The 115,343-nt window shown below is 47.8% G+C and carries 102 protein-coding genes, 3 rRNA genes and 1 riboswitch (2 of these 106 cut by a window edge); of the genes, 86 read left to right on the top strand and 19 right to left on the bottom strand.

Annotated features, from left to right (window positions below; translation table 11 throughout):
• The 4 genes from MKY73_RS26890 to MKY73_RS26875 form a co-directional block, all read left to right on the top strand.
• On the top strand, positions 1–250 hold the 3' portion of the coding sequence (locus MKY73_RS26890; protein WP_017690878.1) for a hypothetical protein. Its footprint begins 62 nt before the window's first position; only the last 250 of its 312 coding nucleotides appear in the window; its start codon lies beyond the left edge, outside the window; it ends in the stop codon at positions 248–250.
• A 972-nt stretch (positions 251–1,222) separates the two neighbouring features.
• A complete protein-coding gene (locus MKY73_RS26885; protein WP_339239322.1) occupies positions 1,223–1,819 on the top strand; it encodes a sigma-70 family RNA polymerase sigma factor in 597 nt (198 codons plus the stop codon).
• Entirely contained in the window at positions 1,816–2,799 is a 984-nt protein-coding gene (locus MKY73_RS26880; protein WP_339304396.1) for an anti-sigma factor, read from the top strand. Before MKY73_RS26885 ends, MKY73_RS26880 begins: the two co-directional genes overlap by 4 nt.
• Positions 2,800–3,048: 249 nt before the next feature.
• Positions 3,049–4,560, top strand: coding sequence for an HD domain-containing phosphohydrolase (locus MKY73_RS26875; protein ID WP_339239323.1), 1,512 nt, complete (start codon positions 3,049–3,051; stop codon positions 4,558–4,560).
• A 4-nt stretch (positions 4,561–4,564) separates the two neighbouring features.
• Here the strand turns inward: MKY73_RS26875 and MKY73_RS26870 are convergent, their stop codons facing one another.
• A complete protein-coding gene (locus MKY73_RS26870) occupies positions 4,565–5,218 on the bottom strand; it encodes a phosphatase PAP2 family protein (protein WP_339258625.1) in 654 nt (217 codons plus the stop codon).
• 264 nt (positions 5,219–5,482) lie between these two features.
• Between MKY73_RS26870 and MKY73_RS26865 the strand changes: the two genes are divergently transcribed.
• The 4 genes from MKY73_RS26865 (at position 5,483) to MKY73_RS26850 (ending at position 9,525) form a co-directional block, all read left to right on the top strand.
• Entirely contained in the window at positions 5,483–6,898 is a 1,416-nt protein-coding gene (locus MKY73_RS26865) for an ATP-binding protein (protein ID WP_339239325.1), read from the top strand.
• Between the two features lie 208 nt (positions 6,899–7,106).
• On the top strand, positions 7,107–8,264 hold the full coding sequence (locus MKY73_RS26860; protein WP_339304394.1) for an MFS transporter: 1,158 nt from the start codon (positions 7,107–7,109) through the stop codon (positions 8,262–8,264).
• A gap of 82 nt (positions 8,265–8,346) precedes the next feature.
• Entirely contained in the window at positions 8,347–9,012 is a 666-nt protein-coding gene (locus tag MKY73_RS26855) for an oxidoreductase (RefSeq protein WP_339308769.1), read from the top strand.
• A gap of 138 nt (positions 9,013–9,150) precedes the next feature.
• Entirely contained in the window at positions 9,151–9,525 is a 375-nt protein-coding gene (locus MKY73_RS26850; protein WP_017690870.1) for a RidA family protein, read from the top strand.
• Positions 9,526–9,632: 107 nt separating this feature from the next.
• Here the strand turns inward: MKY73_RS26850 and MKY73_RS26845 are convergent, their stop codons facing one another.
• The gene (locus tag MKY73_RS26845; RefSeq protein ID WP_339304392.1) at positions 9,633–10,391 is read right to left on the bottom strand and encodes a tryptophan-rich sensory protein; all 759 of its coding nucleotides are present in this window, start codon (positions 10,389–10,391) and stop codon (positions 9,633–9,635) included.
• Between the two features lie 226 nt (positions 10,392–10,617).
• Between MKY73_RS26845 and MKY73_RS26840 the strand changes: the two genes are divergently transcribed.
• Positions 10,618–11,583 carry a bile acid:sodium symporter gene (locus tag MKY73_RS26840; protein ID WP_339304390.1) on the top strand — a complete coding sequence of 322 codons (966 nt, stop codon included), beginning with the start codon at positions 10,618–10,620 and terminating at the stop codon, positions 11,581–11,583.
• Between the two features lie 131 nt (positions 11,584–11,714).
• On the opposite strand, the gene MKY73_RS26835 is transcribed toward MKY73_RS26840, so the two are convergent.
• Positions 11,715–13,343, bottom strand: a complete 1,629-nt coding sequence (locus MKY73_RS26835; RefSeq protein ID WP_339304388.1) for a response regulator — start codon at positions 13,341–13,343, stop codon at positions 11,715–11,717.
• Positions 13,344–13,348: 5 nt separating this feature from the next.
• A complete protein-coding gene (locus tag MKY73_RS26830) occupies positions 13,349–15,178 on the bottom strand; it encodes a sensor histidine kinase (RefSeq protein WP_339304386.1) in 1,830 nt (609 codons plus the stop codon).
• 144 nt (positions 15,179–15,322) lie between these two features.
• On the opposite strand from MKY73_RS26830, the gene MKY73_RS26825 reads away from it, so the two are divergent.
• The 15 genes from MKY73_RS26825 to MKY73_RS26755 all read left to right on the top strand — a co-directional run bounded on the left by MKY73_RS26825 (position 15,323) and on the right by MKY73_RS26755 (position 35,298).
• Entirely contained in the window at positions 15,323–16,204 is an 882-nt protein-coding gene (locus MKY73_RS26825; protein ID WP_036607341.1) for a sugar ABC transporter permease, read from the top strand.
• Positions 16,204–17,040 carry a carbohydrate ABC transporter permease gene (locus MKY73_RS26820; RefSeq protein ID WP_253429649.1) on the top strand — a complete coding sequence of 279 codons (837 nt, stop codon included), beginning with the start codon at positions 16,204–16,206 and terminating at the stop codon, positions 17,038–17,040. Before MKY73_RS26825 ends, MKY73_RS26820 begins: the two co-directional genes overlap by 1 nt.
• Positions 17,041–17,659: 619 nt before the next feature.
• Positions 17,660–18,958 (top strand): ABC transporter substrate-binding protein, encoded by a 1,299-nt coding sequence (locus MKY73_RS26815; RefSeq protein WP_339304384.1) that lies wholly within the window; start codon positions 17,660–17,662, stop codon positions 18,956–18,958.
• 316 nt (positions 18,959–19,274) lie between these two features.
• A complete protein-coding gene (locus MKY73_RS26810) occupies positions 19,275–20,498 on the top strand; it encodes an ATP-grasp domain-containing protein (protein ID WP_339304382.1) in 1,224 nt (407 codons plus the stop codon).
• Positions 20,499–20,521: 23 nt separating this feature from the next.
• Complete coding sequence (locus MKY73_RS26805) at positions 20,522–21,574, top strand: YqcI/YcgG family protein (RefSeq protein ID WP_339239337.1); 1,053 nt, start codon at positions 20,522–20,524, stop codon at positions 21,572–21,574.
• Positions 21,571–22,839, top strand: a complete 1,269-nt coding sequence (locus MKY73_RS26800; protein ID WP_339304380.1) for an ATP-grasp domain-containing protein — start codon at positions 21,571–21,573, stop codon at positions 22,837–22,839. Before MKY73_RS26805 ends, MKY73_RS26800 begins: the two co-directional genes overlap by 4 nt.
• Complete coding sequence (locus tag MKY73_RS26795; protein ID WP_339304378.1) at positions 22,836–24,068, top strand: MFS transporter; 1,233 nt, start codon at positions 22,836–22,838, stop codon at positions 24,066–24,068. Before MKY73_RS26800 ends, MKY73_RS26795 begins: the two co-directional genes overlap by 4 nt.
• Positions 24,069–24,404: 336 nt before the next feature.
• Positions 24,405–24,971: a TetR/AcrR family transcriptional regulator gene (locus tag MKY73_RS26790; protein WP_062837307.1), complete on the top strand. Its 567-nt coding sequence runs from the start codon at positions 24,405–24,407 to the stop codon at positions 24,969–24,971.
• A 59-nt stretch (positions 24,972–25,030) separates the two neighbouring features.
• Complete coding sequence (locus tag MKY73_RS26785) at positions 25,031–27,022, top strand: alpha/beta fold hydrolase (RefSeq protein WP_339304376.1); 1,992 nt, start codon at positions 25,031–25,033, stop codon at positions 27,020–27,022.
• A 94-nt stretch (positions 27,023–27,116) separates the two neighbouring features.
• A complete protein-coding gene (locus tag MKY73_RS26780) occupies positions 27,117–28,064 on the top strand; it encodes an aminopeptidase (RefSeq protein ID WP_339304374.1) in 948 nt (315 codons plus the stop codon).
• 629 nt (positions 28,065–28,693) lie between these two features.
• On the top strand, positions 28,694–29,116 hold the full coding sequence (locus MKY73_RS26775) for a chemotaxis protein CheW (RefSeq protein WP_339239346.1): 423 nt from the start codon (positions 28,694–28,696) through the stop codon (positions 29,114–29,116).
• Between the two features lie 202 nt (positions 29,117–29,318).
• On the top strand, positions 29,319–32,522 hold the full coding sequence (locus MKY73_RS26770; RefSeq protein ID WP_339304372.1) for a DEAD/DEAH box helicase: 3,204 nt from the start codon (positions 29,319–29,321) through the stop codon (positions 32,520–32,522).
• A 46-nt stretch (positions 32,523–32,568) separates the two neighbouring features.
• Entirely contained in the window at positions 32,569–33,369 is an 801-nt protein-coding gene (locus MKY73_RS26765) for a hypothetical protein (RefSeq protein ID WP_339304370.1), read from the top strand.
• Positions 33,370–33,645: 276 nt separating this feature from the next.
• Positions 33,646–34,620, top strand: a complete 975-nt coding sequence (locus MKY73_RS26760; protein ID WP_339304368.1) for a M15 family metallopeptidase — start codon at positions 33,646–33,648, stop codon at positions 34,618–34,620.
• A gap of 276 nt (positions 34,621–34,896) precedes the next feature.
• Positions 34,897–35,298 (top strand): RidA family protein, encoded by a 402-nt coding sequence (locus MKY73_RS26755; RefSeq protein WP_339304366.1) that lies wholly within the window; start codon positions 34,897–34,899, stop codon positions 35,296–35,298.
• Positions 35,299–35,853: 555 nt separating this feature from the next.
• Here MKY73_RS26755 and MKY73_RS26750 read toward each other — a convergent pair.
• On the bottom strand, positions 35,854–36,924 hold the full coding sequence (locus MKY73_RS26750; RefSeq protein ID WP_339304364.1) for a copper amine oxidase N-terminal domain-containing protein: 1,071 nt from the start codon (positions 36,922–36,924) through the stop codon (positions 35,854–35,856).
• A 249-nt stretch (positions 36,925–37,173) separates the two neighbouring features.
• Between MKY73_RS26750 and MKY73_RS26745 the strand changes: the two genes are divergently transcribed.
• Both MKY73_RS26745 and MKY73_RS26740 read left to right on the top strand, forming a co-directional pair.
• The gene (locus MKY73_RS26745) at positions 37,174–37,650 is read left to right on the top strand and encodes a GNAT family N-acetyltransferase (protein ID WP_339258650.1); all 477 of its coding nucleotides are present in this window, start codon (positions 37,174–37,176) and stop codon (positions 37,648–37,650) included.
• 47 nt (positions 37,651–37,697) lie between these two features.
• Positions 37,698–38,768: a Gfo/Idh/MocA family oxidoreductase gene (locus MKY73_RS26740; protein WP_339308768.1), complete on the top strand. Its 1,071-nt coding sequence runs from the start codon at positions 37,698–37,700 to the stop codon at positions 38,766–38,768.
• A 90-nt stretch (positions 38,769–38,858) separates the two neighbouring features.
• Here the strand turns inward: MKY73_RS26740 and MKY73_RS26735 are convergent, their stop codons facing one another.
• Together MKY73_RS26735 and MKY73_RS26730 are read right to left on the bottom strand one after the other, a co-directional pair.
• Positions 38,859–39,227: a hypothetical protein gene (locus tag MKY73_RS26735; RefSeq protein WP_339304362.1), complete on the bottom strand. Its 369-nt coding sequence runs from the start codon at positions 39,225–39,227 to the stop codon at positions 38,859–38,861.
• Between the two features lie 97 nt (positions 39,228–39,324).
• The gene (locus MKY73_RS26730; RefSeq protein ID WP_339304360.1) at positions 39,325–41,913 is read right to left on the bottom strand and encodes a UvrD-helicase domain-containing protein; all 2,589 of its coding nucleotides are present in this window, start codon (positions 41,911–41,913) and stop codon (positions 39,325–39,327) included.
• A 398-nt stretch (positions 41,914–42,311) separates the two neighbouring features.
• Between MKY73_RS26730 and MKY73_RS26725 the strand changes: the two genes are divergently transcribed.
• Positions 42,312–43,127 carry a zinc ribbon domain-containing protein gene (locus tag MKY73_RS26725; protein WP_339304358.1) on the top strand — a complete coding sequence of 272 codons (816 nt, stop codon included), beginning with the start codon at positions 42,312–42,314 and terminating at the stop codon, positions 43,125–43,127.
• Between the two features lie 68 nt (positions 43,128–43,195).
• Entirely contained in the window at positions 43,196–44,002 is an 807-nt protein-coding gene (locus MKY73_RS26720; RefSeq protein ID WP_339304356.1) for a helix-turn-helix domain-containing protein, read from the top strand.
• A 274-nt stretch (positions 44,003–44,276) separates the two neighbouring features.
• Here MKY73_RS26720 and MKY73_RS26715 read toward each other — a convergent pair whose 3' ends face one another.
• The gene (locus MKY73_RS26715; RefSeq protein ID WP_339304354.1) at positions 44,277–44,969 is read right to left on the bottom strand and encodes an NUDIX domain-containing protein; all 693 of its coding nucleotides are present in this window, start codon (positions 44,967–44,969) and stop codon (positions 44,277–44,279) included.
• A gap of 79 nt (positions 44,970–45,048) precedes the next feature.
• Between MKY73_RS26715 and MKY73_RS26710 the strand changes: the two genes are divergently transcribed.
• Positions 45,049–45,351, top strand: coding sequence for a hypothetical protein (locus MKY73_RS26710; protein WP_339304352.1), 303 nt, complete (start codon positions 45,049–45,051; stop codon positions 45,349–45,351).
• A gap of 234 nt (positions 45,352–45,585) precedes the next feature.
• On the opposite strand, the gene mscL is transcribed toward MKY73_RS26710, so the two are convergent.
• Positions 45,586–46,080, bottom strand: coding sequence for a large conductance mechanosensitive channel protein MscL (gene mscL, locus MKY73_RS26705; protein WP_339304350.1), 495 nt, complete (start codon positions 46,078–46,080; stop codon positions 45,586–45,588).
• A gap of 272 nt (positions 46,081–46,352) precedes the next feature.
• A riboswitch (purine riboswitch) is annotated at positions 46,353–46,452 on the top strand.
• A gap of 301 nt (positions 46,453–46,753) precedes the next feature.
• Here mscL and MKY73_RS26700 point away from each other — a divergent pair.
• A complete protein-coding gene (locus MKY73_RS26700) occupies positions 46,754–47,341 on the top strand; it encodes a xanthine phosphoribosyltransferase (RefSeq protein ID WP_339304348.1) in 588 nt (195 codons plus the stop codon).
• A 1-nt stretch (position 47,342) separates the two neighbouring features.
• Complete coding sequence (locus MKY73_RS26695; protein ID WP_339304346.1) at positions 47,343–48,704, top strand: nucleobase:cation symporter-2 family protein; 1,362 nt, start codon at positions 47,343–47,345, stop codon at positions 48,702–48,704.
• Between the two features lie 280 nt (positions 48,705–48,984).
• Here the strand turns inward: MKY73_RS26695 and MKY73_RS26690 are convergent, their stop codons facing one another.
• Positions 48,985–49,323 (bottom strand): hypothetical protein, encoded by a 339-nt coding sequence (locus tag MKY73_RS26690; protein ID WP_076332729.1) that lies wholly within the window; start codon positions 49,321–49,323, stop codon positions 48,985–48,987.
• A gap of 94 nt (positions 49,324–49,417) precedes the next feature.
• Positions 49,418–49,696 carry a transposase gene (locus tag MKY73_RS26685; RefSeq protein WP_091018633.1) on the bottom strand — a complete coding sequence of 93 codons (279 nt, stop codon included), beginning with the start codon at positions 49,694–49,696 and terminating at the stop codon, positions 49,418–49,420.
• Between the two features lie 400 nt (positions 49,697–50,096).
• On the opposite strand from MKY73_RS26685, the gene MKY73_RS26680 reads away from it, so the two are divergent.
• The 9 genes from MKY73_RS26680 to MKY73_RS26640 all read left to right on the top strand — a co-directional run bounded on the left by MKY73_RS26680 (position 50,097) and on the right by MKY73_RS26640 (position 57,727).
• Positions 50,097–50,285: a hypothetical protein gene (locus MKY73_RS26680; RefSeq protein WP_017690840.1), complete on the top strand. Its 189-nt coding sequence runs from the start codon at positions 50,097–50,099 to the stop codon at positions 50,283–50,285.
• A gap of 133 nt (positions 50,286–50,418) precedes the next feature.
• Positions 50,419–51,180 carry a type I methionyl aminopeptidase gene (gene map, locus MKY73_RS26675; protein WP_339304344.1) on the top strand — a complete coding sequence of 254 codons (762 nt, stop codon included), beginning with the start codon at positions 50,419–50,421 and terminating at the stop codon, positions 51,178–51,180.
• A gap of 579 nt (positions 51,181–51,759) precedes the next feature.
• A complete protein-coding gene (gene coxB, locus MKY73_RS26670) occupies positions 51,760–52,812 on the top strand; it encodes a cytochrome c oxidase subunit II (RefSeq protein ID WP_339304342.1) in 1,053 nt (350 codons plus the stop codon).
• Between the two features lie 32 nt (positions 52,813–52,844).
• A complete protein-coding gene (gene ctaD, locus MKY73_RS26665) occupies positions 52,845–54,734 on the top strand; it encodes a cytochrome c oxidase subunit I (RefSeq protein WP_339239361.1) in 1,890 nt (629 codons plus the stop codon).
• On the top strand, positions 54,731–55,357 hold the full coding sequence (locus tag MKY73_RS26660) for a cytochrome c oxidase subunit 3 (RefSeq protein ID WP_047840264.1): 627 nt from the start codon (positions 54,731–54,733) through the stop codon (positions 55,355–55,357). Before ctaD ends, MKY73_RS26660 begins: the two co-directional genes overlap by 4 nt.
• A 3-nt stretch (positions 55,358–55,360) precedes the next feature.
• Positions 55,361–55,681: a cytochrome C oxidase subunit IV family protein gene (locus MKY73_RS26655; RefSeq protein ID WP_278297054.1), complete on the top strand. Its 321-nt coding sequence runs from the start codon at positions 55,361–55,363 to the stop codon at positions 55,679–55,681.
• A 108-nt stretch (positions 55,682–55,789) separates the two neighbouring features.
• Positions 55,790–56,713, top strand: coding sequence for a cytochrome c oxidase assembly factor CtaG (gene ctaG, locus MKY73_RS26650; RefSeq protein WP_339304340.1), 924 nt, complete (start codon positions 55,790–55,792; stop codon positions 56,711–56,713).
• Positions 56,714–56,748: 35 nt separating this feature from the next.
• A complete protein-coding gene (locus tag MKY73_RS26645) occupies positions 56,749–57,213 on the top strand; it encodes a DUF420 domain-containing protein (RefSeq protein ID WP_339304338.1) in 465 nt (154 codons plus the stop codon).
• Positions 57,214–57,355: 142 nt separating this feature from the next.
• Positions 57,356–57,727, top strand: coding sequence for a hypothetical protein (locus MKY73_RS26640; protein WP_339304336.1), 372 nt, complete (start codon positions 57,356–57,358; stop codon positions 57,725–57,727).
• A gap of 118 nt (positions 57,728–57,845) precedes the next feature.
• Here MKY73_RS26640 and MKY73_RS26635 read toward each other — a convergent pair whose 3' ends face one another.
• Positions 57,846–58,175, bottom strand: coding sequence for a hypothetical protein (locus tag MKY73_RS26635; RefSeq protein WP_339304334.1), 330 nt, complete (start codon positions 58,173–58,175; stop codon positions 57,846–57,848).
• 209 nt (positions 58,176–58,384) lie between these two features.
• Between MKY73_RS26635 and MKY73_RS26630 the strand changes: the two genes are divergently transcribed.
• The 11 genes from MKY73_RS26630 to MKY73_RS26580 all read left to right on the top strand — a co-directional run bounded on the left by MKY73_RS26630 (position 58,385) and on the right by MKY73_RS26580 (position 70,539).
• Positions 58,385–59,098: a hypothetical protein gene (locus tag MKY73_RS26630; protein ID WP_339258665.1), complete on the top strand. Its 714-nt coding sequence runs from the start codon at positions 58,385–58,387 to the stop codon at positions 59,096–59,098.
• 89 nt (positions 59,099–59,187) lie between these two features.
• A complete protein-coding gene (locus tag MKY73_RS26625) occupies positions 59,188–59,577 on the top strand; it encodes a GntR family transcriptional regulator (protein ID WP_339304332.1) in 390 nt (129 codons plus the stop codon).
• A gap of 15 nt (positions 59,578–59,592) precedes the next feature.
• On the top strand, positions 59,593–60,489 hold the full coding sequence (locus tag MKY73_RS26620) for an ABC transporter ATP-binding protein (protein WP_339304329.1): 897 nt from the start codon (positions 59,593–59,595) through the stop codon (positions 60,487–60,489).
• A gap of 20 nt (positions 60,490–60,509) precedes the next feature.
• The gene (locus MKY73_RS26615; protein WP_339308766.1) at positions 60,510–61,412 is read left to right on the top strand and encodes an ATP-binding cassette domain-containing protein; all 903 of its coding nucleotides are present in this window, start codon (positions 60,510–60,512) and stop codon (positions 61,410–61,412) included.
• On the top strand, positions 61,405–62,700 hold the full coding sequence (locus tag MKY73_RS26610) for an ABC transporter permease (protein ID WP_339304327.1): 1,296 nt from the start codon (positions 61,405–61,407) through the stop codon (positions 62,698–62,700). The genes MKY73_RS26615 and MKY73_RS26610 overlap by 8 nt, the downstream gene beginning before the upstream one ends.
• A 31-nt stretch (positions 62,701–62,731) precedes the next feature.
• On the top strand, positions 62,732–63,010 hold the full coding sequence (locus MKY73_RS26605) for a hypothetical protein (RefSeq protein WP_339304325.1): 279 nt from the start codon (positions 62,732–62,734) through the stop codon (positions 63,008–63,010).
• A 178-nt stretch (positions 63,011–63,188) separates the two neighbouring features.
• On the top strand, positions 63,189–64,409 hold the full coding sequence (locus MKY73_RS26600) for a TraB/GumN family protein (protein WP_339304323.1): 1,221 nt from the start codon (positions 63,189–63,191) through the stop codon (positions 64,407–64,409).
• Positions 64,410–64,947: 538 nt separating this feature from the next.
• Positions 64,948–66,499, top strand: a 16S ribosomal RNA gene (locus tag MKY73_RS26595).
• Positions 66,500–66,804: 305 nt separating this feature from the next.
• A 23S ribosomal RNA gene (locus tag MKY73_RS26590) occupies positions 66,805–69,732 on the top strand.
• A 75-nt stretch (positions 69,733–69,807) separates the two neighbouring features.
• A 5S ribosomal RNA gene (gene rrf / locus MKY73_RS26585) occupies positions 69,808–69,924 on the top strand.
• The 16S, 23S and 5S rRNA genes sit together here, the layout of an rRNA operon.
• Positions 69,925–70,185: 261 nt before the next feature.
• The gene (locus tag MKY73_RS26580) at positions 70,186–70,539 is read left to right on the top strand and encodes a FlxA-like family protein (RefSeq protein WP_339304321.1); all 354 of its coding nucleotides are present in this window, start codon (positions 70,186–70,188) and stop codon (positions 70,537–70,539) included.
• Positions 70,540–70,703: 164 nt separating this feature from the next.
• Here the strand turns inward: MKY73_RS26580 and MKY73_RS26575 are convergent, their stop codons facing one another.
• A complete protein-coding gene (locus MKY73_RS26575; RefSeq protein WP_339304320.1) occupies positions 70,704–72,059 on the bottom strand; it encodes an MATE family efflux transporter in 1,356 nt (451 codons plus the stop codon).
• Between the two features lie 163 nt (positions 72,060–72,222).
• Here MKY73_RS26575 and MKY73_RS26570 point away from each other — a divergent pair, with 163 nt between their 5' ends.
• From MKY73_RS26570 to MKY73_RS26520, 11 genes are all read left to right on the top strand, one after another.
• Complete coding sequence (locus MKY73_RS26570) at positions 72,223–72,957, top strand: class I SAM-dependent methyltransferase (protein WP_339304318.1); 735 nt, start codon at positions 72,223–72,225, stop codon at positions 72,955–72,957.
• Positions 72,958–73,158: 201 nt separating this feature from the next.
• Positions 73,159–73,737: an RNA polymerase sigma factor gene (locus MKY73_RS26565; RefSeq protein WP_339304316.1), complete on the top strand. Its 579-nt coding sequence runs from the start codon at positions 73,159–73,161 to the stop codon at positions 73,735–73,737.
• Positions 73,734–75,011, top strand: coding sequence for a hypothetical protein (locus MKY73_RS26560; RefSeq protein WP_339304314.1), 1,278 nt, complete (start codon positions 73,734–73,736; stop codon positions 75,009–75,011). The genes MKY73_RS26565 and MKY73_RS26560 overlap by 4 nt, the downstream gene beginning before the upstream one ends.
• A 69-nt stretch (positions 75,012–75,080) precedes the next feature.
• Positions 75,081–75,539: a DUF523 domain-containing protein gene (locus tag MKY73_RS26555; RefSeq protein ID WP_339308764.1), complete on the top strand. Its 459-nt coding sequence runs from the start codon at positions 75,081–75,083 to the stop codon at positions 75,537–75,539.
• A 267-nt stretch (positions 75,540–75,806) separates the two neighbouring features.
• The gene (locus MKY73_RS26550) at positions 75,807–77,552 is read left to right on the top strand and encodes a methyl-accepting chemotaxis protein (RefSeq protein WP_339304312.1); all 1,746 of its coding nucleotides are present in this window, start codon (positions 75,807–75,809) and stop codon (positions 77,550–77,552) included.
• Between the two features lie 273 nt (positions 77,553–77,825).
• Positions 77,826–78,503, top strand: a complete 678-nt coding sequence (locus MKY73_RS26545) for an NAD(P)H-dependent oxidoreductase (RefSeq protein WP_339304310.1) — start codon at positions 77,826–77,828, stop codon at positions 78,501–78,503.
• 192 nt (positions 78,504–78,695) lie between these two features.
• On the top strand, positions 78,696–79,139 hold the full coding sequence (locus MKY73_RS26540; RefSeq protein ID WP_339304308.1) for a MarR family transcriptional regulator: 444 nt from the start codon (positions 78,696–78,698) through the stop codon (positions 79,137–79,139).
• A gap of 166 nt (positions 79,140–79,305) precedes the next feature.
• Positions 79,306–79,887 (top strand): NAD(P)H-dependent oxidoreductase, encoded by a 582-nt coding sequence (locus MKY73_RS26535; RefSeq protein WP_339304306.1) that lies wholly within the window; start codon positions 79,306–79,308, stop codon positions 79,885–79,887.
• A gap of 114 nt (positions 79,888–80,001) precedes the next feature.
• A complete protein-coding gene (locus tag MKY73_RS26530; RefSeq protein ID WP_339304304.1) occupies positions 80,002–80,313 on the top strand; it encodes an ArsR family transcriptional regulator in 312 nt (103 codons plus the stop codon).
• Between the two features lie 160 nt (positions 80,314–80,473).
• On the top strand, positions 80,474–81,508 hold the full coding sequence (locus MKY73_RS26525) for an LLM class flavin-dependent oxidoreductase (RefSeq protein ID WP_339304302.1): 1,035 nt from the start codon (positions 80,474–80,476) through the stop codon (positions 81,506–81,508).
• A gap of 314 nt (positions 81,509–81,822) precedes the next feature.
• A complete protein-coding gene (locus tag MKY73_RS26520; RefSeq protein ID WP_036614215.1) occupies positions 81,823–82,983 on the top strand; it encodes an AI-2E family transporter in 1,161 nt (386 codons plus the stop codon).
• A 152-nt stretch (positions 82,984–83,135) separates the two neighbouring features.
• On the opposite strand, the gene MKY73_RS26515 is transcribed toward MKY73_RS26520, so the two are convergent.
• A complete protein-coding gene (locus tag MKY73_RS26515) occupies positions 83,136–83,507 on the bottom strand; it encodes a metalloregulator ArsR/SmtB family transcription factor (protein ID WP_339239382.1) in 372 nt (123 codons plus the stop codon).
• Positions 83,508–83,734: 227 nt separating this feature from the next.
• Here MKY73_RS26515 and MKY73_RS26510 point away from each other — a divergent pair, with 227 nt between their 5' ends.
• From MKY73_RS26510 to MKY73_RS26480, 7 genes are all read left to right on the top strand, one after another.
• Positions 83,735–86,095 (top strand): heavy metal translocating P-type ATPase, encoded by a 2,361-nt coding sequence (locus MKY73_RS26510; RefSeq protein ID WP_339304300.1) that lies wholly within the window; start codon positions 83,735–83,737, stop codon positions 86,093–86,095.
• Between the two features lie 130 nt (positions 86,096–86,225).
• A complete protein-coding gene (locus tag MKY73_RS26505; RefSeq protein WP_339304298.1) occupies positions 86,226–86,582 on the top strand; it encodes an SdpI family protein in 357 nt (118 codons plus the stop codon).
• Between the two features lie 192 nt (positions 86,583–86,774).
• Positions 86,775–87,227 (top strand): MerR family transcriptional regulator, encoded by a 453-nt coding sequence (locus MKY73_RS26500; RefSeq protein WP_339304296.1) that lies wholly within the window; start codon positions 86,775–86,777, stop codon positions 87,225–87,227.
• A gap of 228 nt (positions 87,228–87,455) precedes the next feature.
• The gene (locus MKY73_RS26495) at positions 87,456–88,676 is read left to right on the top strand and encodes an MFS transporter (RefSeq protein WP_339239386.1); all 1,221 of its coding nucleotides are present in this window, start codon (positions 87,456–87,458) and stop codon (positions 88,674–88,676) included.
• 18 nt (positions 88,677–88,694) lie between these two features.
• Positions 88,695–89,117: a universal stress protein gene (locus MKY73_RS26490; protein ID WP_339304294.1), complete on the top strand. Its 423-nt coding sequence runs from the start codon at positions 88,695–88,697 to the stop codon at positions 89,115–89,117.
• Positions 89,118–89,210: 93 nt separating this feature from the next.
• Positions 89,211–90,635, top strand: coding sequence for an aldehyde dehydrogenase family protein (locus MKY73_RS26485; protein WP_339304292.1), 1,425 nt, complete (start codon positions 89,211–89,213; stop codon positions 90,633–90,635).
• A 370-nt stretch (positions 90,636–91,005) separates the two neighbouring features.
• Positions 91,006–91,779 (top strand): TipAS antibiotic-recognition domain-containing protein, encoded by a 774-nt coding sequence (locus tag MKY73_RS26480; RefSeq protein WP_339304290.1) that lies wholly within the window; start codon positions 91,006–91,008, stop codon positions 91,777–91,779.
• A gap of 152 nt (positions 91,780–91,931) precedes the next feature.
• Here the strand turns inward: MKY73_RS26480 and MKY73_RS26475 are convergent, their stop codons facing one another.
• Entirely contained in the window at positions 91,932–92,429 is a 498-nt protein-coding gene (locus MKY73_RS26475; RefSeq protein WP_339239392.1) for a GAF domain-containing protein, read from the bottom strand.
• A 184-nt stretch (positions 92,430–92,613) separates the two neighbouring features.
• On the opposite strand from MKY73_RS26475, the gene MKY73_RS26470 reads away from it, so the two are divergent.
• The 3 genes from MKY73_RS26470 to MKY73_RS26460 all read left to right on the top strand — a co-directional run bounded on the left by MKY73_RS26470 (position 92,614) and on the right by MKY73_RS26460 (position 95,308).
• Positions 92,614–92,910, top strand: coding sequence for a hypothetical protein (locus MKY73_RS26470; protein ID WP_339304288.1), 297 nt, complete (start codon positions 92,614–92,616; stop codon positions 92,908–92,910).
• A 198-nt stretch (positions 92,911–93,108) separates the two neighbouring features.
• On the top strand, positions 93,109–93,681 hold the full coding sequence (locus MKY73_RS26465) for a GNAT family protein (RefSeq protein WP_339304287.1): 573 nt from the start codon (positions 93,109–93,111) through the stop codon (positions 93,679–93,681).
• A 121-nt stretch (positions 93,682–93,802) separates the two neighbouring features.
• The gene (locus MKY73_RS26460) at positions 93,803–95,308 is read left to right on the top strand and encodes an MDR family MFS transporter (protein ID WP_339261298.1); all 1,506 of its coding nucleotides are present in this window, start codon (positions 93,803–93,805) and stop codon (positions 95,306–95,308) included.
• A gap of 398 nt (positions 95,309–95,706) precedes the next feature.
• Here MKY73_RS26460 and MKY73_RS26455 read toward each other — a convergent pair whose 3' ends face one another.
• Positions 95,707–96,168, bottom strand: a complete 462-nt coding sequence (locus MKY73_RS26455) for a MarR family transcriptional regulator (RefSeq protein WP_339258681.1) — start codon at positions 96,166–96,168, stop codon at positions 95,707–95,709.
• A gap of 399 nt (positions 96,169–96,567) precedes the next feature.
• Between MKY73_RS26455 and MKY73_RS26450 the strand changes: the two genes are divergently transcribed.
• The 6 genes from MKY73_RS26450 (at position 96,568) to MKY73_RS26425 (ending at position 103,760) form a co-directional block, all read left to right on the top strand.
• On the top strand, positions 96,568–97,899 hold the full coding sequence (locus tag MKY73_RS26450; RefSeq protein ID WP_339304284.1) for an MFS transporter: 1,332 nt from the start codon (positions 96,568–96,570) through the stop codon (positions 97,897–97,899).
• A 207-nt stretch (positions 97,900–98,106) separates the two neighbouring features.
• Positions 98,107–99,456, top strand: coding sequence for a hypothetical protein (locus MKY73_RS26445; protein WP_339304282.1), 1,350 nt, complete (start codon positions 98,107–98,109; stop codon positions 99,454–99,456).
• 49 nt (positions 99,457–99,505) lie between these two features.
• The gene (locus MKY73_RS26440; protein WP_339304280.1) at positions 99,506–100,936 is read left to right on the top strand and encodes a hypothetical protein; all 1,431 of its coding nucleotides are present in this window, start codon (positions 99,506–99,508) and stop codon (positions 100,934–100,936) included.
• Between the two features lie 164 nt (positions 100,937–101,100).
• Positions 101,101–101,832, top strand: a complete 732-nt coding sequence (locus tag MKY73_RS26435) for an ABC transporter ATP-binding protein (protein ID WP_339239401.1) — start codon at positions 101,101–101,103, stop codon at positions 101,830–101,832.
• Between the two features lie 19 nt (positions 101,833–101,851).
• The gene (locus tag MKY73_RS26430; protein ID WP_339304278.1) at positions 101,852–103,099 is read left to right on the top strand and encodes an ABC transporter permease; all 1,248 of its coding nucleotides are present in this window, start codon (positions 101,852–101,854) and stop codon (positions 103,097–103,099) included.
• Positions 103,100–103,373: 274 nt separating this feature from the next.
• Complete coding sequence (locus tag MKY73_RS26425; protein WP_339304276.1) at positions 103,374–103,760, top strand: hypothetical protein; 387 nt, start codon at positions 103,374–103,376, stop codon at positions 103,758–103,760.
• Positions 103,761–103,943: 183 nt separating this feature from the next.
• On the opposite strand, the gene MKY73_RS26420 is transcribed toward MKY73_RS26425, so the two are convergent.
• Positions 103,944–105,212, bottom strand: coding sequence for an NAD(P)/FAD-dependent oxidoreductase (locus MKY73_RS26420; RefSeq protein ID WP_339304274.1), 1,269 nt, complete (start codon positions 105,210–105,212; stop codon positions 103,944–103,946).
• A 194-nt stretch (positions 105,213–105,406) separates the two neighbouring features.
• On the opposite strand from MKY73_RS26420, the gene MKY73_RS26415 reads away from it, so the two are divergent.
• The 3 genes from MKY73_RS26415 to nadE all read left to right on the top strand — a co-directional run bounded on the left by MKY73_RS26415 (position 105,407) and on the right by nadE (position 108,705).
• Entirely contained in the window at positions 105,407–107,101 is a 1,695-nt protein-coding gene (locus tag MKY73_RS26415) for an ATP-binding protein (RefSeq protein ID WP_339304272.1), read from the top strand.
• A 221-nt stretch (positions 107,102–107,322) separates the two neighbouring features.
• Positions 107,323–107,757 (top strand): BrxA/BrxB family bacilliredoxin, encoded by a 435-nt coding sequence (locus MKY73_RS26410; protein ID WP_278297014.1) that lies wholly within the window; start codon positions 107,323–107,325, stop codon positions 107,755–107,757.
• Between the two features lie 138 nt (positions 107,758–107,895).
• Positions 107,896–108,705, top strand: coding sequence for an ammonia-dependent NAD(+) synthetase (nadE, locus tag MKY73_RS26405; protein ID WP_339239406.1), 810 nt, complete (start codon positions 107,896–107,898; stop codon positions 108,703–108,705).
• 159 nt (positions 108,706–108,864) lie between these two features.
• Here the strand turns inward: nadE and MKY73_RS26400 are convergent, their stop codons facing one another.
• Positions 108,865–109,680, bottom strand: a complete 816-nt coding sequence (locus tag MKY73_RS26400; protein ID WP_339304270.1) for an alpha/beta fold hydrolase — start codon at positions 109,678–109,680, stop codon at positions 108,865–108,867.
• A gap of 248 nt (positions 109,681–109,928) precedes the next feature.
• Between MKY73_RS26400 and acpS the strand changes: the two genes are divergently transcribed.
• Together acpS and mutY are read left to right on the top strand one after the other, a co-directional pair.
• Positions 109,929–110,327, top strand: coding sequence for a holo-ACP synthase (gene acpS, locus MKY73_RS26395; protein ID WP_339258692.1), 399 nt, complete (start codon positions 109,929–109,931; stop codon positions 110,325–110,327).
• Between the two features lie 29 nt (positions 110,328–110,356).
• On the top strand, positions 110,357–111,721 hold the full coding sequence (mutY, locus tag MKY73_RS26390) for an A/G-specific adenine glycosylase (protein ID WP_339304268.1): 1,365 nt from the start codon (positions 110,357–110,359) through the stop codon (positions 111,719–111,721).
• A gap of 324 nt (positions 111,722–112,045) precedes the next feature.
• Here the strand turns inward: mutY and MKY73_RS26385 are convergent, their stop codons facing one another.
• The gene (locus tag MKY73_RS26385) at positions 112,046–112,657 is read right to left on the bottom strand and encodes a superoxide dismutase (protein WP_150364015.1); all 612 of its coding nucleotides are present in this window, start codon (positions 112,655–112,657) and stop codon (positions 112,046–112,048) included.
• 419 nt (positions 112,658–113,076) lie between these two features.
• On the opposite strand from MKY73_RS26385, the gene MKY73_RS26380 reads away from it, so the two are divergent.
• From MKY73_RS26380 to queG, 3 genes are all read left to right on the top strand, one after another.
• Positions 113,077–113,502 (top strand): GNAT family N-acetyltransferase, encoded by a 426-nt coding sequence (locus tag MKY73_RS26380; RefSeq protein WP_278297013.1) that lies wholly within the window; start codon positions 113,077–113,079, stop codon positions 113,500–113,502.
• Between the two features lie 323 nt (positions 113,503–113,825).
• Positions 113,826–114,431: a signal peptidase I gene (gene lepB, locus MKY73_RS26375; protein WP_339304266.1), complete on the top strand. Its 606-nt coding sequence runs from the start codon at positions 113,826–113,828 to the stop codon at positions 114,429–114,431.
• Positions 114,432–114,603: 172 nt separating this feature from the next.
• Positions 114,604–115,343, top strand: partial view of a tRNA epoxyqueuosine(34) reductase QueG gene (gene queG / locus MKY73_RS26370; RefSeq protein ID WP_339304263.1) — the 5' end (the start) only. It continues 1,150 nt past the right edge of the window; the window shows 740 of its 1,890 coding nt (coding positions 1–740); it begins with the start codon at positions 114,604–114,606; its stop codon lies beyond the right edge, outside the window.

Raw genomic sequence — 115,343 nt, 5'->3', positions numbered from 1 at the left:
TTATGAGCATATGCAAGGATACCAATACACAGGTCATGAAATGCATGGGTATGGATATGGTTGTGGAACAATGCCAATGGGATATGGCTATGGATACGGACACCATGCCAATCAGGCTCCAATGATGCACGGTTATCAACAGGGTTGTGGCGTATCCTATGGGCATGGCGGCGGAAGCTGGGGTTCCATGGGCACGATCCTTGTACTGTTCATCCTGCTGGTTATTATCTCCAAAACGATGTTCATCTAATTGTTGTGAATGCAAAGAGGCTTTCGCTAATCGTGGGCCGTTAAGATAGGCGCTGACTCAAGTAGCAGATAAAAAAACCTGAGTTCAATGATGGGGCAAAAGGGCATAACGTATCTATGAGTCAGAACGGGACAGCGTAGGGAATGATCCTGCGGTGTCCCTTTTTTACTTTGTGAATCATTCTTTAACGAACTCCACAGGCTCTATTCCATGAATTTCTGACGTTTCAAAAGTTTAACGAATCGTAGACGTCTTATGAGCTGAATTTGGGTACATTTGGAGCCTATACTCATGAAGTGACATGGATTAACTTTGTTAGATTTTACATACCGTAGAAATTCTCAATATAAGGTGTACAGGATTCGTTAGCGTCTGGTGAGCCCGATAGGCGGAAGGAGAGACTGTTCTCCTGAGGGAACGGGGTCTGACAGTGTATAGACGGTGCTTGAAATGTGTATGTAGACATGGATAAACACCCGGAACCCAATTCCGGGTGCTTTGTGTATGTTTTCAATCTTCTCAAGAATAAGTGATATCCAAAACAACAAAAGCCCTACCTCTCTTTTGTCCTTGCGGCTCCGATGACCGCGCCAGTGTGAATGGGAACATCTTGTGAAACTCTGTACTACCGGGTTATTGTGATGCAGGTTCTTCAATCTTCATAGGTTGATTGTGCTTAATTCGCTGCGGTCGCAGCATGAAGAAAATATTCCGGGGTTTAAAGAAGACAGAAATCATATGAGGTTGTTTAATACAACTCTTATACTATACCACAGGTTGTAATTTATTGCAATAAAAAGGAAAGTGCGAACAGAAAAACATGTTTACCGGGTAGTCCTTCAAGACAATAGCTGAAATATTCGTTTGAAAATAAACAGAATTTTTTCAAACTATTTCTCAATTGAGGTAATCCTCTTCAAAAGATTCTGCGTAGGTTATAATAAGAGGGAAGAAACAGAAAGGGGCCCTCGCATGACTGAATCGATGGAGGACAGCAGGTTAATGCGACAGATTGCGGAACGTGATTCCTCCGCACTGGAGCTTTTATATGACCGTTATGAGCGAGCGGTGTATTCTTTTGCCTATCGGATCGTTGGCGATCCCATGACGGCCGAAGAGACCGTTCAGGAACTTTTTATGCGGGTCTGGAATAATGCTGAACGATACGATGCCTCACAGGGGAAGCTGACCACATGGATGTTTGCGATTACGCGCAACATAGCAGTGGACATGCTGAGGCGGAGATCGAAAGGGGCAGCGGCTACTTCAGTTGAACACGAGACACTGGCGGCCTATGCCGATGAGCATACGAATACGGAAGAAGAAGTGCAGCGTAAATGGGAAGGCACTCGGATTAAAGAGGCGTTGTCCCAACTGAATGGTGATCAGCAGCAAGTTATAGAATCGATTTATTATGCGGGATTAACCCAGCAGGAAGTATCCAGCCGATTCGGGATTCCGCTGGGTACAGTAAAGAGCCGTGTCAGGCTTGCCATGCGACAGCTCCAAAAGTTGCTGGCCGATGCTGAATTGCATCCGGACGCGGGAAGGGAGGGCATACATCCATGATAGAGCGACATGAGGAGTGGTCTGATCTGGCACCGATGTATGTGCTGGGCGGACTGGAAGCAGAGGAAGTGGCAGCGTTTGAAGCCCATATGGCAACTTGCGAAACTTGTCGCCAGGAGGTGAGGGAATTGCAGGAAGTGACTGGCTTCCTGCCACTTGCGGCGGAACCTGTAGCACCGCCGCCAGGCATGCGAGCACGCGTGCTGGGCAACGTGCTCGGACATGTGCAGGAGAGCGCCGAGGCGAAGCCGGCGGCTGCTCCTGCACAACCTGAAGCACCCGTGGTGCTTCAGGAGGATCTTGCGCCGCAGTACGAACATGCGGCGCAGCCCGGGCCAGGCCTGCCGCCGGTAACGGCGGTGCCTGCGGCCCGGGGAGAAGAGGCTGCCCAGGCACAGCCATGGCAGCCTCAAGGGCGCGCGCGTGCGCGCAGCAGCCGCGCCTGGCGCGTGGCCAGCGCCGGCCTTGCGGCAGCGGCGCTGGTGCTTGGCGTGTACGCGGCGCAGCTGCAGAGCCAGATCGACTCGCTGACGCAGCAAGCGGCGGGCTCGTCGGCTACGCAAGAGCAATTGGTGCAGGTACAGGCGCAGAATGCGCAGCTGCAAGAGCAGCTGGCATCAGCACTGGAACCTGCACAGGGCATGCAGACTGGCGAGGCAGTGAAGCTGAATCCTGCAACGCAGGATATTGTAGCTCAGGGTCTCGCAACCATCGTAATTGACAGCAAAGGCACTCACTTGGTTGTGCAGGCTGAGAACCTGCCGAATCTGGAAGGCAATGAGGCATTTCAGGTGTGGTTGATCAAGGGAGATACGCCTCAGAATGCGGGGACGTTCCTTAGTCGTGATGGGACGGGTGCGGTATACTACACATTGGATTCGGCCAACGACTATGACACGGTTGCGATCACGCTAGAACCGGATGCCATGGGGGATGAACCAAGGGGTACGATGATTCTGGCTGCCAAGATCAAAGGATAAATATAGGATATATCACCAAAGGCTGCTCCGGTTGTGGAGCAGCCTTTTCGTGTTTTACAGATTACCACCAGAAGACGGGACAGAGCCAAATTTTTTGAAACGATTCGACAGTTGAGATCTTGGTACCCATCTATTGAATTTTATTAATTTTTTTTGGCGGTGCAACCGATAAACAAATAGAAGGAAATACCCTAATTTTCCCGTATATCAAGGGAGAACGGGTTTGCACATAGAGAGTGAGGGGTTCAGTTGGAAGCATACCGTTCATTTATCTTTCGCCTGATACGCAATTATCTGATCGGTTCACTGGCAGCTGTTTTTGTTGTTGGTACAGTGGTTATGGTATCTACATTACAAATACCCGATATTCAATTTGTTCGACTCATCGGCATTGTACTGATTTCAATTTTGTTCATGCTGGTTGCAGAGTTAATTACGCTGTGGGTGCAGCTTGGACCCATAAGACAATTTTTCACTTCCGAGCATCACGAGCGAGACGAATTGAACCATATGTACGAGAAAATTCATCGTTTCCCGGGACAGACCATATATCGAATTATGGGTCCGCACATGCTTGGTTTTTCGATTCCGGCAGCGGGATTAACCATATGGATGATATCCACGGGGTGGCTTGAGTTCCCGTACGTGTACATAGTAGTGGCTGCCGCATGTGCATTTTTGATTGCCATCATGCATGCGCTCATTGAGTATTACCTGACGGTGAGGGCGATAAGACCCTTGTTACTTGAGGTCCGTCATCGAGGCAAAATCCAATACGGGATGGAGCCTTCACTGGGAGGACGTATCCTAGTATCGATCCAGCGTAAATTTCAGCTAAGTACATCACTCATCGGATTGTTCCCGTTATTTTTATTTTTCCTCGCTACCTCAATCCGCCTTCAGTATATGGACAGAGAATTTGCGAGAGAGTACATTCTGTGGGGGATTGTCATCGTTGTTCTTGGTGCTGGGTTTGCACTGGTGGGAAGTTGGCTGTTGATTCGGGATGTTCGTGATCCGGTTGCTGAATTGACACAGGAGATGAACCGAATTCAGGAGGGAGACCTCGGCAGAAGAGCTCCTGATCTGTATGCGGATGAATTTTCTGCACTGATCTCCGGCTTTAATATGATGATTAATCGGCTGGAGATGAGGCAGGAACGCAATCGACAGTTGTTGCAAAGTTATTTTTCGATGCTGGCGGCGGCTTTGGACGCTCGAGATAAGTACACCGCAGGGCATTCTATGCGGGTGGCCGAGTATTCACTGATGATTGGCAAGCTGAGCGGAATGAATGAGGAACAGGCGGATTTATTGTACAAATCAGCTCTACTCCATGATATCGGGAAAATCGGCATACCGGACGAGGTACTGCTGAAGGATGGAAAACTGAGCGATGAAGAATTCGCGATTATTCGCACACATCCCGTGCAGGGAGAGAGCATTCTGTTACAGATAGAGCCTATTGATGCCATGGCGGACTTTCTGCCGGGTGTACGGTCTCACCATGAGAGATATGATGGCAAAGGATATCCGGATGGGATGGCTGGTGAAGATATTCCCCTTTTTGGCCGCATTATAGCAGTAGCGGATGCTTTTGATGCCATGACGTCGGATCGACCTTATCGGAATGGGATGAGTCACGAGAAAGCGCTAACGATTTTGGAAGAAGGAAAAGGGACCCAATGGGACCCCTATTTTGCAGGTTTGTTTATTGATGAATGGAGACGACAACAGCATCTTCAGAAACCATCGAAGTGAGGGATCAGTTGATCCCCTCTGTCCACTTCGATTCTTTTCTGCGTCTCCGGTGTAGAGCGAGGCCGGTTATGATGGTGAGAACACATTCGCCGAGTATGATGGCACCCAAGGCGTCATAGATCACATGTTGTTTGATCATAAGCGTGGATACGATAATGGTCGCTGCTCCTGCAGCCACCAACAGCTTAATGGGTTTGCGAATGCTTGGAACCGAGAGAACGGCACGCATAACCAGATAAGAGTGCAGAGAATGAATACTTGGAAAACAATTAAACGGGCGGTCCTGGCTGTAGAGCCATCCGAGAACAGATACGCCCAGGCCTGTACCCGTCAGTTCTGGGCGTGGTACCATGGTCTGAAAGTTGAAGTAGATGAGATAACAGATCCAGACACAGATATTCATGGATAACAAGACGCGATAATACGTCAGTCGATCCTTGGCACACAGGTAGGCGAGCACACCGAATACAAATGGGTACCAACCCAAATATGGAATGGACATGGCGGGTACATAGGGAATGATCTGGTCAAGCGAGGAATTAAGTATTACGAACCCGCGTTCCGGACTATTAAGAATATCATAGAATAGCCCCATGACAGCCAATGACAACATCAAACTTAATGACAGCCAATAGGATTTACTTTTTAATAATTGCACAACAGCGTTCTCCTTTCATTCATGTTCCGACGAACATGCCCCTAGCAAATATCTATTTCTTTAGTTCAATCTATATAGTAGTTCAAATTTGAACAACAATATATTTTACTACGTTCCGCACACAAATTGAATCCTGATTTGTGTATTTTTGTGTACTTTTTTGACGAAGAAGGAATGCAGTAATTTCAAAGGACATGATATGATAGAAACACATACGGACGATGGTAACAAGGCCAGTAAAGTCGGGACAACAGGAGTGAGTAAATGCAATTTTTGAAAATGTTCGTATTGAATATGGGGATGCTTATAACGATTGCCTATCTTGCCAGTGTGTTCTATAAATATATCGTCATACGTGCTTCTTCCCGAATGAAGCAGATCGGTTCAGTGCTTGTCCTCGTCTTTGCAGGCTGGATCAGTACGGTTTTTGGATTTCAACTCACGGATGAAGTGGTATTTGACCTTCGTTATGTTCCTATAATTGTTGCCGTTCTAACGTACAGACAACCCTATAGTGTAATTATTGTGGGTGTAGGGATAGGTTTATCCAGGTTAACGTTTGGTATCACGGATGCTACGGTGGCAGCGGTAATTAATATGACTTTACTCGGTGTAATATGTGCGGGTTTAAATATATGGATGAGACGCAGCGACTTCAGACTGATCACAAAAGGCATCCTTGTTGTAATTATCGTCAATGTGGTCAATAGTGTGGGCATCGCTATCTTTGGCGTCATCCCGGCTACATATTTTTTCTCTCATATTATGCCTTACACGCTTCCGGCAGGTATCTTGTTAAGCCTTATGTTTGCGTTTATATTACGTGATTTTCAGAATGAACAGAACCGGATTTTGCTTATCCAAAGTACGAACCGGCTATTATCTGTGCAAAAGGAAGAGCTACAGAAAGCCCAGATTGTACTGGAGGATCGAGCGAAACAATTGATGATCGCCTCACAGTACAAATCCGAATTTCTCGCCAATATGTCACATGAGTTGCGTACACCATTGAACAGTGTTATTAACTTTGCCCAGATGATCAGCGAGAACGCGGACACGATGGACCCCGAGGATATTGTACGTTTCGCCACCATGATCGACCAATCCGGACAGGAGCTGCTCACACTCATTAACGATATTTTGGATCTGTCCAAAGTGGAAGCGGGGCGGCTGGATATAGTACTGGAGGATATCAGTGTGGCACAACTTACCGAAGATGCCATGAGCCACTTCCAACTGGTTGCCGAGAAAAAGGGTATTCAGTTGCAGATGGATAAGAAACCGGGACTGCCCGACACACTCTGGTCTGATCCCCAGCGGGTTCAACAGATTTTGCGGAATCTGATGTCGAATGCCATCAAGTTCACTCACCGAGGGAAGGTCACGCTGACTGTAAGTACCAAGCAGAGGAAGAATGCAGGTATTCAGAATGGGTGGCTCGTTTTCTCCGTTCAGGACACCGGCATTGGTATTTCTGAGGACAAGCATCATTCCATATTTGAAGCATTTCAGCAGGCTGACGGGTCGATTAGTCGGAAATTTGGCGGTACCGGACTTGGTCTCTCGATCAGTCGGGATTTGGCGAGATTACTGGGAGGTTCGATTGAACTTGAGAGCGTTGAAGGCAAGGGAAGCACCTTCCATCTCTATCTTCCGTTGAACCGTGAAAAAATGAGTTGACAACCTCCGCGCCGTGAGTAGAATTTGGGATGACAACTAGCATCGACCGGCTTTTGAGACCCGGTCTAAGGAGTGTATCCCCATACAGAAGACGGTCAACGTTAACCCTCCCCCGTCAGCAAGCAAACCACGGCGCAAGGGTTCGACACAACGCACAAATTTATCAATTGCAACATGGGAGGGTGTACCGGCAATAATTTTACAGACATTGCTGGGAGGCCCGTTCTTAACCGGGTTTCTGCTGTACCTTGGGGCCGGGTCGAGACATATCGGCTTTGTGCTCGCCATTACGACCTTCGTAAACATTGCCCAGATCGGAGCAGCTTACTGGATGCAGCGTATTCGCAGTCGCAAACGTATGCTGCTTTTATTTGTGGGCACACATCGTATCTTATGGAGTGCGACGGGACTGATCCCGTTTATATTCCCCAAAGAGTGGTGGGTAAGCGTATATATTGGTGTGTATACGGTTGCTTTTATATCGAATACGATCGGCGGCATGATCTGGACTTCACTGATTGGCGACATCGTACCTGCCAAGGTGAGAGGGCGTTACTTCGGAATTCGAAATACGATTCTGAATGCTCTTGGAAGCGTATGCTTATTCGCAGGTGGTATTGTATTGGACCGTTACCCCGGAGAAATAGGCTTTCTGATCCTGTTTATTCCGGTTTGGATCTGCGCTATTGCCAATACAGTCATTTATTTCTTTTATCCGGATGTACCATTTGAGCGTTCGACCGAAAGGGTTTTCTGGCGGATGTTTATCAAGCCGTTCCAGGATCGTTCATTCCTGAAAGCAACGCTGTTTCTGGCTGTCTGGTTATTAATCCAGACCTTGATTGTTCCGCTTTATTCCTATGTTATGCTCGATCTATTAAACATTAATTATCAGACTGTATCCCTGATCACAGTGGTCCAGACGCTGGTTATGATGGCAGGTTTCTATGTCTGGGGCAATCTTAATGCCAGGTTTAGCAACAAAACCCTCCTATTTTGGACATTACCGGTCATCGCACTCTCCTGTCTGTCGTGGGGATTAATGTCGTTTATGCCCGTATTGATTGCACTATTTCTATCTCATATCTTTCTTGGGATCGGGGTGGGTGGATTCAATCAGTTGGCATTTAACTTTACGATCGGAGACACCCCCAAAAGTGAAAGACCGATGTTTGTCGCCGTGTATTCGGCTCTGACGGGAGTGACTTCATTTCTTGGGCCGCTGCTCGGTGGCTGGTTGTATGAAAAGATGGAGAACTGGTCCGACGCGCTGGCCTGGATCTCAGCATATGGATTTCAGGTGGGGGTTGGTGTAGTCATGCTCATTCTTACGTTTACCCTTGGACGTCGCGTACTGTTAAAATAGTAATGAACTATATACACTGGTATGAATTCAAAAAAGATGGCGAAGTGGAGGGATGTATTTGAATCGTCTCGAACGGAAAGCCATGGTGATTGGAGCCACGGGACTTGTAGGCGAATTGCTGGTTCATCATCTGCTGGAGCACTCGGCATACAGTCAGGTTCGCGTTCTGGTTAGACGTCCGCTTGAGCTGCAACATCCCAAACTGGAACAGCATGTGGTGGATTGGGAACAGCTGGAGAGCCAAGGCGAATTATTCGATGGAATCGATGATCTGTACTGCTGTTTGGGTACAACGATCAAAAAAGCAGGCAGTCAGGAAAATTTCCGTCAGGTGGATTATCATTACCCTGTTTGTGCGGCTATGCTTGCGAAGCAACATGGGGTACCCCAGATGCTGGTGATCTCCTCCATGGGCGCGAGTGCAGGTTCCCGGGTCTTTTACAGTCGGACCAAAGGGGAGATGGAGGATGCATTGTCCGATATCGGTTTTCAATCTTTGCATATCTTCCGTCCTTCCTTAATTCTGGGAGATCGAAATGAGAAGCGGTTAGGTGAACAGATGGCCGCTCATGCCATGAAGTTGCTGGATCGCTGGATGAAAGGCAGAGCAGACAAATACCGGGCAGTCCACGCCGCAACCATTGCACAGGCCATGACGAATATTGCACTGGTGCAAGCGATTGGAAATCATGTATACCCAAATGATGTCATTCATGTTCTTGGCGTGGACGGGGATAAGAACCTTTGAATGAATTGTTTACTTCATAGTGGCCAGTGAGGAGCGTTTCTCGCTGGAGGTAGATCGTGGTATAATAGGCAACAAAAATGAGTTCGAACCCTGACTCCTTGCGGTAGCAGGATAACGAACATGAAGGAGAAATCGTCCATGAAAAAACCAATCTCTACCGATCAGGCGCCTGGCGCCATTGGTCCATACAGTCAAGCCGTTGATGCAGGCGATTTCATCTACACGTCCGGACAGCTTGGCCTGAATCCCCAAACGGGAGAATTCGGTGCAGATGTACAGGAGCAGACACGTCTGTCCCTGAGCAATGTGAAGGCTATTCTTGAAGCAGCAGGCACAAGCATGGATAAAATCGTGAAAACGACGGTGTTCCTGAAGGACATGAATGACTTTGTTCCTGTGAATGAAGTGTACAGCACGTTCTTTGAACAGCCATATCCTGCACGCAGTGCAGTGGAAGTGGCACGTTTGCCAAAAGACGCACTGGTGGAGATTGAAGTTATTGCCCTGAAATAGGACAGTCCTCATTCACGCCGGTATATATAAAAAGCCGATTTCAGGTCGAATGAAAATGACCAGAATCGGCTTTTTGCTTTATGTTTTTGCGTTAGAATGGCAGTCGCTCAATCGCGATCCTGATTACGGGCGAAGAACAGCCATATCGCGTAGATTGCCAGTACGATCGCAATGATGATTGCCGTATAATATACGGAAGTGACATCCTTTTGTTTAAGGGCGATGGCGATGTACGCCCACGTGAATACCAGTGGATATACACTATCCCGATAACGGAAGCTAACGAGTACAGCCAGCAACATTCCCACAATGAGCATAATGATCGTCCAGGTCGGTTCGCTGAGACCAAAACCATCCCAGCCGATTTTATATAACAGCACAGCAGTATTGATGATCGTAGCCACGCTAACCCATCCCAGATAGATGCTGAATGGCAGCTTCACAAGCCAGATCTCGGCAGTGGTCGGAACAGTAATGGTACGTGTTTTTACATACAACACGATCAGAGACAACAGAAGCAGTACAATAATTAGTAAAGCGAGACCGATCTGCAAGTTTTGAAAAGCGAAAATCCAGGCTACGTTAAAGGCACAGCTTGCCAGGAACCAATACCCGAGACGGGTGATGGAGTCCCTTTTCCACGAAGCAGGCACGAACTGATAGATCACAAAGCCTGCAAGCAGCAAGTAGATCAAACCCCATATAGCAAAGGCATAGCCAGAAGGTGTGAGTAGCACAGGGTACATATCCGATACTTCCTTGTTGGTTCTGCCCCCAATCGGCAGAGCGTTGGAAAGATAGTTCACGATAATTACAGCGATAAAACCAATAGCGTTTAACCACTTGTACGGATTGTTACGTGACATGGTGTTTCCTCCTTGGTTTGACGAATGAATGAACCACGGGTCAGTCTACAATGAATATACCCAGTTCTTGCACATTCTAATAACAGCCGCAAAAAATTCACAAGTTGATCTTACGGATCCATGTGCTCTGACGTTATGCTGGAACGGCACTCTGTCCCAATGTACGCGAAACGGAGCAGAAATATGTCCATGCTCAGGATGTCCCATTTAGAAGTGGAGGAAGAGAATGCTTACACGAGAAACGATGGAGAGACAGCAAACCTGGTTCTATGTCATTGCACTATTATTAGGAGCAGTGATAGGGCTGAGTTTACCGGCATGGGGGAATGTTTTACACTACACTGTGTCCCCGGTACTTGCTGTTCTGTTATATAGCATGTTTGTACAGATTCCTTTTTTACAGTTAAAAGAGTCCTGGTCGAATCTTCGATTCATGGGGGCGTTACTGGCGGCTAATTTTATCGTTGTACCTGCAGTCGTATGGTTGCTTACACTGGTCTTTCCGCAATCACCAGGCGTTCTGATCGGAGTGTATCTGGTACTGTTAACCCCCTGTATTGATTACGTCATTGTGTTCACACAGCTCGGCAGGGGCAATGAGAAACTGATGCTGGCCGCAACCCCCCTTTTATTTGTTATACAAATGATCCTGTTGCCGTTATACTTATGGGTTTTGATGGGTGCAGAGGTGGCGCAGGTCATGCGAGTAGGACCTTTCGTGGAGGCTTTTCTGTTCCTGATTGTTATTCCACTGTTGCTCGCTGTCGTTACACAGGTTCTCTCCAGAGGTAAAGCGAGCGGTGAGCGAATCATGAATGCGACGGCGTGGCTGCCGGTTCCGATGATGGCATTCGCGCTGATCGTGGTTGTCGCTTCCCAGATCGGTAAAGTCTACAATGATATGGCGATCATCGTGAATGTGATCCCGATCTATGTTGCTTTTCTAATCATTATGCCTTGGATATCCCGGTTCATTGCTACTGGGTTTGGATTGAATCCAGGCGCAGGACGAGCGTTGATATTCAGTTCAGCCACACGGAATTCGCTGGTCGTTCTGCCACTGGCCCTGGCACTCCCCCCGGAATGGGCAACCATGGCTGCTGCTGTTATTGTTACACAGACGATGGTGGAGCTTGCAGGGGAGTTAATCTACATTCGTCTTGTCCCCGAGGTGATTTTGCAGGATCGGTGAGCAGAAAGAGCGAAACCGTCGTCATGAAATGAGTGATTCTCTGTTAAAAGTAAAATACAAAGAGTACTCCCGACTGGTCATAGGGGAGTACTCTTTTTAACTCAAATAAATTTTGAACCGGTACCCGTCCGTTAAGTACCGGCCTCCAATAATGTTTTACGATATTCCGCTGGCGTGATGCCCTCCATTTTTTTGAACACCTTGCTGAAATACTTTTCATCCTGGAATCCAACCATCTCCGCAATTTTGGCGACTCGCAGGGAGGGGTTTTGCAGTAGCAACTTCGCGTTATTGATTCGCAATTTGCCGAGATATTCCGACCAGTTCAGGCCAAATTGCTGTTTGAACTTTCGGGAAATATACTCCCGGCTCAGATAGAAACGCGCGGCAATCTGCTGCAAGGACAGGTCCTCCTGATAATGGGCGTCCATATATCGTGCAATCTCACTCATGGGATCAGGATTGGCGTGGTGATGTGCGGTGAGCGCTTTTCCTGCGGCAAGCAGCCGTTGCTCCAACAAGGAACGAAGCAGGGGATAGGATAACAACCCTTCAGCGTCAAATGGTAACTCGGCAAAGGGAATAGACTGTTCCTCCGTCACTTCTTCCTCTTTGAATGACGAACCTGCCGTATCATCAAGCCAGCGGCTCAGCATCCATTCCAGCTCATCGATCCATTGCTGGATCTGCTCGGCACTGACAACCTCAAGATCAGTAATTGGGTCAAGCCATTCGGCAACCGCAGCAGATACACTTGAAGCCCGCAAGCTCATGGCTGCCATCCGCATAGGTTCTTCATGGGCGGTCAAGCGCCTGGGTTTATTCCCATTGTATGATTCCAGGGAAGCATGAATTCGCTGTTTGGTATGCACAGCATTGCGCCGCCACAGCCTTGAACTTGCCTCCATATAGGCTGCTGAGATGCCGCCAGGATATGAGTCACAGGTGGAGATGCCGAAATGAAGCTGGCGCTGAATCGTCTGCTCCAATCCATGATTGACCTTGTCCAGAATAGGCTGCAATGAAGTGGGGGGACCCCAATGCAGCAGAACGATCTCATCGGGCTGATCCAACTGGCGAAACATGACGCCTTCGTCTGGTGTGGATAACATCTCAGCGCAGATATTGAGCACCGAGAACACAAGCAAGTCGGGTTGACTGCGGTACTTTGCCAGACAACCTGCATCCAGATGGGAAAGGCTGGTGACAGCGACGCTACAGACAGGGATTATACCCGGAAGATACAACTCATCCTGCAATCGCTGCAGATGAGAGGGGCTACTGCCTCTTCCGACGGCAAGTTCGGTTAACAGACGATCCTGATAGTGGGGGCGCATTCGATTAACGACAATGGATTGTTTGGTGGATTGCAACCGAACAGCATCCTCCTCTTCCCAAGCTGTAACGGCCTTCAATAGAGATGCATTCAGCTCATCTGCTTCCACAGGTTTTAGCAGGTAGTCCATACCACCGTGCCTGATGGCATGCCTCACGAGTTCAAAATCATCATATCCGCTAATAACCAGCACCTTGCTGTGTGGGGTATGAACGGAGATCCATTCGAGCAACGCCATACCGTCCTTGCCTGGCATACGCATGTCACTGAGAATGATTTGAGGTTGATGTGCCGTGATGGAGGCAATGGCTTCATCCCCGTCTGCCGCTTCAATTATTGTATCAATACCAAGATCTTTCCAATGACCAAGCAACCTTATGGCATCGCGGACATGTTTTTCATCATCTACAAGCAGTGCCTTCATGTTGTTCACTCTCCCGCGTATAGTATAACCCTGATCTTCACACCATTGGGTTCCCGATTGCTGACCTCAAGTCTGGCTGAGTGACCGGGATGTGAGTTCAATTGAAGTCTGCGCATCACATTTCGTAGACCAATGGACTCGGACTCATCGGATTCTTGCGTGGCTAACCCGGTTGATATGTGATTTGGATGGAGCCATCCCTGAATCTCCAGTAATTTATCTTCTGGTATGGAGGGTCCGTTATTATTCAGTTCGATTTCAATCCAATGATCATTGATCCGACGGCTGGATAGAGAGATGTGACCTTTACCTGGCTGAATATCTGCCCCATGTTTGAAATAGTTCTCAATTAAAGGTTGTAACGTCATTCTTGGCATTTCGACAGACAGGGTATCTTCGGCAAAATCCAAATCCACCTCAAGGCGGTCACCGAACCGCTCCTGCTGAAGTTCCAGATATAACCGGGCATGCTCTGCTTCCTCGCGTAAGGTCACGCCGGTCTGATCCCGCATGCTGTAGCGCAGCATTTTGGATAGGGAAGAAAGTAGTGTATACGCCCGTTGTCCTTGCTGTTGAAGGGCAAGTGTACCGATGGATTGCAATGTATTATACAGAAAATGCGGATGAATTTGCGCTTGCAACGCTTTGAGTTGATTCGTCTTATTGGCAATTTCAAGTCGATATTCCCGCAAAATAAGATTATTTACTGTATCCATCATATCCCGGAAATGACGAGCAAGCACCCCGAATTCATCTCGGCTGGATAGGTGGATATCCACATGCAGACGCCCGGCTTGGATCTGGTTCATATAGCGCATGAGCTGCTTGAGCGGACCGGTGATTCGGATGGAGATGAACAAGGTTGCGACAATGACCAATACAAGTGCAGCGATGGCAATCATTGCGTTATTCCACGTGAGTGTGGTCGCTCTGGCGTATAACGTCTCATTCGGAATCTGTTTGACGATGGTCCAGTCCGCGTACGTGCTGCCAAGCTGCTGGTACACATACATGGAACGATCCTGTTCAAAATGTCCTGCGACATTCTGGGCTGTACCCGCGTTATTTCGTGCGATATTCAGCTCACTAGCTGTTTCCTCTCGCAGTGCATCGGTATAATTGACCTCGGAACGTCCTTGGTAGATGATCTGATTCTGACCGTCCACAACATAGATCTGTTCCTTAGCCGGATCATACAGTCTGCCGCAGATGGCTGCAATGGTATTCATATTCAGATCAATGGCGAGAACACCCAGACGCTCGGTGGACGGAATATCCTTGATCACCCGATGCAGGGTAATGACTGTTCTTGCAGGATCATCGGGGGAGGCAGCCTTGAATCCGTACGTGTGACTCATATGTGCCGATTCCACCCAAATGTCCGGGCTGTCACCGCCTGTTTTTCCATGAAGCGATCCGGAATAGGCCTGTTTGCGTTCCTCCCGCTTCGGAAAGGGATTCGTAATTAAGGTGGATTGATTGGCAGCAAAAGAGTGCAAATACAGCTGAAAAACATCCGGCACAGCCGCACGGATGGTCTGCAAAGTAGTGTACACTTCAGCCACTGCACGATAATCACCAGGAATCTTCGCCAAGTTACGCAGGAAGTTCGGGTCGTTATACACAGCAAGCGACGCTCTGGCCACGTTATCCACATAGTTATTGAGATTCGTGGACGCTTGGTAGATCAGGCGTTTGTTCTCTTCAACAGCCTGTTCCCGCAGGGCTGTCTTGGTCTGGATAAATGTCATGCTGATCGACGCAAGCAGCGGAAGCGTGGTAGCGATGAGCATAAAGGCAATCAATTTGGTGCGTATACTGTAGTATTTGGACATCGGTCCACCCCTTCTGGTTGCAGGTTAAAGATAGGACAATATTTTACCCCCAACTGTTCACGAGGGTCGGTGTTTCCCTCAGCGATATTGGAGTTTAATAGAGAAAGAGACCAATTTCATCCATCTATAGAAGGGGAGAACGATATGAAGCATCGCAAATCTTCACAGCTGTTACAGCAGCTCGTGTTCGTGGGTCCCTCCATCGTGTTTTTTATTCTCATCATCGTGGTCCCTTTCCTGCTTGGCATGGTGTACTCCTTCACGGATTGGAACGGGGTATCCGAGAACATTAATTGGGTAGGGTTCGATAACTTCGTACATGTTTTTGCGAATGATCCCAAGTTCCAAACGGCGTTTTGGTTTACGGTGCGATTCACCGTGGTTGGTGTGGTACTAACCAATGTAATTGGCTTTTTCCTGGCCTATTTCCTGACCAAACCGCTCAAGACGAGAAACATTCTGCGTACGATCTTTTTCATGCCTAACGTGATCGGTGGGTTGTTGCTCGGCTTTATCTGGCAGTTCATATTTGTGAAAGGGTTTTCAGCAGTAGGCGATGTAACAGGCTGGTCCTTCTTCAACCTTCCTTGGCTGGGAGACGAACCAACCGCCTTCTGGGGAATCGTGATTGTGTTTGTATGGCAGACCGCAGGATATCTGATGGTTATCTACATCTCATCTCTGACGAATGTATCCCCTGATCTGCTGGAAGCTGCCGAGATTGATGGCGCAAGTCGCTGGCAGGTACTGCGGAGCATCATTCTTCCGCTCATTATGCCAGGTGTAACAATCTGTCTGTTCCTGGCGATCTCCTGGTCGTTCAAAATGTTCGATCTCAATCTGTCGCTGACCAAAGGTGGACCATTCGGATCAACAGAGTCGGTTGCACTCAATATTTACAATGAAGCCTTTGTGAACAACAGATATGGCATCGGAACGGCCAAAGCACTCGTGTTCTTCGTAATCGTTGCCATCATCACCATGATTCAGGTACGTCTGACGAAGAGCAAGGAGGTAGAAGCCTAATGGAGACGACGAAAAATTACCGCTTCAGTACCATTCTAACCGAGATTATCATGGTACTCATTGGACTTTTATTCCTGGTTCCGTTTTACTTCCTGTTTGTGAACTCGGTTAAAACCTTCGGTGACCTGCTCACTAATTCGGCTGCATGGCCGGAAGTATTCCAATGGGGCAACTATGCGAACGCCTGGGAGAAAATTAACTTCCCGTCTGCGCTGATGAACTCGCTTATCGTTACCGTAGTCAGCAATCTGTTGCTAGTGCTGATCAGTTCCATGGCCGCGTACCGAATGGTTCGCAGCGATACCCGGTTCAACCGGATTTTGTTCGGCATGTTCATTGCCGCCATGGTGATTCCGTTCCAGTCTATCATGATTCCACTTGTTACGGTAACCAGTAATCTCGGGCTAATCGATAGCCTTGGGGGACTTATCATCTGTTATCTCGGTTTCGGGGCACCGATGTCTGTCTTCCTGTTCCACGGATTCGTGAAATCCGTCCCACTGGAGATTGAGGAAGCGGCTCGGGTGGATGGAAGTTCTGCCTACGGGGTGTTCTTCCGAATCGTATTTCCACTAATGAAACCGATGTATGTAACCGTCATCATTCTGAACACGCTCTGGATCTGGAATGATTATCTACTCCCGTCCCTGATCCTGCAAAGCTCCAACCTGCGTACGATCCCGATCGCGACTTTTGCACTCTTCGGGCAATATACGAAGCAATGGGATCTGGCCTTGCCGGCCCTTGTGCTGGGCATCATGCCGATTATCATCTTCTTCCTGCTGATGCAGAAGTATATCATTCAGGGGATTACGGCTGGATCAGTTAAAGGATGAGTGCGAGGGAAGGGTCGCCGCAGGGCTCAAGTTGCGCTTTCGGTCGCTGTTGCTCCTCGGTGGCCAGAAAGTATTAGGGCAAGGAAGCCACCGAGGTTCAAAGGCGAACGCTCCGCTCCTGCAACGCATTCTTGATCCCTTTGCTCCCACCTCGCATGGAGGTGTGCAAAGGGAGTCATGCCCGCATAGCTTGGGCATGACTCCTGAAGAGAAAGCATCGATAAAGAGAACAGAACCTTAAAGAAAAGATTTAAAGCCAAATCCGGTAAGGCAGAGAAGTGGCGCTGGCGGGATCGAGCGGAAGTGCGTGGCAAAAGGTCTGCTGTCAGACTCAAGTAGGGGTACGAGATCATGGTCGATACGGGCTCAAGTTGCTCTTCCAGTCGCTGTTGCTCCTCGCTTAACGAATCTCAGCAACGTTATTCAGGTAAAGAACGGCATCAAAGCTTTCAAAATCGTCTAAATAACGTCGCTATGATTCGTTACATTGCAAATCCGTGCAAATAGGGGCGAATAGCATGTGCTCGGTTCGTTAACATGAAATCACGCTTCAAAGGCAAGTTTCTCGCCACACACAAACGGTTTGTTATACTGAAACTACTATAGGGAGAGTGTATGTATGAAAAGAATGACGAAGTTGACGTTGCTTATGCTGATTGCTTTTTCGGTAATGCTCGCGGGATGCGGTAATGGGGACAAGAGTGGCAGTCCGGTCAACACGGATGCTCAAGGTGGTAGCGAAGCTGCTGCCGGGGACAAAACCATTAAAATCTTCCAATTCAAAGTTGAGATTGCGGAAGCGCTCAATCGTCTCAAAGCAGAATATGAATCCTCCCATCCAGGTGTCAAACTGGACATTCAAACCGTAGGTGGTGGTAGTGACTACGGTGCTGCATTGAAAGCCAAGTTTGCCGCAGGCGAACAACCGGACATTTTCAACGTAGGTGGATATCGTGAACTGGATACATGGCTTGAATATCTGGAGGATCTGTCTGGAGAATCATGGGCCAAGGATGCGCTCGAAGTAGCCAAAGAGCCAATGACCAAAGACGGCAAGTTATACGGACAGCCGCTTGCGCTGGAGGGTTATGGTTTCATTTATAACAAAGACCTCTTCCAAAAAGCGGGTATTACCGAAATTCCAACGACACTGGAACAATTGGATCAAGCTGCACAGAAACTTCAAGCCGCGGGCATTACCCCGTTCTCGAACGGATATCAGGAGTGGTGGGTGCTGGGCAATCATAACGTAAACGTGGCATTTGCCAATCAGGCAGATCCGGTGAAATTCATCCAGGGATTGAACGAAAGCACGGAGAAAATTCCTGGCAATCAGGTGTTCAACGACTGGATTAACTTGCTCGACTTAACGCTGAAATACAGCAACAAAAACCCGCTGACAACCGACTACAATACGCAAGTTACGTTGTTTGCAAGTGGAGAAGCCGCGATGATGCAGCAAGGGAACTGGACTCAAGTACAGATCGATGGAATTGATCCCGAACTGAATCTGGGTATCCTGCCAATGCCAATTAACAATGAACCCAATGACAAATTGTTTGTCGGCGTACCAAACTACTGGGTGGTAAATAAGAATTCCCAAGTGAAACCGGAAGCAAAAGAATTCCTGGAGTGGCTCGTAACTTCGGACATCGGGAAACAATACATGACGAAAGAATTCAAGTTCATTCCGGCGTTCAGTTCCATCACGGCATCCGAGGAAGATCTGGGTGACCTCGCCACAGAGATCATGAAGTATAGCCAGGAAAATAAAACCCTCAGCTGGAACTTCAACCGTTTCCCTGAAGGTGTTCCACAAGAGTATGGCAGCACGATTCAGGCTTACGTTGCAGGCAAATCGGATAAAGCCGGATTGCTTGATGCATTACAACAGAACTGGGATAGTCTGAAAAAATAACAGGTCCCATCCACTCGTTTAATAAATGTGTGAATAAGGAAAAACATAAAAAAGGTGACTCCGGATGAATTGGAGTCACCTTTTTTGATATGAAAATTCCCAGTTAAAAAGTGCAAATATGAAGTAACAGAACGACTAATACAGATGGTGGAGGTGTTTGTATGATGTCTACAACCTGTTGTTAGTACACAACGTGGCAACAAATAGCCGAATTTTAAATATTTGTAATTTTTAGATTGACAGTTCCATGTTATATCCATATTATAGAAAAATATAACAGATAGTTAAGAATTTTGAATTGGAGGTGAAGTTCTTTATGAGAGATATTGTATTTCTGTGTGACAAGCGAATGAACACCAAAACGGGGTTTCTCGAAGCGTTGTCCAACATATCGGATACAACCAACATTTTGTTGGTAGAGCAGGGATATGAACAATTTTATTCTTTACCAGAAGGGTTGTTTAGTGCTGTGTTCGAAGTGGAGGATATTACTCGGATTGATCAGGTGGAAGAGGTTTTTGAGCGCATTTTGGATGAATATGATGTGGAGCGCGTCATTGCCCCGACCGAAAATGTGGTGGAGACCGGTGGGTATCTCAGATCACGTTTTGGCATACCTGGTATTCAAAAGAATCAGGCCGAGACGGTTCGGAACAAATGGATCATGAAGGAAACATTGCGGCAGGCGGGAATCCACACGTCACAGACGCGTATTGCGTCCAATGCAGTACAGATCAGAAAGATTGTCGCAGGCATTGGTTTTCCCATCATTATCAAACCGATTAGCGGCTGGGCGACGATCATGACGTACAAGCTCAATAATCAAGAGGAGCTTGAGAAGTATATCAGCCAATCCTGGAATCGGGAATCAGTGCTCATTGAGGAATTCATTACGGGTAGGGAGTTTCATATTGATTCGATCGTTTCAGAAGGTGAGCTTGTATTTTCCTCCGTCTCTGAATATTTGTTTAATTGTCTTGAGATTGTCCAGAATGATCGCCCTTCCGGCACGATCTGTTATCCCGCTAACACACATTATGAATATGTGGAACGGATGCAGTCGTTCAATGAAGAGATCATACGGACACTCGGAATACGTAACAGTGTGTTCCATGCAGAGGTATTCCTTCTGCCGAATGGGGAGATCTGCTTTGGAGAGATTGGAGCACGCATTGGAGGCATTGTCATCATTCCGCCTATGGTGTTGAACTCCCATCAGGTGAACTTGTTTGATGCAGCCATTCAAACAGAACTTGGAATATATGAAGCTCCAGCCTTGGTTAATACAGGCAAGTACACAGGTGCGGTTAACTTCCCATCTGCTGTAGGCAAGATCGAAAGTATCTCTTCCGCAGAAGATTTCAAATCGATGGAAGGACTCATTGATATTCGAATTAATTATACATCAGGTCAGTCCATTTCAGGTGGTCGAGATACGATGTCCCGATCTGGATATGCCATTGTGGAGGGTCCAGATATCGAATTCGTTAGAAAACAACTTCTAGAACTACATGACAAGTTTGTCCTGGTTCACCAATAAAACCATTCTAGGAGGGCTTTGGGTTGTTGCTAGATAACGCTGATGTGAAGAGACTGGGTAGTCATGATTGGAGAAAGCAGGAATTTGAGCATTTTGAGAAGGACATGACTGGTGATAATCCACGGTTTCCCTGCATATTTGGTTCCATGGGACTTAACCGTAATGAGCTACGTTTCTCCTTTTTTGATGATGTGAATGACCATTCCATAGAAGAACTGGGAAAGGCATTGAGAGAATACGTGGAACAGGCAAGGAGCTTTGGAAACTACACCTCCATGGTCACGTTCTTTAATATTGATAAGGATCTATCCATCGATGAATATCAGCATACATTTTGGTCCATCCTGACCCGGCTGCACACCATTGACTTGAAAGAATGGCCAGAGTTCATACCGAATGAAGAGAAGGATCCCTTGTGGGAATTTTGCTTTCATGGGGAACCCATTTTTGTCGTTTGTAACACACCAGCACATGAGGTCAGAAGGAGCAGACGTGCCAATACATACATGATTACCTTTCAACCCCGATGGGTCTTTGATTCGATTGGCTTGGGAACACCAAAAGGAGATAAATCCAAGGATTTGGTGCGAAGCTTGCTTCGGCAATACGATGCAATTGATCCATTCCCGCATCTAGGGATCTATGGGGATCCGAATAATCGAGAGTGGCTGCAATATTTTATTCCAGATACCAACGAAGTTTCCGCTACAGCGCAATGCCCATTTCATCATATGAGGAGGAATACTATGAGTTCAGTTCAATATATTAAAGGGTCTGACGTAACACTTGAAGAAGCTGTAATGCAATTGCTGCCTGTAACCGGTTCGGTAGAGGTACAAAGAGATACACCATTCAGGGAGCACAAATCCCATACCCATCCTACAGACGAAACACTTTTGATTATAAATGGAGATATTACCTTCTTCACTGAAGAAGGAGAACTGCATTGCACGCCTGGTGACCGCATTCTGCTTCCGGCTAATACGGTGCATTCCTCCAAAGCCGGGGAGAATGGAACGTTGTACATTATCGCTTTGGAGTTTGTGGAGCAGCCGAAAGAAGAGGTTCTGGCATGACTCGTTCCTCCGTTGGTTTGCTTATGAGAAAAGGTTTTTCTCTGCACGGGGATCATATTGAAGCTCTGGGGAGAATTTTCGAAGAGGTCCATTTATGGACCTCTGTTTCTGGATATGAACAAGATCCGCGCTTTCGGTCTGTTCAGCATATTCCCAAGTACGAGAATGTGGAAGAAATGATCTTGCAGGCTAGACAATTAGGCGTTCCGTTTTTCATTACCTGGCAGGAAACGGATATTGTACTGAATGCGAGATTGAATGAAGGATTGGGAAGACAGGATATTCCTGTCCAAGCGGCCGAAATTGCCAGAGACAAGTCCAGACAGCGTCAGTTCCTGAAGCAGGAGGACGTGGCCTGTCCTGAATTTTATGCTGTAAATACGTTGGATGAGGCTGTTTCAGCGGCGGCAAGTGTAGGCTATCCGGTTATTATTAAACCCACACTGGCCGCATCCAGCAGCCATGTTGCGCTCGTTCATTCGTATGCCGAATTGAAGGAGGCCTTCGATAGTATCTCGCAACTTGCCATTTCGCAATCGGGGCTATATTTTGACGAGGAATGTCCTGCAATAGCGCTGATTGAAGAGTTCCTGCCCGGGGAAGAGATTACGCTGGATGGCGTAGTTGTGAATGGACGGTTTTATCTGGGCGGAGTCCATAACAAGCTCAGAATGCCAGGTCCTTACTTTGAAGAGGACGAATATACGCTACCTTTTCAGGGAGAATCCAATGTGGAACAAGAACTTTGCGAGATGGCTCAGCAAATATGCACAGGTCTGAAACTTGTAAATGGGCTGTTTAACGTTGAAGCCAGGCAGAACGCCAACGATGAGTATAAAGTGGTGGAGTTCAGCTGCCGTATCAGTGGTGGGCATGTCTATCGTAATATTCGCGATGTGTACGGCACTGATCTGGTGACCGCCCATGCTTATGGTCTTCGGGGGGAGGAGACGCTGGCTGCCCATTTTGCGAAAAGAACGGCTCCCAAGTGCGCAACCTGTATCAAGTTTGTGTACCGTGATGGCAAGGTGTTGAATAATGCCAGCGGTGAGGCAGCAGACGATGTGAGGTACCGGGCGTATTTTCCGGTTGCTGCCAAAGGTAGAGTGGTCCATTCTGCTCCGAAGGGATTCGATATTACAGGTCTGCTGTCTGTACGTACCAAATATCAGGGTCCCGAGGACATCGAATCGGTAAAACAAGCCGCAAGATTGCTGGAACAAAAGCTGGATTTGCAAGTTGCTGAGGTGAGACAGCTTCAATGATACAGACTATTTTATTCATCCTCTTCCTGTCCATTACCTTATGTGGAGATACCATTCTAAATATTACCCTGATCTGGTCGGTACTTGAGCAGGGTGGGTCGATTACTCATCTGAGTATTATTATTACGATCATGAGTTTGGTACCTATTTTATTGCAGAAGTATAGCTTTTTCCTCAAAACTGCACTTAAAGAACGACCCTTGCTGATTTTCAGCTTAGCGCGCATCCTGGGCATTGTATTTCTGCTTGTGTTTTTAATTCAATTTGCCGGCAATACCAATGTGTATGGCTTATATCTGATTGGTGGCGTATTCTCCGTAATTCTGTTTTTGACCAATCAGAGTCTGGAAATCTACATGTCCCAGATGGTGTTGGATGGGAAAATTAAATCACACAAGGCCTCGCATGACTTGCAGACGGCAATTCAGATTGGTGCATTTGGAGGAAGTGCGGTAACTGGAGTTTTGCTCAGTATAGGCGGACTGCCAATGATCTCAACGGTACTGATGGTGACGCTGGCTGTGGGGATGATGGCTCCATGGCTCATTCCAATTCTGTCCCGATCCGGTCAGGCTGAGCAGAACGTACAGAAAGAAAAAACGGAGGCTCCGCAGATTACCTACTCCGATGCTGTGCGAAAAAAAGTACTGAACATGACCATATTGGCGGTGGTTGTATTAACTGTGCAATTGGGAGCAATCAATTTTATCGTACCGATTTTGTTCCATGATATCTACAATTGGGATTCATCCCGTTACGGGGCTATCGGAGCTGCGATGGGGCTGGGTGCCTTTCTTGCAACGCTGATTCGTAAGTGGGAACACCGAATTCCAATGTATCTATTTATACTGATCGGTGTTATTGATATCATCATTGGCACGGTACAGGTGTTTGCGGTGTCGTTAATCTGTGGATTTATGCTTGGGTTTGTGTTTAATCGGACTCGTATTATGCAAAGATCAGTCATGTTTGATAACTTGCGCAGCCGCGAAGAGACCATGAAGTGGTCGGGAAGATCAACGTTTGCCACTCAATTCACAAGATCGGTTGTCCCGCTGGTACTGGCACTACCGCTGTCCCTTATGGGGCAGGAGAACACAGGCGTACTGTTAGGAACAATCGGTGTTACGGTGACGATCATCCTGTTTGTCGCCATAAGGCTGGAGAACAGATTGCCAATTCAAGGCACCGATCCGATGATTGCCGGAGACAGTAAACCTTCGATATGAAGCAGGTAACAGTTGTTAAAGGTTGGGAAATGAATTGTACGAAAGGTCAGCCAGATACGTTCTGGTTGGCCTTTTTTGGTGGTTCAACCGGGGGAGGTGTGGATAACCCAAAAGCAGTTAACGATCTCATGATGGATTTAACACAGAGTTGATACCATATGTGGATATCCTCTGTGTATAACACGCTACATTTGGACAAGTGTGGATGAGTCTGTGCGGAAGCAGTTCTATTGTTAACAGAAATACTTGTTTTCAATCAACTAGTACTGTATAGTTCTAAATATGACAAATCAAAAAATGAACACGGGACCTGCCAAATCCAAGAGTTCCAATCCGGTGAACCGGACCAAGGCAGTTGAAGTGGCTGCACAATTGTTTCTGCGTCAGGGGTACAGCTATGTCAGCATGGATGAGGTCGTAAGAGTAAGTGGGGTATCCAAGTCCAATATCTATTATCACTTTAAAAACAAGGAGGAATTGCTTCAGGCCGTGGTACAATACTGGATTGCCCAGTATGAGTCGGAGCTGTATCTGCTGCTCAGTCAGCGTGAGCGAGGAGTGGAGGAGCGCATATACTCATTTATGGCAATGCTGTCGGCAGGTATTGAGGGCCGGAATTACGAAGGGAGCTGTCCTTTTGTCACGTTATATATGCAGACACCTGACAGTGCACCCCAAGTGAAGGAGAGCATATCCAGATTCTTTCGTGAGCTTAGACCTATGGTGGAGAAGCTGTTTCAGCAAGGTTTGGATCGTGGTGAATTTCGCAAAGAAATCGAGCCGGGACCGGCTGCGTTGTTGTTTATTGCAGCATTGGAAGGTTCACTGATCCTTGCGGGAACTGCGCGTGATGTAGGCATTATTGAACAATCAGCACGTACGTTTTGTCAGATGCTTCGGTAAACGAAGCTTTTTTTTGAATATAACTAGTACTAAATAGTACTAAAAGGAGCGATAACAGAATGGACGTACATAAGATCCAAGTATCCACTAAAGATAACTTAGCTTCAAATTCAACAAAAATTCATCAGGTATTGAGCACGTCTGATATGGAACCAACAATTATTTTCATGACAGGCAGCACCGGTTTTATCGGCAAAGAAACGGTCAAACAACTCGCGCAGGGAGACGCACAATTGCTCTTGCTGGTTCGATCAGAACAGCGTGCCAGAACGGTGTTGAAGGCTTATGGAGTGAAGGATTTCACCAGAATCACCTTTATTACTGGTGATTTATCCATCTCGGGTCTTGGACTTGCCGCAGTGGATCGGGAACGTGTTGTTAAAGCGAATGTAATCATTCATGCCGGGGGAACGATGGACGTTACCCTGGAACGAAAGGTAGCTGAGCAGATATTCATGGACGGGGCGAGAGAAGTGGCCCAGCTTGCACAAGAAATTCACGGTACCCGAGGACTGAGACACTTTATCCACGTGGTTGGTTTCATGAGTCCCTATGGACAGCGGAACGAACAGGGAGGTTATCTTCAGGTCGACCATGTGGGTGATCAGGAAAGTGCATATGAAGAGATGAAATTTCATGCCGATCTTCTTATTCGTGAACATGCGGAAGAGCATAATTATCCCTTATCCGTTGTGAATCCGAGTACTGTGGTTGGACCGCGCCCGACTGGGGAAACGGAGCAAACGGGTGGGATTGGGCTGCTCATTCAGGCGATTCAAAAGCGACTTATGCCCGTAGTGCCGGGAGGTTCATCCTATTGGTTACCCATGGTGGAGAATGATATTGTTGCACGAACGCTTGTTTTTCTATCCAGGGAAGCAGACCCGGCAGGTGGAACCTATCCACTATTGGCACGCAAGGAAGACAGTCCCAATATGAAGGAACTGCTGCATCTTCTGGCACATGAATTGGATGTACCCAAACCCAAAGGAGCTGTACCACTGCCTTGGATTCAATGGGCAATGAAATCAGGGGGCACTCGCCTCACTGGTGTTCCAGCGGAGTCGGTTGCTTTTATTACCAACAGGTCATTCCCGGTCGAGGAGACGGAGGCGCTATTCACACGTATGGGGCAATCCTGGCCGGACATCAGGGAACAGCTTCCGCTGGTTACAGCAGATCTGGACTACCGTCTTCGGTATACACCGTTACCTGAGGAGGTCCCGGCAGATTATATCCGGTCACGGAGTGGGAATATGGCTATGATCGGTTGGGAGGGTGAAGGAGAGCCGTGGATTATTGTGCATGGTCTGCTTCAATCTGCCGATGAGATGTTGCTTTTGGGAGAACAGCTTTGGAAAGAGACAGGTAACCCGGTTTGGTTAATGGATCTGGCAGGATTCGGACGATCCCCTGTACATCAGGGAGATGAAGCGTTTGAAGGTCAGGTGGGTACACTACTCAAGGCGCTTGATGAGTTCAAGGGTCCTGTGAAGCTGGTGGGTCATTCGATAGGCGCAGCTATCGTGGCTGCCGCACAGTTGCGTAGTGGGCGGACAGACATTCGACTGGGATTGCTTCAGCCAGTTGCCAACAATTCGAATCCGAATGTGCTAAGATGGGTTTCCCGTTTGCCAAGAGGTGTGATGCGGTCTTTGCTTCGTCTTCGATCGGAGAAGAGTTGGAAGCGAATGTTCAGTGCATATATCAGTGGGGAAGACAAAAGAGGTATGGACCATATGATGGCCAAAAGGATACGCTCTAGTCTCCAATCCCCTCGAATAGCGGGGGCAAATGCAGATTTGTTGCGGTGGATGCACTCCGGCAAGCGGGGAAGAGTCAGTTCATTTTCCTGGATGCAAGAGTGGGCTGATGATCACACCAACCATACTTTAGTCGTATGGGGCAAGGAAGATCGGGAATATCACTATCCACAGGATATGAACTCACAGGTCCAACGGATAGATGTACCCTATGGACATTACTTTCCAACGTTTCAATACAAGGAAACGGCTTCAATTCTCGCCAAATGGTCCGATACCTTGAAGTGAGTTCAGATTTGGACATGCAGGAATCCCGGGTCAATTGTCGAAAGGGTCAAGTCGAGTTGTGAAGAGCTGAAACCTAGACAGGAGAGATGAATATATGAGCAAGCAACGTGTAGAAATCAGTAAAAAGGTGCTAACAGAGTGTCTGGGATTACGCAGTGGAGAAAATCTGGTGGTTGTCGCAGACGATATGAAGCGGGATTTGGCCGAATCCATCTATGAGGCAGGAAAAGCACTTGGCGCGGAGTCGGTCCTGCTAATTATGGAGGAACGCAGCAGATCCGGAGAAGAGCCGCCTGCACCGATTGCAGAGGCCATGATTCGGGCAGATGTAGCGGTGTGTGTAACTCGATATTCATTAACGCATACCCAGGCACGCAAACAAGCCGCTGCTTCAGGGACCCGAGTGGCAACGATGCCCGGCATGACAGAGGATATGTTCATGAATGGCGCCATTACAGCTGAGTATTCGCAAGTGAAGGCGTTGACCGAGAAGGTGACGGCTCTGTTAACCGCAGGTCGCCATGTGCGAATAGAGAAGCAGGGGCATAGTCTTTCCTTTTCTATAGAGAATCGTAACGGTGTACCAAGTACAGGCATGTATTTGAACCCCGGTGAATCGGGTAACTTGCCTTCAGGAGAAGCTTATATTGCTCCCGTTGAGGGCAAGGGCGAGGGTAGTATTGTTGTAGATGGTTCCGTTGCTGGAATTGGGGAACTCCGCGAACCGATGTTATTAACCGTCAAGGAAGGGCGATTGGTGTCAGCTGAAGGACCAGAGGGGGCTCAATTACTGGACACCCTTGGAGATGGCGATGGTCGCTTTCTCGGCGAATTCGGTATTGGTACTAATAACAAGGCACGAATCACGGGTGTAGTGCTGGAAGATGAGAAGGTGTATGGCACGATCCATGTCGCCTTTGGCAGCAATAACACATTCGGGGGAACGATTGCGGCGGGTGTACATATTGATGCTGTTGTGCAAAAGCCGGACGTGTACATCGATGACAAGCTGATCATGCGGCAGGGTGCATTGGTTGAATAACTGAATAACTGCGTATCTGCGTATCTGCGTATATGTACTGAAGGGAATTGAGCATGTCCACAACGTGTCCACAGTAATGGATAAACTGGAGTGGAAATTCAGATTTTACGTCAGATTTACAAACAAATACACAACATGTCCACATTAAAATAATGAATATCCACATGAAACGCTAAACATATCCACAGCATGTGTGCAATATGTGCACAACTTATCCACAAAACAGGTATAACTCCTGTTTTTATTCGATAAAACAGTCGTTTTGAAGTGAAAAAACAAGTTATCCACAGGAATATCGTGTTTTTGTTCCAAGTATTTGAAAACATAGAAACAGATCCATAATATATGGGGATAAAAAAGGCCAAAGATCAGCTTAATGCCGACTCTTTGGTTTTTTTTGAATATAAAGTAATAAATCGAATGTCAGGTTACTTACGCTCAATTTTGAAACGGCGGATTTCCACCCTCTCATCAAAACTGTAATACAACGTCTGTTGAAGTTGGCAAAATTGATCTGAAGCCTAAACATTTGATCAAAAATAACCGATACACCAAAGTAACATCTAATGAGACGAAAGTAGTCTGATTATACGGAATGAGAGGGTATGGGGATAACTATGGATGAGGGAATGCAATATATTAATTTTTCGGTAGGAGACCAGATCTTTGCCCTACGCATTGATGAAGTTCATGAGATCATTAGAATGGTGCAGGTGACTACGGTCCCGTTTGGAAGTCCGGAGATCAGAGGTTTTGCTTCGCTGTACGGTAAGGTAGTTTCAGTAGTGAGTCTTCGTGTATTGTTAGGCATGCCGGACCAGGAGGATACCTCTTCTACACGTATTATTGTGGTGCCTTACAAAGGAGGATTTGTACCTCTGATCGTCGATATGGTTGATTCTGTTGTAAGTTACGATCGTTTCGAAGAACCTGCTGAGGAGCACCGCCGTTTCATGCTTGGCGTTTTTGACAAAATCGGGTTCTGTGCAGATCATCGTGCAGGCATTTTGAACCTGGATGTATTGCTGGGCAGCTTGATCAGATCATCGTAAGATAATGATCCGTAATTCTTTCAATACTCAGTATTATCCTTCGATTGACCCAAATGTTCCTCATCCGCTTTTCGGGAGAAGGGACATTTTTTTATGCCGATAACGATTGAAATAACCACTTTTTGTGGGCAAAGGTTTTTAAATCCGTTCATTTTCGTATATGATGGAGAGTAACAATGCGAAGGGATGACGGGAGACTTTAATGATGCAATCGCTGTATGGAGTATGGCTTGGTGACGTATTTTTTTGTTTTTCCGGTGAAACATCGGAACCGCGTGTGGATGCATGGAGCCACGTGGTAAGACGGTTGAATTTTGGCGACGGGGGTCGTCTGTTTCAGCCTGCCGCTCTGCGTCTCGCGGAGCTGCGCTGGCCGAATCCGCTGAGGAACACGGCTGAAGCCAAGAACACGAAGCGGCGTCAACTGTTGGGGCGCACATTGGAAGGGTTGGCCGTCTCGCCTAAGGATGCTTTTAGATTGCTGCTGCAATGGGATGACCGGTTGTTTAATGCAGCCGGAATTCAGGTTGGAGAAGAGATGCGTTACTGGATCAAAGCGGCGCAGTTCACACAGGAGCTGCTGTTGCGGGGAGCCATTGCTCCATCAGCTGAATTCGCAGCAAAGACCGGAGCACGGCGACGGACCGGGCAAGAGACATTGACAGGTGTATGGCGGCCGCGCTTGCAGTCAGAGGATGATATTGAACGCTTCCGTGATCTGGCTGAAGCGATGCCTCCAATTGGGCTTTCTGCTCCTGGAGCTTATGCTTCATTGGAACCGGAAACGCGTGAAGAAGCAGGAGCTGCGGTATTATTTTCATTCATGAGTGGCATGATTCATGCTGTAGTAACAAGTGAACTGGAGGGCATGGACAGTGAACTGTCCCGTTACCGCACGCCATATCGACGCGGCTCTTCGCCAGTAGCCGAACTTTGGTGGAACAGTCTCATCTCGATGTTCCGTCCAGTGACGGTGCAAGGGCCAACGGACGATATGACAGCATTTATTCATACGCTGCAAGAAGTTGGTGGAACGTCGATGCCGATCGTCGGCGCAGAAGAGATGGCGCCTGCTGAAGGCCAATTGAAGCTGGCGCTCCGTCTGGAGCCTCCACTTGGCGAACATGAAACCATATGGGGAGTCAGCTTTTGGGTGGACAGTGAGCAGGAACCAAGCCTGAGGCTGCCTGCGCGGACCATCTGGGCCCATCCGGAGCGAGATCTGGACCGGGGGAAAGTGTTATATACCTCGGCGGCAGAGCAGTTATTGATGGCGCTCGGTCAAGCAGCAGAATTGGCACCTGAACTGGAGACGTCGCTGCTTACTGCTCGTCCGGAGGGAATTAAGCTGGAACAGCAGGGTTTCTTTGAATTTCTAACGCATGCGGTTCCGCGTTTGCAGAAGGCTGGCATAACCGTTCTCATGCCTTCAAAGTGGAGTCGTGCCGGAAAACGCCGTGCAGGACTTCGTTTGCAGATGTTGAATCGGGGAACAGAGCGGTTGCCTGGAGCCACATCGGCACTGGGCATGGAACAATTGGTTGCATTCAAAGCAGAGCCCATGCTGGATGGCAAGCCCGTAACGGCAGAGGAACTGGCAGCTTTGGCTGAATCCACAGTTCCCTACGTCATGTTCCGCGGTGAGTGGATTGAAGTGGATACAAAAGAGATTCGCCAAGTCCTGCGTTATATGAAAAAAGAAGAAGAACAATATATGCCTCTCTCCGAATGGCTGCATCTGGCTGCGGATGAAGGGGAGGATTCCGCGTGGAAGGGTCTTTCCGTCTTTGGTGCCGAATCTGATGGGATGCTTGCTTTTCTGCTCGATGGACAGGTGCTTCGCAGCATTGAACCTCGTCAGGTTCCGGCAGAGTTGCATGGTGAACTAAGACCTTATCAGGAACGAGGTTTCCAATGGTTATCCGCGATGCGTGATCTGGGCTTTGGCGTATGTCTTGCGGATGATATGGGACTTGGGAAGACCATTCAGGTCATTACCTGTCTGCTGGATCGCAAACACGAAGAACGCCAGGCGGCTGCAGAAGAAGCACGTGAGAAGGAAATGCTGGATGGATCCGATGATTCTTTCCCGGCGGATCAGCATGCGAATGAGCAGCCTGATCATTTGCCTGCACTTATTGTGTGTCCTACCTCGTTGCTTGGAAACTGGCAGCGTGAACTGAAGCGGTTTGCCCCGGATCTGTCGCTATATATTCATCATGGCGGACAACGGTTGCACGGGAATGAGTTTCAGGCTGAAGCACAGACGCATGACATTGTACTGACGACCTATCATCTGGCAGGCAGAGATGGCCCGGATCTGGCTTCATTGCACTGGTCCACCATTGTGCTGGATGAGGCACAATATATTAAGAACTACCGTACCAAACAAGCGCAAAGCGTGATGCGCCTGTCTACACTTCATCGTATTGCGATGACGGGAACGCCTGTAGAGAACCGATTGAGCGAACTTTGGTCGATTTTCCAGTTTCTCAATCCGGGATATCTGGGCACAGCTTCATCGTTCCGCCAGAGGTATACGGGACTTGGTCCATCCGAAGAAAATGCAGCCTCCTTGCGTGAGCTTCATCGATTGGTATCTCCATTCATGCTGCGCAGGCTGAAAAGTGATCCGGATATTCGCAAGGATCTGCCAGAGAAGCTTGAACTGAAATCCTACTGTTCTCTGACGCCGGAGCAGACGGTGCTGTACCAGCGTGTGGTGGATGATCTGATGGGTGGTCTGGACGGCAGAAATGGGATTGCCCGGAAGGGGATCGTACTGTCCTCCCTGACCAAGCTCAAGCAGATCTGTGATCATCCGGTGCTGGCGGACAGCAATCGGAAAGATCATGGCAAGGCAGAGGCATCCGGTAAGATGGAACGATTGCTTGAACTGCTGGACGCCATCCGTGATAACGGGGAATCGGCCCTGATCTTCACGCAGTATGTTGCTATGGGAGATCTGTTGGTGTCGAGGTTGAAACAGCGATATGAGGAAGAACCGTATTTCCTGCATGGCGGGGTGTCGAAGGCGCAAAGGGATGAGATGGTGGAGACTTTCCAAAAAGGAGAGGGTCCGTCCATGTTTGTCCTGTCTCTTCGTGCCGGAGGTGTAGGTCTGAATCTGACACGGGCGAGTCATGTCGTTCACTATGACCGGTGGTGGAATCCTGCGGTGGAAAATCAGGCGACGGACCGCGTATTCCGAATCGGACAGAATCGCAACGTGCAAGTGCATAAGCTAATCTGTCAGGGAACATTGGAGGAACGGATTGATGAGCTGATTGAGAGCAAGAAGGCACTTTCCGAACAGGTCGTTGGTTCAGGTGAGAATTGGCTGACCGAGATGTCGGATGATGAGCTGCGTGGCCTGATATCTCTTCAGGGTGAGACGTGGCTGTGACCTTGATCATTCAGGGGAATATAGATGTTGAGAAAGGGGGATTGTTGTGAGCGAAAAATGGAAGATCGAGCTGCATATGTCCCCCGGTGGATGGACAGCAGAAGTAAATACAGCAGCGGATGCGGCGGGGCAGGAGGCGCACGGTTCCGCTGAGGCAGGGGAGACTGGAACAGCCGTTGCTGGCGTGTTCACGGTGACGGGAACGCCGACGCGACTGAGCGAAGCCGAGCGCGAGGCTGTGCTGGCTCAGCTGCGCAAGCGCCCGCTGACGCTGTACGCCCTGCTGCGCGGCGGCCCGGCGCCCGAGGAGCTTGCCGGGCTGCTGCCGGCTGCGCAAGCGCCAGGCGCAGCCACGGCCAGCGCGTCCGTGGCGTGCACCTGCGGCCGCCCGAGCTGTGCGCATACCGCGGCCGCTGAGCGCGCCGTAGCCGCGCGCCTCGCGGCTGAGCCGCTGCTGCAGCTGGCGCACGCCGGCTTGCCGCGCGAAGCGCTGCTCGCCGGCGTGCTGGGGGCATGGGCGGAGGAACTCGCCCATGATCCCGGCGCCACCGGCCGCGCAGCGGAAACGGCTGGCCGCCCGCAAGTGCGGGGCGGCGAAGGCGGCGCGGCCGTCGGCGAGTGGATCGCCGAGGCTGCCGCGGACGGCGCCATGCACCAGCCGGGGCCAGGTTTTGGAGCCGTTGAGGTGCGCCTTACGCAGCCGGGCAAGCCGCCGGCCTTGCCGGAGCTAACGGCGCTGCTGCAAGGCTTGCCGGCCACCGCAGGGCTGGATTTGATCCGCGAGCGTGTAGCTGCGCGGATGTGGCAGGCTGTCCAGAAGAAGACGGACAGCCCGGCAACCAAATGATACACCCATCAGAGCGGGGGAGATCTCAGATCACCTCTGCTTGTTTGTATTGCAGCATGTTGCATGATCCAATTCATTTCATTTTCGCGGGAATGTTTCTCTAAAAGTCCAAAAAACGATCATACAGGCTGTACAACCCGTATATGTTCATGAAGATCTCTTCTAAAGGAGGTCTTTACCGGTGGAGCTTCGCAGTTAATTAAGGTATACTTTCGCAGGGAACACAGCACGCAGACAACTAGACAACATTTATATTATTGCGATAGGAGTTTTTACATGAAATCACATACAGGAAGACAGCGCCGCATGGTGGTTATGCTGTCCTCATTGATGATATGCGGAGCATTGCTTGCCGCGTGCCAGAACGGTTCAGGCACAGAGGAGAGCCAGAATCCGAATGGAACAGGTAACACACAACAGGAGTCCGACGGCACAACCGTACATTTTACGGAGGATAAGGGAGCGGATGGTGACAACGCTGGCGGGGATGATACATCATCTGCTGGCAACAGCGGTGAAGGCACGGATAGCGAGTCCGGGAATGCATCGGCAGGCGAAGAGCAGGGTTCTTCAGACGATGGTAACGGCGCGACAGCGGAAGATCCATTGATGGAGAAACGCAGCGTCAGCGCACTGCAAACAACAATTGACGCAGAAGCTGTGGTGACCAATGCCACCTCTATGACGGTCATTGTGAACAAACAACGCAGTCTGCCTGAAGGGTACGAGCCGGACGATCTGGTGGAACCCAATGTACCGTTCTCCTTCGACGAACCTCACGAGAAGCGGCATATGCGCAAGGAAGCGGCGGAGGCACTGGAGAAGTTGTTTGCAGGTGCAAAAGCGGATGGCATTGAGCTTCGTGCGGTGTCTGGTTATCGTTCATATCAGCGTCAGGTATCCATCTACAACAACAATGTCAAAACCAAAGGTCAGGAATACACGGATCGTGTAAGCTCTGTTCCAGGCCGAAGCGAGCATCAGACGGGTCTTGCCATTGATGTATCCAGTCCGAGTGTGGGCAATGTGCTGGAAGAGGTATTCGGCACATCGAAGGAAGGCCAATGGCTCGCTGAACACGCTGCAGAATATGGATACGTCATCCGTTATTTGCAAGGTGAAGAAGATATAACCGGTTACGTCTATGAGCCTTGGCATATCCGGTACATCGGTACCGATTTGGCACCAGATGTGGCGAAAAGTGGGTTAACCCTGGAAGAATATTTTGATGAGGCGAATATCAAGTTGTAATCTGGATGGCTTTGTCCTTAATAAACGCTAATTTTCCTGAAATCCCCTGAATGACTGCTCTTTATCTAAACAATGAGCAGTCATTCAGGGGATTTTTTTCCGTGTAAAAAATGATGTTGGCTGACCACCTTGTCACGAAGCAGGGCACCACGTACTGAAGTTGCACTATAATAGAATTAAAATCTATTCTATTGTCTGAGATGATGGTGGACTGATATAATTCATGTTTAATCAGATGAGATACATACAACCAAAGCAAAGCGAGGGACGAGAAAAATGAGCAGACAGCAGGTATTTACCGGTTCCCCATGGGAACCGTTGGTGGGATATTGCCGTGCCATCCGTGTAGGGAACCGAATCGAAGTGGCGGGTACAACCGCGATGCAAGATGGTGTAGTCGTTGGGGCGGGTGATCCGTATGCACAGACGAGGTTCATTTTGCAGACGATCGAGAATGCACTGAAAGAGTTGGGGGCTGACATGTCGCATGTCGTTAGAACGCGAATGTTTGTGACCGATATCTCCAGGTGGGAGGAAGTTGGCAAGGCCCACGGTGAATATTTTGGACAGATTCAGCCTGTTGCCACCATGGTTGAAGTTAGCGCACTCATTGATCCCTTGTTGATGGTTGAGATTGAAGTGGAAGCGATTGTTGAAGATGAAGTCCAAGGTGGTTGATCTGGCGATCTCGCTTATCGTGAAGATTTTCTAAGGAACTCAGGACGCCTTATTTGGCCCTCAGGTCTTCTTCTGAAAATGTAAGGAACATCAGGCACGTTATTTTCCGAATCACTCTGACAAAAACGCTGTAAACAGCTGTTTATTCACACATAGGGTGGCTGAGATTCCTTAGGTGTTTACAGGTACTTCAAATCCTTGAATAAGACGTCTCAGATTCGTTAGCGCTAATTCCGTTTGCTCTTATATTCCTATGCAGAGCATATCTTATTCAGGCGCATGTCGTATACAGCGTACGTTGCAAGTGCCTGCTCCGGACAAGTTCAGGTGTGCTTCGCTTTGAAGCGAGTTTGAAAACACGCTCCAAGAACCCAAAAACCTAAAAAATAACCTTACCCATGCCTGTCGGAAGACAAGCGGATAAGGTTATTTTTATTGACTTCGCTGCTGCTGGACATTATGATGCGATGCCCTCCTGACACCAAGCCAAGACAGGCACGCGGTAGCAACATAGAACATATGCCTCAGCTCAACCAGTCTCGTTTATTAGTCGATTTATTTCGCTTCCAGTTGTGCTGCTGGTGTTTCAACAACCACTTTCCATGCCGTTCCGATTGGAGGCAGACTGCGTGTTAGCATAGGGCTGTAGTACCCAATCACTTTAGTTCCTTTAGTCAGTTCTTCAGCTTTCACCGTCTCACCTTCGTGATTCACGAGCAGCGTATCTTTAGCGATATTCAGCACGACATGGTCAGGAGCCATCTCGGTTAAACGTGTACCTGTGATCTCAATCTGTGAGATGCCGCCTTCAGCTGTTGTTACATTTTCAATCGTACCAGCTGTACCCAGTACCTCTTTAGGCTGTGCCTCAGATGCTGTAGCCGAATCCAGTACAGTGACTTTATAGGTCGGGGTTTGTGGTGGCAGACTGCGGGTAGTGATCATGGAATGCTCAGCTTCCACGTTCATGCCGATGGCCAGATCAGTCAGTGCAATCTCTTTTCCCTCAACGGAGATGAATTTCGTCTCATCGCTCAGATTGAGCACGATGCCATCCAACCCTGCACCGCCAATCTGGATGGACTTATATTTATCCTGGTTCGAGATGCTGGTTATCACACCACGCTCAGTGATCGTCTTCACGTCCTCTTCACTAGTGATCGTCACCTGATTTCCTGTTGTGTTCACTTGTCCATGCAGTACCTTTTCGGCAAAAGAAGCCGGTACATACAATGTGCCGCCTGTGATTTCGGGTGCTGTACCCAGTGTGAGCAGCATTTTATTTACGGAATATTGATCTTTGCCTGTGATTACTTGTGTCCAGAGAACACCTCGCGTCAGCTCCGCGGTTTTATTTTCTTTATGCCATTTCAGTTCAATACCCAGTGCTTCGGTAAGATCACGCAGTGGAATCATGGCTACTTTGCCATCCTTGTTCCAGTAACCATCGGAGATGGACGCACCATTCACGGATATGTTTACTGCACCAGCTGTGTTACTATCTGCTGAAATGGATGTTTGATGGACTGGTTGTGTGTTGTCCAGTGTTGCTGCATAAGCGGCTCCACCACCCAATGCCATGGATAGGGCCATCAGTGCACTTACTTTTTTCATGTTGTTATTCATCAATATTCATCCCTTCTAATCTTTGTAATGTCGCGGTAAAATCTTCCTTAGAGCCACGCTTCAAGTTAATAGACGGGACAGATCGTCTCAGTGTTGCAGTTGCCATGCAATGAATCTAAGCGGTATGTTAGTTTGAATTTGAAATATCGCTTGTATTGCAGGTTATCGGCAGCAGGATCAGGTTAATTTCAGGTAGGTGGCCAAACCGTTGTCCTATTTCACATTCAAGTACGAGGAGGAACCGATTAGATGAGTGATATGTTAGTAGCGCTCTATCGTTTACCGGAGCAAGAGAGTGGACTGAGAAAGCTGCAGGAATCCTCCATTGTGATTCGAAGAGCCATTGCCCCAGAGAAACAGCTTGTACTGGATTGGGTGAGGTCACATTTTAGCCAAGCTTGGGTGGATGAATGTGAGGTCGCTTTTGCACGTCAGCCCGTGTCCTGTTACATCGCAGTTGAGCATGGGAAAATGATCGGATTTGCCTGTTACGAAGCGACATGTCGCAACTTCTTTGGACCTACAGGCGTGAGCCAGGATGCACGGGGCAAAGGTGTAGGCACAGCCCTGTTACTGGCCTGTATGCATGCGATGAAGGCGGACGGTTATGGTTATGCCATTATCGGATCAGCGGGACCTGTAGATTTCTATGCCCGGACGCTGGGTGCTGTGAAGATCGAAAATTCAACCCCGGGTATTTACGAAGGCATGCTGCGGGCAGACTAGACGATAGTGATGTTGTGGAAGTTGTGGAAAAGGAAGGGAGGACGATGATGAGCACGAAACAAATGCTGCACATTGGAATGATCGGTACAGGATCCATCTCGGATCTTCATATGAGGTGTTACGCCAAAAATGAGGATGCTGTCATCTATGCCATCTGTGATCTGAACGAAGAGCGGGCTAAAGCTGCGGCACAGAAGTATGATGCTCAATCCGTGTACACCGATTATCGGGAGATGCTGGAGGACCCGCATGTCGATGCCGTCAGTATCTGTACCTGGAATAATACACATGCGGAATTCGCCATTGCTGCACTGGAGGCAGGCAAGCACGTACTGTTGGAGAAACCGGTTGCAACCAATGTGGAAGATGCACTGCGGATTGAAGAAGCGGTGAAGAAGAGCGGACGTACGTTTATCGTTGGGTTTGTGCGGCGGTATGACAACAATATGCAGATGATGCGCAGATTCATTGATGCCGGGGAATTTGGTGAATTGTATTATGCCAAAGCTTCCATTCTGCGTCGTCACGGTAATCCAGGCGGTTGGTTTGCTGACAAAAGCCGTTCCGGTGGAGGCCCCCTGATTGATCTGGGTGTACATATCATTGACCAGTGTTGGTATTTGATGGGCAAGCCCAAGCCTGTTTCCGTCAGTGGGAATACGTATCGGAAGCTGGGCAATCGTGCCCATATCGAACATCTTTCTTTTTACAAAGCAGCCGACTACAGCGCAGCTGTGAATGACGTGGAAGATATGGCGAATGCACTCATTCGGTTTGAAAATGGGGCTTCGCTCGCGGTGGATGTGAGCTTTACCCTGCATGCACGCGGAGATGAATCTTCAGTGAAATTATACGGTGAGCGTGGTGGGTTCGAATTGGAGCCGGAGACAATCATCGTCACGGAGAAAAATAATACCATCCTGAATATTGAACCCCAGACGGACAATACGGGTCTCCATATTCATAGCGCATTTCAGAACCAGATCGACCACTTTGTGGATTGTTGCCTGAACGGTACAGATCCGATCAGTCCAATTGCGGATGGGGTGGCATCCACACGCATGCTGTGCGGAATCTACGAATCCGCTGAGAAAGGCCAGGAGATTCGTCTGGATTGAGTCCAGTGTACGGGACGGTTATTCTTCGTAATATTAAAAAGCATGCGTCTTCCGCGTGATTTGCGGTTGCGCATGCTTTTTCGCATCAGGTCATTTATTCAGTGGTGAATTCTCGTATCCAGGGTCATCATAATCCGTATCCTGCAGCCTTGGAAGCACGTTCATGCTCTCAATCGCCTGCCGGGTATCCGGCGTGCCATGGTCATACAGAAAAGTGTACAGCAGAGTCATGCCATCCGAAAATTGCTCTGTTGCCTCATCGTGGTCTGCCGATTTGTAGGGTACGGGAGCTCGTTGAAATGTGTAGGCATCGTCATCCTCCAGCACCTTCATCAGGTCTTTTAATCGGCCCAACTGTTCGTCATCCACCAACACCTCAAAGGGTGTAGATTCGTTCTTGGTTTGTTCAATCAAGTTATGAGTTACCGATACATACAGATGTTGTTTGCCATCCTGCATAATCCAACCCCCATTCTGAAATGGAAAAAAGACGCTTCTACTGTTAATAAACAGCAAAAAGCGCCCTGAAACGAGCTATAACTGTATCCCGTATCGTTTATTTCCCAAATCTCCCCGTTACAGGAACTTGGCGGGTACCGGCCTCCATCGATCCTGAACACAGGGGACAGGCGGGAGGGCCGGATGATGCCTTCTTGTTTGTTTTGGCAGAAGGCACAGCCGGTTTCTGTCTTAGCCACGCTTTACAGGTGGACGAACTACATTTCCAGACCGCAACGGTCTCCGTGCGCTCAGCATTACCCGAGGCTGAACCTGAACTGTGGGACTGTATACGGGAGGAACTCGCAGCTGTTGGACTTATACCTGTGGTACTGAACGCCTTATGATTGCGAATTTCCCCACTACCACGCCGTTCTCCAAGGCGATCCTCATCCCGTTCATTGTGGACCTCGAAGTCACGACGGTCACTGTGGTTGATGGCACGGCGTTGTGCTACATCCCGACCTTCGGAACGGCGACCCGACCCCGAACGGGCATATGATCCATTGCCTTTGCCATATGAAGTCGGGCTGCTGGTCCGACTCTCCTCACGAGGTTTGCGTTTATCCGGAACTTCCATGCCGAAGGCTTCAAGCAGGAAGCGGGACACATCCGCTGGCTTTCCGTGATGAGATGCGGGTGAGGTGACATACAAGTACTGCTTGGCCCTTGTGATGGCAACATAGGCAAGCCTACGTTCTTCCTCCAAGGCCATGTCCAGCTCGGCGTCTGTCTGCTGCACAGCAAGCGCAGCCTTTTGATCTTCGGGGATATCCTGTCTCAGTGCTGTACTGTGAGGCACAATGCCCTCACTGGCTCCGATCCAGTACACACAAGGGAACTCCAGTCCTTTGGCCCGGTGAATGGTCATCAACTGTACTGCGTCACTGTCCTGTGCGCGGCGTAGAGATTCCATCTCCCGGTGTCTGCGGGATAACTCATCCGCGAACTGGATGAACTCTTCCACCGTTTCGAATTTTTTGACGGCAGCTTCGAATTCATCCAGGGTTTCCAGCATCGTTTCCTTATAATGGGTGAAGATGCTGGGATCACCACTTTCCATATACTTGTCGTAGAACTGCCTGCGCATCTCCTGAATGGCGATGATGGGTTTCAGTTTGTGCAGTGATTTGATCAGCTTGATGCGTTCCTTGACCTGTTCCTGCTGGAACGGTTTCAGCTTGTCCCATTTCACCAGATGGATGAGTGGATATTTCTTCGCCTGTTGTTGTTCACAGCGCTGAATCCACTCCAGCCCGGCATCCCGTGACACATAGAGCGGTCCCAGTGCACTGGGAAGAGCATCCATGGCGCGTGGATCAAGAGACAGACGCAGATGATCCATCAGGGGCCTGATGAGAGACTGGTCGTAGAACACCGGGGAGGCACCATGCTGTACAAAAGGCACATCTTTCAACACAAGCTGCTCGAACACAGCCCGGCTGCTGCTTGCAGTCCGGTGAAGAATCGCAATATCACGATAGGTGTGCTGCCCTTCTTCAACCTGTTGGCAGAGCTGATTCACGACCCACGCCGCTTCTTCCTCCGCATTGGATGGTGTGGCGAAACGGGGCGCATCTCCGCGGTTTCCGGCGGCACGCAGCCGTTTGTCACGTCTGCGTTTATTACGGGCGACCAGTTCGCTTCCGAGTCCGAGAATGCGTGCATCACTGCGATAATTGATATCCAGCGTCACAATGCGTGCACCGGGGTATACTTTATCGAATTCCAAAATCGATTCCTGGCGTGCGCCATTAAAGGTATAGATCGTCTGGTCATCATCTCCTACAACCATCAGGTTGCGGTGGGCGGAAGCCAGTTTTTGCACAATCTCATATTGCAGATGGTTGGTATCCTGGAACTCATCCACCATAATATACTGAAAACGTTTCTGAAGCGGCCCCAGGACAGCCGGGTCACGAAGCAGAGCGGCAGCGCGCAGTAAAATATCGTCAAAGTCCATTTTGCCCCGCTCCTGCTTCCAGGCTTCGTAACCAAGCAGAACACGCTTGGCATCGCGTTCTTCCTGCGATTTTTCAGGCAGGTCGGTTGTTTCCGATCCTTGCATCTTCCATGCAGACAGCATAGCCAGTAGACTTTCCGGCTGGAAAGCTTCACTCATGCCATTTTGGCGCAAAAGCATCTTGAGCACCGTGTGCTGGGCGCGGGACTCGCCAAAGATCTCTTCCTGCACACCATAATGACGCAGCAATGTCAGCGCAAAAGAGTGGAAGGTGCGAGCCTGTACGGCTCTCGCGGCAGCCGGGCGTATACCTGGCAATGCGGCGATGCGGTCCTTCATCTCGGTGGCGGCCTTGTTGGTGAACGTCACCAGAAGAATACTGCCTGCATGTACGCCACTAACCTCTATGAGGTAGCCGGCTCTTGCAGCGAGTACAGTCGTTTTGCCACAACCGGCTCCGGCAAGCGTCAGGATAGGTCCTCTGCCATGACGGACTGCCGAGATTTGTGGTGCATTCAGCTTAATGCCAGCCTCTTCCAGAGAACGAAAGTAAAAGGCATCTTGTTGATCATTGCCCACGAGTTGCCGACTGGTCTCCAGCGGAGCAGACGGGGACTGGGGCAGGGATGCCGCCGGGGTAACCCCGAGCGGACGGGGGTAGAACGTTGAGTTCGGACTTAACATGTTTCATCCACCTCTGTATGCATTCAGGGATAGGACTATCCCGGCTAAAAGTAAACCATTTGCCCTTTTCACAATCGCATTGTAAATTGGTATGATAGAGTTAGTTGCCTAATCAGGCGGTTAAGTAGGGCCAAAGCTTCATTATACCCGAACGTATGGTCTTGACGAAAGCCCCCGATTTCATCCAGTATCGGTATTAAACGGGTACCTGCACGAGATTACGCAACTTTTTGGCATGATATCGTATAAGTTATATGCCTGAGCATTTTGCATGAAGGATGTAATATGCTAATTTACTACAAGTATGTGTTCAAAAAGTCTGGTTTTCAGTCTTTTTGAATAACCTCTAAAAATTTAAATGATAATATTGGTTTTGACGGGACAGAGGAGGAATGGTCATGAAACTGCTTCAACGCATCAAAGACGGAGCGAACAAAGCAACAGAGCGTGCCCAGCACGCCGTTGAGATTGGGAAACTGAACAACCAGATTGTGGGCTTGCAACAGGAACAGGAAGTCCATTTTACAGATATGGGTCGCATCTTCTATGAGGGTTATCGGGCACAGGATATGACGCGTGCAGAAAAAGAGATGGTGGAACTGTCGCGACTCTGCGACGAATTGCAGGACGAGATTGATGGCCTGCGCAACAAGATTGCACAGCTGAAGAATGAACGGTTGTGCGAATGTGGACATGTCGCTTCCCTGGACGCCAACTTCTGCCCTAAATGTGGACGCAAGTTGGGTGAACTCAAGACAGCAGCACCAACAACAGGAACTGCAGGCGTTGCAGGAGCAACCACAGCTGCGAGACAAGAGGCAGCTGTGGCACAGAACCAAACTCCGGAGCCCGACTTCTACGATGCGCCAGCCGAATTGGAACTGGAGGAAGACGAGCCGTATCACACGGTCATTCCGTCCATAGCCGATCTGGAGACGGAATCGGAATATAACAGTACGGAATTTACACTGGAAGAAAAGGAAGCGTTCGATGCAGAGTGGGAACGTCGCAGAGATGAAGAGATGCAACGGGAACGCGAGCGTCAGCAAGAATTGGACGAACGCATCCGCTACTGGAAGGAAAATAACCCAATCGTGAACACGGTGGACGTACAGACCGAAGTTTCACGCGAAATGGTGAACTGTCAGATTTGTGCAGCCGAGCTGCCCAAAGGTTCGAAATGGTGCCCGCGTTGCGGAGCCGAACAGATCTGATGCAGTAGAAGCTCTGCCGCATCAATGTGAGGCAGTGCGGGTTGCTGACAGCATGGGGGGACGGGAATATGGACCAACTGCTGCATCATTTGCGTCATCTCGGATTTACCGAGATGGAATCTAAAATTATGGTGGAACTCGCCCGCCAGGGATCAGCTTCAGGATATGAGGTTGCGAAGCGGCTGGGCGTGTCCCGTTCCAATGTATATGCGACCCTGCAACGGCTGGAGCAACGTGGTTTCCTGCGGTGCAGTCCGGGGGAGCCTGCGAAGTATAGTGTGCTGAAGCCTGAGGAGATGACACGTATGATCTCCGATCAGATGCGTACCTCTCTGGATTATGTCCAGAGCAGCATGCCCAAGAGTGAACCGGAGAAGCCTGTCTTCTATAACATTGAGGGTGACAAAAATGTGTTTGAGAATCTGAGCCGTGAATTGGCTGAGGCTCAGCATGAGATTGTTGTCGACGTCTGGCGTGAAGAGGCAGAGCTGTTACGTAATGATTTACAGCAAGCTGAAGCTCGCGGTGTACGGCTGTTATGGTCGTGTGATGGTGGTGAAGGCATGCTGAATCAGCCTGTCCCTTGGCCGGGATTGCCTTTGTATGGAGCAGGTAATGGTCGGAAATTCTCTCTGGTCATAGACCGCCGCTGGTGCATGCTGGGCATGCGCGGGGAATCATGCGCTACGCAGGCAGTGGTGACGGAGCATCCGGTAATGACCGGGTTGCTGCTGAATCATTTTGCTCAAGAACTGGTATTGTACGAGCTGGAACAGGATATGGGTGAGGAACTGGAGTCACGCTATGGACACCGGTACGAAGAACTCTCAGCACGGTACTGGTCTTCGCCTTCAGGAGAGGGCGGGAAGAGCTAGGCAGATCATTGATGAATTCACTCCCGATGGATTGAACATCTAGCACAAAAGTACCTTTCCTGATCTTGATGAAACAATACTTGCGTACATAAAGCAGGCGCTGCCCGAGAGGCAGACGCCTGTTTATGCTGGTTTGAGGTATGACAGTGATGTTCGTCACAGCATCTGTTTCCAGTCAGGTCAATAGTAAAGGTATGAAGTTATGCTATTTTTGAGAAAATGAAGCTATGAACATTCGATTGAACTGGATCGGGTTGAACAGGATTGTAGATGATCAATCTTTGGGTACGTGATACAGAGCTTCCAGCACGTCCGTATAATAGGCTGTGCCATGGGGCACAAATTCCGTTCCCCGAATCTCGCGAACGACACGCTCAGATTTATAAGCTGCCTGATCGCTTAACGGGTCCTTATGACCGATGGAATGTGGTGGTGATATCAATGGCTGAGTCTGAACTCCAGTAGCTTGGATGACGTCGATCTCGCCACGGAACATAGCGAGTAGATCATCCAGCGCCACTTCATAGAGGCTATCCACCTCGCTGGCTTGCAGAACATAGGCTTCAAGCGGCTGGTTCAGACATAATCCATAGACCGCACTGAATTCCCGATCTATGAATGGAACACCACGGACCTCTCCTTGGAGCTGCTGTGTGGCCGTGAGTAGATAGGTTAGTGCATCAAAAGATACATGTACACCCAATTCTTCCTCCAGCTCACGATTGGCGTCTTGTAGTTGTTCACCTGCGGTGAGATGGCCTGCTGCTGTAATGTCGTAACATCCAGGGAAGGTATCCTTAACATCACGCCGCCGCTGAAAAAGAACCTGACGTTGTTCGCCTTCGTCACGCACAATCCAGCAGTGGAATGAACGGTGCCAATATCCTTTGGCATGGACCTCGCTACGTGGCGCTGTACCGATCCAATGTTGCTGATCATCATAAATGTCGAAACGTTCTGGGCTCATGAAACGTATCTCCTTATATAGCAGTTTTTAAAGTTCAAAATTTCACAAAGTATGTTTTAAGCGAAAGGGGAACGATCGTATGGAATGCATTGTACACTTTCAGGTGATTTATCCGCAACCTCAGGAGCGTAAAAGCCTTCGAGGACTTATATTTGTAGGGCAAGGTCAGGAACCGGCTAACAGTCAGTTAAGCAGCATGTTTAAGGATATGGGATTCCATGTACGTTTGGAAGATGAGGCTCAATTGTTGTTCAAGCCAGTGGATGCTTCGGCAAACTTTGAATATATTCGCGTGACAGAACTGGATACCGGAGAAGAAGTTTACAAGGAAGATAAGGATCTGAAGTCGATTCTGGAGCATTTGCTGCCACGCCGCTTCTAGTTCATAAAGATGGGGCGAATGAAATTCAACGGGGCAGTAAATGTAATACATGTATGTAAGGCATAAAAGAAGGCCCCACCTTTACGGTGGAACCTTCAAGCTACGCCATATCGTATTAAGTCTTTGTGCTTAGCTTTTCATACATATACCCTAACAAGTCGGGAAGTTGTTCTCGGCATTCGCATCAGGATTTATCAGGAAGCAACATCGGTGTACGATTTAACCCAATTGTAATTACGCTGTTGCGCCGCTTCCTTCTGCTTCCAGCTCTGAAGTACAGTGCGAGCAGCGGGTAGCCGCGGCTGGAATTTCAGATAGGCAATACTTGCAAGCCTTGGTCGTTTTTTGCGGCTCGGGCTTTTTGTGTTCCTTGCTTTTGAGGTAGTTGATACCCTTCACAAGCATGAAGATACAGAACGCAACGATAAGAAAATCAATCATGACGTTGATGAACTGACCATAAGCAATTACGGTAGCCCCAGCTTCGTTGGCTTGAGCAAGGGTGGTGATGTCCTGTCCGTTTGCTGTTTTCATATCTCGATCCAGGTTGATGATTTTCTGACTGAAGTCGATTCCACCCAGCAGTTTTCCAACCGGAGGCATGATGATATCATTCACAAGCGATGTGACGATTTTACCAAAAGCAGCCCCAATAATTACACCGACCGCCAGATCGATGACGTTGCCGCGGACGGCAAACTCCTTGAATTCTTTAAGTACGCCTTTCATGTCTGCATATCTCCTTTGATCATTTCAATTCATAATGTAGGCCGCGGTTCCATCCATTCTCCGTTCGGATCCGCGCTTCCGTTCTCATATTGTACATAAAAAATGGATTCCTATCACCCCCTGTTTGCAAATTAAGACAAGTTTCCGCAACTTCCATGAAAATACTTCTTTATTTCATGCCGCCGATTCGGTATACTTCTAACATTGTCAGTTATGTTTAACCATGTACATTCAGGTTCGCGATCATACATTGTAACGAATCATGGAGCCAAAAAATTAAATATGCCGTTACTCGTATATGTGCAGGAATAGGCCTGCATGTCTCTACCCGATCACCGGAATGATCGGACTACGGGAAAGATGTTACAATGTTTTGTATGGTTGGCATGAGATCATTCTCAGACAGTTTCACTGAAGAGCAGGTTCAAGTGGCTTTTATCTGTTTCTGGATAGACTGTATGGAGTTTGACGTCTCAGGAGTGAACTTTGGCTCTAATGTCCTTCCAGAACATTTACAGCATCCATACGGCTTGTCCATATACGTACAAGTCCGTCTTTTCCCGTCTCCGGTTATTCCGCAGCGTGTGAAAAGGCGGGCTTTTTGCTTTTTTACCATGAGATTTAAGGGGCATGTGGGTCTCTGTGAAGAGGGCATTCAGGGGGAAGAATTGCAATGCAATTGTTAAAAGACAAGGTAAGACAGGAAGGCATCGTCCTGTCCGAGCAAGTACTCAAAGTGGATTCATTCCTGAACCACCAGATGGACCCGGTTCTGATGAAGGAAGTAGGCAAGGAATTCATTCGCCGCTTTGAAGGCGAGAATATCACACGTGTGCTAACGATTGAGTCATCAGGGATTGCTCCAGGCATCATGACAGCACTGGAGCTGAATGTGCCACTGATCTTTGCGCGGAAGCAGAAGTCCCTCACACTGACGGAAGACATTCTGGTAGAGAAGGTCTACTCCTTCACGAAGCAGGAGACCAATGAAATCACCGTTGCCAAGAAGTTCATGCAGCCTGGGGATCGGGTGTTGATCATTGATGATTTTCTGGCGAACGGTGAAGCGGCATTTGGTCTTGCTCGCATTGTGGAGCAGGTTGGAGCGGAAGTGGTTGGCATCGGTATCGTCATTGAAAAAGCATTCCAGCCGGGAGGTCGCTTGCTGAAAGAAGCAGGATACCGTGTGGAATCGCTGGTTCGCATCGGGGCTTTGTCAGATGGACAGGTTACATTTGCGGACGAGGAGGGCACGAACTAATATGGCACGCGAACGTATTTTTCAGCGGCATCGGCATCCAATCAAGACCTTCTCACTCGGACTTCAACACGTTCTTGCGATGTATGCAGGGGCTGTCGTCGTTCCGCTGATCGTCAGTAAAGCATTGGGTTTTACACAGGAACAACTAACTTATCTCATTGCCATTGACTTGCTCGCATGTGGTGTGGCTACACTGCTTCAGGTATGGGGAAATAAATATTTCGGCGTAGGGCTGCCTGTTATGCTCGGTTGTGCATTCCAGGCCGTGTCTCCGATGATTCTCATCGGGATGAACAGTGGGGTATCTGCCATTTACGGCGCGATCATCGCTTCAGGACTGTTCGTATTGATCTTCTCGGGTCTTTTTGGGAAGCTGATTAGGCTTTTCCCTCCTGTCGTGACAGGTTCGGTTGTGACCATTATTGGTCTGACGCTGATCCCGGTAGCTTTCCACGATCTGGGTGGCGGTCAGGGCCAACCGGGCTTTGGTAGTGGAGCGAACCTATTGCTTGGATTCGGTGTACTGCTCTTTATCATTCTGATGACTCGCTTCACAACTGGATTCATCCGCTCCATCTCGGTACTTATTGGTTTGCTCGTAGGTACTGTGGCGGCTGGATTTATGGGCCAGGTTAATTTTGCGCCTATTCGCGATGCAAGCTGGTTCCATGTTGTTCAGCCGTTTTATTTTGGCAGACCGACATTTGAGATTGTACCCATCCTGACGATGATTCTGGTGGCGATTGTCAGCGTGGCCGAGTCCACAGGTGTATTTATGGCTCTGGGTAAAATCCTGGACAAGGACCTGTCGTCTAAGGATCTGGCGCGCGGTTATCGCGCAGAGGGTCTGGCCATTGTGTTAGGTGGTATTTTCAACTCGTTCCCGTATACAACCTATTCGCAAAATGTAGGGCTTGTACAGATGACTCGTGTGAAGACACGTGATGTGATTGTTGTGGCTGGTGGAATCCTGGTGGTCATCGGATTTGTGCCGAAGATTGCGGCACTGGCACAGCTCGTTCCAACTGCAGTTCTTGGCGGAGCCATGGTGGCTTTGTTCGGCATGGTGGTATCATCCGGTATCCGAATTATCGGTAGTCAGGTCGATCTGAACCGTCATGAGAATCTGTTTGTCATTGCTTGTTCTGTAGGCATGGGGCTGGGAGTTACCGTTGTGCCTGAATTGTTCGCTGGTGCACCAGACTGGGCTCAGATCATGCTAGGTAACGGCATCATTGCAGGCAGCTTCACGGCGATCTTCATGAACCTGCTGTTTAACGGTCTGGGTACCAAGGAAACAGCCGCCAAGATGGCTGAGCAACAAGCAGATGCCATCCTTGGAGAAGCAGACAAGTCGGCTTAATAGCCGAACTAGACCTATCATCCAGCATGATTGTTATGTTAACGTCTTGGAAATTAACCTTAACAAGATTAACATTTAAGCAGGTTGATACATCGTGATTTACAGCATGAATGGTTTATGACATACATCATTTATATTGTGAATGTTCAACCACATGAATAAGTCACCTTTACATGCTAAACAACGAATGTATATAGAATCCGATATATAATTAAAAGACGATCCACACCCTGTTTGAAAGGGGGGATCGTCTTTTCTTTTGCATCATGTCTTCCTAAAGTTACAGATGGCGCATCTGTTTCTCTGCAAAATCGCCAACCCACGGCAGCTTTAGCCATTTCCCCTGCAAGCTGGTGACCACCATGATGAGCCAGACCACAACACCGAGCAGGGATAACAAGGATGCCACCAGTGGTCCAAATAACGGAAGAAAAGTCGATAATACATGCCCAACCATAATGATGCCAAAGACGGTTACGGATTGCAGCGCATGAAATAGCACAAACCGACTCCGCTTTTCTACCGCGAGAAAAACAATCCCGCCTACAAAGGTAAACAGATAACAGAGCATACCGGCAATATTTTCATCCAGACCGCTAGACGATTTCATGGGGGACATCCGGTCCAGCCTCCTTTAACCTTTTTTACTAGGCTATGAAGGAGATGGACAGAACTGAACCTGTGAATTTATCCGACTAACAAATCAAACAATATTATCTTCCGCCCTCGATTTGTCTGCGAGGGTTTGTGATCTTGCCCATTTTATCTGTATCGTTTTCCTTGGGAACCAATCTTTCATCGGTACGTCCTTCATGGTGATTATCAAAAGCATACTCCGTCAGCTTCCATTCTGACTTGCCGAGAACGGGATCTGCCGGGAAGTGTTGCCCACGATGCAGATGTTCCTCACGTCCGGCTTCGTTGATATATACTCCGTCGACTTCCACCTTTTCATGTGAAAGGGGCAGCATATCCTGTTCTTTGCGTTCCATGAAACGGCGCCTCCTTTTAGATACCATTAATTTAACTGTATGGGTTGTCCGTGATAATATCCCCCGAATAGTTCAGTGTTATGCTGGATATATTAATTCCGTATAGAATGGTGGCATTCATAACATATGATTCGGAATTAAACTTTTTGGGCATGAAAACCGTTATATTTATTAGAGGAAATCGTCAAGTCGTAAGATACTTCCGAATATGATACAATAAGATTATGATTCATTCCGAATCATATCGGGTATTTATAGTGTCAGGTACTTGCTTTCTAGCGAGGTTCCCGACCTAAAGCTTGCTTTAAGCCGCGCACACAACTTCATGGATGGCATTTAAGACTTATTCGGCATTCTCTAAACGGAGCATTCACTTTCAACGTTTTGGGAGGGAATTACAATGGCAACGAAAGGTCACAATGAGGTCAAAGAAAGTTTGAGGGAAATGACTCGGATTTTCCGTCCTAAAGATCCAAAAAAATTCGTGAAGGAGTACGTGAGAAAATACCGGATTACGGGTGGATACGAGGAAGAATTGACTTCTGTGGTTGAGCATGAGCTTGTCAAGATGGATTCTTCCGTGTCCTGAAACAACACACAACTCTGATTATACTGTTCCGATAATGAATAGAACCGTCTTCCGGGCGATAAGCTCCGGCAGACGGTTTTTTTTGCGTTCCTGCTGCATATATATGGGAGTACACCTACAGCGGGAAGGATGAATGCATGTGGACCCTATTTTAAAAACCAAAGAAGAGATTGGCTACATGCGGGAAGCTGGACGAATTTTGCGACGTTGTCACCAGCATATTGAGCAGTGGATGATACCTGGGATCACGACAGCGGAGATCAACGAGCGGGTGGAAGGGTTTCTGGCAGCACATGGGGCCACACCGGAGCAGAAAGGATATAAAGGATATCCGTACGCCACATGTGCCTCTGTCAATGAAGTGGTCTGCCACGGATTTCCGGGAGAAGAAGAACTGGTGAGTGGGGATGTAGTGACCATCGATATGGTGGTGAACAAAGACGGCTGGCTTGCTGACTCGGCCTGGACATATGGCATTGGTGAACCAAGCAGATCCATTCGCAAGCTGATGAGACGCACGGAGAAGGCCCTTGAGCGGGCGATTGCCCAGGCAGTTCCAGGGAATACGCTCGGAGATATTGGAAGTGCCATTGAACGAACAGCCAGATTGTATCGTTACGGAATTGTAAAGCCCCTCATCGGTCATGGAATCGGTCAATATATTCATGAGCCGCCAAATGTGTTGCCGTATGGCAAACGCAGAACGGGCACGATGCTCACCGAGGGGATGGTCATTACCATTGAACCCATATTTACGAAAGGCAGTTCCGGGGCCGTTGTGTGGGACGAAGATGGATGGACAGTAAGAACGGTAGATGGCAGTTGGGGAGTACAGTATGAGCATACAGTTGCGATTACTGGGGATGGCCCCTTGATTCTGACCAATAGTACATGAGAAGAATTCAGGTGAAGGTGAAGATGAAGATGAGGACTTGAAATGAACCTTTCGGAGAAATGCTCCATGCTGTTTTGAGCTTGAATGTAGCGGTATGGAGCGATAGGTATGTTTTCTGAATGGACATGGAAGAGGTCTTCCATAAAATCGGACCTTTCTTTTGCATAATATCGCATGTTTTGAATGTGAGAAAAATCACCAATAAATCGAGTTTTATCACCGAAATTTGGCAAAAATTTTCAAATGTAGAGTGTAATACTTTTGACTGAAATCGTTTGCAAATCAAGTTGTAGAGCGGTTTTTTACATAAAGTGAACAATTTGTGAACATGTGTCCAAAGATTGACAAAATCATACCCTCAACTTATATTTAATAAGTGATTGAAGCATATAGAATGAATTGGAAGAATGCGCAGACATGCCCTGAGCAGGAAATCACGGGAGTACTGGAAGCGTTATTTTTGTAAGCGTTCTGTATGATGAAGAGGATTATGCGTATCGTGCTGAAACGTACCTTTTGTTGCCTTTCTACTGAACGACAACGGTAATCTACGAAAACGTAAAAAAGTGGGGTAGATCAATGATGAAACAGTGGCAGGTTGCAAAGCGAATTCTCCCCTTGCTGGCGGTGTTCTCTTTGCTGCTATCCGCATGCGGGCGGGAAGACTTGTCGGTAATGAAACCTCAGGGTCCTGTGGCGCAAGGCCAATATGATCTGATGAAGTTATCCATCACGATTATGATCGTGGTGCTCATCATTGTATTTGCTATAGCGGCCTATGTTCTGATCCGGTTTCGTAGAAGATCCGGGCAGACCGACATGCCTGAACAGGTTGAAGGTAATTTCAAGCTGGAAGTAATATGGACAGCCATTCCGTTATTGCTGGTTATTGTGCTGGCAGTACCGACAGTCCAAACGATTTTTGCCCAAGGTGAAGATCTGTCCAATGACAAAAATGCACTTAAGGTCCAAGTCACCTCGCATCAGTACTGGTGGGAATTCACTTATCCTCAATATGACGTAACCACCGCTCAAGATCTCATCATCCCGACCGGAACAAAAATCGCATTTGAACTTAAGACCGCTGACGTGCTTCACTCCTTCTGGGTGCCGTCACTTGCGGGCAAAATGGACACAAACCCGGATGGAACACTTAACAAGTTCAGTTTCTCTGCACCGAATGAAGGCGTTTACCGCGGTAAATGTGCCGAGTTATGTGGCAGATCGCATGCCTTCATGGAATTCAAGGTAAAAGCAGTGAGTCAGGAATCCTTTGACAGATGGGTGAATCAGATGAAAGCACCTGCAGTCCTTCCTGAAGATACTCAATTAGCCGAGAAATTCAAAACAAACTGCCTTTCTTGCCACGCGGTTGGCGATCAAGGTGGACCAGTAGCACCTAACTTGACGGGAATCGGCGGCAAGGAATCTGTCGCAGGCATTTTGCTGAATTCTCGTGAGGGACAGGAAGAAGGCAGTCCGGTACTGGATAACATGAAAGAATGGCTCCATGATCCACAATCCGTGAAGCCGGGCAATACCATGCCGAATCCCAAGGATCTTGGGTTGACGGATGAAGAAATCGACGGAATTGCCGAATATCTGGCCAACTACAAATTGGACTATGAATAGAACAGCAAGGACGAAGAAGGGGGTACACAACCTTGGCTCATGCGCATAGCGTCAAGAGGTACAGGGGCTTGATGGATTGGATCACCACCGTCGATCACAAAAAAATCGCCATTCTCTATTTGGTTGCGGGTGGATTTTTCTTTGGAATCGGCGGCATTGAAGCCATTTTGATTCGGATTCAACTGATGAAGCCTATGAATGATTTTGTATCGGCACAGGTCTTCAACGAATTGATTACCATGCATGGAACAACGATGATTTTCCTTGGTGTCATGCCACTTATTTTTGCCATTATGAATGCAGTTGTGCCTTTGCAGATCGGGGCGCGGGACGTTGCCTTTCCTTTTCTTAACGCACTTGGTTTCTGGACGTTCCTTTTTGGGGGACTGCTGCTGAACCTGAGTTGGGTTATGGGGGGAGCACCGGATGCGGGCTGGACCTCATATACGCCGCTTTCGGGCAGTGAGTACAGTGGAACGCATGGTGTGGATTTCTATACCATCGGTCTTCAGATCGCGGGTCTGGGAACACTCATCGGGGGCATTAACTTTCTCGCAACGATTATTACAATGCGTGCTCCAGGCATGTCCTACATGCGGATGCCGATGTTTACATGGACGACATTTATTACATCTGCCATTATTCTTTTTGCTTTTCCTGCCATCACGGTAGGGCTTGTACTTTTGACGTTTGATCGTATACTTGGAGCGAATTTCTTCGATGTAGCAGGGGGCGGTAACCCCGTACTCTGGCAGCACATCTTCTGGATTTTCGGGCACCCGGAAGTATACATTTTGATTTTGCCGGCATTTGGTATCATCTCGGAGGTTATTCCGACCTTCTCGCGTAAACGGCTGTTCGGTTACAGCTCCATGGTATTTGCCACCATCCTGATTGCCTTCCTGGGCTTCATGGTATGGGCGCATCACATGTTTACAACAGGTCTCGGAAATGTAGCCAACGCGCTATTCTCCATCTCGACAATGTTGATTGCCGTACCTACCGGGATCAAAATCTTTAACTGGCTCTTTACGATGTGGGGTGGACAGATCCGCTTTACAGCGGCGAACCTGTTTGCTGTTGGATTCGTTCCAACCTTCGTTATGGGTGGTGTTACCGGTGTCATGCTGGCATCTGCTCCGGCGGATTTCCAGTTCCATGATACGTACTTTGTTGTAGCCCACTTTCACTACGTTATTGTAGGGGGACTTGTACTCGGCTTGTTCTCGGGACTGCATTACTGGTGGCCGAAGATGTTCGGACGTATTCTGAGTGAAACACTTGGAAAATGGACATTCTGGACATTTATGATCGGTTTCCAATTAACGTTCTTTGTACAGCATTTCCTCGGTCTGATGGGAATGCAGCGCCGGATCGTTACATATTTGCCGAATCAGGATTTTGATCTGCTCAATCTGGTCAGCTCCGTCGGGGCATTTCTGATGGGTGTGGGAGTTATCTTATTCCTCGCGAACATCGTAATCACCATGAGAAAACCGGCTGGTGCGCCAAACGATCCGTGGGAAGACGGTCGTACTTTGGAATGGTCCATTCCTTCACCGCCGCCGGAATACAATTTCAAGCAGACTCCGCTGGTACGTGGAATTGATGCGTACTGGAAGGAAAAGATGGCAGGACATACGGAGATGACACCAGCAGAACCCGTGGGTTCGATTCATATGCCATCAGCAACGCCGTTGCCGTTTGTAATGTCTGTGGGGATCTTTATTGCCGGACTTGGTCTGATGTTCAGCAAGGATGAATTCGGTAATGCGTTTATGAATGTATTGTTTAACAATTATATTGTAGTTGTTATTGGTCTTCTGATTACATTTGGATCAATGGCACTGCGTTCACTTTATGATGATCATGGCTGGCATATTGAACCGGAGGATCAGGATGAGAAGGGGGCTAGAACATGACAACCTCACATGCCGAACCGGTGAACGACAAATTGCCGCATGAACCGGAGAAAGCAACGCTGGAGGGACGTAACAAGTTGATTGCCTTCTGGTTGTTCCTTGGCGGAGAGACTGTACTGTTCGGTACGCTCTTTGCTACCTTCCTGGCTCTTCGTGGCCAAACCAATGATGGACCTACGGCGAATGAACTGTTTCACCTGCCACTCGTGGCCGCTGCAACGTTCATTCTCTTGGTCAGTAGTTTGACGAGTGTATTTGCAATTCAGGCCATGCATAAGGGCAAGCGAGATGCACTGGCATTGTGGCTTGGCATCACGGTGGTACTGGGTATGGGATTCCTCGCGCTGGAGATATACGAGTTCTATGAGTATGTGAAACATAAAGAGTTTGGCATGACTACCAGTGCCTTTAGTTCAGCATTCTATACACTGGTCGGGTTCCACGGAGCGCACGTTGCTTTCGGTATTGTGTGGATCGGAATCATTATTGGGCAGCTGTTCAAAAAAGGATTGACGGTCGTAACTGCACCTAAAGTATACGTCTCCGCAATGTACTGGCACTTTATTGACGTGGTCTGGGTGTTCATCTTTACGGTCGTGTACCTGCTCGGAAAGGTGGGGTAACACATGTCAGCACAGGATAAGACAGATCAACAGCCTGTGAAGCACCGTCACCGGACGGAAGGGCCACAGAAACACGTCGTGGTGTTTGTTTTCTCCATTATTCTCACGCTGATTGCGTTTGCGGCTGCTTCTGCCGGAGGGGTCAACACAACCTTTACGATAATTATTTTGCTCGTGATGGCTATTCTTCAGGTATTCGTTCAGTTGGGTTACTGGATGCACATGAAGGATAAAGGGCACTTGATGCCAATCCTGTTCATGGCCTTTGGCTTCTTCGTAGCCTTTACGTGCATCATTATGGCACTTTATTGGGTCTGGTGGTAAAAGAGATGGCGGCGGCGCAATGCCGCCGTCTTTTCCCCTTTTTGGCGAATGAATCTTCATAAAGAAATAAAGGCAACAACCAAATCAGGTCACGGGGAGGTTTCCCGTATGCTCGGGTTGCAATATTTTAGCTTCAACGACTTATGGAGTCCACTTATATTGGCTTTATTTCTGATCATTGCTGCGGCGTATTTAGTGCTCGTGGGACCGTTAAGCGAGCAAATAAAAGATGCAGAGCCTGCGACTGCCGGTCAGAAAATCATGTTTATTACAGGGCTGTTTGTCCTCTATCTGGCTCAAGCTGGACCATTTAATCTGCTTGGTCACGTGATGTTTAGTTTTCACATGGTAAGCATGGCGTTCTCTTATCTGGTAGCGCCGCCGCTGATGATGAAAGGCTTGCCGATCTGGGTATGGCGCAGAGTCGTACGTTGGCTGCCGACACGCCAGCTATCGTTCCTGGCTCATCCGATTGTTGCGGCAGTGATCTTTAACGGGCTGTTTTCGCTGTATCACTTACCGATTGTACATGATTACGTTATGCTGAATTTTACCGTTCACCGATTGTATTATATTGCATTGTTTATCACCTCGATGCTCATGTGGTGGACATTGCTGAATCCGTTACCAGAGGGCAGACAAGCTTCGGGTCTATCCAAGATCGGTTTTATTTTTCTGAATATGGTGCTGCTCACGCCTGCGTGTGGATTGATTATTTTTGCGTCCGAGCCGTTGTATCAGACGTACAGCAACCCGGCAGTATGGGCTGAAGCCATGCGGTATTGTGTGTCTGGGGATTCTACGGCTTTACTTCGCTCATTCGGTGGACCGGCCTTCTTCAACTTCCTGTCCTCCGCGAAGGAAGATCAGCAGGTCGGTGGCATTATAATGAAGTTTATTCAGGAAGGGATCTTCGCCTCCATGCTGGCCTATGTCTTTTTCCAATGGTATCGGAAAGAGAAGCAGGAAGATGATGATGATTCGTATCCTGCTGGAGGCGCTGGGGGGCCACTCAATCCGGCTGCCAAATAATTAAGTCAATGTTCTGACAAGAGGGGGAACACACGATGGATATGTATTTTTGGCTACCTACGATCAGTACTTCTTTCATTGTGATAAGTGCAGTACTGGTGGGGATTGGATGGGTACTGATTATTCGGGGCAAACGCGAGGCTCATCAGTCCGCCATGGTAGCAGGTGCGATTGCAGCTCTAATCTTCTTTGTGATCTATATGTCTCGCACAGTATTCGTAGGTAATACGGCTTGGGGTGGAGACCCGGATCTGGAGATCTTTTATCGGATATTTCTAATCTTTCATATTATCCTGGCTACCGTGGCAGCGATATTCGGCATTTCAACACTAGTGTTGGGGTTCAAAAAGAAGTTCGGAACACATCGCCGCTGGGGCAGGTTCACGTCCATGATCTGGTTCGGGTCAGCATTAACAGGTGTTGTTGTGTATGTTCTTCTATATCTCTTATATCCTGGTGGTCATACACGTCCGGTGTGGGAAGCTATTCTCGGCGTGTAAAAAATGGGGCACAACCTCGGGCTAATCGTGCGTGCGTCACTATGATCTTCTGAAAATATGAAAATGGACGAATCTAGCAGAAGATTCGTCCACGCTACCTCTCTCATTCATTCATAGAATGAGTTCGAGAGGGGGAAACAAAATGAAAAAAACAGTCAATGTCAGTCAAACGTATCCACGCCTTACCGTGTATTCAGAAGAGAACTACAGAGGAAGAAGCCGCATCTATCGTGGCAACACGGGTCTTCGTAACCTGGACAATATTTTGGATGGGGTAGAGAGCCTGCGTTTTTTCTCAACAAGTTCTAATGCAACACTCGTTGTATTTACACGGCCAAACTTTCAGGGGGGATTCCGCGTCTTCCGCGGCAACACCAACTTGAGAGATTTGGATGATCTGATCCGTGGCGAGGATGTGGAATCCCTGATCTCCACGAATGAACGGCTGACTCTGGCCGAGATTCGTGCGATTCGCAGCAGCCGCAGTCTGCCTAGTGGTTATATCCTCGTTTGATTGCAAGGCCTCTTCTTCTAACAGGTGCTAGAGAACGGTAAAGGGCTGTACCCGAATTGTGTTAACACAATAACGGGTACAGCCCTTCTTTTGTGATGGGAGGATTTCGTGTGATCCTTTAATCCCCGCCACCACCACTGTCTCCGCCGCCGCTATCCCCACCACTGTCGCTGCTGCTCCCACTATCACTGTGGTGATGAGAGTGTGTATCTGATGAAGAATCCGAATCATGATGTTTGTGATCCGGTGTGTGTCTGACATGTCGATCGTAGGATTCATCTCCTGTAATGACCGGATATCCCGAAGCAGAGTCGGCATAACCGTTGTTACGGTGTCTGCGGTATCTGCCTCTTTTGGCAGAATGACGATGAGGTTCATCCCGGAGGATCAACCAGATAACGACGATAAGGAAAAGGAGCACAAACCCGATCTCGACCAGCCAATCCATAGTTGTAAACTTCCTTTCTTGTATCCGTGACTATAATTTATTTTAACGTAAATTTGAACTGTGTCCTATCCCATCTTCCTGATTCAGGAAAATTAGGGGTTGACGGGGTCAGAATTCGGTCTGTATACTGTGTATATTGATATATACAGTAAACACAGTGATTACAGTGCGCAAGATGAGTGAATGACAACTGAAAGGCAGGCATGCATATGAACGAATGGAAGCAGGCGTGGTGGTTGACCCGCAACCAGACGAGTAAGGATAAGCTCCAATGGCTATGGTCTGCAATATTCATGATATACACTGGCGGCATGAGCGGTGTGATGTTATTGGGACAACAACAGACAGATTTCATTAATCCTGTAGTGGATTCCTTCTTTTTAATCATGTTGCCATTTCAAGGGTTCATGTTCTGCAGGCGCTCCTTCCGTTACATACAGGAGGATTCCTATACGCAGATGTTGGCCTACTATCGCAGAATCCCGATCCCTGAACAAGCGGTGATGTGGTCCAGGTTACAGCAAGCTCTAATGGCGTTTGCTTACAATGGTATTTTTTTCTACGGATCGTTATACGTGGTTAGCCTTCATGCCGAAGGATTCCGATGGGATCAATATCTGGCCTTTAGCCTGACCTGTACAGGTTATGGACTTTTGGTAACAGGATTATATATTTACGGAGAGTTTCTGAACAGTGGCAAGAAATACTTGGTTCTCAGTACGCTTTTTGTACCCCTTGCGATTGGCATATCCTTATTGATTCGAATGTCCGGCAGTTACGGCTTTCGAATGGTGATGGATGCGAGTAAATCATGGGGGCTGCTTTCCCCGATCATGTGGATTGCTCTGGTGGCTGGTATCGCAGGATTATGGTTGTTTAGCCGCTTGACGCTGAAGAAGCTGGTTCTTCGGGATTTAAATTAAAATGAGAGTTGAGTTTATGTACGAATACAGGATGAGACCGGCACGGTCAGGCAACAGACTGGAGTGTACCGGAGGGCGAGGTGCAAGATGTGAAAATACCCATTCAAATTAATGAAAATAGCGCTGAACCTTTATACCACCAAATTGAAAATCAATTAAGATCTCTAATTATAACGGGTCAGTTGGGGGAGGGGACACATTTGCCGTCCATACGTGAGTTCGCCGGAGCGCTGAATTGCAGTGTGATTACGGTTAGACGGGTCTATCAGGATCTGGAGAATGAAGGTCTGCTTCGTACGAAGCAGGGGACGGGTACATTTGTGGCCCAGGTAGAAGCCGGCGATAGAGAAAATTATAGATTGAAGGCCGCACAGGAAGCGTTGCAGGCAGCGGTGCAGTCTGGAAAATCGGTAGGCTGTACGGAAGAAGAGATGGAGAGCCTGTTCCGGGAAGTCCTGAAGGCTATTTACGCGAAGTAAGGGAGTGATTCATACATGGAACCCATAGCAGTTCAGTTGAACGGTGTATCCAAGATGCGAAAACGCAGAGTAATTGGCCCGATTGATCTGACCATCCCGGAAGGGTATGTAGTTGCTATTCTCGGTCATAACGGTTCTGGCAAAAGCACACTTCTTAACATGCTGCAACAAGTGGTGCTGCCAGATGCCGGGCAGATTATATGGTTTGGGAAGGAACATGAGGGACCACTTCCCCTTGAACTGAGACAACAGATCGGTTTTGTGGCTGACAATGCCGGGCTTGAAGAGAATCGGATAACAGCACAGGAAGCAGCTGAATTTCGGGCCTACTGGTACCCGCGATGGGATATGAAGCTGTTCGATCAACTGATTCGCGATATGGAAGTACCCGTTGATGTGAAGCTGAACAAGATGTCCAAGGGAGAGCGGCGGAAATTCGAGATTGCTGCTGCGATTGCAGCTCGCCCCAGATTATTGCTTTTGGATGAGCCTTCATCAGGACTGGACCCCTTTGCCTGGAAAGTGATGGTTGAGCAGTTCCGTACCTTCATGGCTGAGGGCGACACCACGATTCTGATTGCCACACATATAGCAGATGAAGTCAAAAGACTTGCGGATTACATCGTCTTGATGCACCGTGGTCAGTCACTGGGGATGGCCGAGAAAGATATGGTGCTCGATCAGTGGAAAGAAGTCTGGTATGAAGGAGACTTAAGGCCAGAGAGTATCCCAGGTGTTGTGGAATCCTCTTTGGAAGAAAGAGGGTTGGTTCGTGTCATTACAACCCGGATCAGCGAAGCACAGGAGAGACTGGAGTTATCGAATAACCGGGTATTGAAAATCCGAAATTTGGAATTGGATGAAGTGCTGGCGTTCTGGATTGCCGGGTATGCACCCGTACAGTGGAAATAACCGAAGGGAGACGATAAATGATGAACCGATTGGAATTGAAGCAAGTCGTCAAGCAATATGCAGACAAAACAGCCGTCAATGGAGTTACGCTCAATGTAAAAGAAGGGGAGATTTACGGACTGCTCGGAGCCAATGGTGCAGGCAAAACAACAACGATGCGCATGGTGCTTGGACTGATTCACCCGGACGGGGGGAATATCCTGTACAACGGCAAGCCTTACAACACAGAGTTGCAGCAGATTATGGGTTATCTTCCGGAAGAGCGTGGATTGTACCCGAAGGTGAAAGTCAGTGAACAGATTAATTATCTGGCACGGCTTCGTGGCATGAATGGTAAGGATGCAGATCAAAGTCTCAAATACTGGTTGGATCGGTTCGAAGTTCCGGAATATTACGATAAGAAGATTGAGGAGTTATCCAAAGGTAATCAGCAGAAAATGGGCTTTATCGCAGCGGTAGTGCATAGACCGCAGATTCTTATTCTGGATGAAGCGTTCAGTGGACTGGATCCTGTGAACGTGGAATTACTTAAGTCCACCGTCAAGGAATTGCGTGACGAGGGCACGGCTATTCTGTTCTCGACACACCGCATGGAGCACGTTGAAGAGTTGTGTCGTCAGATCACCATTCTGCATCGTTCCAACACGGTGGTACAAGGAGAGATCAAGGAGATTAAGAGCCGTTATCCACGTGAGCAGGTATTCCTGGGTACAGTTGGAAGTGTGGATGGGCTTGAACAGTTGCCTGGTGTGAAGAAAGTCGAGCGGAATGAGCGTGGTTACCTGATACATATTAGTCAGGTGGAAGCAGCTCAAGAGATTTTGAGAACAGCCATGACTCAGACGACAGTGGAACACTTTGAACTGAAGGAACCAACGCTTAACCAAATCTTTATTCGTGAGGTAGGTGAGTCGAATGAATAAAATGGGAACGATTACGGGTTTTACATTTAAAAACAAAGTTAAAACGAAATCATTCATGGTGACGACCATTGTACTTGCACTTTTAATCTCAATCGGACTCAATGTACCGTATTTCATTACCTTATTCAATGGAGGCTCCATTGGCGGAGCTTCAAGTAGCAATCCTGTAAATATTGGTCTTCTGAGCGCAGGGCAGCCTGAAGTTTCCGAGAAACTGGAGAGTTTCTCGGCGGCGCAAGGAGATCAGGCCTATCGATTCATTGCCAGTGGAGACAAGGATGAAGCGGCTCTTGCAGCGGATGCGGAAGCAGGGCTTACCGATGGCTATCTGAAGTTTGAACCGGTTGCTGGACAGGAGTTCCCACAGCCCATTCTATATTCAGCAGAAGATGTATCACCTCAGATCATTGCATCCATTGAAGCTGCATTGCAGAGTGTGAAGCTGGATGTGGTTGTGAAGGATGTACTCACAGCGGAGCAGAAGGAACTGATTACAACACCTGTGAAGCTTACCGAGCAAAGCTTGAGTACGGATGGAAGTGGGACCGGTACTGAGTCAGAAGGTGCGATGAGCCCGATTAACTATATTGTGGTGTACTTGCTGATCATCCTGCTGTTCACCTCTACGATGATGACAGGCAACATGATTGCCTCTGAGATCACAGCGGAGAAGAGCTCACGTATTATGGAGATTCTGATTACGAGTGTATCCCCGCTCAGTCAGATGTTTGGTAAAATCATCGGTATTTTCATGGTGGGCATGCTGCAAATCGGGATCTTTGGAGCAGTGGTTGCCGGAAATATCCTGCTGCCGCATAACCGTGCAGTGTTAGGTGATTTCAATATGAGTCTGAGTGATGTGAACATTGCGGTTATTGTGTACGGACTCATATTCTACATTCTGGGTTACTTCCTGTATGCCGTGTTGTTCGCTGCCATTGGCTCAATGGTAAGCCGTACGGAAGAACTGGGTCAGGCTGTTCTGCCAATTACGATGCTGTCACTTGTATCCTTCTATATTGCGATCTTCAGTATTTCTACGCCGAACATTCTGTTGTTGAAAATCGCGAGCTTCATTCCATTCACATCGCCGACCGCGATTCTGGTACGGATCGGTGCGGGAGTTGCACCGACTTGGGAGATTCTAACTTCATTAGCGATTCTCATTGTGTCCATTATCATCTTCGGATGGCTTGCAGCCAAAATCTATCGCACAGGTGTGCTGATGTACGGTAAACGTCCAACCTTTAAAGAGTTATTTAAGGCCATGAAGGCTTATAAGATCTAAGTTGAGTCCAGGAGAGGGGAGGGCGGCGATCATGCAACAGTTAAAGGGGTTCTATATACAGTTTTGGAGGGAACCTCTGTGGTTTAAAGCAATGATCCTGACTACACTGCTAGTTTCAATTGTTTTTAGCAGTTCAGCCTTTTCAGATCAGGGCAACTACCGAAGCATCTCCAAATTAGCTATCGCTATTTTCTTCGTCTCATATGGAGTGAAGCTGCGGGGGAATCGGAAGGTTTCTATAGCATTCCTTTTCCTGGCTCTGGTCAGTATCTATTTATCATGGAACAGCTTGGACTTTGCGAATATCTAGCATCGAACCGATATGACGGATTCGTTTCTGTTATTTCTTATCTATTGAGAGTAATGAAGGGAGAGAGTGCTGCTCCGTTTGTGGAGTGGCACCTAGCCCTACTTTTATCCGTAGTATCTAAGTATGTCCATTCTATCAAAATGATTGGCAACTATATTCATAAAGGAGAATACATAATATGAAGAATTGGAAACGCACACTATTATCTCTTACCATCTCGGTAGGCTTGCTCGCATCTGCGGTACCGGCTATGGCTGCTCCACAAGAAACTTCCGTCAAGGTCAATGACCGGGCAGTGAAATATGCTACAGGAGCACCGATCCTGGAAAAAGGCACAACACTGGTCCCGCTGCGCACTACGCTGGATGCCATGGACGTGAAGCTAACGACTGCGACAGATGATACGATCACGGCCGTGGTAGATGGCAAAACGATTACACTGAAAAGCAAACTTACACGTATCAACGGTGTGACGTATGCTCCAATCCGCATCGTTGGAGATGCAGCGGGTTATGAAGTGCGCTGGGATGCCGCAACACGCACCGTGCTGCTGGTATCCAAAGGTGGAGCAACGGAAACTGCTCAAACGGGTGGACGTGGCTTCATGTGGGAAGTGGAAAGCAATGGAAACACGGTCTATCTGGTAGGGTCCATGCATATTGCGGATGAGAGCTTCTATCCATTGCGTCCGGAGTTTGAGGAAGCATTTGCGGAAGCCGACTATCTTGGGGTAGAGATTGATATTAGCAAAGCGGCTGACGAAGAGCAGCAAAAGCTGGTTCTAAGCCTGGGTTCATATCAGGATGGAACAACACTGAAAGATCACATTTCCAGTGAAACCTATACGAAGCTGGGCAATGTACTGAAGAAAAATGGTTTAGAGCCTAACGCTTTGGATGCATTTAAGCCTTGGGTAGTAGAGAGCACACTCGCAAGTTTGAAGTCCGCAACGGCTGGATACGAAGCGTCAGCAGGAGTGGATCTGTATTTCATCCAGAAAGCAATCGAGCGCAAACTCCCAGTTATTGAGTTGGAAAGTTATCAATCTCAACTTGGCATGTTTAACGATTTTTCCAAAGAAACACAAGAGGAAACTTTGAAAGCGACAATCGAGAACTTCGACGTGCTGGATAACAGTGTGAATCAAATGGCTGAGATGTGGAAAACGGGTAATGACGAGCAATTACTTGAACTGACTAACAGCTTCTCCACGAACGAGGAGTACAACAAAGCAATGCTGGTTGATCGTAACATTGGTATGGCTGACAAAATCGATGGTTACTTGAAAAACGGCAAAGGCGAGGAGTATTTCATTGTTGTTGGCGCGGCACACTACCTGGGCGATCACGGTATCGTGAAATTGCTTGAAGATAAAGGATATAAAGTAGAACGTAAATAAATATAGATTCTTATAGAAGGTAACCCTTTCGTCTCGAATAAGAGAGTTGAGAGGGTTGCCTTCTTATATATAGAAGAAAGACAGATTAGATAGTGAAGATCAAGTGTGCATGATAACACAATTGAACATATGATAACATTGTAGATTCAAGGTCCCTAATAGGGTTAGATTGTAAAATTAATATTTTTAGAAATTAACTCTTTACAAGTGTGTATGCTGCATGGTATATTCTATTTCCGGCCAAAAAAACACAAGAAACACGGTGCGGCAAGCGAATCAAATAAGCTTCGAAAGAAACTTAAAAAAAGAGCTTGCAAAGTTGGTTCGGACATGATATTATATAAGAGTTGCTGAAGAGAACGACATTCGGCAACAAAACAAGTTTGATCTTTGAAAACTGAACAACGAGTGAGTAAACATTCTGCTTGCAGAATGAACGCGAAAGTTTGAAACAAGCCTTGGCTTGGATCGGCTGGAGCACAATTGAGATTTTTAATCTCGTCAGATTCAAAATGAGCTTATCGCTCTTTTCAATACTTTATTGGAGAGTTTGATCCTGGCTCAGGACGAACGCTGGCGGCATGCCTAATACATGCAAGTCGAGCGGAGTTGATAAGAAGCTTGCTTCTTTGAGACTTAGCGGCGGACGGGTGAGTAACACGTAGGCAACCTGCCCTCAAGTTTGGGACAACTACCGGAAACGGTAGCTAATACCGAATAGTTGTTTTCTTCGCCTGAAGGAAACTGGAAAGACGGAGCAATCTGTCACTTGGGGATGGGCCTGCGGCGCATTAGCTAGTTGGTGGGGTAACGGCTCACCAAGGCGACGATGCGTAGCCGACCTGAGAGGGTGATCGGCCACACTGGGACTGAGACACGGCCCAGACTCCTACGGGAGGCAGCAGTAGGGAATCTTCCGCAATGGGCGAAAGCCTGACGGAGCAATGCCGCGTGAGTGATGAAGGTTTTCGGATCGTAAAGCTCTGTTGCCAGGGAAGAACGCTTGGGAGAGTAACTGCTCTCAAGGTGACGGTACCTGAGAAGAAAGCCCCGGCTAACTACGTGCCAGCAGCCGCGGTAATACGTAGGGGGCAAGCGTTGTCCGGAATTATTGGGCGTAAAGCGCGCGCAGGCGGTCATTTAAGTCTGGTGTTTAATCCCGGGGCTCAACCCCGGATCGCACTGGAAACTGGGTGACTTGAGTGCAGAAGAGGAGAGTGGAATTCCACGTGTAGCGGTGAAATGCGTAGATATGTGGAGGAACACCAGTGGCGAAGGCGACTCTCTGGGCTGTAACTGACGCTGAGGCGCGAAAGCGTGGGGAGCAAACAGGATTAGATACCCTGGTAGTCCACGCCGTAAACGATGAGTGCTAGGTGTTAGGGGTTTCGATACCCTTGGTGCCGAAGTTAACACATTAAGCACTCCGCCTGGGGAGTACGGTCGCAAGACTGAAACTCAAAGGAATTGACGGGGACCCGCACAAGCAGTGGAGTATGTGGTTTAATTCGAAGCAACGCGAAGAACCTTACCAGGTCTTGACATCCCTCTGATCGGTACAGAGATGTATCTTTCCTTCGGGACAGAGGAGACAGGTGGTGCATGGTTGTCGTCAGCTCGTGTCGTGAGATGTTGGGTTAAGTCCCGCAACGAGCGCAACCCTTGATCTTAGTTGCCAGCACTTCGGGTGGGCACTCTAAGGTGACTGCCGGTGACAAACCGGAGGAAGGTGGGGATGACGTCAAATCATCATGCCCCTTATGACCTGGGCTACACACGTACTACAATGGCCGGTACAACGGGCTGTGAAGCCGCGAGGTGGAACGAATCCTAAAAAGCCGGTCTCAGTTCGGATTGCAGGCTGCAACTCGCCTGCATGAAGTCGGAATTGCTAGTAATCGCGGATCAGCATGCCGCGGTGAATACGTTCCCGGGTCTTGTACACACCGCCCGTCACACCACGAGAGTTTATAACACCCGAAGTCGGTGGGGTAACCGCAAGGAGCCAGCCGCCGAAGGTGGGATAGATGATTGGGGTGAAGTCGTAACAAGGTAGCCGTATCGGAAGGTGCGGCTGGATCACCTCCTTTCTATGGAGAATCGTTTCCCGAGTGGAAACATTCAAATAAGCAGCTTAGCTGCAAACTTACTCACTCGTTGCTCAGTTTTGAGAGCTCAAACTCTCAAACAGCTTGCTTTTGCATGGAGCTTGTTCTTTGAAAACTAGATATCGAAACGAAAGTAAATGCGAATTAGAACATTCCTTTAAGCTGAACTTGTGCAAACAAGTGAAGTGTTTATAAGGTAGATTGCTGGAGCGAGTGATCGAAATGGAGCGACTTTTGGATTTGCGCAAGCAAACCAAGCGGAGCGACAGCTCGAACACGAGCGCAATGGTTAAGCTACTAAGAGCACACGGAGGATGCCTAGGCGCTAGGAGCCGATGAAGGACGTGGCGAACAACGAAACTGCCTCGGGGAGCTGTAAGCAAGCTTTGATCCGGGGGTGTCCGAATGGGGAAACCCAGCTGGGGTAATTTCCAGTTACTCACAACTGAATACATAGGTTGTGTAGAGGCATACCAGGGGAACTGAAACATCTAAGTACCCTGAGGAAGAGAAAACAATAGTGATTCCGTCAGTAGCGGCGAGCGAACGCGGAGAAGCCCAAACCAGAGAGCTTGCTCTTTGGGGTTGTGGGACGTCTCACATGGAGTTACAAAGGAACCGGTTAAGCGAAGAGGTCTGGAAAGGCCCGCCAAAGAAGGTAAAAGCCCTGTAATTGAAAGTCTGTTCCCTCCGAGACGGATCCCGAGTAGTGCGGGGCACGTGAAACCCCGTATGAATCCGGCAGGACCATCTGCCAAGGCTAAATACTTCCTAGCGACCGATAGTGAAGCAGTACCGTGAGGGAAAGGTGAAAAGCACCCCGGAAGGGGAGTGAAATAGAACCTGAAACCGTGTGCTTACAAAAAGTCAGAGCCCGTTTTAGGGGTGATGGCGTGCCTTTTGTAGAATGAACCGGCGAGTTACGTTCCCGTGCAAGGTTAAGGTGAAGAGCCGGAGCCGCAGCGAAAGCGAGTCTGAATAGGGCGACATAGTACGTGGACGTAGACCCGAAACCGGGTGATCTACCCCTGTCCAGGGTGAAGGTGCGGTAACACGCACTGGAGGCCCGAACCCACGCACGTTGAAAAGTGCGGGGATGAGGTGGGGGTAGCGGAGAAATTCCAATCGAACTCGGAGATAGCTGGTTCTCCCCGAAATAGCTTTAGGGCTAGCCTCGGAAAACAGAGTCGTGGAGGTAGAGCACTGATTGGGTGCGGGGCCCGCAAGGGTTACCAAGCTCAGTCAAACTCCGAATGCCATAGACTTACTTCCGGGAGTCAGACAGTGAGTGCTAAGATCCATTGTCAAAAGGGAAACAGCCCAGACCATCAGCTAAGGTCCCCAAGTGTGTGTTAAGTGGGAAAGGATGTGGAGTTGCACAGACAACCAGGATGTTGGCTTAGAAGCAGCCACCATTGAAAGAGTGCGTAATAGCTCACTGGTCGAGTGACTCTGCGCCGAAAATGTAACGGGGCTAAACACACCACCGAAGCTATGGCTTGATGCTTGCATCAGGGGTAGGGGAGCGTTGTATAAGGGTTGAAGGTGTACCGTAAGGAGCGCTGGACATTATACAAGTGAGAATGCCGGTATGAGTAACGAAAAGATCAGTGAGAATCTGATCCGCCGAAAGCCTAAGGGTTCCTGAGGAAGGCTCGTCCGCTCAGGGTAAGTCGGGACCTAAGGCGAGGCCGAAAGGCGTAGTCGAAGGACAACAGGTCGAAATTCCTGTACCACCGTAAGCCGTTATGAGCAATGGGGGGACGCAGTAGGGTAGTGACGCGGACTGATGGATGTCCGTCTAAGCAGTAAGGCTGATGTGTAGGCAAATCCGCACATCATTAAGGCTGAGCTGTGATGGGGAGCGAAAATTGTAGTAGCGAAGGTCATGATCTCACACTGCCAAGAAAAGCCTCTAGCCAGGTGAAGGTGCCCGTACCGCAAACCGACACAGGTAGGCGAGAAGAGTATTCTAAGGCGCGCGGAAGAACTCTCGTTAAGGAACTCGGCAAAATGACCCCGTAACTTCGGGAGAAGGGGTGCCCCGGTAGTGTGAATAGCACGAGGGGGCCGCAGTGAAAAGGCCCAAGCGACTGTTTAGCAAAAACACAGGTCTGTGCGAAGCCGTAAGGCGAAGTATACGGGCTGACGCCTGCCCGGTGCTGGAAGGTTAAGGGGAGTGGTTAGGGATTAGTCCCGAAGCTGTGAACCGAAGCCCCAGTAAACGGCGGCCGTAACTATAACGGTCCTAAGGTAGCGAAATTCCTTGTCAGGTAAATTCTGACCCGCACGAATGGCGTAACGACTTGGGCGCTGTCTCAACGAGAGATCCGGTGAAATTTTAATACCTGTGAAGATGCAGGTTACCCGCGACAAGACGGAAAGACCCCATGGAGCTTTACTGCAGCTTGATATTGAATTTGGGTACGATCTGTACAGGATAGGTGGGAGCCTTTGAAGCGTGAGCGCAAGCTTCCGTGGAGGCAACGTTGGGATACCACCCTGATCGTATCTAGGTTCTAACCTGGTACCGTAATCCGGTGCGGGGACAGTGTCAGGTGGGCAGTTTGACTGGGGCGGTCGCCTCCTAAAGAGTAACGGAGGCGCCCAAAGGTTCCCTCAGAATGGTTGGAAATCATTCGAAGAGTGCAAAGGCATAAGGGAGCTTGACTGCGAGACCTACAAGTCGAGCAGGGACGAAAGTCGGGCTTAGTGATCCGGTGGTACCGCATGGAAGGGCCATCGCTCAACGGATAAAAGCTACCCTGGGGATAACAGGCTTATCTCCCCCAAGAGTCCACATCGACGGGGAGGTTTGGCACCTCGATGTCGGCTCATCGCATCCTGGGGCTGAAGTAGGTCCCAAGGGTTGGGCTGTTCGCCCATTAAAGCGGTACGCGAGCTGGGTTCAGAACGTCGTGAGACAGTTCGGTCCCTATCTGTCGTGGGCGTAGGAAATTTGAGAGGAGCTGTCCTTAGTACGAGAGGACCGGGATGGACGTACCGCTGGTGTACCAGTTGTTCCGCCAGGAGCACCGCTGGGTAGCTATGTACGGACGGGATAAACGCTGAAAGCATCTAAGCGTGAAGCCCCCCTCAAGATGAGATTTCCCAGTATGTAAGACCCCTTGAAGACGACGAGGTAGATAGGCTGGGGGTGGAAGTGCAGCAATGCATGGAGCTGACCAGTACTAATCGGTCGAGGGCTTATCCAATAGCAAGTTGTCATTCGCACACTTTCGTTTCGAATCTAGTTTTCAGAGAACGAACTCTGAAATGTAAGCTACGCGTTTGGTGGCGATGGCGGAGGGGTTCCACACGTACCCATCCCGAACACGACCGTTAAGCCCTCTAGCGCCGATGGTACTTGGACCGCAGGGTCCTGGGAGAGTAGGACGCCGCCAAGCAATTGAAGGACACACTTGATCATATCGAGTGTGTCTTTTTTGTTGTTATTTACACAGGGAAACAACTAACTTTACAGATCAGATTGCACCAGGACCTACACTGTATGATTAGACTGACTATTCATTAAAGCTGCTATATGTATTTCATCTATTTGAATTCCAGACTCTCATAGCTTCGTTCAGCAACCTTTCAGTTGATTTTAACGTACGTTTCAGTGGGATGGGGTATAGTGAAGCCATGTAAAAACGAGGAGGACCATAATGAATATATCTTCTGCAGCCAGCTCCACAACATCATACATATCGACATCTTCGAGTTCGGACAATTCAAGTAGTTTAGAGAAACAAAAGACGAAGCTTGAGGCTCAACTGGAGAAAGTCCAGTCCAGCAAGGATGATGAGAAGACGAAGGAGACAAAGACCAAACAGCTTGAACAGCAGATCAAGCAGATTGAGGCGCAGATTGCACAGCAAAGCTCTCAAGGAGCCAGTACAACCGTTGCTAAGGAGGCGCTACCTGCCCAACCTTCAGCCAATGGAAAGGGCGTAGCTACCCCTAAGGAGATTGCAAACGCAACAACGGATAGCAATGGCCGATTCGATATACGTATCTAGTTGCTTATATCTAATATAGGACAAAACATAACAAAGCCCTGACCGATCTTTATGGATCGTGCAGGGCTTGTTTAGATTTTTGTTAAATTATTCATGGGGTCTACCTGCATGTTATTTACGTTCCATTTATCTTCCATCTGATGCCGTTAACTCATCTGATAACGTTATTCAGCCTGCAACGCGTTTATTCGATCCGTAAGGGATCGTTTTCTATAGTATACGGCTATAGTTGCAAGAACGAGCATCTCAGATAACGGTACGGCAAGCCATACACCCGTTACACCAAAGAAGGAAGAGAGGACTGCAATCAGTGCAATCATGATGATCATCTCACGCGCAGCTGTAATCCAGATGGCCATTTTGGCATTACCTACAGATTGAAAATAGGTGCTCATGACAAAGTTAACACCCATAAACACATAAGCAAATGTAAATATACGTAATCCGTATACGGCATTATCCGTTACGCCGCTACTGAAGTTTCCAAAGATTTGCACGAAATAAGGTGCACCGATTTGAACAATAAGCAGTAACAGCAAACCGCATGCCAGAGCCGTTTTCGTGGCTAAACGTATCGTTTGTTGTACCCGTGTCACCTGACTTGCACCGTGATAATAGCTGATCAGAGGTTGGGCAGCGGATGCCAGACCCAGGAAAGCCAACAATACAACACCATGAATGTAGTTCAGCACGGTAAAGGAAGCTACACCATCCGTACCCGCAATGCGGTCCATGGAGATATTGTGAGAGACAGAGAAGACCGACATGCCAAGTTCAGCCAGAAAGCTGGGGAAACCAATAAAAAGTAGGGAAGCCAGCAGTTTATTGTTCCATTTGAACCGGGTGAACGTGAGATTATTTGTTTTTTTGAAAAAGTGAGTAAACAGGACAAGCAGCGCAAGAGACGCCGATACAATTGTACCGATAGCCACACCGCGTACACCCCATTCGAGCACATACAATGTTACATAATTAATGACGATATTGGCCACAGCGAACGTAATCTGAGCGTACATGGATGTGTTAGGATTCCCGTCGTTCCGAACAAAAACAGAGAGTGCATTCTCAATGGTAAAGACAAATCCGAACAACAACATGATATTCATATAGTCCGAAGCAAACGGGAAAGTCTCGGCGTTAGCACCGAGGGAGTATACCAGCTTGTCTTTAAACGTAAATGCAGTATAACCAATAGCCATCGTAACGAGCATAATGAGGATAATGGATTTGGTGAAAATTTGTTTGGCTGTGTTTTTATCTTTTCTACCCATCGCGTTAGAGTACAACGTTGCCCCGCCCATACCAATCCACAGTGACATGGCAACAAAAAGGGTGTAAACAGGAGAGGCAATACCGATCCCGGCCATCGCGGTAGAGCCCAGTTTGTGTCCCACCATAATGCCGTCGATAATAAAATTAAAAGCAACCACCAGCATCCCCAATACAGAAGGCACAAGGTAGCTAATAAAAGCTTTGCCTACCGATTGCCCTTCCAATGGATGCGTCCAATTCGTATTCATAATGACCTCCGTTAGTAAACTGAATGTTCATTCTGTATTAAATAATACTGAACGTTCGTTTTGTATGATAACACGGCTTGAATTCTCTTGGCAACTTTTGCGCTTGAATATCGTTTATGTGGTAGAGTAGGTTGATATTTTATAAGGCGGGAGGAATCTCTTGATGAAACAAAATAAATACGATGAATCGGAATTTTTTGATAACTACAGTAAGATGGCTCGTTCTGTTCAAGGGCTGGAGGCTGCTGGAGAGTGGCATGAACTGCAGACACTGCTGCCGAATTTAAAAGACAAGCGTGTTCTGGATTTGGGATGTGGTTTTGGTTGGCATTGTCGGTATGCACGCGAGCAACAAGCGAGTTCAGTTATTGGTGTGGATCTATCTGAAAATATGCTACAGCGGGCTCGTGAGATGACGGACGATCCACAGATCCAGTACGAGCAGCTGGCGATTGAAGATATTGATTTTGCACCGGGACAATTCGACGTTGTGATCAGTTCACTTGCCTTGCATTATATAGAACGGTTGGACACGGTGTATGCCAAAATCAACGATTGTCTTGCTGAAGGGGGGACATTTGTACTCTCCTCCGAACATCCCATCTTCACCGCTCGCGCTACGCAGGATTGGCATTACGGACCCACAGGTGAGATCCTGCACTGGCCCGTGGATGATTACCACGATGAAGGGAAGCGTGTGGCGAACTTTCTGAATCAGGATGTGGTTAAATATCATCGTACACTGGCAACACATATCAATGAACTTATTAAGGCCGGGTTTGCCATTCAAAAGGTGGCTGAGTCCAAACCATCACCGGAAATGATTGAACAGGTTCCTGGTATGCGAGACGAAAATCGAAGACCTATGTTTCTGATGATTGCTGCGGTTAAAGTATGAAGGAGTAAGGAGAAATTTGAGAGTAACAGCGATCAGAGAGTTGACCGGTTATTCAAATGACCGGAAATGCTTGAATAAATCGGTGTGTTCAGTGATATTGAACACGCTGTTTTTTATTTTGCTACAATAATAAGAAATAATGTCCAAAACAGGGAACCAAACCACAATAGATCCAGTCATATTAAGTGAGGTGAACAACAGTTGGATTATCAATTTCTGGCACAGGCTCAGACCATCGATAATTACACACTTAGCAGCATGATGGATGACTACGGAAACGACGTGTGGAATTACGCTTATTTTCTGACCAAAAGTGCCGAACAGGCAGATGAATTGTCACAGGAGGTATTTATTCGGGCGTACTCGGGAGTAGCTCATTATCGCGGAGAGTGCTCACTGAAAACATGGCTGTTGACGATTACTAGAAACACGACTTTTACATATCGAAAATCCAAATTTTTTCGTAGCAGTCTGTGGGGAGAGACCTTACCCATGGAGACAGAGCGTGTGGGTTCGAGTCAAAGAGTCATGATTGCAGAGCAGCCTACACATCCTTCGGCTGAGATGGAAGTGATGCGTAAAGAGCATGTCCATGAAATCTGGGATATTGTTCTGGCTTTGCCGAAGAAGTTCAGGGAGATTCTTTTGCTGAATCTGAAGTATGAGCTTACGACAAGTGAGATTGCAGAGATGTTGAAAATCAGCTCAGGCACAGTAAAGTCCAGACTATCCCGAGGTAAGGATAAGGTACGAAAACAATGGGAGGAGCGAAGCGAATGAAACACAAGGATGAGCAATGGGAAAAGGAGATCCGGAAGGGACCGTTTGCATCGTCTCCTTTTACAGCGGATCACAAGCAAAAGGTGCTTCAACAGGTGGAGTGGATGAAGAAGTCGGAGGAGGGGAGTCTGGGAGATGGTTTGGAGCAAATTTATAGGTCGCCCAGACCGTTTAGACCGCAAGTAGGCAACGTGTCACACAAGCGTCGCCTTAGAAGAGGGCCTCTTGTTGCCGGCGCGGGTGCGGTGGTTATTGCCGCTGGATTGTTCCTATGGAGCTGGGATGAGGGAAAACTGGTGAAACCTGTGATCGAGCAGGTCTATCCGACAGCAGCATTACAGTTATCTGATCATCTGAGCATGGATCTGTTAACGGACAAAATGAAAAGAAATGTTGCGACTACGATGCGAGATGATCTGGGTAAACAGCTGAAAATTACGAAAGTGGAAGACTTGCCTGTGTCCGGCAGAATATATGTAGAGGCTGGAAATGAAAGTGAGAAGGAGTATGCGCAGATATGGCTTGATGCGACAACGGGAAATCTGCGTGAAGTTCAGATGAGACGTGAGATGCAGCCAAGCGAGCTGGAGCACCGTTACCTGCGTCAAGTTCCATCGCTTCTGCAAAGCATAGGTACTGCTCCAACGCTTAAACCTGTAGTAGTCCAACGTTATGTGAGTATGAAGCAAGGGGAATTGGAGCCGATATCACATACGACATTAACATTAGTGAATGAGAGTAATTATGGGGAGATTGTATGGCAGCAGGACGAGGCTGTATCCATTTCAGGCGATCTTAGTCCTGATCAGGTATCTCAGACAGTGCTGGCGGATGCGGAGGGTGCCGTTAAGGCAGTATTCGGTGAAACTTCTCTAAAACTTAGGGGGGTAAGTCGTACCAAAGATGATGAAATTGGGAGAGATGTAATTAATCTTAGTTTCAATGATCATTATTTAGTTCAAATGATTATAGGAGAAGAAACTAAAGTTTACTCTGTAATTGGGGAGAATTTATATCGAAATGATTTTACTAATTGGGACGAAGTAGAAGCGTATCATCAGGAGATTTATGACGTAAAGGAGTCTATCCTTAGGGAGCAGGTAGGGACGATGATCAAAGAGGTATTTAACGTTAACCTCCAAGGATACACTCTTCATAGGGAAGTTGATAATCCGGGGATTGCCATATTTCAACTAGAGTCGCCGAAAGATGTTATACGGGTTCGCTACAATGAAGATGTAAAAATTACGATGATCACCAGAGGCGAGTTATAAGGAGCTATAGGGCTTGATCTTACATGTTACAATTTAGTTCATCAATAGAATGGACACAAGGAGATAATGATGAAATATTTGGTGAGTTCTTGTCTGGCGGGGGGAGCTTGCCGTTACAATGGAACAGCGAGCCTGGATGAGAAGATTCAGGAGCTTGTGGAGCAGGAGCTGGCGAAGATGGTGTGTCCGGAGCTGCTTGGCGGATTCTCCACTCCACGGGAACCGGCTGAAATTATCGGTGGAACAGGCAAGGATGTACTGGCAGGTATTGCAAAAGTGATCGAGAAAAGTGGCAAGGACGTCACGGACCTGTATATCAAGGGAGCCTATCAGACGCTCGATTGGGCGCGAAAATTGAATGTGTCATGTGTGGTATTGAAGGAGTTCAGTCCGTCCTGTGGTACACAGATGATTTATGATGGGAATTTTGCCAACCACAAGGTAGCTGGAGAGGGTGTCACCTCAGCATTGCTGCGACAAGAAGGATATACCGTCATTTCTGAAAATGAATTTATGGAGCAACTGTAGTTGCACAGATACTGTTTCATATTCACAGTTAAGCCGCTGGATAATATTCTGGCGGTTTTTTTGGTTTTCTCCCTATGTGTAACTGTAACTTGGAGGTAATGATTACATTTTCAATGTGATTAGCAAACGTATATGTATGGTCAATATTACTTTTCTCATTAAAAGAATAAAGTCGATTTTCCTGAAACGCTAATAAACAGTATGGATACATACGATATAAATATAAGATATATAAGGCTATCTACTATTTAATGCGGGGGAATAATCATGTCAATTCAGTCTAAGCCAAAATATAAGAAAGGAAATCCACTAAAAAATGTGAAATTAACAACAACGATGGTCATCATGACTGTAATTAGTCTAATCGGATTATTTACTGTCTTTCTGGTTGGGATTTTCGGAATGAACGAAGCCAAGATGGGACAAGGTATCCTCTACAATGACCGCTTCCAGCATCAAACCAATGTTCTTGAGTTGAAAAGTAATTTCTATAATATGCGCGCCAATTATACAAAGGTTCTTGATAACGCAGAATTTACCGATAAACAGTATGATCAGGTTCAGAAAGGTAAGAAGAGTATCACGGAGGGCATGAATGAATTTTCAGCAAGAACATTGGATACCAAAGAAAAAGAGATATTTGCAGATTTGGTAGCAAAGATGGATACATATTATCAAGATATTGAACGAATCATGGATACTAAAAAGACTTCGGGCACCTACGATAGTGAAGAAAGAGGGATAATTAACAAAAGCAGTACAGCAATTGTTGAGACGATCACCCTTTTGAGTGCGTATAACGAAGAAGAGTCAGCCAAGCTCTACGCGGATACACAGGAAGTGATTCAACAGCGGGCATTGGTACTCGGTTCGGTACTTTTGCTCTCACTCGCAGCACTCATTTTTATTTCATTTGTAATGATTCGAAGTACACGTCAACGAATGAAAGCTATCACCCGTTATTGTGAAGATATAACGCAAGGTAACTTAACGGCATCTTTAGATCCGCATTTAACACAAGGAAATAATGAGATAAGTGTCATCGCACGAGCTATTCGAACCATGACCGATTCCACAACAAATGTCATTCGTGGTGTAATTCAGGAATCTCATCATATCAACCAAGTTAGCGATCTTACGAATCAAAACATGACTGGTCTGAATGAACGGATTCGTGAAGTATCAGCTACAGTTGAGGAACTCTCTGCTGCAATGGAAGAGGCTTCAGCCCATACGGAAAATATGAATCAGTCGGCTAATGAGATGCAACAGGGGGCTGAATATATATCGGAACGGACATCTAAACAAGCAGAATCCGCCTATGTGACCAGCACAAAGGCAGAAAAATTGAAGCAGGAAGCCCGGGAATCGAGTCGAGCAGCCCTAGACATGTATGATCATACCAGTAAGAAGATGTCAGAAGCGTTGGAACGTGCAACTGCCGTAGATCAGATTGGTATATTATCGCAGTCTATTTTGGATGTTACGGCGCAGACGAATCTGCTTGCACTCAATGCATCCATTGAAGCTGCAAGGGCTGGAGAAGCAGGTAGAGGTTTTGCGGTTGTAGCAAGCGAGATTCGGAAGTTGGCTGATGATTCCAGACAGGCTGCCGATCAAATCCAACAGGTCACGGAAGAAGTTATGCAGTCTGTAACCAATCTGTCCTCGAATGCCAAAGAGTTGCTATCCTTTATGTTCAATCAGGTTGGCAAAGATTATAAATTATTGGAGGATACAGCTGAACAGTATTATGTCGATTCCCTTGATCATGCCAATGCAGTTAAAGATCTCAATGCAACCTCACAACAAGTAACTGCGAATATCAAAATACTAGTGGGCTCCATTCACGAGATTGCATCAGCCAGTGAACAATCAGCCGCATCCAGTCAGGAAATCGCAGGACACATGGTTGCCTCTGCTGCGCAGTCAGTGGAAGTGGTTAAACAATCTGATCAAGTGAAGGATAGTGCAGTAAATTTGAATAAGTTGGTTCAAGAGTTTAAAATTTAAATATTCGAAACAGGAACAAGGTATGTATATTCTATTGAGAAGGGAAATCTAGGAGATGAGTCGAGTGTAGAGGTCGTAGATAATCGGCTAGGGTCATATAGTGTCCTGGTAGATTATCTGTCTCTCCTATCACAATACTTACTTTTATAAACTAAGAAACAATATTGTGCGTACTTTTAATTTATAGACATAGATCATAAAATAACACTTGAGATAAAAGCACTTAATGATTATTCTTCAACATAAAAAATATAGAAAAGGACGTGGAGCTCCATGGAAGTTACAGCAAAGTCAAAGAAAAAGGAAGACATCATAAAGGCTTATCATTTCCGGCATGCAACGAAGATCTTTGATGATACCCGCAAAATCTCGGATGAGGATTTCCAATTTATATTGGAAACAGGCAGGTTATCTCCAAGTTCCATTGGACTTGAACCGTGGAAGTTTCTGATTGTACAAAATCCGAACCTGCGCAAGCGTCTGTCCGAAGTTTCTTCCGGCGCTCAAAAGCAATTGGCTACAGCAAGCCATTTTGTTGTTATTTTGGCCCGGTCCAATGCCAGTTATAATTCTCCCTATGCGGAATACATGTTGAAGGAAACAAAAGGAATGCCGGACGACGTATTTGAGCTAACAAGTCAGGCTTATGGAAAGTTCCAAAATAACCAGAGAATTCTGGACAATCCACGATCATTATTCGACTGGGCATCCAAACAGACGTATATTGCACTTGGCAACATGATGACGGCGGCAGCTCAGATCGAGATTGATTCTTGTCCGATTGAAGGTTTCAGCCGTGACGATGTCCATCGGATTATGGAAGAAGAGGGATTGCTGGAAAATGGTGCATGGGACGTCTCGGTGATGGCAGCCTTTGGTTATCGGGTAGAGGAGCCCACGCGTGAAAAGTCCCGACAATCGGTTGAGAAAATCTCCCAATGGATTAACTGAATTCAGCAAAGTTCAACATGAATCAAGGAACGATGATCTAATATCAAGCTTTAAGATCAAGATCTAACATTATAGAATAGAGGATCAGAAAACAAAACAGGATCGAAACAGCCCGATAGTTTCCACAGGTACAAGGATGGAAACTATTGGGCTGTTTTGTTTTTATATAAAAAATAACTTGAAAATACATAGATGTCTATGTATAATGAGATCATGCCAAAATACAACGCAATTGCACTGATTGCAAGAATCAGAGATCATGTCAACAAACGGATTGTTCACGAATTGGAACAGCATGAAGTGACAGGCATTGTACCTTCTCATGGGGATGTATTGATGTTCTTGTACCGTGAAGAGACGCTGTCAATCAAGATGTTGGCAGAACGTGTTCAACGCACGCAACCAACGGTAACGGTACTGGTCAACAAGCTGGAGAAGCTTGGTTATGTTGAACGCAGCAAGAGTTCTGAAGATAGCCGGGTGACGATGATTCGCCTTACTGAACAGGGGAAACGGCTCGAACCGATCTTCCATCAGGTATCCGAGCAGATTAATGACATCATCTATAGTGGCCTGTCCGATGAACAGTCGGAGCAATTGGAGAGCTTGCTGTCCAGTATTGTCCGAAAGTTATAATGAATGAACTCTTCTGTCTGCAACCCTTCCAGATTTGACTGGGATGGAGGCAGAGGAGCCCAAATATTTTTTTACCCATATACATAGATATCTATGCATACGGGAACGTATCAATGTAACTCTATTTTTAAAACCAAACTCAACCAAACCTGGAGGGATTCACACTATGAAACATCTTATCGTATATGCTCACCCGCACACAGACAGCTTTAATAACGCAATCCTCAATACTGCTGTAGAAGCTCTCGAAGCTCAAGGCCATGAAGTGGTTGTTCGTGATTTGTATAAGCTTGGATTCCAGCCCGTACTGACTGAAGCCGATACAGCTTCCATGCGCGCAGGACAGACACCACGGGATATTGCGACAGAGCAACAGTATGTTACGGACGCAGAAGCCATTACATTCATCTATCCGATCTGGTGGACAGGTCTTCCTGCCATTATGAAAGGATATGTTGACCGTGTATTCGCCTATGGTTTTGCATATGCAACGGGTGAAGCGGGAATCGAGAAATTGCTGACAGGCAAAAAAGGACTCATCATCAACACACATGGTACACCAAGTGAAATTTATGATCAGATTGGCATGACTGCTGGATTGAAAATAACTTCAGACGTAGGTATCTTCGATTTTGTAGGCATTGAAGCCGTAGATCATCTGCTCTTCGGTAGCATTGGATACCTGGATGCACCCGCATATCAAGCCATGTTGGATCAGGTTAAACAAACGGTAACGACCAAATTCTAATATAGATGTTGTTCCATATAGGGATTCCATATGATACCAGACCGACTCGATCATGAGTCGGTTTGTTTGTTTCATGTGTTTGCAAAATGGTTGAAAGGGGGTATAATCGTACCCATGGAACCTATACTTATATTCAAAGCTTTATCGAACGAGACACGTAGACAAATCTTGTTGTGGCTCAAAAATCCGGAGCAACACTTTTCACCGCTGGAACTATCTCAGCATCCGGATGGTGGCAAAAATGGAATCTGTGTCGGCACGATTCAACTGAAGGCTGGACTGGCTCAGTCGGTTATCTCCAGTTACCTATTGACGATGCTTAAGGCCGGGTTGCTGCTCTCCGAGCGAAGAGGACAATGGACGTATTATCGGCGCAACGAAGATACGATCCGTCAGTTTGCCGAGTACGTGCAGAACGAGTTATAAGCCGGATGCCGGAACGGAAGCTAGGATGCACATGCAGGCAGGGATTCCGTCCGGATGTAAACGGCTAGTTCAGTATCACAATCATCCTATCCAGTTGCGATTTAATTAATCTATATATCTGGATATACAAAAATATAATCATCGAGGGGATTAAACGATAATGACTACAGAAAATACAGCTTCATCTCATAAAGAACATATTCAAGACGTTAAGCTTTCCATCCTGGATTTGGCTCCAGTCGTTGTAGGTGCAACACCAGCTGATGCTTTGCGCAACAGTCTGGATCTGGCACAGCATGCTGAGCGTTGGGGATATCACCGTTACTGGGTAGCAGAACATCACAACATGCAAGGTATTGCTTCTTCTGCAACCTCGGTCGTTATCGGATATCTTGCTGGTGGAACCAAAACGATTCGTCTGGGTTCAGGAGGCATCATGTTGCCAAACCATGCACCGCTTGTGATCGCTGAGCAGTTCGGTACACTGGAATCCTTGTATCCTGGCAGAATTGACTTGGGACTGGGTCGTGCACCAGGCAGTGATCGCCGGACATCGCTTGCGCTACGCAAAGATCTGAATAGCGGGGAAGATTTCCCGGAGCTGCTCGCAGAGCTCAGAGCATACTTTGATGCTTCGGCGACATCTTATCATGCACCTGTTCGCGCAGTTCCTGGAGAAGGATTGAATATTCCGATATACCTGTTGGGGTCCAGTGATTTCAGTGCACGTCTGGCAGGTCAGCTGGGATTGCCGTTTGCTTTTGCCAGCCACTTCTCGCCTGATTACACACGGATTGCACTGGAAACGTATCGAAACAATTTTCAACCATCTGACAGCTTGAAGGAGCCACATGTAATTGTTGGGGTTAACGCTGTTGTTGCGGATACAGATGAGGAAGCAGCATGGCTGGGTACAACGATGCAACAGCAGTTCCTGAACATTATTCGCGGCACAACGGGATTGGTACAGCCTCCGGCTGAGATGGAAGGCAAGTGGACGGACCGTGAGAAAGCTGGTGTGGAGCAGACGCTGAAGGCCGCTGTTAATGGTTCCCCAGAAACCGTTCGTGGACAGCTGGAATCCTTCATTCGGCAGACGCAGGCAGATGAGCTGATTATTACGTCGATGATCTATGATCATAAGGCGCGTCTGCATTCCTATGAGTTAATCGCACAATTGGCGGGAAAAGCCTAATCTTTAATTTTCACCATAAAAGCTGGCTTAACAGTAAGCTATAGATCCAAATTTACGGTTCGTCTCCCAGTGAGGCGGACCGTTTTTGGATAGGGAAAATTTTCAAATAATTCATGTGGGGCAGAAGACTCATTATGGGGTAAAATGACTTTACCGGTTTAATTTGAAACGGTTAATCAGCGCCATACGTATAAATCCAGAGAGTTATACATATGTTGGCTTGTACAAGGGACTTTATTTTTTTCAGGCAAGTGACATTTATCAGATTTACAGCTTGTTTTGATTAAGGATACATATGAGAGGACGACACGCCTATGGAGCAACCTGAGCAACCCCGCGTTTGGCCGGAGCGGTTCAAGCGATTTTTTCTTAACAACAAGTTTGTCCTATTTCTGCTGATTCTGCTGTTGGTGGGACTAAACGTCATGGTTCTGACCAAAGTATCCTTTGTTCTTCATCCACTCGCAGTACTCATCAAAACCATTGTGTTACCTATCATTCTGTCAGGCATACTCTACTATCTGCTGAATCCGATTGTGGATGTGATGGAGAGATGGAAAATCAAGCGTGGCTGGTCCATTCTGATCCTGTATCTTGCAATTGGAGGAATTCTGACCGTTGTTGTGCTGGCGGTCATTCCGGTTGTGCGTAACCAGATTGTGGGGCTGATTGAGAATTTTCCAACGTACAGTGAGACGGTAAAACAGCAGTTTGAGGAGCTTACAGGCAGTAAACTGTTCGGTCAGTTCCAGGAGACGGTGAATTTGAATTCTCAGGATTGGTGGGGAACCATCTCCCAAAAGGCCACTGAAATTCTGAACTCGACCTGGACCAAGTTGGGCGGATTCCTCGGAGCTTTCACGGAGACCGTGCTGTCCATCGTAACTGTCCCGTTCATCCTGTTCTATCTGCTGAAAGACGGCAAGAAGCTGCCGGCGAAAATTCTGTCTTTCCTGCCAATCAAGAGTCGTACGGGTGCAATGCATGTGCTGGAAGACATCAATCACCAGATCAGTTCATTCATCCGTGGACAGATTATCGTCAGCTTCTGCATCGGTATTCTGCTCTACATCGGATACATGGTCATTGGTCTGGATTATGCACTGATTCTTGCAATAATCGCATCGTTTACAAGTGTTGTTCCATACTTGGGACCTGCAATTGCCATTACACCTGCGTTGATCGTGGCACTCGTCACTTCGCCGGTGATGCTGCTGAAGATGGTTGCCGTATGGACGATTGTGCAGTTAATCGAAGGTAAATTCATCTCACCACAGATCATGGGTAAAACGTTGAAGATCCATCCCATCACGATTATCTTTGTCATCCTGACTTCGGGTAATCTGTTCGGAGTCGTAGGCATTCTGCTCGCTGTTCCAGGATACGCGGTGCTAAAAGTATGTGTATCGCATATCTTTAACTGGTTCAAGGACAGATCCGGCCTGTACGATCCAAACAAGAACAATCTTTTATAACCGAAGTGGTACGTTCTCCAATGATTGGTAATCGGTAGGAATAGTCACTTTGCATTCTGTACAAAACGGTATCCTTACCAAGAAGAACCCCCGTCCATCGGCATATAGCCGAGAGGCGGGGGTTCTTCTTCATGAACCAGCTTGGCGGCTGCCTAGCTGTGTTTAATATGCTGGAGCGTTTGCAGGAAAATCTGCTCAATATGAGTATCATCCAGAGAGTAGTACACGGTCTTGCCTTCCTTGCGCCGCTTGACGATCCGCATATTGCGGAGTGAACGCAGCTGGTGTGAAATGGCCGACTGTCCCATGTCGAGCAGAACCGTCAGGTCATGCACACATAATTCCTTCTGTAACAGCGCATCAATAATACGTAGCCGTGTTGGGTCGCTGAATGCCTTGAACCAATCTGCCATCTCGGAAGAGGTATCCCGATCTATGAGTGAAGTGCGAATCGTCTGCACATCCGCTTCAGTACCCGAGCAGGTTGCATCACATTCGCTTGGTGCTTTAACCGGTTGTTCCATTTCATATCACCGCCTATGTTAACAACTATAGCTCTATTATATCCAAAAACGGCCTAAAGCGAAATGATTACTATTAGCATAATCTGTATGAAAAATCAACAACGATTGTTGACACTCATGTTTGGGCGTGCATATAATAGGGGTAACTAAACATATGAATGAGTGCTCATATATTGAAAGTAATTGGATGATAACATTGTTTTTGTACTGCAAAGGGGAGAATTCACATGGGAACCGGACAGGAACAGGTGAAAAGGGAACTGCTGCTTGATGGATTGGACTGTGCGAACTGCGCATTAAAGATCGAGAATGGCGTTAAAAAAATTAAGGGCATTAACGAATGCTCCGTCAATTTTGTTACCAAAACATTATCGCTTCACACCACTTCGGATATGGATGAACAGGTAGTCGAAGAAGCGAAGCGCAAAGTGCTTCGGCTGGAGCCACATATTCGCATCTCGGAAAAAGGAAAACAGATAAACGGGCATGTGCACAACCATACAGGGAGTTCGTCTGGTTCACACGAACACGGCCATGACCATACCGGACATAATCATGGACATACACATTCACATGGTAAACACTCGCATACTCATGATCAACATCAACATGGTCACGCACATGACCATGATCACACACATGAGCACGGAAATCATGCTGGACATAGTCATGATCACAGCCATACCCATGATCACGATGCTCATGCAGGCCATTCACATGAACATGGTGCAGGACAGACAAAAGTATTGCTTGCTCGTCTTGCTGCCGGTTCTGTGTTGCTCGCAGCTGCGATCTGGTCACCGCTGGAGGGATGGGCACAGTTTACGCTCTATGCGCTCGCTTATCTGATTGCCGGGGGAGATATCGTGCTCCAGGCGTCCAAAAACATCATCCGCGGTCAGGTGTTCGATGAATACTTCCTCATGTCCGTCGCTACCTTGGGTGCCTTTGCCATAGGAGAATATCCGGAAGGGGTAGCGGTCATGCTCTTCTATCAGCTCGGAGAGCTGTTTCAGGGCATGGCGGTTAATCGGTCACGCAAGTCCATTCAGTCCCTGATGGACATTCGCCCGGACTACGCGAATATCCTGACCGGTTTGGGTGACGAGACACGGCGGGTATCTCCGGAAGACGTACGGATCGGTGATCGTATTGTCGTGAAGGCAGGAGAGCGAGTACCGCTGGATGGTATCGTTCAAGCTGGGCGTTCCATGGTGGACACTTCTGCCCTGACAGGTGAGTCAGTACCTCGTGAGCTGGAGCCCGGAAGTGATGCACTTAGTGGATTTGTAAACAAAAACGGGATGTTGACCATTGAAGTAACCAAAACGTTTGGTGAATCCACGGTATCCAAAATTTTGGATCTGGTGCAGAACGCAAGCAGTCGGAAGGCAAAAACAGAACATTTTATTAGTAAATTCGCCCGTTATTACACACCGGTTGTTGTGATCCTTGCAGCCCTGATAGCATTTGTTCCGCCGTTGATACTTAGTGGTGCAACATTTGCCGATTGGATCTATCGAGCATTGGTCTTCCTGGTTATCTCATGCCCTTGTGCGCTGGTGGTCTCTATTCCACTTGGATTCTTTGGTGGTATCGGAGCGGCTTCACGTAACGGGATTCTTGTCAAAGGCAGTAATTATCTTGAAGCATTGAACGATGTAAAAGTCGTTGTTTTTGATAAAACGGGTACACTAACCAAAGGTGTATTCAAAGTAACAGCCATACGTCCCGAAGTGGGACGCACGGAAGAAGAACTAATGAAGCTGGCAGCCATTGCCGAAGCAAATTCCAATCATCCGATTGCCGAATCCATTCGTGCAGCTTGGGCCAAAACGATTCCTACACAAGGTGTGGAAGGTTATGATGAAGTTGCCGGACACGGGATCAAGGTGAGAGTGGATGGTCGGGAAGTGCTGGCAGGCAACGCTAAATTAATGAAGCAGGCTGGTATATCCTATACCACACCAGAGACGGCCGGAACGATAGTGCATGTTGCTGAAGCTGGCACATATGTTGGTCATCTGATCATTGCTGATGAAGTGAAGGACGATGCAGCAGCTGCTATTCAGGCGCTGAAGAAGCTTGGCATCCGCAAAACGGTCATGCTGACAGGAGATGCCAAAGCCGTGGGTGAAGCGGTAGGACGTGAGCTGGGTGTGGATGAGGTCTATGCTGAATTGCTGCCACAGGACAAAGTCGAACGTCTGGAGCAACTGGAAGCTGCCAAATCTCCGAAGGAAAAAATGGCGTTTGTCGGGGATGGCATCAACGATACACCTGTGCTGGCACGTGCCGATGTGGGAGTAGCGATGGGTGGACTCGGCTCGGATGCTGCGATTGAAGCGGCAGACGTGGTCATCATGACCGATGAACCGTCCAAACTTGCGAGTGCAATCCGCATTGCTAAGCGCACACGCATGATTGTGTGGCAAAATATCGCGTTTGCTCTGGGCGTTAAGGCGATCTTCCTGCTACTCGGTGTATTCGGCATAGCGACCATGTGGGAAGCGGTATTCTCCGATGTCGGTGTCACAGTGCTTGCTGTTCTGAACGCCATGCGTGTACTTCGTGTGAAGGATATCTAAGTTTACGAAACGATTCAGGCGGCTCTTCGTATATACGTAGAGCCGTTTTTATATTTTTTAAGGTCATTCTGTCATCAGAGTGTCAGTGTAAAGCAGGTCTATGGAAGACAACAGTGAAGGGGAGAACGTTTTGACAGGAGCAGTAGTAGGGATCATTATTGGCGTGTGTTATTTCATTCTGGGTTTAATGGTGTTCAAAAAACCACCTAAAATGATTAACGGAATATATGGATATCGGACCCCGCGAGCAATGAGTAATCCCGAGTTGTGGAACGAGGCGCAAAGTTATAGCGCCAATCTGATGATGCAATTTGGTGTGATTATTACGATATTCGGCATTATCGGTTTCTGGCTGACAGATGTACGAGCTTTGGTGCTGAGTCTGGTTGCTACAGGGTTTTATACGTTCAGACTGTTTACCAGAGTTGAAGGTCGATTGAAGCAAATGCAGCGTGCTCAACAGCAACAGAATGAGCAGGACGTTTAAGGTAAAATGAATGAATCGTATAGAGAGGAAGACTCGCGTGTGAAGCGGGTCTTTTTTTTGTTGAAGATAGAGAAGTGGAGAGGCTGTAAAACTCTCTAGGACTAGAGGTAAGAAATCTAACGTTGACGTTAACGTTAAAATTATATATAATTATGTACATAACATTATAGACATATGGAAGAGGTGAGGGAAATGAGTTTCTATAAAATCGATGACGTAGCTAAGGAATGCGGTTTGACCAAGCGAACCATTCGGTATTATGAAGAGATTGGTGTCATGCCTTCACCTCAGCGGACAGACGGCGGGACGCGGTTGTACACTCGGGAAGATATCGATTATCTGAAGAAGGTAGTTCGCGCCAAAGAGGTACTTGGTTTCTCCCTTCAGGAGTTACATACCTATGTGGCAACAGCAGATGCGCTGAACGAACAGCGTTTTGACTACCAGCAGACGACCGAAGTGAGAGAGCGAATCGAGAAACTCACCACGATGGAAACAACGTTGGATGGTCAGCTGCAACTGATTGAGCAGAAACTTCAGAGCATACATGCGGTACAGACTGAACTGGAAGAGCTGCGTGAACGTGTTCGGAGTGGTATTCAGAAGTTACAGGCACATGATCCGCAGAGTGATGAAGACGGGTAAGCGTATTAGATCTAATGTTTAATAAACAAAACTGTATACACCTCATCGCTACATGGAGTGAGCACCATAGTACCTGTGGCGATCCTGTACAAACACCGGATGTTCCGGTGTCATTTGTGCCGTTTTGTTACCTCTAATTATGAAAATGTACAGAGATTTTTCATTATTTTCACTTCATTTTCAAATAAAAAAATTCACCACATAAATCATTCACAGGAGGAATTACGTATGAAAAGAGAGCCATCCTTACCGGACGAATTGCCGTCATCCCGTGGGGGCCTGCTGTCTCAACCTAGAGCGGTATGGGCCGTCGCCTTTGCATGTATCATATCCTTTATGGGTCTGGGTCTGGTTGACCCGATCTTGCCCGCAATTGCTGATCAGCTGCATGCCTCCAAAAGCCAGGTGTCGCTGCTATTTACCAGCTATAACGCTGTAACGGGGGTAGCGATGCTGATTACGGGTGTCGTATCCAGCCGCATCGGTGTGAAATGGACGCTGCTTAGCGGCATATTGTTGATTATTATCTTTTCCTTCCTTGGGGGTACCTCAGACACTGTAGGTGCATTGGTCGGATACCGGGGCGGTTGGGGACTTGGTAATGCCTTGTTCATCGCAACGGCGTTATCTGCCATTGTGGGACTGTCCACGTCGGGGACAGCCAAGGCCATTATTTTGTACGAAGCAGCACTTGGTCTCGGGATTGCGGTGGGTCCGCTGCTTGGTGGTGAGCTGGGTTCCATCTCTTGGCGTGGCCCGTTCTATGGGGTAGCAGTTCTAATGGCAATTGCGTTTATCAGCATTACATTTATGTTGCCCAAAATGGCAAAACCAAAAACACGCAGTTCGTTGTCTGATCCGTTCAAAGCATTAAGCTATCCTTCACTGAAAACTTTGGCGATTACCGCCTTCCTATATAACTTTGGATTCTTTACTTTGATGGCTTATTCACCTTATGTGATGAATCTGGATGAGCACGGCTTGGGTTATGTGTTCTTTGGTTGGGGACTGATGCTGGCCATTACGTCGGTATTTGTGGCTCCAAGACTGCAACGCCGATTCGGTTCGGTGCCGTCCATGAGTGTCATGCTTACATTGTTCGCGATCGATCTGGTTGTTATGGCCATGGGTACGGTGATGGGGTCACCAACTACCGTTATAGTGGCGGTCATTGTGGCAGGGATCTTCCTTGGGATTAACAACACATTGATCACAACGGCTGTTATGGAAGCTGCACCTGTGGAGCGTTCGGTTGCTTCTGCTGCATACAGCTTCGTTCGTTTCCTGGGTGGTGCACTTGCTCCATGGCTTGCAGGTAAATTGTCCGAGTGGTTCCTGCCAGAAACTCCGTTTTATTTTGGCGCATTAATGGTTCTGATTGGTGTCGTGGTACTGCTGGTACGCCGTCGTCACCTGCGGGATATTGATTCCGCCATTACATCGCATTAATTCAGAGGAGGATTTGCAATGTTGAAACGTATATTGGTTGCTGTTGATGGTTCGGAACATGCGCATAAAGCTTTGGAACAAGCACTGATCCTGGCTGAAGATATGAAACAACCCGCAAGCCTGTTGATCGTGCATGTTAATCCTGCTATCTCTATCAATGAACCTGCATTGGGTGTTGATCTGGAAGCTCGGATTGCTGAAGAAGGGCAACATATTATTGAGCCGGTGACCAGACAGTTGTCTGGACGAAACGTTGCATATGAAACACTTTTAATTGCGGGTGATCCCGTTCATGAGATCTGCCGTGTGGCGCGTGAACGAGATTGTGGAATGATTGTGATGGGTACAGGCGGGAAAGGTGTGCTCGAAGAGATAATCATGGGCAGTGTCAGCCATGGCGTGTTAAAACATGCAGAGTGCCCTGTCCTGACGGTTAAATAAGTGAATGGGTTGAGGGGCCCAAAGTAGTGTATAAATAGATAAGGTAATATAACGCCATATTTTTGTAGTCATTATTGGATGGAGGATGAGCATATGAAAAAACAACATCTGTTTATCGGTGGCAAACCGACCGAATCCGTAGATTATATAGCACTTCAAGCACCATACTCCGGTGAAACGCTGGCAGAAGTCTCGTCCGCTTCAGCCGAGGAAGCAGAGGCTGCTGTTGCAGCTGCGGTTCAGGCGGGGAAGGCAATGCGTCAGATGCCTGCACATCAGCGTGCAGATATCCTGTACAAGTTGTCCTCCATGCTTGAAGAACGCAAGGAAGAAGCAGCGCGAATTATTGCGCTTGAAGCAGCGAAGCCGATTACCGCAGCACTGGCCGAGGTTGACCGTACGGTGGAAACGTATCGTTTTGCCGCTGAAGAAGCCAAGCGGCTGACCGGTGAGACGGTTCCGATGGATGCAGCCAAAGGGGGAGAAGGGCGTATCGGCTATACGATGCGGCAACCTCTAGGTGTCATCGGTGCGATTACGCCTTTTAATTTTCCAATGAACCTGGTAGCACATAAGGTAGGCCCAGCGCTGGCAGCAGGCAATACCATTGTTCTCAAACCTGCGGAGCAGACACCCCTGTCCTCCTATTACATCGCTAATCTGCTTCAGGAAGCCGGATTGCCGGATGGTGCACTGAACGTGGTGAGTGGTGACGGCAAAACGATCGGGGATGTGCTTGTTGAACACCCTCGTGTTGCCCATATTACGTTTACAGGCAGTCCAGCCGTAGGTACGAGCATTCGTAGCAAAGCAGGACTAAAACGCGTAACATTGGAGCTTGGGTCGAATGCAGCGGTGATCGTGGATAAGGACGCAGATCTGGACAAAGTGGTTCCGCGTTGTGTGACGGGTGCTTTTACGTATCAGGGACAGGTATGTATTTCCCTACAGCGCATTTACGTACATCGTGATATCTCGGAAGAATTCATCCGGCGTTTCGCTGAAGCGGCTAAACAAGTGATGGTTGGAGACCCTCTGAGCCCGGATACGGTGGTCTCTGCGCTGATTACGTCCAAGGATGTACAGCGTACACTTGACTGGATTGAAGAAGCCAAACAGGCCGGGGCTGAAGTGGCAGCAGGCGGTCAAGCTGAAGGAGGCGTTCTGCGACCAACGGTGCTAGTTAACGTTCCTCATGATGCCAAGGTATCCTGTCAGGAAGTGTTTGCACCCATCGTGGTGATCAATACGGTCGATTCCGTTGAAGAGGGCATTGAGCATGTTAACGATTCAATATACGGACTTCAGGCAGGTGTATTTACAAACGATATTCATACTGCCCTCCATGCTGTCGATCAGATCGAAGCAGGCGGAGTTATGATTAATGATATTCCCACGTTCCGAGTGGATCACATGCCCTATGGTGGTGTGAAACAAAGTGGGATTGGACGTGAAGGTGTTAAATATGCTGTAGAGGAAATGACGGAATTGAAGTTTGTCATGTTTAACAAAGGATAACTTGCTTCCATTATTTTATTCAATATACCGTATGTTAAGGAAATATAACTACACGCTCCTGTGCCAGAATAGTGGCACAGGATTTTTTAATTGAAAATAATGGAAAAAGTTTAAAAAATACATACGGATTCTTCACTGACTGCGGGTTCACATCTGATGAGACGGGTATAACATACTTAACATACCGCAACTTAACTGACCAAACGCCGCTCATATTACCGAAGCATGATGTACCCAACCATAGCACGAGCGGAATGAAGCGGTACAGCACTGCCGAAAGTCTTATATTCTCTCATTATACAAATAAAATGCAGTATGAAATATTAAGCCTGAACTCTGGAGTTGCAGGACAGGCAGGAGGTGTATTCAAATGGCATATTCCATGGTTGATGTATCAGGAATGTCAGGCGTAACTCTGAACGAACTGAGCCAGTATGCGCAGACAGGTCTTCTGAATCCGGCCTTTGGGGATTCGGATGAAGCTATCTATTATGAAAAACAGGAATTACTGAGACTCCAGCAAATCCTTTTCTGTAAGGAAGTAGGCATGGAGGAAAATGAGATTGGCCCTATGCTAAGGGATGATCCTCAGGATGTCATACGCATCATGAAACAGCATCGCATTGAGATTCTGGAGAAGGCACTCCGCTTGCATGGATTGATTCAGACACTGGACAAAACGATCGCGCATTTGCTAGGAGAACAGGAAATGGACGAACATGAGCTGTATATCGGTTTTGTAGATAAGGGGCGTCATCAGTTATTGAATGAATCGGGTTCTAACCCTGTCAATAATGATGTGAAACGAATGCAGAAAGAGGGCGTTCAGAAGTCTGACCAGGAGTTGAAGTCAAAGGAAGATTATCTGGATTCCCAAGCGAAAATTGATCAGGTTCATCTTGACTTGCAACAGGCCATTGAGGATGGATTGGAACCCGGTAGTGCGAAAGTGCAACGGATTATTGACAGGCATCTTGAATGGATCAAAGGTTATTATACACCCACTGCTGAGATCTATCGGGATTTGGCCAATCTGTATGTAGAGCATAAAAATTTCCGCCAGATGTATGATGGTTACCACCCGAGGCTTGCTGAATTCCTGCGGGACGGGATGATGGTTAAAGCGGAACACGATCTATCCTAGATGCATAAAGTAACATGGGCGAGCAAGAACATGGGTGTGAAACAACTTGGATAACAAAGAGCGCACACCTCTAGGAGGACTGCGCTCTTTGTTATTACAGGTCATTCACCATCGTGTGTGATGAAGTCTCTAATCACCTTGTTCATCATTCCCTAAATAGATACGGTTGCTTCCAACTGCTCAGTAAGCAGGCTTACGGCTTTCTCCAGGAAGATGCGGTCTTCGTCATCAAAACGGTTTTTGATCGGGCTGTCGATATCCAGCACCCCGTACAGTTCACCGTTTATGATAATAGGTACAACAATCTCACTGTTCGATGCTGCATCACAGGCAATATGGCCTGGGAAGGCGTGAACATCGTCAACGACCAGGGTACGTTTTTCCGCAGCAGATGTGCCGCATACCCCACGTCCCAGTGGAATTCGGATACAGGCAGGCAGTCCTTGGAATGGTCCGAGGACCAGTTCTTTTCCATCATACAGATAGAAGCCGACCCAATTGGTGTCGGTCATAAATACATTGAGCAGCGCAGCAGCGTTCGCCAGATTGGCAATCGCACTAGGTTCATCGCGGATCAGAGCACTTAACTGTCCCAGGACGGCGGTGTGCTGCTCACTTCGTGTTCCTTCATAGGAAACAGCTTGAAACATGTAAATCACCCTCCCGAGCAAAATGGTACTTATTTTCAAGATAGTGCAGAGTATGCGGTTAGTCAAGCGGAGGATTTCGGAAAGGCAAGGGAATACCTGAAGAATCCTCCTGTTTCTCAGCTTCTCGCGTGGGGTAATTACTTAGCAACCACGGAGGGCTACAACCCGGGAAGGAGCTTGGCTTATGCATGCAGAGGTACAGAATCTATTTGTACGGATTCATCTACTATATTTCGCCCAAAATCAGGATTTGAACGTTAGCGAGGCGCTGCCCCTATTGGAAGAACGGGGATATCGCGTTGGAGAGCGGGAGATCAAGCAGGAGCTTGAACACCTGACACAGGAGAACTTCCTGACCGCCCACGGGGACCAATGGAGCCTAACCGGGACTGGTATTGAAGAATTCAAGGAAATCACCACTGTACTTGGCCGGGTTAGCGATGAATTGCTAGCGAAGGACAAGAAAACGTCCAAAGTTTAAAATTCAATCGGACAAGCACGATGACGTGATTCATTCAAACTTGAATGGATCCATACGGACAACAAGACCGGGAGCGACATTGGCCCGGTTTTTTGACGTATGTTCATGACTGAACAGTTGCCATTCGGCGCAGGTTATGATTAGATGACTAATGAATCTTATGGTCTGCGGAGATGGATCGGATCGGAGTGTCTTTATATGTATAAATGCAAAGGAAGAATTCCAGAAATGGAGACTGCGCGGCTTCGTCTGCGTAAAATGCGTCGCCGGGATGCGGCCCAGATGTTCGCATGCTGGTCAGATCGCGAGGTGACCCGTTACATGAATCTTGCACCCATGATTGGGACAAGCGAAGCGGCGGACATGATTGCACTGCTCAACCAAATGGCAGGGGAAGAGGACGCGATCCGCTGGGGGATCGAACTCAAAGAAACAGGCAGACTCATCGGCAGCTGTGGATTTAACACATGGCAGCTTGAAGGCGCATTCCGGGGAGAAATCGGTTATGAGCTGGGACGTGACTACTGGCGACACGGGTATATGACGGAGGCTTTCTCGGCATTGCTGCCGTTTGGATATGAGACCATGGGTCTTAATCGGATTGAAGCGCTGGTTGATCCGCGTAATGTGGCTTCCGGTGAGTTCCTGACGAACCGCGGCTTCACGCGAGAAGGGCTGCTGCGTCAGGTGCAACATACATCGACCGGATACAAGGATATGGTGATGTATTCGATGTTGTATGATGAGTTTCTTCGCAAGAAAAGTAAATAAAAGAAAAAATATATAATTGCTTTTGAATTTACACGTAAACGGAGAAACAGAACAAAGCTGAAGAAGCACCAATTATATAGAGAACAAAGAGAGAAGGGTTCGTGTGAATGCAACTGGAGGTTTGAAGCGCAGTTTCATCTTGACGGGGCTGTTGCTTGCAACATTTCTGTCAGCGATTGAAGGCACCGTAATTGGTCCGGCAGGGCCTACCATTGTCAGTGAGTTGGGGAGTGTACAACTGCTGAGCTGGATTTTCACCGCGTACCTGCTGACGATGGCTGTGAGTACGCCCATTTTCGGCAAAATTAGTGACTTGTATGGACGAAAGCCTGTATTTCTAATTGGCTGTGCCTTATTTTTACTGGGTTCACTCTTGTGCTGTCTGTCGCAGAATATGGAGCAATTGATCATTTTCCGTGCGATTCAGGGGATTGGTGCGGGGGCGGTAGTTCCTGTTACATTTACGATTATTGGGGATATCTACTCCATTGAAGAACGTGGCAAAATCCAGGGATGGATCAGCTCCGTTTGGGGGATTTCGTCTTTGGCAGGACCGCTGCTTGGCGGTTATTTTGTAGACAATCTTGGTTGGCAGTGGATCTTTGGTTTTAATGTGCCGTTTGGTCTGCTCGCGATGTGGTTTGTATTTCGTTACCTGAAGGAAGATATCTCTCCACGGACAGCCAAGATTGACTATGTCGGTGCGCTGACCTTCACGGTGGGCATTACCGCATTGTTATTTGTCCTGTCGGCTGGTGGGCAGTATTATGCCTGGAGTTCTCCGTTGATTGTAGGACTGAGTGTGGTTGCCGCTCTGTTTATTATTTTATTTTTTGTGGTGGAAAAAAGAGCTCAGGCCCCAATGGTTCCACTACATCTCTTTCGAATTCGGGACATTCGTGTGGCGAATATCGCCGGATTGTTAACCAGTACCCTGATGATCGGTCTGACCAGTTATTTGCCGCTCTGGGTGCAGGGGGTTCGGGGAGGCAATGCGACTGAATCGGGGTTGCTACTCGCACCGATGTCGGTCGGTTGGCTCATTGGTAGTGTGCTCGCAGGTCGTCTGCTGATGAAGATTGGATCACGGTTGACCGCATTGATTGGAGTAACCGGCATTGCGGTCGGATCGGGTGGACTCTTTCTGGTGGGAGGGACATCCCCGCAGGCTGTGCTATTTATTTTGACCTTTATTTATGGTCTCGGCTTCGGATTTGCGTTTACGATCTTTACCATTATCTCGCAGTCTTCCGTAGGATATAAGGAACGTGGTTCTTCTACGGCACTGCATACGTTCATGCGTACCTTGGGACAGACGATTGGTGCAGCAGCTTTTGGCACTTGGTTGAACTATCGGATCTCCACGTTGTCGAGTGAGCAGAATCTGGCTGAGGCCGGAATATCGGAGAATGATCTGAACGAACTGCTCGCACCACATACGGATGCAGCGCTATCGGATGATAAGTGGGCGCTACTGCGGAGTGTGCTGGAAGGAAGCTTGCATTCTTTATTTGTCATTATGTTTGTCATTGCACTGGTCTCCTGGGTAACGACGCTTGCTCTACGCAAACGTTTAATTGTACCCGAAGATGCAGATGCTCCACCGCAACCTCAGGGCTCGAAGTAAAAAGTGGATGTATACGAAAAACCGGATTCGCCGATGTCAGGCAAATCCGGTTTTTTTGTTGATTGGCACACATGCATTGGACTAGAATGTACCTTCACTCAGGAGAGGGATACGCTGGAGGATGTCCGAGTCAAAAGCATTTTGAAGTACATGCTCATCCTGGTGAATCTTCCAGACGAAATTTCTAAGGAACGGAGGACATCTTATTTGGCCTTCTGCCTGAAAAACACTTTGTATACGGCTGTTTATTCAAGGATAGCGTGTGTCAGATTCCTTAAAATGCTGCGAGCGCTTCAAACCCCTGAATATGACGTCACAGGTTCGTTAGGACTCCCGCTCCATATCTGCTCCAGAACATTCAGTTACGCTCCAGCTTTCGGCTGGTTTGAAGATAAGCTCTAGCTGTTCGCTGATAAACGGTCTGCAGAATGTGCAAGCCTTCCCAAAAGTTCGGACAGCAATTCCTTGTCTTCCTCACTCAGTCCACTGACAGCACGATCGATCTTCATCGCATAGCCTGGATAAATGTCATCCATGGTGCGCTGGCCTTCTTCCGTTAGTTCCACAAAAATGATCCGTCTGTCTTGCGGACAATGTTTGCGGTGCAACAATCCTTTTTGCTCCAGCTTATCAATCACATAGGTCACATTCCCACTTTGTAGCAGAAGCTGTGCACCAACCTGTTGAATCGGCTGAGCTCCTTTCATATATAACACTTCGAGCACCCCGTATGCAGTGGGGTTGAAGCCATGCACTTTGCTTCCGGATACAGCGTGTTCATTCACGCTCTTGAATGTCTGGGCCAAGGTGCGGTACAGATGAAGTGAACGTTCGGTTCCGATTTCTTGTAATTCCAGCATGCTGATCCCGCCTTTTCAGATTAGTTTTATAAGTTGAAATGATGAAGTTGCAACCTATCACGATGAGCATAGAACAACCTTCCAATCACTGTTATCCCCATCGTTATGCTGTTCATATAAAAAATAATTTCAACTTATATGTGTTGGTTAGTTGGTTAGTTATGTTTGAAGATTCAGGTTGTCACCATGGTTTAATTGTAAACTTCTATTTCTACGAAAAACATGCGATATGTCACAAGATTTGCATTTTTAGCATTTAAAATTTGATCATTCACCATACCGAAAAATCATCCTTGAGGTGCCGCTTCTTCTCCGCCTCTGGCAGGAGGTTGAGTCAAGCCCTGCTCTCTTATAATGAGTTCATATCATGAATTCGGAAGGTAATGGGGGAGAAGAAGCATGACAAGTGATTTAACGTTTGAAGGGCATCGACCGCTGAAGAATAACCGATCTTTTGTAACATTGATGGTAGCTCAGGCCATTTCCAATCTGGGAGATTGGCTGCATCTGCTCGCAATCCTGACCCTCGTGGGTATCCGCTGGAATGCAACGCCATGGGAGATTACATTTGTCACACTATCTGCAGCACTGCCTGTTCTGTTGACAGGGCCATTCGCGGGCACGCTTGCAGATCGTCTGAACCGAAAATGGCTGATGATTGTAGCTGATGGTGCACGGATCATCATCGTGGGTGTGTTGATTTTTGCTGATCAGATCTGGCACGTCTACATACTGCTTGTCCTCAAATCCCTGTTCGATGTCATTTTTTCGCCTGCGAAGAACGGAAAACTGAAAGAAATTGTACCTCATGAGCAGCTTGCGCAAGCTGTATCCATTAGCTCAATCATTGAACAGATGTCCAAAATTATCGGTCCAGCGCTTGGTGGGCTGTTGGTAGCCGCTTTTGGCATCACCTGGTGTTTTGTTCTCGATTCAGCGTCTTTTCTGATTTCCGGCATCATTTTATTGTGGATTCCTGGAACGCGGGTGATCCAATCTGCAATTCATAACGTAACAGAGGTAGAGGAAGAGACAGCTGGGGGTGTTCGCAACCGCCCTAAAGACTCTTTTTGGAAGGATACACAGGAGGGCATCCGCATGCTCGCATCTCTCCCTCATGTAGGAACGTCTCTGATCTTGCTTGCTTCAGCTATACTTTTTCTGCAATTTGCCGATTCACAGACCGTGGTGTTATTCAGACAGCTTCCCGGAATTTCAAGTGATCTGCTGGGATGGTGTGTGGCGGCCAGTGGTGTAGGTACATTAATTGCAGCGATGAGTGTGCGGAAGTGGAAGCATGCAGGGCATGTTTTGAAAATGGGTCTGGGTACCATACTCATGGGTCTGGTTATCGGTGGAGCCGGTGTTATTGTTGGGATTTGGCCGCACGCCGGGCTAGGTGCCAATCTGCTGCTAGCATCCCTCTTTGCCTTGGCAGGTGTTGGAATTGGGTTTGCGATTGTACCCTTTCAAATCCTGTTGCAGGAACAGACACCTGAGCCAATGACAGGCAGGGTATTTGGAACCGTGGGCAGCATTATGACAGCCAGTAATATTATGGGCCCGGTGGTAGGTGGATTCATGGTCACCTCATTCGGTGTAGTCCCAGCTTTTGTCTGTTCAGGCATTTTGCTGACCCTGCTTGGTTTGATTTATTTGATCAGACGCAACAGGGAAAAAGCCGATCTGAATGGCTCCATTGCCGCTAAGACCATGAGTGCAGGCGACTAAAAACATGCCGGATCTGTTCAGGTTAGAACAATTGAAATGAAGGTTTGAATTTACTTCAAATTTTAAGTTTTTGATTAAAAAGCGTTTGAGTAAACGCCTTCACGTTTAATGAGGAACAGGCAGAAATCCCTGTATTCTAATTATTCCTAGGGGAAAACTCATATGCCTTGTCCCACCAACGCAGTAGCGGAAAGGGGGTGAAGCAACTTGAATGTAAAGTTACCAAAATCCATAGTACGTCTTGGAAGCATACCACTGGCAATACTTGCAGGGACCTTGCTGCTGGGGTTTGGATCTTCGCATGTATATGCGGATGATGCTCAGATATCTTCTGAAAAACCGTCCAGCGGATTGTCGCTGAATCTGCTCTCACGCGATTCGGATGGCGGGTTGAACCTGACTCCGTCGGTATCCGTGTCCACACCATTATTGGATGTTGAAGTTCCGTCGATCAAAGCGAATGAATCCACGGGTAAGCTGAGTGTATCTGAGCTAAAAGTAGATACACCGCTTGGATCGGCCGGAACATCAGAGATAGGTATTGATGCGAAGAAGGGAACCGTTGAACTGCCGTCTGTACAGGCGGATACGCCGGTGATCAAAGCCGATGTATCAAGCAGTCAGGTGAATCTGAACGAAGGTACAGCTTCCTTGCCCGGGGTTACCGCAGAGGTACCCGAGGTAATCAAGGCAGAGACGTCTGCTGTGAAAACTAACCTTCGGCAGGGTAAGGTTGAATTACCTTCCGTGAAGGTGGATGTACCCGAGGTTACTTCGGTCAATATCTCTTCATCCCAAGTGGATCTGAGTAAGGGGAATGTCCAGCTACCTTCTGTGAAAGCAGAGGTTCCTGTTGTAGACGTATCCGCTGAACTCAATCCTGATCAGGAGAAGGTGGAGATTCCAAGTGTGAAGCCGGAACGGCCTGTAGTCACTCCGGAACAACAGCCGGTCGTTAAAACACCGAATGTTAAAACTTCCAATACGAGTGCACTCGCAGATCCTGTTTCATCACAGAACAACGTGGAAGGGCAGGACGCAGTTCAGGTTACGGGCAACGTGATTGAGGTCACCCCTGAACCAGGAGTACGTCCAGAACAACCTGTTGTCCCGCAGGCACTGCCTGTTGACGGAACCGATCTGACACAGGATTCCGATATCAATGCAGATTTGCCTGATAACGAGTTATTCCTCGTGGATCAGAACACTTCTAAACCATCTGTCACTGAACAAGTGCGGAGTAACCTGGAAGCCAATTCGAAACAAGATGATGATAATGCAGCATCTCCATTGCAGCCTCGCACAGAACGACCAACAAGTTGGTCTGTTGCGGCAACTTCTCCCGGAGCAGCGAATGCTTCCGCCGGGACAAGCTCCGGTGCGTCAGGTGTAACTGGAGGTGGAGCAACCGCTCCAGCAGCTGCACTTCCGGGAGCAACAACAGGTCTGGTTACGCCGGATTATGATTTTGCTTTCCGAATGGAACGCCTGGATGGGTTCAGTCAATGGTCACAGGCACCACCGGGACGACCGCCGCAATATAGCTCTTTCTCATAGACAACATTGGCGTTAATTCAACCAAAATTGAGAAGGAGTGTATATAATCATGAAAAAAGTGAATCGTTGGGTAAAATTGTCGGTATTGTCGGGTACGTTGGTGGCTGGATTGCTGGGAGCTTCGCAGGCAACTTACGCAGATAGCTATAGCAATAACAGTAATGGTAATCTGGATCTGAATGCAGGTTTGCGTCTGGAACTGGGATCTCTTCTGTCAGGACACCGTGACACAGGTTACGGTACCATTGGTAGCTATGGAGGTTCATCCAGTGCAAGCGGAGCATTGAATTTAGATCTTGGACTCAATGCCGGCTTATCCTCAGAGAGTACGAACCGATACAATGATCATTCTTCCGACCACACTGCTGAGCGTAGCAGTTCTGGCAAGCTAGGCCTTGGCTTGAATGCCAATGTATCGGGAGAAGGTACAACGATGAGCGATTATTCACGAGGCGGCGATGATCGGAACGTAAACAGCAGCTACGCGAGCGAAAGCCGTGGTGCGCTGGATCTGGGTCTGAACCTTAATGCGGAAGGTGAGAGTGCAACAATGACTCAAACTGAACGCACTAACAGCGTGAACGATCGTGAGCGCAACACGAGCAGTAACTTTACGAACGAAAGCCGTGGCGCCCTAGATCTGGGTCTGAACGCCAAAGCGGAAGGTGAGAGTGCAACAATGACTCAAACTGAACGCAACAACAGCGTGAACGACCGTGAGCGTAACACGAGCAGTAACTTCATGAATGAAAGCCGTGGAAGCTTGGATCTGGGTCTGAACGCCAAAGCGGAAGGAGAGAGTGCAACAATGGCTCAAACTGAACGCAACAACAGCGTGAATGACCGTGAGCGTAACACGAGCAGTAACTTCATGAATGAAAGCCGCGGTGCGCTGGATTTGGGTCTGAACGCCAAAGCGGAAGGAGAGAGTGCAACAATGGCTCAAACTGAACGCAATAACAGCGTGAAAGACAGCGAGCGTAACGTGAGCAAAAACGTTGCGAGCGAAAGCCGCGGTGCGCTGGATCTGGGTCTGAACGCGAAAGTGGAAGGTGAGAGTGCAACAATGGCTCAAACTGAACGTAACAACAGCGTGAACGACCGTGAGCGTAACACGAGCAGTAACTTCGCGAATGAAAGTCGTGGAAGCTTGGATTTGGGTCTGAACGCCAAAGCGGAAGGAGAGAGTGCAACAATGGCTCAAACTGAACGCAATAACAGCGTAAATGACCGTGAGCGTAACACGAGCAGTAACTTCATGAATGAAAGCCGTGGAAGCTTGGATCTGGGTCTGAACGCCAAAGCGGAAGGAGAGAGTGCAACGATGACTCAAACTGAACGCACTAACAGCGTGAACGACCGTGAGCGTAACACGAGCAGTAACTTTACGAATGAAAGTCGTGGAAGCTTGGATCTGGGTCTGAACGTAGATGCGGATGCAGAAAGTGAAACTACATCTGTGGTGGAGACAAATCGGTAATATGAGATTTTCACTGTAATATGAAGAAGCAGGGGCTCCGGAACCCCTGCTTCTTTTTTTGCCGAAATAAAAACGCTCAAAATGATCAAACAAACAGCTCACAACTCGTATACAATAAAATGAGTTGATCTAATAAGCCCCGAATCAGAACAGGAGTGTTCGATATGAAGATAGAGCATGGAGGTACAGTTACACAGGAGTCCATATTGGACGTACATATTACAGAGGCAGGATACGAGCCAGGACAATCGACCATTCGCAATATTCGAATGAATGTGGCACGAGGAGAGCTGGTAGGTATTATCGGTCCAAATGGTGCGGGCAAAAGTACCACGATCAAAACACTGCTTGGTCTGCTGGAACATGCAAACTATGAAGTGACAATTGGGGGAGATGGTCGCTATGCCTATATCCCGGAGCAACCGGTTTTTTACGAATATATGACCCTATGGGAACATCTTGATCTGGCCGCAGCAGCGTATGAAATGGAAGAAGAGGTCTTTGTCGCCAGAGCGGAGGAGTTGTTGGTTCGCTTCGGCATGGACCACGTTCGGAATGATCTTCCAGCCAGTTTTTCGAAGGGCATGCGGCAGAAAATGATGCTGATGATCGGTTTTCTGTCTTCGCCGGATATCTATATCGTGGACGAGCCGTTCATCGGATTGGACCCCCGTGCAACCAAGGATTTTCTGAAATTACTTGATGATGAACGCCGCCGTGGTGCTGGTGTGCTCATGTCTACGCATGTGCTGGATACCGCTGAACGAATCTGCGACCGATTTATTCTGATTGCTTCTGGCAGATCTGCTGCCGAGGGTACATTGGATGAGATCCGTGAAGTGGCAGGACTGCCGGGAGCCTCTTTGTTCGACTGTTTTGATATACTGACGACTTAGATAGAGAGGGTGAGAGAGGATGGAAACGTCCCGGCGTTATACACCACTTCGTTTATACAAGCGAAGACGCAAAGAGCATTTCAGGGAGCAGATGAAAAACCTCAGACTCGTCGTGGATTGGACGGTGTGGGTATACCTGCTTGTTCCGGGTCTGCTCTATCTGATTGGGTGGTACATGAGTTTATGGACCAAAATGCTGCCTGCATGGGCAACAGGATTACCACTTCCCGTACTGACCGGGCTAATTGACGTGGTCATGCTTACCGGGGGTGTGCTGATATTTGTGGAGGAAGCGGATGTATTGTTTTTGAAATCAAGGTCGTTGTGGATGCGCACCCTAATGAGGCAAGGGCTCTACCGGTCCTGTCTGCAACATCTGGGCAAGATGATCTTGGTTACAGCACTAACTGCTCCTCTGTGGTCCCGTATCTATGAGATGTCGAATCTCCAGATTGCACTTATGGCTGTCTGGTTCGGCGCAGTAGCTTCATTTCAAGCCATAACACTACATATCACGAAAGTTCGATATACGGGTTGGCGACGCTGGATTCGGATGGTCCCTCTCGTGATTGGCATAGGTTATATGACCATCCATGCGACATCATGGATGCATGGACAGACGTGGAAAATTATCTTTGGCATCGTGCTTATCATGCTTCTTCTGATCACCGTTGGACAGATGAGGCTGTTAATGAAGGGAACGTTTGAAGGGGATGTACGGGAGGATCTGCGGAGCAGGCTGCAGCTTACAGCTCTAATGTTAAGTCGGGCGGTGAGCAAGCCGAAAGCTCCACGAACACGGTCCATAATCTTCCGCAAACCACGGAAACTATTACGCAATCGTTCCATCGCGAATCGGACAGCAGAGATTGCGTTCAAGGCGTTTTTTCGGAACTCGGCCACGATGAAATTGTATTTGCAGCTTGGCGGACTATCCATTGCAGCAGTTGCATTACCCCCTTTTCCGGTCAATGTCATCGTGTGTGCGTTATTAATCATCATGCTGACGGTGATGTTTTATCGTTCCTGGGATGTTTTTGCAACGTCGGACTATGTTCAGCTTATAACGTATGACTCAGAGGCCCTGCATCGTGCAGGTTCTATGATGGTTCGAATGTTGTTTGTTCCGATTGGTATTCTGATGGGATTCTCGCTGGGATTGGCCTGGCTCGGCTGGATCGTGGGTATTCTGACAGCTGCAGGGGCGGTGGCCTTCGGACTTTGTGTGTTATCTATTGCCGGATGGGTTCGGCTTACACGTGCCTAGGCCGTGTCTCAAAAACTCGCTGAAGTTCATCTTTTACCGCCTTTTCGCCCCATGCTGTGTCACTTTCCCTTGACGTGCCCCGGCACGCCTGCGGGAAACTTCCTTGCTTGGAACGAAAATTCGGCAAAATCTGCTTCCTTCGGAGTTTTTAGACACGTCCTAAAGGAATTCCTTTCTAGTCAGAGCATATCACGCGCTGTAACTGACCATGCTATAGAAGAAAAATCTCATCTATGGGTGATGAGAGATTAGCTGTAGCAAGGAGGAAGAGATAATGATGAGGGATAATAGCGAACTACAGGTGCATTTCTCAGACGGTTCAGCGTTGAATGCCGCCAAGGCAACCTTGGAGGAATTGGGATATAAGCCATATCAGTCTGGCCCGCTGGAATTGTATATCCCTACAGATCGCCAAGATCCTCAGTCTGCTGTAGAGATTGTACAATCTCATGGGGGAAGTGCCGTATTTGCCTCGCAGACGGAAGAGCTGGATCAGTTTCAGAACATATCAATTCCGGCTCATCTCGTGAATGAGGACTGGAATGAGGGGTATGCGAGCGGAAACCAGGGAAGCCAGACGGAGCAGGGCAGACATAACTATAGTGAGGACCCGACATACGATGATTCGGCTGATGGATTCTCAGGCAGTGTCAAGGCATAGAAGGGAAAGATCACAAGCTAAGAGCGGTTCGTTCCGTCTTTCTAAAATGGAATAATGCCCAAAAAACCCCGATACTCCACAGACAGTGGATATCGGGGTTTTTGACATCTGAAGCAATTCATCGCTGATGATGCCAGTAGGCATGATTTGTAATCAAAAGCGGACTTTTTTGAACAACCTCTACTATAATGTAGCGTGTCTATACTCTGCCGCATGCATGCCAGCCGTATATCCGGTGGAGAAAGCAGCGGTGATATTATATCCGCCGGTGTAGCCGTGAATATCCAAAACTTCACCGCAAAAGAATAGTCCAGGCAGCAGCTTGGATTCCATTGTTTTTGGGTATATCTCCTTTAAGTGGATTCCTCCCCCAGTGACGAAGGCTTCTTTGAGCGATCTCGTTCCGTCTGCACGGAAGGTAAAAGCTTTCATTAGCCCGCACAAGTTGCTTAACATACCTTTGGGAAAATGGTGGAACGTGAGGTCATCGCTAATCTCTGCCCGTTTCATCATTAATGGAATCATGCGCTCTGGAACCCATGTTTTCAGTATGTTTTTGACAGCCTTGCGGGACTCTTGTTCGAGTACCTGTTGCACCTGTGCTTCCAATGCACCCAAGGACAGCTCCGGGAACAGATCAATGCTCATAATGACCTGTGGGTTTCCAGACTTCATCTGAACTTTGCGGATAAATTGGCTGCAGCGCAGTGCGACGGGTCCGGACACTCCAAAATGAGTGAAAATCATATCCCCGCGATGGGAGATGACCGTTTTTCCTTTGGCATCCACTACGGATAGAGCGATATCCCTCAAAGACAAACCTTGAAGTTCTTTGGACTGAATCCAACTTTCCCCAGACACAATAGGCACTTCGGTTGGATACAACTCCGTAATCGTGTGACCCGCAGCCTCAGCCCAGGGGTAACCATCTCCGGTTGATCCGGTTTGGGGTACGGATTTGCCGCCAGTAGCGATAATGACAGAGCGTCCAAGGATCGTTTTGCCGGACATCAATTTAACACCCTGTACTTGCTGACCGTTCTGAATGAGTTCCTTCACCGGTTCTTTGGTACGAATCTCAACGCCGAGGGAGACAATTTTGCCTACCAGCGCATCCACAACGGTTTTTGCTTTATCGGTTACTGGGAACATTCTGCCGTTGTCTTCTTCTTTCAGGGCGATTCCGAGATTCTCGAAGAAACGCATGATTCCCTGGTTGTCCAGATTCTGAAATGAACTATATAAAAAGCGTCCATTACCCGGAATGTGTCGGATGAGTTCATCCGTTTCCTTGGCATTGGTTACATTGCATCGACCTCCGCCAGATATGCCGAGTTTACGACCCAGTTGATCTCCTTTATCCAGCAGAAGCACGGATGCTCCGTGCTCGGCAGCAGCAACGCAAGCCATCAGGCCCGCGGATCCGCCACCAATTACAATGACATCATACATATGTTATTACCCTCTTTTTTCATTGATTTTGTCTGTTTTACGTAAACTGTGTCTACTCCTGGCTTTTTCTGAAATATAATGGAGTTGTGGCAGTTCTATTGTGCAGTCTTAAGGGATATATTGTAATATACTGTCGCCTATGTTTTAATCAGAAATACATGAGGGAATGTGCAGGCAGAGGAGGAGATGGCATTGTGGTTGCGTTAAAGGACATGCTTTTACAAGTACTGCTGGCAGGGACGGCGGTATTTCTGATTCCCTTATTCCGTCTGGTACTCTCCAAGCGGGCTATTGCCAAAATGGATCATGCCGGAACCGTTTATACCAGCTTTGCTGTGACAAGTGCCCTGAGCATGCTATTGTGTCTGCTATTTGCACTCTATGCAAGCCCGGTAGCTGTACCCATATCATTAAGTATTGTACCTGTGATACTTGTTATTTTGTATTGTAAAACCGCTATAGGCGTAACGCTGTCCATGCTACATATTCTCTTCTATTTTCTGTTTGCGCATCCCTATGATCTGTACGGATTTCTCCTTCATACGGGCATTCTTCTCTATCCTATTGTATGGTTGTCTGCCAAACGATTCAAGCATAATACACCTTCGCGCAAAATGACGATCCTCATTATCCTAATTACAATGGAACTGGTTGTAACGAGTCTGTTATGGATCGCATCCCTCCAGAATGAATCCACGTACTCTGCAACCTACCTGATACTTACAGCTCTTGGATATACCGCAGGAGCCATTGTTGCGGGCATTCTGAGTCTGCTATGGCTGGAACGGATGAAGCACTATCGCGGACTGGAGCAGCATCTCTCGGAAGTACACAACCGATACATAGACGAATCGGAGAAACTTCATCAGATTCTGAACGCAGTGCCGCTCTCCATTGCCACCGTAGATAAACAAGGCACAGTGATGTTTGTTAATGAGATGATGAAGCAAATGGCAAGAGAACAGCTTCCCTGTACCTCCACCCCCGATCTCATTGGACAGCCTGCCACTCAATTTGTTGAACAAGGTCAGGCGGACAAGATGGATAAAAGCATTCGCAGAGCCGTCGTTCATGGTGAGATTAGTGGATTGACCGTTCGTTACGGTGCAAACGTCTTGCAATCCCGAACCGTTCCGATCTATGCCTTTTCAACAGAGTCTGCGAGAGAAGTAACAGGAGCCATGCTGATCATTCAGGATATCACGGAGCTTGAGATGCTGCGAAGTGAACTCGATAATGTGGATCGTCTCAGTCTGGTAGGGCAGATGGCTGCAAGCATTACGCATGAGGTGCGTAATCCCATGGCAGTTGTGCGGGGCTTTCTTCAACTGATGCAGGAAAAGAGTCCGGACTCCCTGGATCACTATTACCGGATCGTTCTGGAAGAGCTGGATCGGGCCAACAGTATCATTAATGATTTTTTGTCTCTGGCTCAGAATCGTATTGCCGAGAAAGAGGAATCCCAGCTGCACGATATCATACATGAACTCAGTCCATTGTTATGGGCGGATGCGAACCTGCGTGGTCAGAGTATTGAACTCATGCTCGCCCATAATGTGCCGAAGCTGCATCTCAATTCAAAGGAAATCAAACAGGTGGTGTTGAACCTGGCCCGTAACGGGATGGAAGCCATGAATGAGAAGGGTGTGCTTACGCTGGAAACGCGGATCGTGGATGATAAGGTGGAACTGTGTGTACGTGACACAGGACCGGGTATACCCCGGGTGAAGAAGGAAAAGCTGTTTGAACCTTTTTACACGACAAAAGCCAAGGGAACCGGACTTGGATTGTCGATGTGCCTGAGTATTGTGGAACGACATAATGGAACCATTACTGTGGAATCGGAGGAAGGTCAGGGTACCACGTTCAAAGTGGCATTTGAACGTTAGTCATTCAGCATATTTTGCCAGACAATGAGACATAATATTATAGAAGAAGCCTTTCCGCAGGCGGTTTCTGAATCTTGCTTTCATTGCTTATGGATGTATAATAGGAATAGCACCTCATTACATCCATAATGTTCGATATGAATGTAACGTTGTTTTGGAGAGTTATTCGCCTTTAATTCGATCGAGATCATAGAACAACCATTTATAAGGAGTGAAACCGAATGTCAATGTCATTTGATCAATACATGAAAGATATGGTTCAACCGATGCGGGATGAGTTAACTCGTCTAGGAATCCAGGAGTTGCGTACTCCTGAAGAAGTGGAAGCAAGTCTTCCGGATGCAAAAGGAACAGCACTGGTTGTCATTAACTCTGTCTGCGGATGTGCCGCAGGTCAATGCCGTCCAGGGGTGTCCCAAGCACTTCAACACGATATTACACCGGATCACCTGTACACTGTATTTGCTGGTCAGGACAAGGAAGCAACTGCAAAAGCACGTGAATTCTTTGCACCGTATCCTCCATCTTCACCGTCCATCGCTCTGATGAAAGACGGAGAACTCGTTCACTTTATCGAGCGTCATCAAGTGGAAGACCGTTCTGCAGAGGAAATTGCGGCTGATCTGACAAATGCATTTGAACGTTATTGCCGTTAATTCGCTCCATAGAACGCCCCGCCCTTCGGATCACCGATGCCGGGGCGTTTCATTTTGGATAGATAAGGTTATTGAACCATTCGGACCTTTCAAGATGGACATCAAATTTCATTAATTTAGAAACGGGGTGTGTGAACGATGAGTTTGCAACAACAGATCATCGCTGAATTGAAGGTTAAACCAAGCATTAATGAAGAAGAGGAAGTACGCAAGCGTGTTGATTTTCTGAAGACGTATGTTAAAAATGCGGGTGCCAAGGGTTTGCTGATTGCGATCAGCGGCGGTATTGACAGTGCAGTGGCAACGGCGCTTTGCAAAAAAGCGACGGACGAGCTTACGGAAGAGAATAAACAAGAGTACAAAACGCTGGGTGTGTTCCAACCGTATGGTGAACAGTCCGATATCGACCACAGCTACGCTGTAGCGAAAGCATACGATCTGAAGCATGTTGTGGAAACGAATATTGAAGATGCGGTGAACGAGATTGCACTGGAAGTGGAGCAAGGATTCAAATCCTTGGGCAGCCCACGCCATATGACTCACCAAGGCAAAGGTAACGTTAAGGCGAGAACTCGTATGGTGATGCAATATGCGCTTTCGTTTGAAGAAAACCTGCTCGTTGTAGGTACGGATCATGCGTCCGAAGCCATCACGGGATTCTATACCAAATGGGGCGATGGTGCTGTCGATATCACACCACTGAGCACGCTGAACAAACGTCAGGTACGCCAGCTGGCAGCATATTTGAAAGTGCCACAGGCTATTTTGGACAAGGCACCATCTGCAGGGCTATGGGAAGGTCAGACGGACGAAGATGAGCTGGGAATTTCGTATGAAGCGAACAGTGATTATCTCGAAGGAAAACAGATCGATCCGGCTGCCCAAGAGCGCCTCGAAGCGTTCTATACGCGTACACATCACAAACGCAATGCCATTCCGGGTATCTAATACGGATGGATGAGCAAGCTTGTTATAAGCTGTTAACACCAATATTGAAATACATTCCCTCTTAGGGAATGCAAAAGAGTCACTGCTCACGCAGTGACTCTTTTTTTATGTGGAACGAGAAACTGCAAAAATCCAGGTGACTACAATATTAAAGAAGAGTTAGCTACTCCAGTCTTTGATCTGTTGCAGGGTCTGGGTGATGGCTTGTTCCAGTTGCGGAGTTGTTTCTTTAAATGGATGAATAGTATTGAAGGTATGGTTTCCCTCATTAATCTGGTGCCATGGTATATCAGGACGGGCTTGAACAAGTGCAGCAGAACCGTCCCGCAGACGCTGCGGATCTTCCGTTCCCTGAATGAGTGCGACTCGCAAAGGTGAAGAAGACAAGCGGTCAATAATAGCATAACGTTCGCTATGCTTGTCCAGGTCTTCCAGTATAGACACGTCCAGTGGCATCTGCTGACCTGTACGTCCGTTAACGACATGGCTGCGGCCCTGGGTGCGCATTTCTTCTTTTTGCTCCGCTGTGAAAAGATCCAGATTGGTTACGCCATTCCAGGAGATGACACCTGCCACTTGCTCGGGATGATCCAGTGCATAGACGAGACTTACGCCCGCACCGCGACTATGCCCAACCAAATATACCGGAAGTCCGGTGAATTCAGGTTGTGTAGCTACATGCTCCAGTACCAGGGCCAGATCGGCAAGCTCCCGGCTGTAGGTATTCACTGCGAACTTTTCCAGTTCGGAGAATTGCTCCGGATATTCACCGATACCGTTGTGAGAGAAATTAAAGGTCAATACATGATGCGTTTGGCTTAGCTGTGAAGCTGCGTAAGGGAACATGCCCCAGTCTTTGAAGCCTTTGTATCCGTGAGACAGAATGATGACGCCCTGAGCGGGGTGTTGTGCAGGGAAAAAGTCGCCGCGAATGATAGCATCTACGTCAGTGGGCAATTCAAAGGTGATGGGCATTGTTCAGACCTCCTCAAAATTTCAGACGATTCCTGATTTATATTTTAGCATATATGGTAATGCCGATAGGTACTCGCTTCTGGACGCCCCTCCTGCTACAATAGAATACGTGTTCGGAGAGTTACGGATCATGTGATTGAATGGGGATATTTTACAATGCATGTTCAAAAAGAGCGGTTTTCAGTCCAAGAAGATGGGACTTTTGAACAACCTCTTACAGTATAAAAGATTAAGCGGGTGAAGCGTTGATGATATATGGCATTGGCAATGATGTGCTGGAGATTGGACGTATGCGGAAGCTGCTGTCCGGTCGCCATGCGGAAGCTTTTTTGAAACGAATATTAACGCCAGCAGAGCGGGAGATTGCGTTCCATCGGGGGAAGCGGATGACGGAGTTTGTATCCGGTCGATTTGCAGCGAAAGAAGCGGTGTCCAAGGCATTTGGGTGCGGTATTGGTGGCATTATGGGCTTTACTGACATCGAAGTGCTGCCTGATGGGACAGGACGTCCGGTGGCCTCGCTGTCCAGTCAGGCCTGGGAACGCCTGCAACTGCCATACGACAAACAATATGACATACATTTGAGCATTACGCATCAGACGGAATTGGCAGCGGCCTTTGCGATTGTAGAACAGATGGAAAAGTAGCTAGCTTGGCAATAGGAGAGGACGGAAATATGGGTTTACAGGAACAGAAACAACACTTCAGCGTGAATTTGCTGGACTGGTATATGATCAACCGACGGGATTTGCCGTGGCGTCGCCACAACAATCCGTATTTTACGTGGGTATCAGAGATTATGCTTCAGCAGACACGGGTCGATACGGTCATTCCGTATTTCAATCGTTTTATCGGGAATTTTCCGACCGTGCAGGCACTTGCGGAAGCACCCGAGGAGGATGTTCTGAAAAATTGGGAGGGACTCGGCTATTACTCCCGTGCACGTAATCTTCAGGCGGCTGCGAGACAAGTCATGGAGCTGCACGGAGGCGAGATGCCTCAGGACAAACAGGCTGTCTTTGCATTAAAAGGGGTTGGCCCGTATACTGCCGGGGCCATTCTGAGCATTGCCTTCAACCAGCCGCAGCCTGCGGTAGATGGCAATGTTATGCGGGTCCTGTCCCGATACTTCCTCATTGATGAGGACATTATGAAGGGCAGCACCCGGGTGCTTATGGAAGAGCTCGCAGGAGAGCTCATTCCGGAAGGGCGAGCGCGTGATTTCAATCAGGCGCTGATGGAACTTGGCGCGCTGGTGTGCACGCCAAAAGCGCCGCATTGCCTGACTTGTCCGGTCATGGAGCAATGTTCCGGCCGCATTGCCGGAAGAGAGCTTACGCTGCCGGTCAAGACCAAGGCGAAGCCGCCGCGCCCTGAGCAGCGGCTGGTCGCGATTGTGGAGGGCCGCGGGGATCACCGCGGCCAAGTGCTTGTGCGCCAGCGCCCAGACACGGGCCTGTTGGCCCGCATGTGGGAGCTGCCGCATGTGCTCGCGGCGCCCGCCGCAGCCAGCAAGAAGGCGGCGCCGCTGGCGGATGAGCCGGCCATGGCCTTGCTGGCCGGCAGTCTGTGGGCGGAAGGCTTCGCTGCCCGCCCTGAAGGGCTGGCTACCCATGCGGAGCATGTGTTCAGCCACATTGTCTGGAGCCTGCAGGTGTACAAGTGTACCGAGCAGGACCAGAGTAGTGAGCTTTCGCTGATCGCAGCGGAAGCCAGGGCCGCCTACGATGCACAGGCGGCAACGAAGGAGGGCACAGACTCTTCTGCTGTGTCACCTGAGTCAGAGACAACACATTCATCGCAGCAAGGCACGCCTAATGCGCAGAACATCAACTCAGCATCGCTTAATGATGAAGAGATGTTGGCACCATCTGATGGTAGTGACCTAGCGCTGAGCACTCCGATATTGACAGGTAAAGGCGATGGCTTGATCTACCGCTGGATCGGTCCGGAAGACATGGATAAGATGGCATTCCCCAATATATTTCTGAAGCTGATCAGCAGTTATTTTGCCGGTGCGTATGATCAAGTGAATGATTAAATGGGGGAGCCTAACGAACTCCAGAGGTCTTATCATGCGGATAAACCACAATGATAAATTCTACGAACCTGAGTGACGTTATCATAGCCAAATCAACCCATAAGTGCGCATTAAAGCCCATATTGTGGGGAATAGCTACTCTGTGATTCGTTAGGTTCGCGATACGATGAAATTTGGAGCAATAGCGTGTCCTTGGTTCGTTAGAGAAAAATAACCATAACCATAACCAACTATAGCGATGGCGATAGCAAAAAGAGAGCCTGATCACGGTCACGATGACCGAATCAGGCTCTCTTTTATGTCAACTGTTGCATGCAAACAGTCTTATTTTGCAGAAGCGTAACGTTTGTTCACTTCATCCCAGTTGATTACATTCCAGAAAGCTCCGATGTAATCAGGACGTTTGTTTTGATATTTCAGGTAGTAAGCGTGCTCCCATACATCCAGACCCAGAACCGGAGTCAGACCTTCGAAGAGAGGGCTGTCTTGGTTAGGTGTGCTAGTGATGGACAACTTGCCATCTTTGCCAACTACGAGCCAAGCCCAGCCGGAACCGAAGCGAGTTGTAGCTGCTTTAGCGAAATCTTCTTTGAATTTATCAAAGCCACCCAGTTCGCTATCAATAGCTGCTGCGATGTCGCCTGTAGGAGCGCCGCCGCCGTTAGGTCCGATGATTTCCCAGAACAAGCTGTGGTTAGCATGTCCACCACCATTGTTGCGAACCGCTGTGCGGATGCCTTCAGGTACGCTGTCAAGGTTAGCAATCAGATCTTCCAAGCTTTTTTCTTGCAGTTCAGGAGCGCTTTCCAGAGCTGCGTTCAAGTTCGTTACATAAGTATTGTGATGGCGATCGTGGTGAATTTCCATCGTTTGTGCATCGATATGTGGTTCCAATGCGTCGTTAGCGTAAGGAAGTGCCGGTAATTGAAAAGCCATAATGAAATACCTCCTGAGATTTTAGGTTTTTTTTAAATCAGGTACATATGTAATAATACCCTTGCCACTAATATTAAACCGCATTCGGGCTAATTAAGCAACATTTTTGTTTATTAAGTCCCCCGAGGCGTTGATCTAATGATGGGCCAGAGATAACAAACATATTTTACCCATTATGCAACTATTTATGTGTTTTCAGGCGTTTGATTAGCGGAAAAGTTTAATATTCGTATGTAAACGGTTACAATTAAGCGCTTTCAAAAGAAAATGCGTGTTTTATGGAGAAAAGTATGGTTTAATTGACGAAGAAGCGGTATTTTCTCGTTTTTTGTCATTATATGAACATTGGGTTTTTGGTAAAAAGGAATTCCTTTTTGTAAAAAACCTCATCTAAGCTAACGAAAAGGGAGATTTAAGACATGCACGTTCGTTCCTTTCAGTTGAGTGATGCAAGCCAGATGACGGAGCTTCTCCAGGTTGCACTATCGGAAGAGTGTTATGAGAACACGATGGGCCCGTTTGCCCGTCAATTGTCATGGGATTCTGACCTGATCATGGTTGCGGAAGAAGAGGGAGACCTCGTCGGCGCTTTGATCGGTACGATTGATCAAAACCAGGGTTGCATCTACCGTATTGCGGTACATCCAGACTATCGTCGCCGTGGAGTCGGCAAAACACTTGTCGAGGCTATGGAACAAAGGTTCCAGCAGCGTAAAGTCAGCCAGGTATGGGTGGCGGGTGATGAGCACAACAAAGTAGCCATGCCTCTGTATGAAGCTATGGGTTACGGTGCCAATCAGATTATGAGCGCTTTCCAGAATCTTAGTATTTTGTCTAAAGCTTAGTTTGCATGTTTAAAAAGAAATAAAAAAAGATGTTCATTTCATATTAGGCATATCTCTTTAACGTGTAAGAACGTAAGAGATGTGCCTTTCTATTTGTATGAACGACCTTTACGTAATATTCCTCTGATTTTCTCATTCTCTGAACACGCTTCGGTGTCTCCCATTCAATTAGACCACTGCGCCTAACCCGGCTATACACATGATATCCAAGGTATTGGTGCTCATAACCAATTGTTTCACTCTTCCAAATGAAGTAGACTGAAGGGGAGTATGATCATCATTGTGCAAGCTTAATTCAACTAATTAATAAATGAGGTGTCCCTTTGAATTCCAATCATCATTCAATGGAACATATGGCTTCCGAGGAACGTAATCAACCGCCAAAGCCTGAACAACCGGAGAAATCCTGGGTGGTCGAGCTGTGGGACTGGGTCAAAACGATTGTTGTTGCTTTTGTCATCATGATGCTGCTTAACCTGTTTGTGTTTAATCTGTCGATGGTCAAGGGACAGTCCATGCAGCCGACATTGGTTGAGCGAGATCGTCTTTTCGTGAACAAAATTGTATATCATCTAGATACACCTTCCCGATCCGATGTGATTGTACTTCGTGATCCAAGTGAAGGTGTGGAGAAGAAGGATTTTCTGGTAAAACGGATCGTAGGACTTCCGGGAGATACCATTGAAGTCAGGGACCACCATCTGTATGTGAACGGCGAGCAGCAAGCGGAAACGTACACCGATATTGAGGTGCAAGACCCGGATTTTGGCCCAATCACACTGGAGCCGGATCATTTCTTCGTGATGGGAGATAATCGTCATGAAGGCAAAAGTAAGGATAGCCGAGTGTTTGGCAGTATTACATCCGACCAGATTGTGGGCAAGGCTGAATTTATTTTCTGGCCGTTTTCTGAATTGAAGAAATTGTAAAATGCTGACAGGACAACAACTTCAGACTGCATTTTGCGTTAAACCATATAGACTCGATCCGTTTTGAATGCAAGTAAGCAAGGCATATATAGAAATTAACGCCTGTCCTCTTACCGTGAGGCGGGCGTTCACTATTTACGGAATACGTGTCGGAAGAAGAGAGGGAAGAGAAATGAAGAGCGTACAGACCGGGGCAGCACAGGAAGCCTCCGTATGGGAGAAGTTAAAACAGGAGATCAAGGCAGCTGGCCCCGGACTGGGCATTGATGATATCGGATTTGCTTCGGCGGATCCCTTTGTTTCCCTGAAGTCGCTATTGGAGCAGTCGCGGGATAAGGGGTATGCTTCAGGTTTTGAAGAACCAGATATTGAAAAAAGGGTACACCCTTCCTTGAAGGAGGGCGAACCGGCGTCTCTTATTGCGATAGCAGTAGCGTATCAGTCCAAGATGGTGAATCCACCGAAATCGGAGCCTGGTGCGTATCGCGGCATTTTTGCCCGTTCAGCTTGGGGTCAGGACTATCATCAGGTGTTGCGTACAGCGATGGACAAGTTGGTAAACTTTATACGTGAACGTGTACCTGAAGCCATGATCGAAAGCATGGTAGACACAGGAGCACTGGTGGATCGTGCGGTCTCCCAGCGTGCGGGGATTGGTTTTAGCGCCAAGAACTGTGCCATTATATCACCCAAATTCGGTTCATGGATTTTTCTTGGGGAACTGGTAACGAATATTCCTTTTCAACCGGACACTCCTGTGACCGAAGACTGTGGTGAATGTACGAAATGTATCGATGCTTGTCCGACAGGCGCATTGGTTGGGCCGGGGCAGTTGAATTCACAGCGTTGTATTTCTTTTGTAACCCAGACGAAAGGGTTCGTGGATGAAGAATTTATGCTGAAAATAGGCAA

Source organism: Paenibacillus sp. FSL R5-0519, assembly GCF_037974275.1.
Lineage (GTDB): Bacteria > Bacillota > Bacilli > Paenibacillales > Paenibacillaceae > Paenibacillus.
The sequence above is the reverse complement of the archived record's forward strand: the minus strand, read 5'-3'. Positions and strand labels throughout refer to the sequence as shown.

What these genes read in the sequence shown, in the direction of transcription:
- MKY73_RS26885 (WP_339239322.1), top strand. Translation starts at nt 1,223, where the DNA reads ATGACTGAATCGATGGAGGACAGCAGGTTAATGCGACAGATTGCGGAA.
- MKY73_RS26880 (WP_339304396.1), top strand. Translation starts at nt 1,816, where the DNA reads ATGATAGAGCGACATGAGGAGTGGTCTGATCTGGCACCGATGTATGTG.
- MKY73_RS26865 (WP_339239325.1), top strand. Translation starts at nt 5,483, where the DNA reads ATGCAATTTTTGAAAATGTTCGTATTGAATATGGGGATGCTTATAACG.
- MKY73_RS26855 (WP_339308769.1), top strand. Translation starts at nt 8,347, where the DNA reads ATGGTGATTGGAGCCACGGGACTTGTAGGCGAATTGCTGGTTCATCAT.
- MKY73_RS26850 (WP_017690870.1), top strand. Translation starts at nt 9,151, where the DNA reads ATGAAAAAACCAATCTCTACCGATCAGGCGCCTGGCGCCATTGGTCCA.
- MKY73_RS26845 (WP_339304392.1), bottom strand. Translation starts at nt 10,391, where the DNA reads ATGTCACGTAACAATCCGTACAAGTGGTTAAACGCTATTGGTTTTATC.
- MKY73_RS26840 (WP_339304390.1), top strand. Translation starts at nt 10,618, where the DNA reads ATGCTTACACGAGAAACGATGGAGAGACAGCAAACCTGGTTCTATGTC.
- MKY73_RS26835 (WP_339304388.1), bottom strand. Translation starts at nt 13,343, where the DNA reads ATGAAGGCACTGCTTGTAGATGATGAAAAACATGTCCGCGATGCCATA.
- MKY73_RS26830 (WP_339304386.1), bottom strand. Translation starts at nt 15,178, where the DNA reads ATGTCCAAATACTACAGTATACGCACCAAATTGATTGCCTTTATGCTC.
- MKY73_RS26825 (WP_036607341.1), top strand. Translation starts at nt 15,323, where the DNA reads ATGAAGCATCGCAAATCTTCACAGCTGTTACAGCAGCTCGTGTTCGTG.
- MKY73_RS26820 (WP_253429649.1), top strand. Translation starts at nt 16,204, where the DNA reads ATGGAGACGACGAAAAATTACCGCTTCAGTACCATTCTAACCGAGATT.
- MKY73_RS26815 (WP_339304384.1), top strand. Translation starts at nt 17,660, where the DNA reads ATGAAAAGAATGACGAAGTTGACGTTGCTTATGCTGATTGCTTTTTCG.
- MKY73_RS26810 (WP_339304382.1), top strand. Translation starts at nt 19,275, where the DNA reads ATGAGAGATATTGTATTTCTGTGTGACAAGCGAATGAACACCAAAACG.
- MKY73_RS26800 (WP_339304380.1), top strand. Translation starts at nt 21,571, where the DNA reads ATGACTCGTTCCTCCGTTGGTTTGCTTATGAGAAAAGGTTTTTCTCTG.
- MKY73_RS26795 (WP_339304378.1), top strand. Translation starts at nt 22,836, where the DNA reads ATGATACAGACTATTTTATTCATCCTCTTCCTGTCCATTACCTTATGT.
- MKY73_RS26785 (WP_339304376.1), top strand. Translation starts at nt 25,031, where the DNA reads ATGGACGTACATAAGATCCAAGTATCCACTAAAGATAACTTAGCTTCA.
- MKY73_RS26780 (WP_339304374.1), top strand. Translation starts at nt 27,117, where the DNA reads ATGAGCAAGCAACGTGTAGAAATCAGTAAAAAGGTGCTAACAGAGTGT.
- MKY73_RS26775 (WP_339239346.1), top strand. Translation starts at nt 28,694, where the DNA reads ATGCAATATATTAATTTTTCGGTAGGAGACCAGATCTTTGCCCTACGC.
- MKY73_RS26770 (WP_339304372.1), top strand. Translation starts at nt 29,319, where the DNA reads ATGATGCAATCGCTGTATGGAGTATGGCTTGGTGACGTATTTTTTTGT.
- MKY73_RS26760 (WP_339304368.1), top strand. Translation starts at nt 33,646, where the DNA reads ATGAAATCACATACAGGAAGACAGCGCCGCATGGTGGTTATGCTGTCC.
- MKY73_RS26755 (WP_339304366.1), top strand. Translation starts at nt 34,897, where the DNA reads ATGAGCAGACAGCAGGTATTTACCGGTTCCCCATGGGAACCGTTGGTG.
- MKY73_RS26750 (WP_339304364.1), bottom strand. Translation starts at nt 36,924, where the DNA reads ATGAATAACAACATGAAAAAAGTAAGTGCACTGATGGCCCTATCCATG.
- MKY73_RS26745 (WP_339258650.1), top strand. Translation starts at nt 37,174, where the DNA reads ATGAGTGATATGTTAGTAGCGCTCTATCGTTTACCGGAGCAAGAGAGT.
- MKY73_RS26740 (WP_339308768.1), top strand. Translation starts at nt 37,698, where the DNA reads ATGAGCACGAAACAAATGCTGCACATTGGAATGATCGGTACAGGATCC.
- MKY73_RS26735 (WP_339304362.1), bottom strand. Translation starts at nt 39,227, where the DNA reads ATGCAGGATGGCAAACAACATCTGTATGTATCGGTAACTCATAACTTG.
- MKY73_RS26730 (WP_339304360.1), bottom strand. Translation starts at nt 41,913, where the DNA reads ATGTTAAGTCCGAACTCAACGTTCTACCCCCGTCCGCTCGGGGTTACC.
- MKY73_RS26725 (WP_339304358.1), top strand. Translation starts at nt 42,312, where the DNA reads ATGAAACTGCTTCAACGCATCAAAGACGGAGCGAACAAAGCAACAGAG.
- MKY73_RS26720 (WP_339304356.1), top strand. Translation starts at nt 43,196, where the DNA reads ATGGACCAACTGCTGCATCATTTGCGTCATCTCGGATTTACCGAGATG.
- MKY73_RS26715 (WP_339304354.1), bottom strand. Translation starts at nt 44,969, where the DNA reads ATGAGCCCAGAACGTTTCGACATTTATGATGATCAGCAACATTGGATC.
- MKY73_RS26710 (WP_339304352.1), top strand. Translation starts at nt 45,049, where the DNA reads ATGGAATGCATTGTACACTTTCAGGTGATTTATCCGCAACCTCAGGAG.
- mscL (WP_339304350.1), bottom strand. Translation starts at nt 46,080, where the DNA reads ATGAAAGGCGTACTTAAAGAATTCAAGGAGTTTGCCGTCCGCGGCAAC.
- MKY73_RS26700 (WP_339304348.1), top strand. Translation starts at nt 46,754, where the DNA reads ATGCAATTGTTAAAAGACAAGGTAAGACAGGAAGGCATCGTCCTGTCC.
- MKY73_RS26695 (WP_339304346.1), top strand. Translation starts at nt 47,343, where the DNA reads ATGGCACGCGAACGTATTTTTCAGCGGCATCGGCATCCAATCAAGACC.
- MKY73_RS26690 (WP_076332729.1), bottom strand. Translation starts at nt 49,323, where the DNA reads ATGTCCCCCATGAAATCGTCTAGCGGTCTGGATGAAAATATTGCCGGT.
- MKY73_RS26685 (WP_091018633.1), bottom strand. Translation starts at nt 49,696, where the DNA reads ATGGAACGCAAAGAACAGGATATGCTGCCCCTTTCACATGAAAAGGTG.
- MKY73_RS26680 (WP_017690840.1), top strand. Translation starts at nt 50,097, where the DNA reads ATGGCAACGAAAGGTCACAATGAGGTCAAAGAAAGTTTGAGGGAAATG.
- map (WP_339304344.1), top strand. Translation starts at nt 50,419, where the DNA reads ATGCATGTGGACCCTATTTTAAAAACCAAAGAAGAGATTGGCTACATG.
- coxB (WP_339304342.1), top strand. Translation starts at nt 51,760, where the DNA reads ATGATGAAACAGTGGCAGGTTGCAAAGCGAATTCTCCCCTTGCTGGCG.
- MKY73_RS26660 (WP_047840264.1), top strand. Translation starts at nt 54,731, where the DNA reads ATGACAACCTCACATGCCGAACCGGTGAACGACAAATTGCCGCATGAA.
- MKY73_RS26655 (WP_278297054.1), top strand. Translation starts at nt 55,361, where the DNA reads ATGTCAGCACAGGATAAGACAGATCAACAGCCTGTGAAGCACCGTCAC.
- ctaG (WP_339304340.1), top strand. Translation starts at nt 55,790, where the DNA reads ATGCTCGGGTTGCAATATTTTAGCTTCAACGACTTATGGAGTCCACTT.
- MKY73_RS26645 (WP_339304338.1), top strand. Translation starts at nt 56,749, where the DNA reads ATGGATATGTATTTTTGGCTACCTACGATCAGTACTTCTTTCATTGTG.
- MKY73_RS26640 (WP_339304336.1), top strand. Translation starts at nt 57,356, where the DNA reads ATGAAAAAAACAGTCAATGTCAGTCAAACGTATCCACGCCTTACCGTG.
- MKY73_RS26635 (WP_339304334.1), bottom strand. Translation starts at nt 58,175, where the DNA reads ATGGATTGGCTGGTCGAGATCGGGTTTGTGCTCCTTTTCCTTATCGTC.
- MKY73_RS26630 (WP_339258665.1), top strand. Translation starts at nt 58,385, where the DNA reads ATGAACGAATGGAAGCAGGCGTGGTGGTTGACCCGCAACCAGACGAGT.
- MKY73_RS26620 (WP_339304329.1), top strand. Translation starts at nt 59,593, where the DNA reads ATGGAACCCATAGCAGTTCAGTTGAACGGTGTATCCAAGATGCGAAAA.
- MKY73_RS26615 (WP_339308766.1), top strand. Translation starts at nt 60,510, where the DNA reads ATGAACCGATTGGAATTGAAGCAAGTCGTCAAGCAATATGCAGACAAA.
- MKY73_RS26610 (WP_339304327.1), top strand. Translation starts at nt 61,405, where the DNA reads ATGAATAAAATGGGAACGATTACGGGTTTTACATTTAAAAACAAAGTT.
- MKY73_RS26605 (WP_339304325.1), top strand. Translation starts at nt 62,732, where the DNA reads ATGCAACAGTTAAAGGGGTTCTATATACAGTTTTGGAGGGAACCTCTG.
- MKY73_RS26600 (WP_339304323.1), top strand. Translation starts at nt 63,189, where the DNA reads ATGAAGAATTGGAAACGCACACTATTATCTCTTACCATCTCGGTAGGC.
- MKY73_RS26580 (WP_339304321.1), top strand. Translation starts at nt 70,186, where the DNA reads ATGAATATATCTTCTGCAGCCAGCTCCACAACATCATACATATCGACA.
- MKY73_RS26575 (WP_339304320.1), bottom strand. Translation starts at nt 72,059, where the DNA reads ATGAATACGAATTGGACGCATCCATTGGAAGGGCAATCGGTAGGCAAA.
- MKY73_RS26570 (WP_339304318.1), top strand. Translation starts at nt 72,223, where the DNA reads ATGAAACAAAATAAATACGATGAATCGGAATTTTTTGATAACTACAGT.
- MKY73_RS26560 (WP_339304314.1), top strand. Translation starts at nt 73,734, where the DNA reads ATGAAACACAAGGATGAGCAATGGGAAAAGGAGATCCGGAAGGGACCG.
- MKY73_RS26555 (WP_339308764.1), top strand. Translation starts at nt 75,081, where the DNA reads ATGAAATATTTGGTGAGTTCTTGTCTGGCGGGGGGAGCTTGCCGTTAC.
- MKY73_RS26550 (WP_339304312.1), top strand. Translation starts at nt 75,807, where the DNA reads ATGTCAATTCAGTCTAAGCCAAAATATAAGAAAGGAAATCCACTAAAA.
- MKY73_RS26545 (WP_339304310.1), top strand. Translation starts at nt 77,826, where the DNA reads ATGGAAGTTACAGCAAAGTCAAAGAAAAAGGAAGACATCATAAAGGCT.
- MKY73_RS26540 (WP_339304308.1), top strand. Translation starts at nt 78,696, where the DNA reads ATGTCTATGTATAATGAGATCATGCCAAAATACAACGCAATTGCACTG.
- MKY73_RS26535 (WP_339304306.1), top strand. Translation starts at nt 79,306, where the DNA reads ATGAAACATCTTATCGTATATGCTCACCCGCACACAGACAGCTTTAAT.
- MKY73_RS26530 (WP_339304304.1), top strand. Translation starts at nt 80,002, where the DNA reads ATGGAACCTATACTTATATTCAAAGCTTTATCGAACGAGACACGTAGA.
- MKY73_RS26525 (WP_339304302.1), top strand. Translation starts at nt 80,474, where the DNA reads ATGACTACAGAAAATACAGCTTCATCTCATAAAGAACATATTCAAGAC.
- MKY73_RS26520 (WP_036614215.1), top strand. Translation starts at nt 81,823, where the DNA reads ATGGAGCAACCTGAGCAACCCCGCGTTTGGCCGGAGCGGTTCAAGCGA.
- MKY73_RS26515 (WP_339239382.1), bottom strand. Translation starts at nt 83,507, where the DNA reads ATGGAACAACCGGTTAAAGCACCAAGCGAATGTGATGCAACCTGCTCG.
- MKY73_RS26510 (WP_339304300.1), top strand. Translation starts at nt 83,735, where the DNA reads ATGGGAACCGGACAGGAACAGGTGAAAAGGGAACTGCTGCTTGATGGA.
- MKY73_RS26500 (WP_339304296.1), top strand. Translation starts at nt 86,775, where the DNA reads ATGAGTTTCTATAAAATCGATGACGTAGCTAAGGAATGCGGTTTGACC.
- MKY73_RS26495 (WP_339239386.1), top strand. Translation starts at nt 87,456, where the DNA reads ATGAAAAGAGAGCCATCCTTACCGGACGAATTGCCGTCATCCCGTGGG.
- MKY73_RS26490 (WP_339304294.1), top strand. Translation starts at nt 88,695, where the DNA reads ATGTTGAAACGTATATTGGTTGCTGTTGATGGTTCGGAACATGCGCAT.
- MKY73_RS26485 (WP_339304292.1), top strand. Translation starts at nt 89,211, where the DNA reads ATGAAAAAACAACATCTGTTTATCGGTGGCAAACCGACCGAATCCGTA.
- MKY73_RS26480 (WP_339304290.1), top strand. Translation starts at nt 91,006, where the DNA reads ATGGCATATTCCATGGTTGATGTATCAGGAATGTCAGGCGTAACTCTG.
- MKY73_RS26475 (WP_339239392.1), bottom strand. Translation starts at nt 92,429, where the DNA reads ATGTTTCAAGCTGTTTCCTATGAAGGAACACGAAGTGAGCAGCACACC.
- MKY73_RS26470 (WP_339304288.1), top strand. Translation starts at nt 92,614, where the DNA reads ATGCATGCAGAGGTACAGAATCTATTTGTACGGATTCATCTACTATAT.
- MKY73_RS26465 (WP_339304287.1), top strand. Translation starts at nt 93,109, where the DNA reads ATGTATAAATGCAAAGGAAGAATTCCAGAAATGGAGACTGCGCGGCTT.
- MKY73_RS26455 (WP_339258681.1), bottom strand. Translation starts at nt 96,168, where the DNA reads ATGCTGGAATTACAAGAAATCGGAACCGAACGTTCACTTCATCTGTAC.
- MKY73_RS26450 (WP_339304284.1), top strand. Translation starts at nt 96,568, where the DNA reads ATGACAAGTGATTTAACGTTTGAAGGGCATCGACCGCTGAAGAATAAC.
- MKY73_RS26440 (WP_339304280.1), top strand. Translation starts at nt 99,506, where the DNA reads ATGAAAAAAGTGAATCGTTGGGTAAAATTGTCGGTATTGTCGGGTACG.
- MKY73_RS26435 (WP_339239401.1), top strand. Translation starts at nt 101,101, where the DNA reads ATGAAGATAGAGCATGGAGGTACAGTTACACAGGAGTCCATATTGGAC.
- MKY73_RS26430 (WP_339304278.1), top strand. Translation starts at nt 101,852, where the DNA reads ATGGAAACGTCCCGGCGTTATACACCACTTCGTTTATACAAGCGAAGA.
- MKY73_RS26425 (WP_339304276.1), top strand. Translation starts at nt 103,374, where the DNA reads ATGATGAGGGATAATAGCGAACTACAGGTGCATTTCTCAGACGGTTCA.
- MKY73_RS26420 (WP_339304274.1), bottom strand. Translation starts at nt 105,212, where the DNA reads ATGTATGATGTCATTGTAATTGGTGGCGGATCCGCGGGCCTGATGGCT.
- MKY73_RS26410 (WP_278297014.1), top strand. Translation starts at nt 107,323, where the DNA reads ATGTCAATGTCATTTGATCAATACATGAAAGATATGGTTCAACCGATG.
- nadE (WP_339239406.1), top strand. Translation starts at nt 107,896, where the DNA reads ATGAGTTTGCAACAACAGATCATCGCTGAATTGAAGGTTAAACCAAGC.
- MKY73_RS26400 (WP_339304270.1), bottom strand. Translation starts at nt 109,680, where the DNA reads ATGCCCATCACCTTTGAATTGCCCACTGACGTAGATGCTATCATTCGC.
- acpS (WP_339258692.1), top strand. Translation starts at nt 109,929, where the DNA reads ATGATATATGGCATTGGCAATGATGTGCTGGAGATTGGACGTATGCGG.
- mutY (WP_339304268.1), top strand. Translation starts at nt 110,357, where the DNA reads ATGGGTTTACAGGAACAGAAACAACACTTCAGCGTGAATTTGCTGGAC.
- MKY73_RS26385 (WP_150364015.1), bottom strand. Translation starts at nt 112,657, where the DNA reads ATGGCTTTTCAATTACCGGCACTTCCTTACGCTAACGACGCATTGGAA.
- MKY73_RS26380 (WP_278297013.1), top strand. Translation starts at nt 113,077, where the DNA reads ATGCACGTTCGTTCCTTTCAGTTGAGTGATGCAAGCCAGATGACGGAG.